Origin of the sequence: Mycobacterium sp. 852002-51057_SCH5723018 (assembly GCF_001667035.1) — a bacterium.
Taxonomy (GTDB): Bacteria; Actinomycetota; Actinomycetes; order Mycobacteriales; family Mycobacteriaceae; genus Mycobacterium.
Window position 1 is genome coordinate 1 of the sequence record NZ_LZIR01000027.1, and the last position, 100,968, is coordinate 100,968.

Below are 100,968 nucleotides of genomic sequence, written 5' to 3' on the forward strand. Positions count from 1 at the left end.
GGTGTCCCCGGGGCAGGCGGGGGGGGGCGCGCCGGGCTTGGGGGGCGAGCCGGGGGGCCCCCCGAGACGCAGGGGCGGCGACCTGGGGGAGTACATGGGCGGGGTGTACGCCGCGTTCGGGGCGCTGGCGGTGCGCCGCCGCGTCGAGCGCGGCGGCCCCGGCGAGCACCTCGACCTGTCCATGCTCGAGGCGATGACCGCCATGCAGAGCAGCGAATGGCTGCATTCGGCGCTGCTGCGGGTGCCGCCGGTCCGCCGCACCCTGGAGGTGCCCTCGATCGAGCCGGCCAAGGACGGCTACGTCGGCATCACCATGGTCACCGGTCAGCAATGGCTCGACTTTTGCGCGATGGTCGAGTGCCCCCAGCTGGAGCAGATCGAACAGCTGCGTTTCCAGATCGGCCGATGGGAATACCGCGACCTGATCCGTGAGCAGATCCATCCGTGGCTGGCCGAACGGACCGTCGCCGAGATCGTCGAGCTGGGGCAACTGTTCCGGTTGCCGATCGCGGCCCTGGGCAACGGGTCCACCATCCGAGAGATGGAGTACGCGCGGCAGCGCCGGGTGTTCATCGGCAACCCGGCCGGCTTTCAGCAGCCGCGTCCGCCGTGGCTCATGTCGGCGTGCGCGCCAGCCACGCCGGGCGGCACCCCGAGGATCGGTGCGGATGACAACGAAACACCTTGGTCCAGAAGCGAATACGGGTCGGAGCTGGCACCACCGCAGCCGCCCCTAGCAGGGGTGCACATCGTCGACCTGACGGCGTTTTGGGCCGGGCCCGCCGCCACGCATCTCTTGGCCGCGTTCGGCGCCGACGTCATCAAGGTGGAGTCGATCCAGCGTCCCGACGGAATTCGATACTCGGGCGGGATGCGCACCGATGTCGACGACTGGTGGGAGTACGGCTGGGTATTCCAGGCGATGAACACCAACAAGCGTTCCGTCACACTGGATTTGGGCTCCGACGAGGGTCGGCGCCTGTTCATGGAGCTTGCGGCCGGCGCCGACATCGTGATCGAGAACTTCTCCCCGCGGGTGATGGACCAGTTCGGGCTCACCGCCGACGTCCTGCTGAAGGCCAACCCCAAGCTCGTCGTCGCGCGGATGCCGGCGTTCGGGCTGGACGGTCCGTGGCGCGAACGGGTCGGATTCGCGCCCACCATGGAGCAAATCGCCGGGCTGGCCTGGGTGACCGGGCTTCCGGAGGCCCCGCCGGTGGCGCCGCGGGGGGCCTGCGATCCGCTGGCCGGCGTGCACGCCGCGTTCGCCGTGCTGGCCGCGCTGGACTTCGCCGACCGCACCGGGTCGGGCCAACTCGTCGAGCTGCCGATGCTCGAAACGGTGCTGAACGCCACCGCGATCCAGGCGATCGAATCCGAGGTCTTCGGTGCGACGCTGAGCCGGCGGGGCAACCGCGGTCACCCCGACTCGATCCAGAACCTGTACCGCTGCGCCGGGGAGGACGACTGGATCGCGGTCACCGTGCGCGAGGACGGGCAGTGGCGCGCGCTGGTCGACCTGATGGGCAGGCCCGCCTGGTGTGACGAGAGCCTGGCCACCGTCGCCGGCCGGCGGGACCGAGCCGACGACATCGATCGCCGGCTGGGGGATTGGTTCGCCGGGCAGGCGCTCGACGCGGCGGTGGAGCGATTGGCCGGCGCCGGCATTCCCGCCGCGCCCGTGGTGTCGCCGTCTCTGGTCACCGAGAACCCGCAACTGCGCGACCGCGGGTTCTTCGAGACCCTGCACCACCCGAGCACGGGCGCCGGACTTTATCCCTGCCCGCCCTTCGCCAGACTGGCCGGCCAGGATCGGTGGCTGCTGCGGCCGCCGCCGAGGTTGGGCGAGCACAATGAAGAAATACTGCGCGATCGGTGCGGGCTGACCGATGAAGAGCTGGCGTCCCTTGCAACCGGCGGGGTGATCGGGACCCGTCCGGCGGGCCTCAGAAAATAAGGGTTAGGAGGGCATCTGATGCGTGTGACGGTCGACGAGAACCTGTGCGAGGCCAACGGCTTCTGCGAATCGCTTGCACCGGAGGTATTCGAACTCGGCGATGCCGACGTGGTGCAGATCGCGGACGGCCCCGTGCCGCCGCGGCTGGAGATCGACGTGCGCGCTGCGGTGGATCAGTGCCCCAAGGCCGCGCTGCGGCTACGCGACTGACCTATCGCCGCTCGGTGAGCGAGATCGCCATCTCGTCGTAGATCGACATGTTGGTGGTCAGGTTCGGGTAGGCCGCCTTAGCGGGACCGAGGGCGATGTTGTCGCATCGCAGCAGCAGTTCATCGAACACCGCGCGGAGTTCGGCGCGCGCGAGCATGGCGCCCAGGCAGTGATGCGGTCCGCCGCCGCCGAAGGTCACGTGAGGGTTCGGGTGGCGCCCGATGTCGAAGGTGAACGGCGAGGAGAACACCTCCTCGTCGCGGTTGGCCGAGCGCAGCGTCGACACCACCCGCTCGCCCCGGGGGATGTGCTGGCCGTCCATCTCGACGTCCACCTTGGTGGTGCGCGTCCAGTAGGCCACCGGTGACGCCCAGCGCAACACCTCCTCGACCGCCTTGGCCCGCACCGCTTCCTCTGCCCGGTACCGCTCGATCTGTTCGGGGTTCTCGACGAACGCCTGCAGCCCGATGGCCAACGCGTTCTTGGTGGTGTCGCTGCCGGCAAACGCCAGCACGAAAAAGAAGAACTCGAGTTCGTTGGCGGGCAGGCTGAATTGCTCACCGTCCTCGCCGGTGATCACCGCGGACGCCAGGGTGCTCCAGATGTCGTCGGCCGGATTGCGCCGCCTCTCGGCGGTGAGCTCCATCGCGTACCCGAAAATGGCGGCGTAGAGGTCGGTATAGTCCTGCCGGCTCGGCCGCGCCTCCGACGAGTTGGCTTCCAGGATGCGGTCCAACCCGTCGAAGATTCGCGGCCGGTCGGGTTCCGGTATGCCGATGATGTCGCCGATGACCGCCATCGGCAGGGTGTCGGCGACATCATCGATCCAGTCGCCGCCGCCCTCGTCGAGCAGATGGTCGATCAGCCGCCCGGCGCGCGCTCGGATGCCATCCTCGAGCTTGGCTATCGCGCGCGGGTTGAACGCGTGGGATATGAGCTTGCGGCGCTTGTTCAGAGCCGGTGGGTCCATGTTGATGATCGTCGGATACGACGCGAACATCCCGACCGGCTGGATCAGCGGGCCGTCGACCGCGGTGAAGGAATCGGTATCACGGTGCAGCCGGACCGCGTGCCGGTGCTTGGTTGCCACCCAGAACGCGCGCTGGACCGTGTTGGCGACACCGGGTGTCAGGTCGTGCCGGAAAAGCGGCCTGCCGGCTCGCAATGCGGCAAACAGGTCATCGGGAAAACCGTTGCGCCACAAGGAAAAATCGGACAGATCCACCGCCACCGTCATCTTCAAACCCCGCTCTGTCCGGACCTGCCTGGTGCCGCGTTGACGTTCAATGCTTAAGATAGTAAAAATAGACCCAGTCGTCGAACCCGCGGAGTGCTCGTGACCCATACAATTTCGGACCCGGCGTCCGATTCCGCCGGAGATCCGTCGGAACGCGAGTTCGGCCAGTCCGGCATCGCGCTGTCCACCTACCGGTTCCCGACCGGCTGGTTCATCGTCGCCTTCGGGTCCGACCTGGCCGCCGGCCAAGTGAAGCGCGCGCACTACTTCGGTGAAGAGCTGGTGCTGTTCCGCACCGCGTCCGGCCAGGTGCACGTGATGGAGGCCTACTGCCAGCACCTGGGCGCCAACCTGGGCGTCGGCGGCACCGTGGAAGGCGAGAACATCGTGTGCCCGTGGCACGGGTGGCGCTGGCGCGGTGACGGCACGAACGCGCTGATTCCCTACAGCAAGATCGGCTGCAAGAACAACGTCCGCATCCGCACCTACCCGAGCATGGAGTGGTACGGCTTCATCCTGGCCTGGCATGAGCGCCACGGGCGCGCCCCCTACTGGCAGCCGCCGGTGCTGCCCGAGCTGGAAACCAACGAGTACTACCCGCTGCACCCGCACACCCAGATGCTCAACCGGGTCAAGGTGCACCCGCAGATGATCATCGAGAACGCCGCCGACCCGTACCACGTGCAATACGTGCACAAGGCCGCCAATCCCGCCACCACCGCGTCGTTCGAGGTATCCGGTTACCACCTGCACGCCACCGTCAACGCCCACTTCGGCGGCGGCCGCGCGTCGACCTGGCTGACTCCCAACGGCCCGGTCGACGCCAAGATCATCTACGACAACTACTCGTTGGGGTTGGGGATCGTCCGCTTCCCCAGCGAACTGGTGGCCACCATCCAAGTCACCGGCCAGACGCCGGTGGACGAGGACTACACCGACTACTTCTATACCCAGGCTTCCGTCCGCGAGCCCGGTGACGCCGGCGACGTCCCGACCGGGCGCGCCGCCCGGTTCCTGGCGCTGCAGCAAGAGGTCATCAAACAGGACTTCTTCACCTGGGAGAACATGAAATACCTGGAGAAGCCGAACCTCGCACCCGAAGAGGCGCACGACTATGCCGCCCTTCGTCGCTGGGCGCACCGCTTCTACCCGGGTCCGCAGCCGTCACCCTCCGACTTCGGCTACACCGGCGACGGTGAGCCCGACCCGGCGGCCTCCCAAGTCTGATGTGCCCCCTGGGGCCCAACGATTTCGGGGTCGACGGCTTCACCGTCCCGGCAGTGCTGGACAGCCGGGCCGAGCAGTATCCCGACCGCGTCATGATGTCGATTGCCGGCGTCGACGTGACCTTCGAGCAGATGCGCCGGCGCTCCTGCGCGGCGGCGAACATGCTGTCCGATCTGGGTCTCGGCCGCGGTGACTCTGTGGCGTTGTTCACCGCGACTTGCCCGGAATGGGTCTATTTCTGGCTGGGTGCGGCGCGCATAGGCGCGGTGAGCGCGGCGGTGAATGCCGCGAACAAGGGCGACTTCCTGCTGCACACGCTCCGGTTGTCGCGGGCCAAGGTCATTCTCACCGATGCCGAGCGGCGGCCCCGCGTCGACGAGGTCGCCAGTGCGCTGGAAACGGTGACGGGCGTTGTGGTTCAAGATGATTCGCTGAGCGGTGTGTTGCGGCGCGGTGCCGAATGCCCCACGGCGGGCAGCCCGGCCGGGCCGTTCGAGGTGGGATCATTGTTCTACACATCGGGCACCACGGGCCCGTCCAAAGCCGTTGCCACGACGTGGCATTACCTGTTCTCGGTGGCCGCGACCGCCGCCTCGGCGTGGGAGTTTCGTCCGGGCGAGGTGCTGTGGACGGCGATGCCGCTTTTCCACCTGAGCGCGGCGCCCAGCGTACTGGCCCCCATGCTGGTGGGCGGAACAACCGTGTTGGCCAAGGCGTTTCATCCCGGCGAGGTGTGGGACGACATACGTGCCCGCGGGGCGATCGGCTTTGCCGGCGCCGGCGCGATGGTTTCGATGCTGCAGAATCTGCCCGCAGATCCGCGCGACTCCGGGCTGCCGCTGCGGTTCATTTCCGCGGCTCCCATCGCCGCTGATTCCTACCGCGCGATCGAAAAGCGTTACGGCTGCCGCATCGTCACGATGTACGGGATGACCGAGGCCTTTCCAATCGCCGTCAAGGGCGTGGCCGACGACGGGGTTCCGGGGACATCGGGTCGGCCAAACCCCAACTTCGACGTGCGCATCGTCGACGAGCACGGAAATCCACTGCCGGCCGGGGTCGTGGGAGAGATCGCGTGCCGCGCTCAGTACCCGCACGTGATGAGCGAAGGCTACGTCGGTGAAGGGTCGCGGGTGCAGCCGCACCCGGAGTGGTTCCGCACCGGTGACCTCGGCCGGCTCGACGCCGACGAAAACGGCGATCAAAACCTGACATATGTGGACCGCGTCAAGGACGCGTTGCGCAGACGCGGCGAAAACGTCTCGTCCGTCGAAGTGGAGTCCGTCGTCATGCGCCATCCCGCGGTGGCCGAGGCCGCGGCGGTGGGGGTGCCCAGCGAGTTGGGTGAAGACGACATCCTGGTGGTCCTCGCGTTGCGCCCCGGGGCCACGCTGGATTGCGCCGAGCTGCTCGACTTCTGCGCGGCTCGGATGCCCTACTTCTGCGTGCCGAGATTCGTCGAGACGGTGAATGAACTCCCGAGGAACGGCATTGGACGGATACGTAAAGATTTGCTGCGCGCCCGGGGATTGAATGATGACACCTGGGATCGCGAACAATACGGTTATGTCGTTAGCCGATAAGTTAAGTTAGGGTTAATGAGCCATTTTTCCCATCAATTCCGAGAAAGGCCCGCGTGCCAAGATGTCCCTGACGTATCAGCAAGAGCAGTTTCTCCACGCCGCGACGGGCCGGGCTGCGATCCTCGACCTCGACGCCCGTCACAATCGGGCCTACTCCGACGGCGACCGCGACCGCTGGATCGCCACCTTCCGCCATTCCGGCGCCAGCTACACCCGCGATGGTGACCTGTTCACCGACCTGCGCGCGGCCTTCGACGGCGGGGATGGGCAGCGCTTGGTCACGGTCGATCACGAGATCAGCATCGACGGGGTGAACGCGACGCAGCGTTGTGTCGTAGTGCTTTTCGCCGCCATGTACGGCGACACGAACCTGCGGGCAACCGGCACGTACCGGGACGCGCTGATCTACGAGCGTGGCGGCTGGTACTTCACATCGCGCGTCCTCAAATGGGATTCGGTGCCGAGCCGGCACCCTCTCGTCATGTGAGCCGCGCCGATACGTGGATCACGACCTCAGCTATCAGCTGGCCTTCGGCACCTATGAAGACGCGCTGCGCATGGTCGGCGCGAAAAGTGAGCCGCGGACGGCGGCGACACCGGTCAGCGGCGCACGCATCCAATTGTTCGCGGCGATGGTCCACGACGGCAATCGGTCATATTGGGACGTCGAATTCGCCCGCCAGAAATGGGGCGGCCTGCTCGCCCCGCCGGCCCTATTGATGGGATGGCTGATACCGCCGCCGTGGCAGCCGACGGGTAGGCCGCCGGCGGCGTCGGTCGTGCTGCGAGTACCGTTGCCCGGCACCACATTCATCAACGCGGCCAACGACGTCGAGTTCGTGCAGCCCATCGTCGAGGGCGATCTGCTCACGGTCGTCGAAGAGCTGGTATCGGTGTCGCCGGAAAAGCGTACGAGGCTGGGTGTGGGTCACTTCGTCGAAACGCTGGAGACGTATCGCCGCCAAGACGGGGCTGTGGTGGCCACCTGTCGAAACACCTTGTTTCGCTTCACACCTGGCGGCTCCTCATGATCAGTGAGGATCTCGACTGGAACGAGATCACCGTTCCCGTCGACCTCCCCGAAGTGGTCGACCACATCAACTACCAGCGAGTCGTGGAGAATGCCGGGGCGACGTGGGACTATTTCCCGGGCCATTTCGATCCGGTCTACGCCCAAAGCCAGGGAAACCCAACGATTTACGTCAATACCATGCACCTTGCCGGGTTCGCCGACCGCGTCGCGACGGATTGGGCCGGCCCCGGCACCCGCGTGGTGCGCCGTTCGATGCGGCTGGCCGGCTCGGTATACGCCGGCGACACCATGGTGGGCCGGGGCCGCGCGGTGACCAAGCGGCGGGACACCTCGGCGGACCCGCCGCGCTGCCTGGTCGACATCCAGATCGAGGTGACCAATCAGCACGGCGTGCTGTGCTGCCCGGTCGAGCTCACCCTGCAGTTTCCCGATGGATGATGGCCGGGCTGATGGCGTGGGGCTATTGCACCTGGCGGTGTGCCGCCGGTTCGGCGATGCGGTTCGATCGGCGAACGGCAAATGGGATCGCCGCTCCCCGTGCGACGCGTGGGATGCCCGGGGAGTGCTCGAGCATGTCATCGGGTTTCATGACGTGCTGGTGTTGCGTCCCCTGGGGCTCAAGCCCAACCGGCCGCGCGACGATCCGCAGGCGCGCTGGCACCTGACCTACGCCGCGCTGGCGGAGGCCTTCGAATCCGGCGCGGTAGCACGGCTGGATGCGCGCACCCCGATACCGAACCTGACCCGCGATGTCCTGGTGCACACCTGGGACCTCGCCCGCGCGGTGGGGGCCGACGATCGGCTGGACCCCGCGTGGTGTGAGCGGTTCTACGCCGGCCTGCCCGCGGATCCGCAGGCCTTGACCGCGTCGGGAATGTTCAGCGCACCGGTGCCGGTGCGCGGTGAGACCGATGCGCAGGCAAGGCTTCTCGCGCGGCTGGGCCGCGATCCCGGATGGCGGCCGGAGTCATAGCGGCGGCATCTTCCCCTTGCTGATCACCGTCTGCAGCTCGACGTACTCGTGCAGGCCCTCCGGGCCGAACTCGCGCCCGATGCCCGACTGCTTGAAGCCGCCGAACGGGGCGCCGATGTCGAGGGTGTACATGTTGATGCCGTAGGTGCCCGTGCGGACACCGGCCGCCACCTCCAGGCCGTGGCCGATGTCGGAGGTCCACACCGAACCGGCCAGACCGTAGTCACTCTCGTTGGCGATCCGAATCGCGTCGTCCTCGTCGCGATAGCGCAGCACGGTCAGGACGGGCCCGAAAATCTCCTCCCGGGCGATGCGCATGTCGTTGGTGGCTTCGGTGAACAACGTCGGCCGCACGTACCAGCCGCGCTCGGCCGGGCTGTCGTCGCCGCCGAGGACGACGCGGGCGCCTTCCTGCTGTCCGGACCGGATGTAGTCCTGGACCCGGCGCTGTTGTCGTTGGGCGACAAGGGGTCCGATGTCGGTCGCCTCGTCGGCCGGATCGCCGACATTGAGGCCCGACATCATGCCGGCCAGTGCGTCGACGAGCTCGTCGTGGCGTCGCTCGCTGACCAGGATGCGGGTCTGCGCGACGCAGGCCTGGCCGTTGTTCATCAGGCCCGCGGTTTTGAGGCCGGCCACCGTCTTGTCGATGTCGGCGTCGTCGAGAATGATCGCCGCCGACTTGCCGCCCAGCTCCAGGCTCACTCTTTTTAGCTGCTCGCCGCACAGGGCGGCGATGCGGCGCCCCACGGTGCTGGACCCGGTGAACGCGATCTTGTCCACACCGGGATGGCGCACCAGCGCCTCGCCGACGTCGGGCCCCCCGGGCAGCACCGACACCACCCCGTCGGGCAGGCCGAGCTGCTCGATCATTTCGGCCAACCACAAAGCGTCCAAGGGTGTTTCGGGCGCGGGTTTGATGATCACCGTGCAACCCGCGATCAGGGCCGGGATCAACTTCGGCATGATCAAGAATTGCGGAACGTTCCACGGCACGATCGCCCCGACCACCCCGGTCGGCGCCCTGCGCAGGTGCACTTCGCCGAGCACACCCTGGCGGCGCTCCGCCCAGGGAAAGTCGCGCGCGGCTGCCAGCGCGAGATGGATCAGCGACGCCGCGGCCGGCGCTTGACCCAGCCGGCTGAAACTGCGCGGGGAGCCCATCTCGTCGGTGATCAGCTCGGCCATCTCATCGAGGTGCCCGGCGTAGATTCCGGCGAGCTGCTCGACCTTGGCCATCCGCTCGGCATGGGTCATCCGCGGCCACGGGCCGTGGTCGAAGGCGTGTCGCGCGGCGGCGACGGCGGCGTCGACGTCCTCGGGTCCGGCCGCCTGGGCATGGCCGACCGGTTCTTCCGAGTGTGGGGAGATCACGGTGAGCTGCTGCGGGTTGGCGGGCTTGCGCCACTGCCCTCCGATGAACAGCTCGTCGTAGGAACGATGGTCGGAATTCTGTGTCATCGGGACACTTCCTGAGGAAAGGGCGGATGCAGATGGGAACGTGACTGCAACTTCGCTATTCACGCTAACATAGCGAAAAAAGCAGGATTGCGCCGTCAGCCAAGGAGACCAAGCGCGACATGAGTAGCGATTGGCGCGGTTACCCATTCCGGTTGGTGCCCGGCGATGCCCAGCTGGATTTCCCGGCCGCCGAGGGCGAACACGCCGACCAGGAGTCCGACACCTGGTTTCTCGCCGGCCGGCTCGACGCCACCGGGGCCGACCGGTCGTTTGCGTTCTTGACGATCTTCAACAAGAACCGGCCCGGTGGAACCGTGGTCGCGGACTTTTACACCATGGCGCTGTTCGACCTCGATACCGCCGATTACGGCACCTACACGGACTACGACATGCCGCCGGCCAACCTGGCACCCGGCGCGCAGCGCAAGCTGGACATGGCCGTCGGCTACCTCGACCTGGGCTACCACAGCGGCGCCGGCACCGCGTCGTGGACCACATGCCGGGACGACGACGGAAAGCTGCTGCCCTACACCTACCGCGTCAGCCTGGTGGGCGAGGACCGGTCCGGGCGGCCGATGCGGCTCGACCTGGCCGTAACCCCAACGCGCGCACCGACTCCGGTGGGTGCGTCGACCTACAACGGAAAGATCGTCTGCTTCGGCCAGAGCGACACGTACTCGTATTTCCAGACCGGGATGGCGATGACCGGAACCCTGCGCTGGGGCGACGTGGTCGAGCAGGTCTCCGGCGACGGCGGGCACGTCGACCGCCAGTGGTTCCCGCACTACGCCGGCGGCGGGGGAGCCGGGGGAGACCCGCGGGCCAGGTCCCACGAATGGCGCACCATCAACTTCGACAACGGTGTCGACCTGAGCATCTGGCGGCAGTTCGACCGCACGAAAGACAATGCGCTGCAGCCGTTTACCGGCGTGACGACGAGCCATCCCGACCCGGCGTTGCCGCCCGAGTGCGCCGAGGACTTCGAGGTCACGGTCAGCAGCTACGTCCGCTGGCCCGAGGCCGTTCGGCCGCTGGTGCCGCCGGTAGCTCCGGTGAGATACATGCCCGACCGGCACCGGATCACCTGCGCCGCACTGCAACTGGACATCAGCGGGGAGCCGCTGGTGCCGGCGCCGGCGCATGGCTTGCCGATCGAGTACATGGAGGGCCCCTACCGCTATCGGGGAACGCTGTGGGGCGAACCCGTCACCGGGTTCGCCTTCAACGAGCGTTCGCTCGCGCTGTACCGGGATTGGGAGCTGGTCGAGGTGCTCGCCACCACCGTCGCGAACGTCGACGATGCCGCACCGGAACTGCGCGCCGCGGTGGATCAGCTGGCACCGCTGGTGGAAGCGGACCGTCGAGGGGAGGCCGTCGCGTTGTTGACCGGACTGCCTCCGGTCGAAAACGACGTGCTGTCAAGCATTCTCGGTGATCTGATCGCCGTCCTGTCGGACGCGACTTGATGGCCCATCCGGGCCGAGACTGTAAATTGGCAGGCGTCTCCTCGCGCTTTTTTGCGAAATTACAGCTTCGCGGCAACTGACGGTGTCCCGGCGAGCGCCTGGGCCCAGGCGATGTGGCGATGCTGCAGTCCCGGTTCGTTGCGCCCGAACAACAGGTGATCGCGCGCGCCCGACTCGAGGTTGGCCTGCAACCCCTCGACCAGCCGGTAATCCTCGTCGCGCACCGTGCCGTGGGCGTATTCGAAGACCGCCTGAGCACCGGCGGCCACCGAGTCCTCCGAAACGTCCAGCGGTGTCGAGTTCTGGTGCACGGTGATCGACCTACCCGGCCGGTCGCCGGGATAGATCCGGAACAGCTCGCCGTTGGCGATGGTCACGGACAGCACGATGTTGGGGAACAGCGCGTAGATCACCACCATGTTGTGGAACGGGTCCCACTGCGCCTCGGGAACGTTGTCCAGTTCCAGGATCGTGGTGAGCGGGAAGATCAATCGGTGATGGGGGCCGTACGCGTCGAACACCGTGCAGTTGCTGCGGGCGATGGTGGCAAAGGTCTGCCGATGCACGGTGGCGAAATGGTAGTTCTCCGAAAAGGTGTCGACGGCCAGCTTCCAGTTGATCGGGGAGTCAAGAACCTTCTCGCCCAGCGGGGACCAGCGGCCGATGCCCCACGAATCGAGCTCGTCGGCCAGCGGACCCAGGTGCGCGGCCACGTCCAGGGTCCCTCCCTTGTCGACGGGATCCAATGCCACCCAAAGGAATCCGGCGAACTCGGTGGCCGGAAGTTCGGTCAGGCCGTCGGCCTTGATGACGGTGTCGGGGAAGCCCTCACGGCCCGGAACGCCGACCAGCCGCCCGGTGTTGTCATACGTCCACGCGTGGTACGGGCAGGTGAACCGCTTGGCGGTGCCGCACCCCGTCACCACCTGCGACTGGCGGTGCAGGCACACATTGTCGAACGCCCTGACCGACCCGTCCGATGTCCTGGTCAGCAGGATCGATCGCCCCATCACCGTCTTGGTGCAGTACGCGCCGGGACCGGGCAGCTCCGAGACGTAGCCGACCAGCTGCGGGCTGGCCATCAGCAGGGCCCTGTCCTGGTTGTGGCGCTGCACCGAGGTGTAGTCCCGGGCGTCGACCCGACGCTGCGTGGGCGCGAGGTCGGTCGTCTTGTCGCGCGCCAACTTCAGCGCGCGCCGGGTCAGGTCGATGAGCTGGTCTCGCCCCATTCCAGAGTGCATGCGCCCAGTACAGACCTTGCGACGGTTGTAAGGTCAAGGCGTGGCTGAGCAGTTGCTGATCGGCGACGTCACGGCGTTGACCGGGATCGCCTCCGGCCGCATCCGCCACTACGAGAAAATCGGGCTGCTGCGCGCGGAACACCTGTCCAACGGCTATCGGGTTTTCGATGTCGAGCAGGTGCTCGATCTGTTGCGCATCGACCTGATGCGAAGCCTCGGCGTCAGCATCAGCGACATTCAGCGGCTGCTCGGCGGCGGGCAGACCACGCTCGCCGATCTGCTCGACGAGCACCGCGCGTTGCTGGTGTGCCAGCGGGATCGGCTGGATCAACTGATCGCCGCTATCGATTCCGCCACCGGCCGCCGCGGCGCGGACCTCAACGAACACATCCTGCGCAGGCTGGCGACCACCCATCGCGACAGCATCGGTGTCATCGGGCGGCTCAGCGCCCCGCTGCCCGCACCCGTCGCCGCCATGTACGCCGACCTGTTCGATGAGTGGGAGCTGCCGGTGCCACCCTTGTTCGGCCAGATGGTGCTGCCGCCGGCGGCCAGCACGCTGCTGGCGCAGCTCGCCGAGACGCCCGGACGCCGGGAGCTCTTCGACCGATTGCGCAAGCTCGCCGGCGACGTGGTGGCGTTGGGCGAAAACGACGAGGCCGCAACGAGACTCGCCCACAGCTGGATCGAGGGGCAGCTCGCCGACCCGCTGCCCGACGACGTGGTGAGCGTTCTGCGCGGCGTACGACCGCTGCTGGAGCGCGACCCGGTGATCGTGCAGGGGTTCCGGGCCTGGGCGGGATCGATCAACCCCGCGGCCGCGCACTTCATCGACGAGATCGCGCGCCAGACCGCGCGCCGCGGGCTGGAGGCCGTGAGCGTCATCGTGCTGCCCCGTGATGCGCCAATGTGATTCAGATGTGACTGCGGTGTCTAATGAGGCAATCGGTGTTTGTGTCGTACCCTGTGGCATGTGTCGGTCTCGCGGCGCGACGTGCTCAAATTCGCCGGGGCGACCCCCGGGCTCCTGGCGCTGGGCGTCGCGGCGTCGGCGCTGCGCGCCGCACCGGCGTCGGCGTCGCTCGGCACCCTGCTCGACTACGCCGCCGGCGTCATCCCGGCCAGCCAGATCAGGGCCGCCGGGGCAGTGGGATCCATCCGGTACGTGTCCGACCGTCGGCCGGGCGGCAACTGGATGCTGGGCAAGCCGATTGAGGTGACCGAGGCCCGTGACCTGAGCAGCAACGGGCTCAAGATCGTCTCCTGCTACCAGTACGGCAAGGGCAGCACAGCCGACTGGCTGGGCGGGGCCGGCGCGGGGCTGAAACACGCGCAGCGGGGGATGGCGTTGCACGCGGCCGCCGGCGGTCCGGCGAACGCCCCGATCTACGCGTCGATCGACGACGACCCCTCCTACGACCAGTACAAACAGCAGATCGTGCCGTATCTGCGCTCCTGGGAATCGGTGATCGGCCACGAGCGCACCGGCGTCTACGCCAATTCCAAGACGATCGACTGGGCGGTGCACGACGGGTTGGGCTCGTACTTCTGGCAGCACAACTGGGGCTCACCCAAGGGCTTCACCCATCCCGCCGCCCATCTACACCAGGTCGAGATCGACAAGCGCAGCGTCGGTGGGGTCGGGGTGGACGTCAACGAAATCGTGAAGCCCCAATTCGGGCAGTGGGCCTAGCACGGGCCTAAGGCGGGCCTAGCGCGGGCCTAGCGCGGACCGAAGCCCCCGACGGCCCGAGTTCTAGCAAACACTCGTTCGCTCATTTCTGGGCCGCCCGGACGGTGTCGACCCGACTGACGCGGCGTCAGCCCACGGTAAGCGGTCTGATTTTTTTAACATAACGATTGCATAACAATCGGGCCTTGATCAGCGCAGTTATAGCTACTGGACCGTAACCACCTGCATGCAGGACGTTTGTCAGCCACGCCCGCGCGGCCGGTTCAAGCCGGTGTTACCCAGGACACGGTTACCCGTGCGTAGAACTCACCAGTAACCGATGAACACGCGAAAAGGGCACCGATCCTTATGACACCCTTAGTACAGCCGATGCAGTCCGCCGCGCTGCTCTGTCCGTGTCGGTCCAGGGGGGCGGTTCGTTGACAGCACACCGGCCAGCCGTTTCCCGGCTGTGATTCGACGCTGAATCGACGTTGTAGAGGCAGGCCCTCACGTCGGGACCGGCCGAACGAACCGAGACGTAAAGACGCATACAGGGAGATACAGAAGGTGACGATTCACGAGCACGACCGGGTGTCCGCTGACCGCGACGGGGCTGGCCCGCACCACACCCATGCTCTGGTCGACCGCCTGGGGGCCGGCGAGCCGTACGCAATCGCGTTCGGCGGCCAGGGCAGTGCCTGGCTGGAGACCCTCGAGGAGCTGGTGTCGTCGGCCGGGATCGAATCCGAGTTGGCCACGCTGGTCGGCGAGGTGGAGCTGCTGCTCGAGCCGGTAGCAAAAGAACTGGTCGTGGTGCGTCCGATCGGTTTCCAGCCGCTGGGCTGGGTGCGGGCGCTGGCGGCCGAGGATCCGATCCCGTCGGACAAGCATCTGACGTCGGCCGCGGTGTCGATACCCGGCGTGCTGCTCACTCAGATGGCGGCCGGGCGCGCCCTTGCCCGGCAGGGCATGGATTGGGCCGCCACGCCGCCGGTGGCCGTCGCCGGGCACTCACAGGGCGTGCTCGCCGTCGAGGCGTTCAAGGCCGGGGGAGCCCGCGACGCGGAGCTGCTGGCGCTGGCTCAGCTGATCGGTGCGGCCGGGACGCTGGTCGCGCGCCGACGGGGGATTTCCGTGCTGGGCGACCGCCCGCCGATGGTGTCGGTGACCAATGCCGACCCCGAGCGCATCCGCCAGTTGCTCGAGGAGTTCGCCCAGGACGTCCGCACCGTGTTGCCGCCGGTGCTGTCCATCCGCAACGGCCGGCGCTCGGTCGTCATCACCGGCACGCCCGAGCAGCTGTCTCGGTTCGAGCTGTATTGCCAGCAGTTCTCGGAGAAGGAAGAGGCCGAGCGTAAGAACAAGATCCGCGGCGGCGACGTGTTTGCCCCTGTCTTCGACCCGGTGCGGGTGGAGGTCGGTTTCCACACGCCGCGGCTGGCGGACGGCATCGACATCGTCGGTGGCTGGGCCGAGAAGGTCGGCGTGGACGTCGCGCTGGCCCGGAAATTGACCGAGGCGATCCTGGTCAACGGCGTCGACTGGGTCGACGAGATCACGCGCGTTCACCAAGCCGGCGCGCGCTGGATCCTCGATCTGGGCCCCGGCGACATCCTCACCCGGCTGACCGCGCCGGTGATCCGCGGCCTCGGTGTCGGCATCGTGCCGGCGGCGACGCGCGGCGGTCAGCGCAACCTCTTCACCGTCGGGGCCACCCCCGAGGCGGCCCGGGCCTGGTCGACGTACGCCCCGACCGTGGTCCGCCTGCCCGACGGCAGGGTCAAGCTTTCGACGAAGTTCACCCGGCTGACCGGACGGTCACCGATCCTGCTCGCGGGCATGACCCCGACCACCGTCGACGCCAAGATCGTGGCCGCCGCGGCGAATTCCGGGCACTGGGCCGAGCTGGCCGGCGGCGGCCAGGTCACCGAGGAGATCTTCGCCAACCGCATCGAGGAGCTGGCCGGCCTGCTCGAGCCCGGACGCACCTACCAGTTCAACGCGCTGTTCCTCGACCCGTACCTGTGGAAGCTGCAGGTCGGCGGCAAGCGGCTGGTGCAGAAGGCCCGGCAGTCCGGTGCGGCGATCGACGGCCTGGTGATCAGCGCCGGCATCCCGGATCTGGAGGAAGCCGTCGAGCTGATCGGCGAGCTCAACGACGTCGGCATCAGCCACGTGGTGTTCAAGCCCGGCACGGTCGAGCAGATCCGCTCGGTCATTCGCATCGCGACCGAGGTGCCCACCAAGCCGGTGATCGCGCACATCGAGGGCGGGCGTGCCGGCGGCCACCACTCGTGGGAAGACCTCGACGACCTGCTGCTGGCGACCTACTCCGAATTGCGGTCCCGGCCCAACATCACCGTCTGCGTCGGCGGTGGCATCGGCACCCCCGAGCGGGCGGCCGAATACTTGTCCGGCCGCTGGGCGCAGTCCTACGGGTTCCCGTTGATGCCAATCGACGGCATCCTGGTCGGCACGGCGGCAATGGCGACCGTGGAGTCCACCACGTCGCCGTCGGTCAAGCGGATGCTGGTCGAAACCCAAGGCACCGACCGGTGGATCAGTGCCGGAAAAGCCCAGGGCGGCATGGCTTCCAGCCGCAGCCAGCTCGGCGCCGACATCCACGAGATCGACAACAGCGCCTCCCGGTGCGGCCGGCTGCTCGACGAGGTCGCCGGTGACGCCGAGGCGGTCGCCGAGCGCCGCGACGAGATCATCGCGGCGATGGCCAACACCGCCAAGCCGTACTTCGGCGATGTCGCGGAGATGACCTACCTGCAATGGCTGCGGCGCTACGTCGAGCTGACCATCGGCGAGGGCAACTCGACCGCCGACACCGCGTCACCCGGCAGCCCCTGGCTGGCCGACACCTGGCGCGACCGATTCCAGCAGATGCTGCAGCGCGCCGAAGCGCGCTTGCACGCAAAGGATTTCGGACCGATCGAGACCCTGTTCAACGATCCGGCGCTGCTGGAGACGCCCGGCCAGGCCGTCGCCACCCTGCTCGCGCACTACCCCGACGCCGAATCCGTGCTGCTGCACCCGGCCGACGTGCCGTTCTTCGTCACGCTGTGCAAGACGCTGGGCAAGCCGGTCAACTTCGTGCCGGTCATCGACAAGGACGTCCGCCGCTGGTGGCGCAGCGACTCGCTGTGGCAGGCCCACGACGCCCGCTACGACGCCGACCAGGTGTGCATCATCCCGGGCACCGCGGCCGTGGCCGGCATCACCCGGATGGACGAACCCGTGGGCGAGCTGCTGGACCGCTTCGAGCAGGCCGCCATCGACGAGGCGCTGGCCGCCGGGGCGGAGCCCCGAGCGGTTACGTCGCGCCGCCGTGGCCGCCCGGACGTGACCGGGCCGCTGGCCGTGGTGCTCGACGCCGCCGACGTGCAGTGGGCCGGCCGCACCGCGACCAACCCCGTTCACCGCATCGCCGACCCCAGCGACTGGCTGGTTCATGATGGGCCCGAAAGCCGGCGCGCCACACACTCTTCCACCGGCGCGCGGCTCGAGGTCAACGGCGACAGCGTCGTGCTGAGCGTGCCGGTGTCCGGCGCCTGGGTCGACATTCCGTTCGGCCTGCCCCCCAACACGATCGACGGCGGCACCCCGGTCGTCTCGACGGAAGACGCCACCACCGCCATGCGCGCGGTCCTGGCGATCGCCGCCGGTGTCGACGGGCCGGACTTCCTGCCTGCGGTCACCGACGGGACGGCCACCGTGACGGTGGGCTGGGACCCCGAGCGGATCGCCGACCACACCGGGGTCACCGCCACCTTCGGGCAGGCGCTGGCGCCCAGCCTGACCACCGTGCCCGACGCGCTCGTCGGCCCGTGCTGGCCGGCCGTTTTCGCGGCGATCGGTGCCGCGGTCACCGACACCGGCGTGCCGGTGGTCGAGGGCCTGCTCAGCCTGGTGCATCTGGACCACGCCGCCCACGTGGTCGGCAAGCTTCCGAACAAGCCGGCCCAATTGACCATCGCCGCAACGGCTTCGCGGGCCATCGACACGGACATGGGCCGGGTCGTCCGTGTCTCGGTGACGATCAGCTCGGGCGAGGGATCCGTGGCTGAAGTCGTCGCCACCCTTGACGAGCGTTTCGCGATCCTTGGCCGCACCGGTGCGGCCGAGCTCACCGATCCGGTCCGGGCCGGGGGCGCGGTATCGGAGAACGCGACCGACACCCCGCGGCGCCGCCGCCGCGATGTCACGCTGGACGCGCCGGTCGACATGCGCCCGTTCGCGATGGTGTCCGGAGACCACAACCCCATCCACACCGACCGCGCGGCCGCGCTGCTGGCGGGCCTGGAATCGCCGATCGTGCACGGCATGTGGCTGTCGGCCGCCGCGCAGCACGCGGTGACCGCCACCGACGGTCAGGCCCGGCCGCCGGCTCGGTTGGTCGGCTGGACGGCGCGATTCCTGGGCATGGTGCGTCCCGGCGACGAGGTCGACTTCCGCGTGGACCGCGTCGGAATCGACCAGGGCGCAGAGGTTTTGGAGGTCGCCGCGCGCGTCGGATCGGAGCTGGTGATGTCGGCGACCGCCCGGCTGGCCGCCCCCAAGACGGTCTACGCGTTCCCCGGCCAGGGCATCCAGTACAAGGGCATGGGCATGGAGGTGCGAGCCCGGTCCAAGGCGGCCCGCAAGGTGTGGGACAGCGCCGACAAGTTCACCCGCGACACGCTGGGCTTCTCGGTGCTGCACGTGGTGCGCGACAACCCGACCAGCATCATCGCCAGCGGCGTGCACTACCACCACCCGGACGGCGTGCTCTACCTGACGCAGTTCACCCAGGTCGCGATGGCCACCGTGGCCGCCGCCCAGGTCGCCGAAATGCGCGAGCAGGGCGCCTTCGTCGAAGGCGCCATCGCATGCGGCCACTCGGTCGGCGAGTACACCGCGCTGGCCTGCGTGACCGGCATCTACGAGCTGGAAGCCCTGCTGGAGATGGTGTTTCACCGCGGGTCGAAGATGCACGACATCGTGCCGCGTGACGAGCTGGGTCGTTCCAACTACCGGCTGGCTGCCATCCGCCCGTCGCAGATCGATCTGCCCGACGAGGAGGTCCCGGCGTTCGTCGCCGAGATCGCCGAGCGCACCGGGGAATTCCTGGAGATCGTCAACTTCAACCTGCGCGGGTCGCAGTACGCGATCGCCGGCACGGTCCGCGGCCTGGACGCGCTGGAGGCCGAGGTGGAACGTCGCCGCGAAATCACCGGCGGCCGACGCTCGTTCATCCTGGTGCCCGGGATCGACGTGCCGTTCCACTCGCGGGTGCTGCGGGTCGGGGTGGCCGAATTCCGCCGCTCGCTGGAGCGGGTCATGCCGCGCGAGAAGAATCCCGAAATCATTGTCGGGCGCTACATTCCCAACCTGGTGCCGCGTCCGTTCACGCTGGATCGCGACTTCATCCAGGAGATCCGGGATCTGGTTCCCGCCGAGCCGCTCGACGAGATCCTCGCCGACTACGACACCTGGCGCCGGGACCGGCCGGGTGAGATGGCCCGCAAGGTGTTGATCGAACTGCTGGCGTGGCAGTTCGCCAGCCCGGTCCGCTGGATCGAGACTCAGGACCTGCTGTTCATCGAGGAGGCCGCGGGCGGCCTGGGTGTGGAGCGGTTCGTCGAGATCGGTGTGAAGTCGTCGCCGACCGTCGCCGGGCTGGCCACCAACACCCTGAAGCTGCCCGAATATGCCCACAGCACAGTGGAAGTGCTCAACGCCGAGCGCGATGCCGCCGTGCTGTTCGCCACCGACACCGATCCCGAGCCCGAGGACGAGGCAGAAGACCCGGTGGCGGATTCCGATGCGGTCGCGTCGGACGGTGCGCCCGTGTCCAATGTCGTCCCTGCCGTCGCCGCGGCTCCGTCAGGTGCTCCGAGGCCAGATGACATCGTGTTCGACGCCGCCGACGCCACCCTGGCGCTGATCGCGCTGTCGGCCAAGATGCGCATCGACCAGATCGAGGAGCTGGACTCCATCGAGTCGATCACCGACGGCGCGTCCTCGCGGCGCAACCAGCTGCTGGTGGACCTCGGCTCGGAGCTGAACCTGGGCGCCATCGACGGCGCCGCCGAGGCCGACCTGGCCGGGCTGCGCTCCCAGGTCACCAAACTGGCCCGCACCTACAAGCCTTATGGCCCAGTGCTTTCCGACGCGATCAACGACCAGCTGCGCACGGTCCTGGGGCCCTCCGGCAAGCGGCCGGCCGCCATCGCCGACCGGGTCAAGAAGACCTGGGAGCTCGGCGACGGCTGGGTCAAGCACGTCACCGTCGAGGTCGCGCTGGGCACCCGCGAGGGCACCAGCGTTCGCGGCGGTGCCATGGGACACCTGCACGAGGGGGCGCTGGCCGATGCCGCGTCGGTCGACAAGGTCGTCGACGCCGCGGTCACGTCGGTCGCCGCGCGCCGCGGCATTGCGGTGGCCCTGCCGTCGGCGGGCGGTGGCGGCGGCGCGACCATCGACGCGTCCGCGCTCTCCGAATTCACCGACCAGATCACCGGTCGCGACGGCGTGCTGGCCTCGGCGGCCCGTCTGGTGCTCGGCCAGCTTGGCCTCGACGACCCGGTCAGCGTGTCGCCGGCGGCCACCGACGCCGAGCTCATCGACCTGGTCAGCGCCGAATTGGGCGCGGACTGGCCACGTTTGGTGGCACCGGCGTTCGATGCCAAGAAGGCCATTCTGTTCGACGACCGGTGGGCCAGCGCCCGCGAGGACCTGGTCAAGCTGTGGCTGACCGACGAGGGCGACATCGACGCCGACTGGGTGCGACTGTCCGAGCGGTTCGAGGGTGCCGGCCACGTCGTCGCCACCCAGGCCACCTGGTGGCAGGGCAAGTCGCTGGCCGCAGGCCGGCAGATCCACGCGTCGCTGTACGGCCGCATCGCCGCCGGTGCCGAGAATCCGGACCCGGGCCCCTACCGCAGCGAAGTCGCCGTGGTGACGGGCGCTTCCAAGGGTTCGATCGCGGCGTCCGTGGTCGCTCGACTGCTCGACGGCGGCGCCACCGTCATCGCGACGACGTCCAAGCTCGACGATGAGCGGCTGGCGTTCTACCGCCGGCTGTACCGCGATCATGCCCGGTACGGCGCCGCGCTGTGGGTGGTCGCGGCCAACATGGCTTCCTACTCCGACATCGACGCGCTGGTCGAGTGGGTCGGCACGGAGCAATCCGAAAGCCTTGGGCCGCAGTCGATTCACATCAAGGACGCGCAGACCCCGACGTTGCTGTTCCCGTTCGCGGCGCCGCGCGTCGCGGGAGACCTGTCCGAGGCCGGTTCGCGCTCGGAGATGGAGATGAAGGTCCTGCTGTGGGCCGTGCAGCGGCTGATCGGCGGCCTGTCGAAGATCGGCGCCGAGCGCGACATCGCGTCGCGGCTGCACGTGGTCCTGCCGGGCTCGCCCAACCGCGGCATGTTCGGCGGCGACGGCGCCTACGGGGAGGCCAAGTCCGCGTTGGACGCGTTGGTGAGCCGCTGGCACGCCGAATCGTCGTGGGCGGCCCGAGTCAGCCTGGCGCACGCGCTGATCGGCTGGACCCGCGGGACCGGCCTGATGGGCCACAACGATGCCATCGTCAGCGCCGTCGAGGAGGCGGGTGTCACCACCTACTCGACCGACGAGATGGCCGCGATGCTGCTGAACCTGTGCGACGTGGAGTCCAAGGTGGCCGCGGCCGGCGCCCCGATCAAGGCCGACCTGACCGGCGGGCTCGCCGATGCCAAACTCGACATGGCCGAATTGGCCGCCAAGGCGCGCGAGCAGGCCACGTCGGACGACGGTACGACCGATGACGACACCGCGGCCGAGGGCACCATCGCCGCGCTGCCGTCCCCGCCGCGCGGATACCACCCGGCGCCGCCACCGCGGTGGGCCGACCTCGACGTCGACCCGGCCGACCTGGTGGTGATCGTCGGTGGCGCCGAACTCGGCCCGTACGGCTCGTCGCGCACCCGCTTCGAAATAGAGGTCGACAACGAGCTGTCGGCGGCCGGCGTCCTGGAGCTGGCCTGGACCACCGGGTTGATTCGCTGGGAGGACGACCCGCAACCGGGTTGGTATGACACGCAATCCGGTGAACTGGTCGACGAGGCCGAGCTGGTCGAGCGCTACCACGACACCGTGGTGGAGCGCTGCGGCATCCGCGAGTTCGTCGACGACGGCTCGATCGATCCCGATCATGCGTCACCGTTACTGGTGTCGGTGTTCCTGGAGAAGGACTTCGCGTTCGTGGTGTCCTCGGAGACCGACGCCCGCGCCTTCGCAGAATTCGACCCCGAGCACACGGTGATCCGGCCGGTGCCCGACTCGAGCGATTGGCAGGTGATCCGCAAGGCCGGCACCGAGATCCGCGTTCCACGGAAGAACAAGCTGTCCCGCGTCGTCGGTGGCCAGGTCCCGACCGGGTTCGACCCGATGGTGTGGGGCATCACCCCCGACATGGCCAGTTCCATTGACCGCCTGGCGGTCTGGAACATCGTGGCGACCGTCGACGCGTTCCTGAGCGCCGGTTTCAGCCCGGCCGAGGTGATGCGCTACGTGCACCCGAGCATGGTGGCCAACACCATGGGCACGGGCATGGGTGGCGGTACCTCGATGCAGACGATGTACCACGGAAACCTGTTGGGCCGTAACAAGCCGAACGACATCTTCCAGGAAGTGCTTCCGAACATCGTTGCCGCGCATGTGGTTCAGTCCTACATCGGCAGCTACGGCGCGATGGTCCACCCGGTCGCCGCCTGCGCGACGGCCGCCGTCTCGGTGGAGGAGGGCGTCGATAAGATCCGGCTGGGCAAGGCCGAGATGGTGGTCGCCGGTGGCATCGACGACCTCACGCTGGAAGGCATCATCGGCTTCGGTGACATGGCGGCCACCGCCGACACCGGCATGATGCGCGGAAGGGGCATTCACGACTCGAAGTTCTCCCGGCCCAACGACCGGCGCCGGCTGGGCTTCGTCGAGGCCCAGGGCGGCGGCACCATCGTGCTGGCCCGCGGTGACCTCGCGCTCCGGATGGGTCTGCCGGTGCTCGCCGTGGTCGCCTTCGCGCAGTCGTTCGGCGACGGGGTGCACACCTCGATCCCGGCCCCGGGGTTGGGCGCGCTGGGGGCCGGCCGCGGCGGCAAGGACTCGCCGCTGGCGCGCGCGCTGGCCAAGCTGGGTGTGGGCGCCGACGACGTCGCGGTGATCTCCAAGCACGACACCTCGACGTTGGCCAACGACCCCAACGAGACCGAGCTGCACGAGCGGCTGGCGGACTCGCTGGGCCGCTCCGAGGGCGCCCCGCTGTTCGTGGTGTCGCAGAAGAGCCTCACCGGTCACGCCAAGGGTGGCGCGGCGGTCTTCCAGATGATGGGCCTGTGCCAGATGCTGCGCGACGGGGTCATTCCGCCCAACCGCAGCCTGGACTGCGTCGACGACGAGTTGGCCGGGTCCGCGCACTTCGTCTGGGTGCGGGACACGCTGCGGCTCGGCGACAAGTTCCCGCTCAAGGCGGGGATGCTGACCAGCCTCGGGTTCGGCCATGTGTCCGGGCTCGTTGCGCTGGTGCACCCCCAGGCCTTCATCGCCACGCTGGATCCGGAGCAGCGCGCGGACTACCAGCGGCGCGCGGAGGCGCGGCTGTTGGCCGGGCAGCGCCGGCTGGCGTCGGCGATCGCCGGCGGTGCGCCGATGTATCAGCGGCCACCGGACCGTCGCTTCGACCACCACGCGCCGGAGAAGCGGCAGGAGGCGACCATGCTGCTGAATCCCGCCGCCCGGCTCGGCGAAGACGAGGCTTTTGTCGTATGAGTCCGACCATCCGATAACCTGGCCAGCCATGGGCATTGTCGGAGTGGGGATCGACCTTGTCTCCATTCCTGATTTCGCCGAGCAGGTCGACCAGCCGGGGACGGCGTTTTCCGAGACCTTCACGCCGGGCGAGCGCCGCGACGCTTCCGACAAGAGTTCGTCGGCGGCGCGTCACCTGGCCGCCCGGTGGGCCGCGAAAGAGGCGGTGATCAAGGCGTGGTCCGGGTCGCGGTTCGCTCAGCGACCCATCCTGCGCGAGGACATCCACCGCGACATCGAGGTGGTCACCGACATGTGGGGCCGACCGCGGGTGCGGCTGACCGGCGACATCGCCAAGCATCTGGCCGACGTGACGATCCATGTGTCGCTCACGCACGAAGGCGACACCGCCGCCGCGGTCGCCATCTTGGAAACGCCGTGACCCCCTCCGCGAGCGTGCGTGTTTGTCCGCGACACGCCGGCGAGCGGTGACACTCTGCGCACGCTCGCGGGAGAAAGGGAGGCCGTGAGCGACCTGGTCGAACGCGTCCGCGAGGTGCTGCCGTCGGTGCGCGGCCACCTCGAGGAGCTGGTGCGGATCGACTCGGTGTGGGCCGACCCGGGCCGGCGGGACCAGGTGCAGCGCAGCGCGCAGAGGGTATCGGAGTTGTTGTCGGAGGCCGGTTTTCGCGACGTGCGCATCGTCAGCGAGGGCGGCGCGCCCGCGGTCATCGCGCACCACCCGGCGCCCCCGGGGGCGCCCACCGTGCTGCTGTACGCCCACCACGACGTGCAGCCCGAGGGCGACCGCGGCCAGTGGACGTCACCGCCTTTCGAGCCCACCGAACGCGACGGGCGGCTCTACGGCCGCGGCAGCGCCGACGACAAGGCCGGCATCGCAACGCATTTGGCGGCTTTTCGGGCGCACGGCGGCCAACCGCCGGTGGGCGTGACGGTCTTCGTCGAGGGCGAGGAGGAGTCTGGCTCGCCGTCGCTGGGCCGGCTGCTCGCCGCGCACCGCGACGCGCTGGCCGCCGACGTGATCGTCATCGCCGACTCGGACAACTGGAGCACCGACACCCCGGCGCTCACGGTGTCGCTGCGCGGCCTGGCCGACTGCGTGGTCGAGGTCGCCACCCTTGACCATGGGCTGCATTCGGGGCTATGGGGCGGCGTGGTGCCCGACGCGTTGACCGTGCTGGTGCGGCTGCTGGCCAGCCTGCACGATGACGACGGCAACGTCGCGGTGGCCGGCCTGCACGAAACCGATGTCGCCGCCTTGAATTACCCGGATTTCCCGGCCGAGCGAGTCCGCGCCGACGCCGGCCTGCTGGACGGGGTCGCCGAGATCGGCTCCGGCTCGGTGCCACAGCGGCTGTGGGCCAAACCGGCGATCACCGTGATCGGCATCGACACCACATCGATCGCGGCCTCGTCCAACACGCTGATCCCGCGGGCCCGCGCCAAGATCAGCATGCGGGTCGCCCCTGGCGGGGACGCCGCGGCCCACCTCGACGCGCTGACCGAACACCTGCAGCGGCACGCCCCGTGGGGCGCGCGGGTCACCGTCACGCCCGGTGAGCTGGGTCAGCCCTATGCCATCGAGGCCAGCGGCCCCGTCTATGACGCGGCGCGGGCGGCGTTTCGTCGGGCGTGGGGCGTCGAGCCGATCGACATGGGCATGGGCGGGTCGATCCCGTTCATCGCCGAGTTCGCCGCCGCGTTCCCCGAGGCGAAGATCCTGGTGACCGGCGTCGAAGACCCCTCGACCCAGGCGCACAGCATCAACGAGAGCCTGCACCTGGGTGTCCTGGAGCGCGCCGCGATCGCCGAAGCGCTGCTGCTGGCTAACTTGGGTTAGCTTGCTGCGGGAAAGGCTTCAACGGCCGTTCGGGCGCTGAGAGACGACGTCGTTGTTTCCAGTCTTGTTGATTGTCGGTGCGCCGGAGTGGTAGGTGACGACGTTGTCATCGCCGATGACACCGATGGTGTCCGCGCTGTCGACGCTGACTTTGTTTGCGCTGCCGGAGATTTCCAGCCGGCGACAGTGGCCCGTGACGGTGTACGTGTTGTTGTCCCCGTCCAGCTTCAGGTCTCCGTTGTTGCAGTCGATCGTGTCTTTCGCGCCGCTGTTGATCATGATCAGGTTTCCGTGCACGGTGGTCCCGGCGTGATTCGCCACGATCACCCCGATCGCGATCACGGCCGCGACCCCACACCCCAAGAGCAGCCGCACGGGCGTCGATTTCGCAAGCTGCGCGAGACTGGCAAGCCGCCGTAAGGTCCCCCCTGGTAGCGGCGCGCCACCCGCGGCGCCGAACTGTGGACCGGGCTGCGCCCCCGGCTGGCTGCCCCCGTGTTCCAGGTGGCGGATGTACTCCTCGGGGTCCTCGGGCTTCATCGCTGAAAGACCCGGTGCTGAGTGACAAGGGTGTCCACGGCCGGCTCCTTCCGCTCTTCATCGGGAGCGCGCCGTTATTGTGCCGCAGATTGCTTGCGGGATTCTTGTGTTCGCCTGATCAGCGCCTAGACCGATAGGTCGCGGCGCAGCTTGGCGACGTGACCGGTGGCCTTGACGTTGTACTGCGCGACGGCGATCTTGCCCTTCTCGTCGACCACAAAGGTGGAACGAATGACGCCCTGCACGGTCTTGCCGTACATCTGCTTCTCGCCGTATGCGCCCCACGCCGTCAGCACCTTGCGGTCGGGATCGGACAGCAGCGGGAACGTCAGCCCTTCGGCGTCGCGGAACTTCGCCAGCTTCTCCGGCTTGTCGGGGGAGATCCCGATGACGTCGAGGCCGGCATCGCTGAGGTCGTGCAGGTTGTCGCGAAAGTCGCAGGCCTGCTTGGTGCATCCGGGCGTGGATGCCGCCGGGTAGAAGTACACGATGACGCGGCGTCCCTTGTAGTCGGCGAGCGACACCTTGTTGCCGTCGGCGTCGGTCAGGCTGAAGGAAGGCGCTTTGTCGCCCGGCGCGAGCCGCGTGGTCTCGGTCAACGGGGGTCCTTTCTGTTCACCGCAGCGTTGGGGTTGTCGCCAGCTGATCTAGGGTAGTGCCTCAGGTGCATCAGCTGGACTGGGAGGACAGACACGTGGCGGACCGGGACCCCGAGGCCATCATGCGGGACATCGACGTCGCCCGCGACCAGCTGGCGGAAACCGTCGACTCACTCGCTGAGCGGGCCAACCCGCGCCGCCTCGCCGACGACCTCAAGGCCCGGGTGATCGACTTCGTCAAGAAGCCCGCCGTGACGGTGTCGTTGGCCGGCGTCGGTGTCCTGGTCGTCGTGGTGGTGGTGCACCGGGTCAGGAACCGCTGACGCGACGCGGGCGCTGCCACCGTAGAGGTCGCGCGTCACATCGTGGCTTCCGCAACCTGAAACATCGGTGCCGTCAGGGTTTCGAATTCCCGGACCCGCTGATTAAGAACCGGCGGTTTGGTCGCGTCCTGGCCGAGGTGGCACAGGGCAGGGATACGCATAGTTAACGCGCGTGACGTGCCGCTGACGGCGACCTGATTAAACCGCCTCTTGGACATCTTGCGCCTATGCTGGTGAACCGGGGCCTCGGAAGCGGCGGAGGGTCGGATGACCGCAGCGACCGCGTGCCGCGCGTGCGGCAGCGCGCCGCGCGAGGGCGCGCGATTCTGTCACGGCTGCGGTGCACCCGTCACAGAGCACGACACGCGTGCGGAGTACAAGCAGGTGACGGTGCTGTTCGCCGATGTGGTGCATTCGATGGACATCGCCGCGGCGGTGGGCGCGGAGCGGCTGCGCGAGATCATGGGCGGCCTGGTCGAGCGTTGCACCGCGGTTGTGACACGCTACGGCGGCACGGTGGACAAGTTCACCGGCGATGGCATCATGGCGCTGTTCGGCGCGCCAATCGCATTGGAAGACCATGCTTTTCGCGCCTGCCTGACCGCCTTGGACATTCAATCGGAGGCGGCCGAACTGGGCCGGGAAATCAAAGCGCGCGACGGCATCGACCTACAGCTGCGCGTGGGTCTCAATTCCGGTGAGGTCATCGCCGGTGAAATCGGCACCGGCACAATGGGTTATACCGCCGTCGGCGAACAGGTGGGGATGGCCCAGCGGATGCAGTCGGTGGCCACACCTGACGGGATCATGCTCAGCGAATCGACCGCTCGATTGGTCGAGGACGCAGCGGTGCTCGATGAGCCGCTGATGGCGCGTATCAAGGGAGGCGATCGTCCGGTGCGGGCGAGGCGTCTGACAGGCATGTCCGCGGAGCGGCAACGCACTGGTCCACTGCAGTCGACATTGGTGGGTCGTGACTGGGAATTGGCGACGTTAACGGCAATGCTGGATCGCTCGATCGGCGGCCGCGGGTCGGTGATGGGCGTTGTCGGCCCTCCCGGCATCGGCAAGACCCGACTCGCGCATGAAGCCATCCAGCTCGCCACAAGTCGCGGTGTCGAGGTGTTCTCCACCTTCTGCGAATCGCACGCCACCGACGTGCCTTTTCGGGTGGTGGCGCGTCTTTTACGCGCTACCACCCAGGTCAGGGGCCTCGATGAGCAGACCGCCCGGGCGAGCCTACGCGAACGGTTTCCAAATGCCGATTCAGAAGACATGCTCTTGCTCGATGACCTGTTGGGTGTCGCCGATCCCGAAGTGCCGCTGCCCAAGATCGACCCGGACGCGCGACGACGGCGGTTGACCGCCTTGATCAACACCGCGCAGCTGGCCCGCAGCCGGCCGGCGGTTTTTGTCGTTGAGGACGTGCACTGGATCGACGAGGTGAGCGAGTCCATGGTCGCCGACTTTGTGGCCGTTGTCCCCCAGACCCACTCGATGGTGCTGATCACCTTCCGCCCCGAATACCGCGGACCCCTGCTGCATGTTGCCGGCGCGCAGTCTCTTGCCCTGGCACCGTTGAGTGAGTCGGAAACATCAAGGCTGGTCGCCGAATTGGTGGGCACCGATCCGTCGGTACGTCCGATCAAGAACATCATCGCGGGGCGCGCGGCCGGCAATCCATTTTTCGCTCAGGAGATCATCCGAGAGCTCGCCGGACGGGGGGTACTAGCCGGTCAGCGTGGCCACTACACCAGCTCGGCCGATATGGGCGAAGTCCGCGTGCCGGCCACACTGCAGGCAACCATCGCCGCGCGCATCGACCGGCTTGACCCGAAAGCCAAACGAAGTCTTGCGGGCGCGGCAGTCATCGGTGCTCGGTTTAGCTGCGATTTGCTTGTCAGCCTGGGCATCGATCCGTCCGTCGCGGGGCTGATCAGCGCGGAGCTCATCGACCAAGTGTGCTTCACTCCCCGCGCCGAGTATGCGTTTCACCACCCGCTCATCCGCACCGTGGCCTATGAAGCACAGCTGAAGTCCGATCGTGCCCAAATGCACAAGCGGCTGGCCGCAGCGATTGAAGCCCATGACCCGACCTCGGTCGATCAGAACGCCGCTTTGATTGCCGAGCATTTGGAGGCCGCTTGTGAGTTGCACGCCGCGTACGGCTGGCATATGCGCGCCGCAGCGTGGGCAACCAACCGCGACATCCGCGCAGCGCGGCTGAGTTGGGAGCGCGCCCAAAAGATTGCCGACGCCCTACCCGCGGAGGACCCGGACCGAGCAGCCATGCGCATCGCCCCTCGCACCATGCTGTGCGGGATCGCCTGGCGAGTCCATGTAAATGTTGCTGGCACCCGGTTCGAGGAATTGCGTCAGTTGTGCACCGCCACCGGGGACAAGGCGTCACTGGCCATCGCCATGGCCGGGCTGGTGATAGATCATGCCTACGAGGGCCGTATCGGTGAGGCGTCGCAGCTGGCATCGGACGCGTGGACCCACACCGAGTCAATCGGCGATCCGACCCTCACGGTGGGACTGTCCTTTATGTCCACCTACGCCAAGGCTGAAAGTGGCGAAGTTGGTGACTTGCTGCTCTGGTCACAGAGGATCATCGACCTAGCCGACGGTGACCCGTCGAAAGGGAACTTCATTATCGGGTCACCGTTGGCGCTGGCCTTCGCCTACCGGGCTCTGGCGCGTTACTTCCTGGGCCTTTCCGGGTGGCGGGAAGACCTGCGGCATGGACTGGGCATGTCCCGCAGCGCCGATCCCATGTCACATGCCATGGTCGTGACCGTCGTCTACGGCACCGCGATACCGATGGGCGTACTCACACCCGACGATTCCGCGGTGCGCGAGTTGGAGGATGCGCTGTGCATTACCGAGAGATCCAGTGACGATCTCGCGTTGGCTCTCGCACGGATGACACTCGGTGTTGCCCTGGTGCACCTCCGAACCGTCGCGGAGCGTGACCGCGGACGCGAGCTCCTGGCCGAGGTAAGCGACGTCTTCCTGCGCCAGAAACACTCCCTCGGCGAAATACCGATTATGCGTGTGTATTTGGCACGCGAGCAGGCTCGCAATGGAGATCGCGGTGGCGCGATACCGATCATGCGCTCCGCCGTTGAAGACCTATGTCGACAAGGACAGATGCTCGGGTGGGGAGTCCCGGCTACGCGTGTTCTAGTCGAGACACTGCTTGAACGCGGGGCCGACGCAGACATCGCCGAAGCCGATGCCGCGATCGAGCGGTTAGCGGCCGCACCATCCGATGATGGTCTGGCTATCCGCGAATTATGGCTGCTGCGGCTGCGCGCACTGTTGGCACGCGCCCATGGCGACGACACCGCCTATCGCGACTATCGGGATCACTACCGCGACATGGCGAGAACGCTTGGCTTCGAAGGACATATCGCGTGGGCCGAGGCAATGCCATGATCGCGGTGGTCGTGTATGCCTCGAAGCGATGCGCATCGCTAGCGGTGCCAGTTGTGCCACACATCCCATGTGGCACAGCCGGCACAGGTGGGCGGCATAGCGGCGCATAGGGGCTCCCGGAGCCGGTAGACCCTCGAAAATAGCCTCTGAAGTGCGCCGTCAGGGTTTCGAACCCCGGACCCGCTGATTAAGAGTCAGCTGCTCTACCAACTGAGCTAACGGCGCGCCGCGGCCGAGACCGCGTAGGCGACAATAACAGGCGTCCTGTCGCGGAGCGAAATCCCGGATGTCCTCCAGGATAACCGCTGAGCCGCCAGGGTTGGCGCCCACGAGGGTGACGCGAGCGTTGCGGTGTGCGGTCGGCCCGGAAAGGCTTGTGGCAGATGGCGCGTCAGAAGAGCGTGCCGCAGTAGGGGGCCCGTTCGGTGCCGAGCGCGGCATCCAACTCGCGTATCGCACCCGGGCGCAGCTCGGTGATCCGGTTCGCTCGGTGAAGTTCCGACGGTCGGTGCGCACCCATGTAGATCGTTGCCAGGTCCCCGAGACCGATTTGGACGTCCGCGGGTCCGTCATGCGGGGTGCACTTGCCGACACCGTCGCGGGTCTGGAGCAGGAAACGTCCCCCCGCGACGCTAAGGGGATCAGCGACTTCCAGTGCGACGTCGGCGTCGGCCGAGTAGGCGCGCGCACCGAGCGCTTCGGGCACATCCATGATTCGCATCCAGAGGAAATCGCTCATGCCCGTCGTTTTCGCGGCCAGCTGGTCCTTGAGTTTGAGCGGGAGCGGATCATCGACCGGTACCTCGATCACAATGTTGTCGAACGTCTTCGAGCCCACCAGCACCGCGAGCAGCTCGGTGTGCGCGTCGTTGGTCACCGGGCAAAAGTCCTGGACAACCACGGTGCCAAACGGCCGGCGAAACGCGTGCGGCGACGCTCCGATCACCCGGTAGGTGAGGAAGCCGTCGGGATGAACGATGAAATTGAGGGCCGAGCCATTTTCGCGCTGCGTAATCCGGTCTTCCAGGACGTCGTCCCACCACGCGTCGTCCCGGCTCAGCGCCCCCGGAGTGATCGCGCGCCATCGGTCATAAAGCGGCGGCAAAAGGCGCGCCGCCTGGGCGGCGTCGACCTCGCGAGCGCGAATTTGGCTAGGTTTGGCTCGCAATTCCGTAAAGCGCGGCTCGATATCGTAAGTCCGCGCATAGCTGGCCACGCCGGCGCCCAAGATCTCGTAAACCGCCGGCTGGGTCGGAACACCACAAAGGATGGGATAACCGCGGTCCTGGAGTATTCCGAAACCCTGAAGGCTGAGCCGTTGCCAAATTCCTTGCCCTTGGTGCGTCGCCGCGACCGCGATCATGGACAGCCAGGCGGCTTCGAGGCTGGCGCCGCCGGGCACGGTGAGCCGCAGCCTGTAGTACAGCGAGGTCCCGACGACGAATGGCTGCTCCGGGTCGGACATGTCCTCGGCGACGAGGATGTCTTGCAGGTTGACCCGCCGCGTCCAAGCCTCGACGTCGCGCGGATCCACCGAAATCCCGTACGCGCGGGCCTGGTTCTCGTAGACGGCTTGCCAGTCATCGTCGGTGGGATGTTTTATCCTGATGGCGTCGTCCGTTGCGTTCATCGGTGCTTCAATTCCCTACCGCCGCAGCCGAATCGGTGCTCTTTTCAAACCGATCCGCCGAAGCTTGTGTTGTGGGGTGCCGCTCGGTGCGGTACCCGAGTGTCCGGGCGCTAAAACGTGGTGTTTAGTGACGCTCCCCACACTCGGAGTCGCAAGGCGGCAGGCATGGGGGTCAGCCGGGCTGCGTTTGGGTATAGAGATACGCCGGAGGGGCTCGGCCGGAAAGGAGCCGCATGCTGCACGGAATCACCCGACTCGCCATCGCTGCGCCGCGGCGCATCATCGCAGCCGCGGCGCTGATCCTGGTGGCGGCCGCGATCTTTGGCGTCCCGGTGGTCAACAACCTGTCGGCCGGCGGCTTTCAAGACCCGACCTCCGAATCCGCGCGGGCGACCGAGCTGCTCCGGGACAAGTTCGGCCAAACCGATCAAAAGATGCTGATCGTGGTCAGCACCCCCGCCGGCGCGCGCAGCGATCAGGCCCGCCGGGTCGGCACCGACATCGTCAACCACCTGAAACGATCGCCGCGGGTCATCGATGTGTCCTCCGCGTGGACCTCGTCACCGCAGGCAGCCGCCCAGCTGGTCAGCAAGGACAACAAGTCCGGGATGATCGTGGCCGACCTCAAAGGCGGGGAGAACAACGCGCAGGACTACGCCCGCGCCCTTTCCGACGAGCTCGTGCACGACCGCGACGGGGTGACCGTGCGCGCCGGTGGCATGGCCGTGGCGTACGCCCAGATCAACCAGCAGAACGAGCGCGACCTGCTCCTGATGGAGTCCATCGCGATTCCGCTGAGCTTCGCGGTGCTGGTGTGGGTGCTGGGCGGAGTATTGGCGGCGGCGCTGCCCGTGGTGCTGGGCGCACTTGCCATTGTCGGCACCATGTCGGTGTTGCGGCTGATCAGCTTCGCGACCGACGTGTCGACCTACGCGCTGGACCTGAGCATCGCGATGGGTCTGGCCCTGGCGATCGACTACAACCTGCTGATCATCACGCGCTATCGCGAGGAACTTGCCCGTGCCGAAGACCGGGATAGGGCGCTGTACCGCACCATGGCCACGGCCGGTCGTACGGTGCTGTTTTCGGCCACCACCGTCGGGTTGTCGATGGCGGTGATGGCGGTGTTTCCGATGTACTTCCTCAAATCGTCCGCTTACACCATCGTGGCCACGGCGGTCATCGTTGCCGTCGCCGCCGTCGTGGTGACCCCGGCGGCGATCGTGCTGCTGGGCCCGTGGCTGGACGCACTGGACGCGCACCAGTTGGTGCGTCGGATACTGCCTCGGGCGAAGTCGTGGCACGACCATGCGCACACGCCGGTCGACGAGCTGTTCTGGTACCGATCCACCAAGTTCGTGTTGCGCCACGCCGTGCCCGTCGGCGTGGGCGTCGTCGCGCTGCTGTTGCTGCTGGGCGTTCCCTTTCTCGGGGTGAAGTGGGGCTTCCCCGACGAGCGGGTGCTGCCCCGAACAGCGTCGGCGCGCCAGGTCGCCGACATGTTGGACAACGACTTCCCCGACGGGTTGGGGACCGCGGTATCCGTGGTTGTCCCCGACGCGCGCGGCGTTACCCCCGCCGACATCGACCGCTACGCCGCCGAACTATCCCGGGTACCCGACGTGTCGGCGGTCACGGCACCGACGGGGACGTTCGTGGCCGGGAAGCGGACCGGGCCGCCCGCCGAGCCCACCGGGATCGCCAATGGCGGCGCATTCCTCACGGTGGCCACCACCGCGCCGCTGTATTCGCAGGCCTCGGACACCCAGCTCGACCGGCTGCATCGTGTCGCCGGACCGGCGGGCAAGCCGGTGGAGATGACCGGGCTGGCGCAGATCAACCGTGACAGCGTCGACGCCATCACCAAACGGATGCCGGCCGTGCTGGGACTGATCGCCGCCGTCACCTTCGTGTTGCTGTTTTTGCTCACCGGCAGCGCGGTGCTGCCGCTGCAGGCGTTGGCGTGCAACGTGTTGTCGCTAACCGCGGCGTTCGGCGCGATGGTGTGGATCTTTCAGGACGGCCATCTCGGCGCGCTCGGCACCACCCCGAACGGGACGACGAACGCCAACATCCCCGTGCTGTTGTTCTGCATCGCAGTCGGACTGGCGATGGATTACGAGGTGTTTCTGGTCTCGCGGATCCACGAATATTGGCTGGCCTCTCAAGCCGACGGGGACACTCGGCCGAGCGCGGCCGAGGCGCGTGCCGTGACTGACGAGAGCACTGCATTGGGCCTCGCCGGAATCGGTCGGGTGGTCACCAGTGCCGCGCTGGTGATGTCTATTTCGTTCGCCGCGTTGATCCCCGCCCAGGTGTCGTTCATGCGAATGCTCGGCGTCGGCCTGACGCTTGCGGTGCTGGCGGACGCCACCCTGGTGCGAATGGTCTTGGTGCCGGCCTTTATCCATCTGCTTGGGCGGTGGACGTGGTGGGCGCCTCAGGCGTTGGTCAGCTTGCGTTCACGACGGGTGACGGGGGAATCCGCGGCCGTCGCGGTGGGCAGGCGCCGCTGGGTCGCTGACGCGTCCGACCCACGGCGGCCCTTCATACGGAGGCGGCCCACCACGGCCGTGACGGACCGTGGCTAGTGGGCGGAGAAGCTACGTGAGGCAAGGGATCCGACGGAGAATCCGCCGATGACAAAGACGGATATCGCGGCGCTGCTCGCGCTGTGTTCTGCGCTGTGCATCGCGATCGGCGACGTGCTGCAGCAACGAGCCGCATACCGGATCACCGACGAGTCGGTCGGCCACATTCAATTGTTCGGCCACCTGCTGCGCAATCGAAGGTGGTGGTGGGGCACGCTGCTGCTCGCGGGAAGCATCGCGTTGCAGGCGGCCGCGCTGGGCCAGGGTTCGGTGCTGCTGGTGCAGGCGCTGCTGGCGCTTTCGCTGCTGTTCGCCCTGCCGATCAATGCCAGGTTGTCGCACCGGAGGGTGACCGGCGGCGAGTGGATCTGGGCCGGCGTGCTTACGGCCGCGGTGATCGTGATCGTCACCGTCGGCCATCCGCAGGCCGGACGTTCCAGCGCATCCCTGGCAACGTGGGCCCCGGTGGCTTTCGTGCTGGGTCCGCTGTTGGTCGCGTGCGTCGTGATTGGCCGAATTCGGGGTGGTGCCCTGGCCGCTGCGCTGTTTGCCTTCGTGTCGGGCTCGCTGTGGGGCGTCTTTGCGGTGCTGACCAAGGAGGTCGTCGCGCGGCTCGGCGATGGCGGATGGGCGGTAGCCCGGGCTCCTGAGCTATATGCCTGCGTGCTGGTCGCGCTGGGAGGTGTCATGTTGAGCCAGTCGGCCTTTCGGGCCGGGCCGTTGACCGCCTCGATGCCGACCCTGGGCGTGGCGCAGCCGGTCGTGGCGGCGGTGCTGGGCGTCGTCGTCCTCGACGAAACGCTGCGCACCGATCGCGCCGGGACGGTCGCGTTGGCGGTGGCGGCGCTGGCGATGATGGTAGCTATCGTCAAACTCGCGCGCGTCGAGGCCGCTGCGACCCGCAATCAGGCCGGTTCCCAGCGCCAGGGCCTCGTCCGCGAATCGGCGTAAGGGCGGCGTGATACGCCAATTCGTGAGGCCCGCGACACCGAACCGCTGACCAGCTCATCTCGCATCCCAAGCGGCCGGCAAGCATTTACAATGCATGCACTGTTTCTGGTCAGCGGTGACTGAAATAACCCGTCCGAATTGGAAGGTCGCTCGATGACGCCTTTGCGCAGACGTCGATCATTGCTGGCGGCAGCAATGGCCGTGTTTGCTGTGCTCTGCGTTGCCTGCAGCGGCAGCCACACCGCCGCGCCGGCGAAGGTCATCTTCGACAAGGGCACGCCGTTCGCCGACCTGCTCGTCCCCAAGCTCACCGCCTCGGTGACCGACGGTGGCGTCGGCGTCACGGTGGATGCGCCGGTGACCGTGAGCGTCGCCGACGGAGTGCTGGGCTCGGTCACCATGGTCAACGAGAATGGCCGCGCGATCAGCGGTCAGCTCAGCCCGGACGGGCTGCGCTGGTCGACCACCGAGCAGCTCGGTTACAACCGGCGCTACACGCTGAACGTGAAGGCGCTGGGGCTTGGTGGCGCGGCGACCCGGCAGATGACGTTCCAGACCAGTTCACCGGCCCACCTGACGATGCCCTACGTCTATCCGGGCGACGGCGAGGTGGTCGGCATCGGTGAGCCGGTGGCCATCCGCTTCGACGAGACCATCGCCAACCGCGCCGCGGCCCAAAAGGCGATCACCATCACCACCAACCCGCCCGTCGAAGGCGCGTTCTACTGGCTGACCAACCGCGAACTGCGTTGGCGCCCAGAACATTTCTGGAAGCCCGGAACGACCATCGATGTTGCGGTCAACACCTATGGTGTCGACCTGGGTGACGGCATCTTCGGCGAGGACAACGTCAAGACCCACTTCACCATTGGCGACGAGGTCATTTCGACGGCCGACGACAAGACCAAGATGGTGACCGTGCGGGTCAACGGCGAAGTGGTCAAGACGATGCCGACGTCGATGGGCAAGGACAGCACCCCGACGGCCAACGGCTTCTACATCATCGGTGGCCGGTTCAAGCACATCATCATGGATTCGTCGACCTACGGCGTTCCGGTCAACTCGCCCAACGGGTATCGCACCGAAGTCGAGTGGGCCACCCAGATGTCCTACAGCGGCGTCTTTGTGCACTCCGCGCCGTGGTCGGTGGGTGCCCAGGGGCACTCCAACACCAGTCACGGGTGCCTGAACGTGAGTCCGAGCAACGCCGAATGGTTCTACGACCACAGCAAGAGCGGCGACATCGTCGAGGTGGTCAACACCGTCGGCCCGACGCTGTCGGGCACCGAAGGGCTGGGCGACTGGAACATCCCGTGGCCGGTGTGGAAGGCGGGCAACGCCGACACCTGACGGCCGAAGGGATGTCGGTGGTTGCACTTTCGGCCGCCCGGACGCCTCAGTCACGTTTCATTCACTCGTCTGCGGCCTCAGCGTTGTAAGGTGCCGGGTCATGAGCACACCCTCACCCGGGCCCGGTTGGTGGCTGGCGTCGGACGGCAATTGGTACCCGCAGCGCTGGGAAACCACCTTCGTCTATTACACCAACGAGTCTCTGCAGGCAGTGGTCGACGAGGCGCGTCGTCAATCGAAGGCCTACGGCGAACAGGGCTGGGAGATCGTGGGCTCCTCGGTGCAACGGGTTCAGGTTGCGCACCGCTTCAGCGACTACGACAAGGTCGGCGACCACTATTACGAGTGGAGCATCGTCTGCACCCTGAAACGGCCCCTCGCCCCTGGCTGACGGTTGGGCACGTCAAAGGGGTAAGCACGAACCGGCAAAGCAAAAGGTCGGAGGGCGCTAACGCCCCCGACCTGTCGGGGTGGCTGACGGGACTCGAACCCGCGACATCCAGGATCACAACCTGGTGCTCTACCAGCTGAACTACAGCCACCATCGCCGCCAACCGGCCTGGAAAGGGGCCAACGAGCGGCGACGTCGATACTAGCGGGTCGGTGGCTCGGGGTCCGAATCGATTGTTTCCGCGGCCGTCTTTCCGCCTGGGAGATTGGCCACCACGGCCTCGATTTCACTGGTAGACGGCCCTGGCGGGAGCACGAACACGGTGCGCCGGTAGTACTGCAACTCGCGGATGGATTCATGGATGTCGGCCAGCGCCCGGTGCGTGAGCCCCTTGACCGGCTGACCGTAGTAGATGCGGGGGTACCAGCGCCGGCACAGCTCCTTGATCGAGCTGACGTCGATCATCCGGTAGTGCAGGTAGGAGTCCAGCTCGGGCATGTCGCGGGCGATGAACGAGCGGTCGGTGGCGATCGAGTTGCCCGCCAGCGGCGCGGTCTTGGGCTGCTTGACGTGGGTGGTGACGTAGTCCATCACCATCGCCTCGGCGGTGGCCAGGTCGACGGTGGACGCCTTGACCTCCTCGATCAGCCCCGAGCGCGAGTGCATTGCGGCGACCACCTCGATCATCGACGACAGCGTGGCATCGTCGGCGTGGATCACCACGTCCACCCCGTCGCCGAGGATGTTCAGCTCGGCGTCGGTGACGAGGGCGGCGATCTCGATCAGCTTGTCCGAGCCCAGATCCAGCCCAGTCATCTCGCAGTCGATCCACACCAATTCGTCGCGCACAGCGCTCAGCGTATGCGCACGTGAGCTCTGCCTCTGCCCGCCCCTGGGAAGTAGTGTGAGCGTTGCCGAACCGAACGGGGGCGAGTGGGGAAGAGGGGCGCAGCACGATGACCACCGAATCAGCGGCCACACCCGCCAAGCGGATCGCGAACGGCTACGCCTTCCAAGGGCGGGCGCTGGAATTGGGCACGGTCGTCGTCGACGGCCAGGCCGACCCGAGCGCGCAGGTTCGTATCCCGCTGGCCACGGTCAACAGGCACGGGCTGGTGGCCGGAGCCACGGGAACCGGCAAGACCAAGACGCTGCAGCTGATCGCCGAACAGCTCAGCGCGGCCGGTGTCGCCGTGTTGATGGCCGACGTGAAGGGCGACCTGTCCGGCCTGTCCCGGCCAGGAGAGGCCAACGACAAGACCGCCGCGCGCGCCAAAGACACCGGCGACGATTGGGCACCAACGGGATTCCCGGTCGAGTTCTTGTCGCTCGGCACCGGGGGAGTGGGCGTGCCAGTGCGGGCGACCGTTGCCAGCTTTGGTCCGGTTCTGTTGTCGAAAGTGTTGGGGCTCAATGCTACTCAGGAGTCGACGCTGGGATTGATCTTCCACTGGGCCACGGAAGCCAACCGCCCGCTGGTCACCCTGAGTGATCTGCGCGGTGTCATCAGCCACCTGGCCAGCGACGAGGGCAAAGCCGATCTGAAAGACCTTGGCGGAGTGTCGCCGACGACGGCGGGCGTCATCCTGCGAGCGTTGGTGAATCTCGCCGGCGAGGGCGGCGACACGTTCTTCGGTGAGCCGAAGCTCGATCCCCAGGATCTGCTGCGCGTAGACGGCCAAGGCCATGGCATCATCTCGCTGCTCGAGTTCAGCGGCCAGTCGCTGCGCCCGGTCATCTTCTCCACCTTCCTGATGTGGGTGCTGGCCGATCTGTTCACCGTCCTGCCCGAGGTCGGCGACGTGGACAAGCCCAAGCTGGTCTTCTTCTTCGACGAGGCCCACCTGTTGTTCACCGACGCCTCCAAGGCTTTCCTGGAGCAGGTCGAACAGACCGTAAAGCTGATCCGCTCCAAGGGAGTCGGGGTGTTCTTCTGCACCCAGTTGCCCACGGACCTGCCCAACGACGTGCTCTCCCAGCTGGGCGCCCGCGTCCAACACGCCCTGCGGGCGTTCACCCCCGACGACCAGAAGGCGCTGAGCAAGACCGTGCGCACCTACCCGAAAACCGATGTCTACGACCTGGAGTCGGCGCTGACATCGCTGGGAATCGGTGAGGCCGTCGTCACCGTGCTGTCGGAGAAGGGCGCACCGACGCCGGTCGCGTGGACGCGGATGCGGGTGCCCCGGTCGCTGATGGCATCGATCGGCACCGATGCGATCTCCGCTGCGGCCAAATCCAGTCCGCTGCAAGCCAAATACGGTCAGACGGTTCAACAACCGGCGCCGCCCCAGGCCGGCCCGCAGGATCCGCAAGCCCGACCCGGGCCGCAGCCGCCGCAAGCCCGGTCCGACTACCCACCGGTCCCACCGATTGAACCGGTTCCGCCGATGCCGGAACCCGCGGAGCCAAAAGGGCCTAGCTTGTTAGAAAGGCTGTGGCACGATCGGGAAGTGCAAAGCGCCGTGAACATGGGGATCCGCGAGGTCATCAAAGCCAAGTTCGGAACCGGCCGTCGCCGCCGGAAGTAACGGCTACTCGCCGCCGAGCTTCTTATAAAAGCTGCCCACGATCGGCGCGACGATGGCGCGGGGGGCGTACCCGCTGGCCACCGACATGGCTTTCGACGTCAGGCCCGGCACGACGCGCATCTTGTTGCGCTCCAACGCATCCAGTGACACCTTGGCCGTGTGCTCGGTCGAGATCCACAGGAAGTCCGGCACCAGCTTTTCCACCAGTGTGGCTTCGGCGTCGTCGGGCAGATCGGTGCGCACCGGGCCGGGCGCCAGCAGCGTGACGTGCACACCGGAGCGGCGCAGTTCACCGCGCAACGATTCGCTGAAGGTGTTCACGAACGCCTTGGTGGCCGCGTAGGTGGCGTTGTAGGGAATCGGCGAATTGCCCGCCGCCGAACCGGAAATCAGGATGCCGCCAGCCTTGCGCCCGACCATGCCCGGCAGCACCGCCAACGTAAGGTCGTGCACGCCCAGCACATTCAGCTGCAACTGGGCCTTTTCCCCGGCCGGGTCCAGCGTCGCGACCGGTCCAAAGGTCGCGGTTCCCGCGTTGGCGCACAGGATCGAGATCGGGCGGGCGGCCAGTTCGTCGCACAACTTTGCCCGCTCGCCCGGGTCGGCCAAGTCGGCCGGCCGCACGTCGACTTCGACGCGGTATTTGTCCGCCAGCCGGCCGGCGAGCTCGTTGAGCAGGTCCTCGCGCCGGGCGGTGACGATCAGGTTGTGCCCGCGGGCGGCGAGTTCGGTGGCCAGCGCCTCGCCGATGTTCTGCGAAGCTCCGGTGACAACGGCGCGCGCGTCGGGGCTGGGGGCGGGTACCGGCATGCGGCCAATCGTAGACACGCAGCGATCGCAAGCGCGGCGCAGCCGGGCGCCGCGGGTCGCTGCGCATCAGACACGCAGCGATCGCAAGGGCGGCGCAGCCGGGCGCGGCGGGTCGCTGCGCATCAGGTGCCCAACACATAAAGTTCGGGGCATGAATCAGCCGGGGCCGGATCTGGCCAGGCCTGCGCCGTCGCGAGTGGTGGCCTGGGCGCTGTGGGACTCCGGTTCCACCGGGCTGAACGCGATCGTGGCGACCTTCGTCTTCTCCGTCTATCTGACCAGCAGCGTGGGGGCGGGCCTATCCGGTGCTACGTCGCCGGCGAGCTGGTTGGGTCGCGCTGGCGCCGTCGCCGGGCTGACCGTGGCGCTGCTGGCCCCGGCCGTGGGCGTGTGGGTGGAGTCCCCGCACCGCAGGCGCGTGGCCCTGCGCGTGTTGACCGGGCTGGCAATCGCGCTGACCTGCGCGATGTTCTTCATCCGCGATAGCCCCGGCTACCTGTGGGCCGGTTTGATACTGCTGGGGGCGACGGCCGCCTGCGGCGACCTGGCCAGCGTTCCGTACAACGCGATGCTGCGCCAGCTCTCGACGCCGCAGACGGCCGGCCGGATTTCGGGCCTGGGCTGGGCGGCGGGCTACTTGGGCAGCGTCGTGCTGCTGCTGCTGATCTACACCGGATTCATCGCCGGCTCGGGCTCGGGCCCGGGCGCGGTGCGCGGGCTGCTGCGGGTGCCGGTGCGCGACGGACTCTACGTGCGGGAAGCGATGCTGGTGGCCGCGGCCTGGCTGGCGCTGCTGGCCCTGCCGTTGCTGGTCGCCGCCCAACGATTGCCCGACACGGCCGAGGCCTACCAGCCGACCAGCATGCTCGGCGGGTATCGCAAGCTGTGGCGGGAGGTATCGGCCGAATGGCGCCGCGACCGCAACCTGGTCTACTTCCTGTTCGCCAGCGCGCTCTTTCGCGACGGGCTCGCGGCGATCTTCGCCTTCGGCGCCGTGCTGGGTGTCAACGTCTACGGCATCTCTCAGGCCAACGTGCTGATCTTCGGTGTGGTGGCCAGCGTGGTGGCCGCGGTCGGTGCGGTGCTGGGCGGGTTCGTCGACCACCGGATCGGATCCAAACCCGTCATTGTGGGATCCCTGGTTGCGATCCTCGCCGTCGCGCTGACGCTGATGGTGTCGTCCGGTCCGGTGGCGTTCTGGATCGGTGGGCTGCTGCTGTGCATGTTCATCGGGCCGTCGCAGTCGTCGTCGCGCGCCCTGCTGTTGCAGATGGCTAAAGACGGCAGGGAAGGCGTCGCTTTTGGCCTCTACACGATGACGGGACGGGCCGTCGCGTTCGTGGCGCCGTGGCTGTTCTCGGTTTTCGTCGACGCCTTCGGTGCCGTGCGTGCCGGGCTCGGGGGGATCTGCCTGGTGCTGGGCGCCGGGCTGCTGGCGATGCTGGTGGTGCGGGTCCCGGTACGCGGCGCCGTCGTAGCCGAAAGCCCTTTGGGCGCTTAGCCTCTCGCGTCGCAGACCGTCAGGCCCATGCCGACGCGCTGGCTGACCTGAACCCCGGCCACAGTGACCGAGCAGGTGACGTTGTTGCCGAAGTTGACGATCGTGACGTTGGCCGGGTGAGCGGCCGACTTCGACAGGCTGACCTGTTTGGTCCAGGGCAGCGCGACGTTGAACTCGGTCTGCACGACATCACCGGTGCCGATGTACATGATGCTGAGCGCTCGGCCCTCGCCGGTGACGGTGTACACGACGTCCTGCATCGCGCCCGGGCCGGTCGTGTCGGTGGGCGCCCCGCTGGAGGGCGGCACCGGCGCGGGGATGAGGGGAGGCAGGGGCAGCGTCCTGGTGTGCGTCGACGGCGGCGTCGTCGGTGTGGGCGACGTCGTCTCGGGCATGGCCGGCAGCGGCGGGACGGCGGTCTGGTTCTTGATCGCCTCGTTGGCGAGGATCAGCGCGATCACCAGGGCGACAACCACCAGCACGGCAGCGGCGGCGACGAGCCACAACCAGCGTGGCGATTTGGGGCCTCCCGGCGGCGGGGGAGCCAGACCCTCCGAAGGCGGCTCACCGGTGGGGGGCAGGCCTTGCTGCCAGTAGGCCGGCAGCTCCCTGGTGGTGTTGGCGTCGGTGAAGCCCGATGCCCATTGCGGCGCATAACCGCCGTACGTCGGGGCGTAGGGAGCCTGGTCGGCGTATGCCGGGTCAACGGGCGGCGAGTACTGCTGACTCGGCTGCCCGGGCGGCCCGGCCGGTCCTGACCCCGGTAGAGGGGGACTAAACCGCTCGGGTCGACGTGGATCGCTCATGTCCACCTCATGGCTTGCAGGGTACCTGGGCCGGGCCGCTGAGCGGTTTCTTGACGTTTGCCCGCAAGTCAGGGGCACTGATTCCCGGCCGTCAGCGCGGCGACGGTCATCGCCCGCATGACGGCGCGCGACCGCGCTGCGCGGGCGGCCTTGGCGCGCGAATCGTCGCCGGACTTCATGCTGTGCGGGGTGGAGTTCAGCAGGCCGAAGACCGCGTGGGCCGTCAGCCGGGCGTCGGCTTCGGCCAGGCTGGGATTCAGCTCGCGCAGCACCCCCACCCAGACCTCGACGTACTGGCGCTGGGCCTTGCGCACCTGCTTCTCGGCCGCCCCGGGTAGGTGGGCAAGGTCGCGGTCCTGGATGCGGATCAGGTCCGGTTCGCCCAGGACAAAGTCGAGGTGAAAGTCGATGAGGTCGTCTAGAGCGGCGGCCGCGTCGGCGCTGCGGGCCCGCGCCTCCCGGGCGCCGGCGAGCAGCCGGGTGCTGATGCCCACCAGCAACTCGACGAGCAGCGACTCCTTGTTGGGGAAGTGGCGGTAGATCGCCGGACCGCTGACGCCGGCGGCGGCGCCGATGTCTTCCAGGCGCACCGCGAGGAATCCCCGCTGGGCGAAGAGGCGTTCGGCGGCCGACAGCAGCTGCAGGCGCCGGTCGGATTTCAACTGGCTCCGGCGGTTTGGGGTGTCGGGCGCCGACGTCGTCATCATGGCCCCCGTCCACACGTCGCCCGGTCGGTTAATCGCCACTAACGTAGCACGAGTTATTCGCGATTAACCCGAACTCCCCGGGGTCCGGATGCTGTCGACGGATTCGAGTACCAGCGGGGGTGGGGACTGGCGCCGTTGCCTTCCCTGGACGCGGTAGCGCGGGCGGTGGTATCCTCACATCCAGTTAATGAGCATTAACTGAAGCCCTGGAGAGGCTGTTGGATGGACAAGGTGGTGGCGACGGCCGCTGAAGCGGTCGCCGACATAACCGATGGTTCGTCGCTGGCGGTGGGGGGATTCGGCTTCTGCGGCATCCCCGTGCTCGCCAAAACCGAACCGGCCCTTGCGCTGGCGGCAACAGGGAGGCAATCGTGAGCTCGTCTGTTATGACCGCGCCGTCGTTCGCCGACGAGCACCGCCGACTCGTCCGCGAGCTGAACGCCAAGTTGGCCGCGGCGGCGTTGGGCGGCAGCGAACGCGCCCGCGAACGCCACGTCAGCCGCGGCAAGCTGTTGCCCCGCGAACGGGTCGATCGCCTGCTGGATCCGGGCAGCCCGTTCTTGGAGCTGTCGCCGCTGGCCGCCAACGGCATGTACGACGACGAGTCCCCGGGTGCGGGCGTCATCACCGGTATTGGGCGGGTGTCGGAGCGCGAGTGCGTGATTGTCGTCAACGACGCCACGGTCAAGGGCGGCACCTACTACCCCATGACGGTCAAAAAGCACCTGCGTGCCCAGGAAGTCGCGCTGCAGAACCGGTTGCCGTGCATCTACCTGGTGGACTCCGGCGGTGCGTTCCTTCCGCGCCAGGACGAGGTGTTCCCCGACCGCGAGCACTTCGGCCGGATCTTCTACAACCAGGCGACCATGAGCGCCAAAGGGATTCCGCAGGTGGCCGCGGTGCTGGGTTCGTGCACGGCGGGCGGCGCCTACGTGCCGGCGATGAGCGACGAGGCCGTCATCGTGCGCGAGCAGGGCACGATCTTCCTCGGCGGCCCGCCGCTGGTGAAGGCCGCTACCGGCGAGATCGTCTCCGCGGAGGAGCTCGGCGGCGGCGACCTGCATTCGCGCGTCTCCGGTGTCACCGACCACCTGGCGGAGGACGACGAGCACGCGCTGCGGATCGTCCGCTCGATCGTGGCCACCTTCGGCCCGCGAGAGCCCGGCCAATGGGAGGTGCGACGGTCGGTCGAGCCCAAGCACGCACAAACCGAGCTCTACGACGTGGTGCCGCCGGACCCCCGGGTGCCCTATGACGTGCACGAGGTCATCGTCCGGCTGGTCGACGGCAGCGAATTCGGCGAATTCAAGGCCAATTACGGCAAGACGCTGGTGACCGCCTTCGCCCGCATCCACGGTCACCCCGTCGGGATCATCGCCAACAACGGCGTGCTGTTCAGCGAATCCGCCCTGAAGGGCGCGCATTTCATCGAGCTGTGCGACAAGCGCAACATCCCGCTGCTGTTCCTGCAGAACATCGCCGGGTTCATGGTCGGGCGCGACTACGAGGCCGGCGGCATCGCCAAGCATGGCGCCAAGATGGTCACCGCCGTGGCATGCGCCCGGGTGCCCAAGCTGACCGTCGTGATCGGCGGATCCTATGGCGCGGGCAACTATTCGATGTGCGGGCGGGCGTATTCGCCCCGGTTCCTGTGGATGTGGCCCAACGCGCGGATTTCGGTGATGGGGGGCGAGCAGGCGGCGTCGGTGCTCGCGACGGTCCGCGGTGAGCAGCTCGCCACGGCGGGTAAGCCGTGGTCGGCCGACGAGGAGGAGGCGTTCAAGGCGCCCATCCGCGAGCAGTACGAAGACCAGGGCAACCCGTACTACTCGACGGCCCGCCTGTGGGACGACGGCATTATCGACCCGGCCGACACCAGAACCTGTGTCGGGCTTGCGCTTTCGGCATGCGTCCACGCGCCGCTGGAACCGGTCTCCTACGGCGTCTTTCGGATGTGAAGATGTTCGACACGGTATTGGTGGCCAACCGCGGCGAGATCGCGGTGCGGGTGATCCGGACCCTGCGCCGGCTGGGCATCCGGTCGGTCGCCGTCTTCAGCGACCCGGACGCCACCGCGCGCCACGTGCTCGAGGCGGACACGGCCGTCCGGCTGGGACCGGCCGCGGCGCGCGAAAGCTACCTGAACATCGCCAAGGTGGTCGACGCCGCCGTGCGCACGGGATCCCAGGCGATCCACCCGGGCTACGGGTTCCTTTCGGAGAACGCCGGTTTCGCGGCCGCCTGCGAACGTGCCGGCGTGGTGTTCCTGGGGCCGCCGGCGCGGGCGATCCAGGTCATGGGCGACAAGATCACCGCCAAGAACGCGGTCGCCGCCTTCGACGTTCCGGTGGTGCCCGGCGTGGCGAAACCGGGGCTGACCGATGACGAACTGGTCGCGGCGGCCGATGAGGTCGGCTATCCGGTGTTGATCAAGCCGTCGGCAGGCGGCGGCGGCAAGGGCATGCGGCTGGTGGGCGACCCGGCCCGGCTGCGCGAGGCGCTGGTGGGGGCGCGCCGGGAGGCTGCCTCGTCGTTCGGTGACGACACCCTGTTCCTGGAGCGATTCGTGTTGCGGCCCAGGCACATCGAGGTGCAGGTGCTAGCCGACACCCACGGCAACGTGCTGCATCTGGGCGAGCGCGAATGCAGTCTGCAGCGCCGCCACCAGAAGGTCATCGAGGAGGCGCCGTCGGCGCTGCTGGATCCCGAGACGCGCGCGCGGATCGGGGCCGCGGCCTGCAACACCGCCCGCAGCGTCGACTACGTCGGTGCCGGCACCGTGGAGTTCATCGTGTCCGCGGACCGGCCGGACGAATTCTTCTTCATGGAAATGAACACCCGCCTGCAGGTTGAGCATCCGGTCACCGAAGCCGTCACCGGCCTGGACCTGGTGGAGTGGCAGCTGCGGGTCGCCGCGGGCGAGAAGCTGGCGTTCGCCCAGGACGAGATCGAACTGCGCGGGCACGCCATCGAGGCCCGCGTGTACGCCGAAGATCCGGCGCGGGGCTTCCTGCCCACCGGCGGCCGGGTGCTGCAGGTGTTCGAGCCGTCCGGCGACGGGGTGCGGGTGGATTCGTCACTGCTGGCCGGAACGCTGGTCGGCAGCGACTACGACCCGATGCTGAGCAAGGTGATCGCATACGGGAGCGATCGCGAGGAGGCGCTTGACAAACTCGACCGGGCGCTGGCGCGGACCGCGGTCCTGGGTGTGCAGACCAACGTCGAATTCCTCCGGTTCCTTTTGGCCGACGATCGGGTGCGGGCCGGCGACCTGGACACCGCGCTGCTGGACGAGCGGCTGGCCGACTTCGCGCCCGCCCCCGCGCCCGACGATGTGCTCGCCGCCGGCGGCCTCTTTCGTCACTGGGCTTTGGCTTTCAGGGCTCGCCGCGGCGACGGCAACCCGTGGGCCGAGCCGACGGGATGGCGGGTCGGCGGTGGCGCGGCGCCGGTGCGTACCGAGATGCAGACCCCGCTGCGCCGCGAGATGGTGTCGGTGTGGGGGTTACCCGAGGCCGCCAGGGTGCAGGTCGGCGACGGTGAGATCGTCAGCGCCAGCGTGGAAGTCAAAGGGACACTGATGAGCGCGACGCTGGACGGGCTGCGCCGCGAATACCGGTGGGCCGAGGCCGACCGGCACCTGTGGATCGCCGACGAACGCGGAACCTGGCACCTCCGGGAGGCCGAGGAACACAAGATTCACCGCGCCACCGGCAAGCAGCAAGCGGACATCGTCAGCCCCATGCCCGGCAGCGTCATCGCCGTCCAGGTCTCCTCCGGCGCTCAAGTGTCCGAAGGAGACGTGGTGGTGGTCGTCGAGGCGATGAAGATGGAACACTCACTGGCCGCGCCGGTTTCGGGGCAAGTGGAGGTGCTGGTATCCGTCGGCGATCAGGTGGCGGTGGATCAGGTGCTGGCCCGGCTGATCCCGGATCCCCAAGAAGGCTCAGAAAGTAAGGACTAGACATGACGACTTCCATTACGGCCGGGACGTTACCCAAGGAATACGAAGATCTTCGCGACACCGTCGCCGACTTCGCACGCACCGTGGTCGCGCCGGTGTCGGCCAAACACGATGAGGAGCACAGCTTCCCGTACGAGGTCGTCGCCAAGATGGGCGAGATGGGGCTGTTCGGCCTGCCGTTCCCGGAGGAGTACGGCGGCATGGGCGGCGACTACTTCGCGCTGGCACTGGCCCTCGAGGAACTCGGCAAGGTCGACCAGTCGGTGGCCATCACGCTGGAAGCCGGAGTGGGGTTGGGCGCGATGCCGATCTACCGGTTCGGCACCGAGGAGCAGAAGCAGAAGTGGCTGCCCGACCTGGTGGCCGGACGGGCGCTGGCCGGCTTCGGGCTGACCGAGCCGGGTGCGGGTTCCGACGCGGGCGGCACGCGTACCACCGCCCGGCTCGATGACGGCGAATGGGTGATCAACGGCGCCAAGCAATTCATCACCAACTCCGGCACCGACATCACCTCGCTGGTCACCGTCACCGCGGTCACCGGGACCATTGGAATCGGGGCGGGTGGCAAGAAAGAGATCTCGACGATCATCGTGCCCAACGGCACAACGGGATTCACCGTCGAGCCGGTCTACAACAAGGTCGGCTGGAACGCCTCGGACACCCACCCGCTGACCTTCGCCGACGCCCGCGTTCCCGAGGAGAATCTGCTGGGCGCCCGCGGAACCGGCTACGCCAACTTCCTGTCCATCCTGGACGAGGGCCGCATCGCGATCGCCGCGCTGGCCACCGGAGTGGCGCAGGGATGCGTCGATGAGAGCGTCAAGTACGCCAAGGAGCGCGAATCGTTCGGCAAGCCGATCGGTTCCTACCAGGCGATCAGCTTCAAGATCGCGCGGATGGAGGCCCGCGCCCACGTCGCACGCACGGCCTACTACGATGCGGCTGCAAAGATGTTGGCGGGCAAGCCATTCAAAAAGGATGCCGCGATCGCGAAGATGATCTCCTCGGAGGCGGCGATGGACAACGCCCGCGACGCCACACAGATCCACGGGGGGTACGGCTTCATGAACGAGTATCCGGTGGCGCGGCACTACCGCGACAGCAAGATCCTCGAGATCGGTGAAGGGACTACCGAAGTGCAGTTGATGCTCATCGCTCGATCGCTGGGGCTGTCGTGACAGCTACCGAACCGGGTGGCAAGTCAATCATCCAGCGCGGCTTGTGGTTTGAGGAGTTCGAGGTCGGCACCACCTATCTGCACCGGCCCGGCCGCACCGTCACCGAGGCCGACAACGTGTTGTTCACCACGCTGACGATGAACACGCAGTCGCTGCACCTCGACGCGGCCTGGGCCGCCGAGCAGCCGGGCTTTCGGGGCGAAAGGCTGGTGAACTCCATGTTCACCCTCTCGACGCTGGTCGGGCTATCGGTGGCGCAGCTGACACTCGGCACCATCGTGGCCAACCTGGGCTTCTCCGAGGTCTCGTTTCCCAAGCCGGTCTTTCACGGCGACACCCTGTACGCCGAGACGGTGTGCGCCGGCAAACGCGAGTCGAAGAGCCGGCCTGGCGAAGGCATCGTCACGCTCGAGCACACCGGCCGCAACCAGCATGGCGACGTCGTGGCGCGGGCGGCGCGGACCACGCTGGTGCAGAAGCGCCCAAGCACGGGGGAGCCCCGATGAACCTGCGCTCCGCCGGGCCCGCGTGGCTGTTCTGCCCCGCCGACCGTCCCGAGCGTTTCGCCAAGGCCGCCGCTGCCGCCGACGTGGTGATCCTCGATCTCGAGGACGGCGTGGCCGAAGCCGACAAGGCCGCCGCCCGCAAGGCGCTGCGCGAGACGCCGCTGGACCCCGAGCGCACCGTGGTGCGCATCAACGCGGCAGGCTCCGGCGAGCACGCCCTCGACCTAGAGGCCCTCGCCGACACCGCGTACGCGACGGTGATGTTGTCCAAGACCGAATCGGCCGCGCAGGTGACCGGGCTCGCGCCGCGCGACGTCATCGCGCTGATCGAGACCCCACGCGGTGCGGTGTGCGCCGCCGAAATCGCCGCGGCGCAGGGCACCGTGGCGATGATGTGGGGCGCCGAGGACCTGGTCGCAACGCTGGGCGGCAGCTCCAGCCGGCGGCCCGACGGCACCTACCGGGACGTCGCCCGCCACGTGCGGTCGACGGTCCTGCTGGCGGCGTCGGCGTTCGGCCGCATCGCGCTGGACGCCGTGCATCTGGACATCCGCGACCTCGAGGGCCTGCGGGAGGAGGCCGACGACGGCGTCGCGGTGGGCTTCGACGGGACCGTGTGTATCCACCCGAGCCAGATCGCGGTGGTGCGCGAGGCCTATCGTCCCGGCGAGGAGAAGCTGGATTGGGCGCGGCGGGTTTTGGCGGCGGCGAAGACCGAACGCGGGGTGTTCGCGTTCGAAGGACAGATGGTGGACTCGCCCGTGCTCAAGCACGCCGAGATGTTGCTGCGGCGGGCGGGGGAGTCGGCCACGGGCTGAGGGTCAAAGGCGCCGAAGCCCACCCGCGCCGACGGGCGCGACACGTTCTCGGCTCGACCGCGATCAACGCCCTGTCTTCGGGTTTGAGCGCATAATGGGGGATACGCCAGTGTCGCGGCGAGCGAAGCCTTTCGTGCAGCTGGCGATCGACTTCCGCTCGCGGTAGGTCCCGGCTGAGGTTTTGCTGTGGCCCGCCGAGGTCTTAAGTGCCACGCGGCTCCGAGCTAAGGAGGCGGTATGGCGGAGAGCCCTCGGGCGCCGATGACTGTCGACCTCGAGCCGGTCCGACTCGTGGCCGCGGACGGCACGCCGACGGCCGAAAGCCGCTACAGCCGCGACCTTCCCCCAGAGACGCTGTGCTGGCTCTACGAAATGATGGTGGTCACCCGCGAGCTCGACACCGAGTTCGTCAACCTCAAGCGCCAGGGGCAATTGGCGCTGTTCGCGTCGTGCCGCGGTCAGGAAGCCGCCCAGGTCGGCGCCACGGCCTGCCTGCGCAAGACGGACTGGCTGTTCCCCCAATACCGTGAGCTCGGCGCGTTTCTGGTGCGCGGCATCCCGCCCGCACACGTCGGCGTCGTTTGGCGCGGAACCTGGCACGGCGGACTGGAATTCACCAGGAAGTGCTGCGCCCCGATGTCGATTCCGATCGGCACCCAGGCCCCGCACGCGGTCGGCGCGGCGATGGCCGCGCAACGCCTTCGGGAGGATTCGGTGACGGTGGCCTTCCTCGGCGACGGCGCCACCAGCGAGGGCGACGTCCACGAGGCGCTGAACTTCGCGGCCGTGTTCACCGCGCCGTGTGTGTTCTACGTGCAGAACAACCAGTGGGCGATCTCGGTGCCGATATACAAGCAGACCGCCGCACCGTCCATCGCGCACAAGGCGATCGGCTACGGAATGCCCGGAATCCGGGTGGACGGCAACGACGTGCTGGCGTGCTACGCGGTGATGGCCGAGGCCGCTGCCCGCGCCCGGGCCGGGGGTGGGCCCACCTTGATCGAGGCGATCACCTACCGACTTGGCCCGCACACCACCGCCGATGATCCGACGCGGTACCGCACGCAGGAGGAAGTGGACCGCTGGGCGGCACTGGACCCGATTCCGCGGTACCGCACGTATCTGCAGGGGCAGGGCCTGTGGTCGGAACGCCTGGAGGAGCGGGTCGCCGCCCGGGGCAGGCGAATGCGGGCCGAGTTGCGCGACGCGGTCTTCGATGCGCCCAATTTCGACATCGACGAGGTGTTCACCACCGTGTACGCAGAGATCACGCCCGGGTTGCAGACCCAGCTGAAACAGCTGCGCACCGAATTGGGGCGGCCGGCATGACCCAGCTCGCCGACCCTCCCGCCGGCCCGGACGAAACGTTAACGGCCGCAGTCGAGAACGTTGCCCTGGGTGCCCAGCCGTTGACCATGGTGCAGGCGCTGAACCGCGCGCTGCACGACGCGATGGCCGCCGACGATCGGGTCCTGGTGTTCGGCGAGGATGTCTCGGTCGAGGGTGGGGTGTTCCGGGTGACCGAGGGACTGGCCGAGACCTTCGGCGAGGACCGCTGCTTCGACACGCCGCTGGCGGAGTCGGCGATCATCGGGATCGCCGTGGGGTTGGCGCTGCGCGGCTTTGTGCCGGTGCCCGAGATCCAGTTCGACGGGTTCTCCTATCCGGCATTCGATCAGGTGGTCAGCCATTTGGCCAAGTACCGCACCCGGACCCGCGGCGAGATCAACATGCCCGTCACCGTCCGCATCCCGTCGTTCGGTGGTATCGGTGCGGCAGAACATCATTCGGAGTCGACGGAGTCGTACTGGGCGCACACGGCCGGCCTGAAGGTGGTGGTGCCCTCGAGCCCCGCCGACGCCTATTGGTTGCTTCGCTACGCGATCGCCTGCCCGGACCCGGTGATATACCTGGAGCCCAAACGGCGCTACCAGGGCCGAGGCGTGGTCGACGCCAACCGGCCCGAACCGCCGATCGGGCAGGCAATGGTGCGCCGGCCGGGCACCGACGTCACCGTCGTGACGTATGGCAGCCTGGTGACCACCGCGGTGGCCACCGCGGAAGAGGCGCAGCGCCAACGCGGTTGGAGCCTGGAGGTCATCGACCTGCGATCGCTGGTCCCCTTCGACTTCGACACCATCGCCGAATCCATCCGGCGGACCGGACGCTGCGTGGTGTTGCACGAAGGGCCGCGCAGCCTGGGCTACGGCGCCGGTCTGGCGGCGCGCATCCAGGAAGAGATGTTCTACGAGCTGGAGGCACCGGTGTTGCGCGCCTGCGGTTTTGACACGCCCTACCCACCGGCGCGGCTGGAGAGACTGTGGTTGCCGGGCCCCGACCGGCTGCTGGACTGCGTCGAACGCGCGCTGGAGCTGCCGTGAGTGGCGAGGACCGGGTGAAGTCGTTCCGCGTCCCCGACCTTGGCGAGGGACTCGAAGAGGTGACGGTGTCGTGCTGGAACGTCGCCGCCGGCGACGACGTCGAGCTCAACCAGATTCTGTGCTCGGTGGAGACCGCCAAGGCCGAGGTGGAGATCCCCAGCCCCTACGCCGGTCGGATCGTCGAAACCCACGGCGCGGAGGGCGATGTGCTCCAGGTGGGTTCGGTGCTGGTCCGCATCGACACCGCACCGGTGAACGGCGAGGCGCCGGCGCCCAACGGCGAGGTGGCGGCGCCCAACGGCGAGATGGCAACGCCGACGCTGGTCGGGTACGGGGCCGACGCCGGCATCGACGCCAGCCGCCGCACCGGCCGGCCGCTTGCCGCCCCGCCGGCGCGCAAGCTGGCCAAGGAGCTGTCGGTCGACCTGTCGTCGATACGGCACGTTCTGGCGGGTCGGGTGATCACGCCCGCGGACGTGCTCGCGGCGGCGCATGGGTCCGATGCTGCACCCGAGGTGCGGCCGGTCCGCGGCGTGCAGGCGCGGATGGCCGAGAAGATGACCTTGTCGCACCGCGAGATCCCGGCCGCCCAGGCCAGCGTGGCCGTCGACTGCACGGAGTTGTTGCGGCTGTGTGAGCGGTTCCGTTCCGCCGATCAGCAGGTCACGCCGTTCATCCTCACGCTGCGGCTGCTCGTTATCGCATTGAGCCACAACATGATTCTCAACTCGACCTGGGTCGATGCGCCCGACGGCCCGCAGGTGCACGTCAGCCGCGGCGTGCAGCTGGGGTTCGGGGTGGCCACCAAACGCGGCCTGCTGGTCCCGGTCATCAGAGACGCTCACAAAAAGACGACCCGCGAATTAGGCCACCGCGCAGCGGAATTGATCGCCCACGCGCGGGAGGGCACCCTGACGCCCGCCGAGCTGACCGGCTCGACGTTCACCGTGTCGAACTTCGGGGCGCTGGGCCTGGACGGCGGTGTACCGGTGATCAACCACCCCGAAGCGGCGATCCTGGGCATGGGCGCGATCAAGCCACGCCCGGTCGTCGTCGGCGACGAGGTCAGAGTGCGGTCCACGATGACCCTGACATGCGTGTTCGACCATCGGGTCGCCGACGGCGCCGAGGTTGCGCAGTTCGTCTGCGAGCTTCGGGACCTGATCGAGTCGCCCGAGACCGCGCTGTTGGACATCTAGTGGTGTGTCCTGGATTTGGCCGTACCGGCGCCATGCGTTGACCGTCGCGGAGCCCTGACGGCCCGTGGCCCCGACGACTGCGATAGGCCCTGAGGACTTCATGTTCAGCTTGCTTCCTTCGCGCTGAAGTCTGGCACTTACGTGGCGGGGCGGCGCGCTGGCGTTGGGTTCTGTTGACAGTCACGCCAGGCCACCATTTCTTTCAGCGCGCCGAGGTCGTAGCCCGTGGTGGGGTCAGGGGCGATCTCGGCGATGAACGTGGTGGCGCCGGCCTGGCGGTAGGCCTCGGCGCTTTCAATGCCGAACCAGTGCACCGAGCGTTCAATGTCGTTTCCGTCGCGTCCCGCGGCCCGGGCCATCTCGTTGAGCCGAGCGCTGGCTTCCGTGAAGCCGTCCACCGAGAGGAAGGTGTGCCAGATGTCGGCGTAGCGCACCACCGCGGGCAGGGTTCGCTTGGGGCCGGTGCCGCCGATGAGGATGGGTATCTTGCGGACTGGCGGCGGGATCAGTTGGCCGAAGCGCGCCTCGATGCGCTTCAGCCCTTCGTCGAAGAGGTCGAAGCGGGATTTCCACGTTCCGAATTCGTATCCGTAACTGGTGTAGTCCTTTTCGTACCAGCCTGCGCCGAGACCGAGGATCAGCCGGCCGCAGCTGATGTGGTCGACGGTGCGGGCCATGTCGGCGAGCAGGTCGGGGTTGCGGTAGCCGATGCCGGTCACCAGCAGCCCGATCTCGGCGCGGTGGGTGATCTCACCCCACGATGCCAGCGCGGTCCAGCCCTCGAAGTTGGTGACGTCGGGCTGGATTTCGTCGAGCACGGGGATGCCCTGGTTGAGATCGGCGACCTGGGGCCTGTGGAAGTGATCCCAGCCGAAGATCAGGTCGGCCCCGAGTTCTTCGGCCTGCAGGACCGCGCTGCGCCAGGTGGCATAGTCCGGGGCGTTGCCGGGTTGCAGGAGAACGCCGGTGCGGATCGGTCGAGCCACGGGTCGGTTCCTTTCAGTTGATGGCAAGAAGTCGCTGTCCTCCCACGTTCAACATGCAGATGCGGTGAAGGCTTTCCCAAAATCCCATTCATGTTTCTGGGCACTGCGATAAGTTTCTTGGATGCCATCACTTCGAGCGTTGGAGTGCCTCGTTGCCGTCGCAGACACCGGATCGATCACCCAAGCCGCTCGACTGCTGCATTCGTCGCAACCCGCCGTCTCTCATCAGCTCGCCGCGCTGGAGCGCGAGGCCCGAACTATCTTGCTTCACCGTGAGCCGCGGGGCGCCAAGCTGACACCCGCCGGGAGGGCTGCCGTCGCGGATGCCAGGCGAGCGATCGACGCGGCCGAATCGGCAATGAGATCGGCACGCGCAGTAGGCGAAGCGGCCGGAGGGTCGCTTCGACTGGCCTGTGCGCAGAGCCTTACCGTGGCCGTGCTCGCCCCGGTCATTCGCCTGTGGCACCGTCGGCACCCGGACGTGGCGATCACCCTGCGGGAGGCGGCGGTGCTGGACGAGTTCCTCGGTTTCGTCGACTCCAGCGAGGTCGACTTGGCCGTCGTGCCTCTTCCCGTGCCCGACCGCTTCACGACCGCTGTCGTTGCCGACGAGGAAATCGTCCTGGCGGCGCCGTCAGGCCACCCCCTGGCTCGACAGCCGTCAGTACGCATTCAGGATCTGGAGGGTGCGCGGATCGTTCACTACTCGCCGGAGAACGGTCTCAGTGGATGGCTGGATCGATCGCTTGCGGCAGCGGGGATTCACACCGAGACAGTGATGAGGACAGCGGTGACGGCCGCGGCGCCGCAGCTCGCCGCGGCGGGCTTCGGCGTCGCAGTATGCCCCGTGAGCGCAGTTAGTGCTGGATTTCCAGGAGCAGTCCGATCGTTCTCGCCTCGGTGGGTCAGACAACTCGGGGCAGTAACGCCCGCCACACCGGATCCGCTCACCGCCCGGTTCATCGGCAATCTACGAACCCGAGGCGTGCATGTGTCTAGCGACGTGCGCGCTCAGCTCACAGACGCCGACTTCCCAGCTCGAAAGAAGCGAAACTAGCTCGTCGGATTGGCCCGGTACGGGTGTGCCGAGCGGGTTTTCGTCGGTGGCCATAGACTGACTTGCAATCAATGTAAGGCGAGCTAATTACTTTGTTGCGCCCTGGCCAGGGCGCCGAGACCGTGGAGCATTATGGACAACCGGTACTTTTCGTTGGTCATCGTGGTGGTCATGCTCGCGCTTGGGTTGACCCTCACGGTTGCCGACTTCAAGCGGGCTGCGACTTTGCGGCGTCCACTACTGGTCGCGCTGATCTGCCAGTCGTTGGTCCTGCCGACCCTGTGTCTGCTGATTGCCCAGGCTTTCCATCTTCAGCCGACCTTGGCGATTGGCCTCATGCTGATGTCCGCCACTCCCGGCGGGACGACGTCGAGCGTCCTCAGCCATCTGGTCAATGGGGACCTGGCGCTCAACGTCACGCTGACCGCGATCAACGCCGTGCTCTCGGTGGTAACGCTGCCGGCAATACTGGCAGCATCGATGGCTTGGTTCCGCGGCGATGGACATTTCATCCCGTTACAGCCGGGCAAGTTCTTAGTGGTATTCGGATTTATCCTCATACCTATCGCGATTGGCATCGCGATACGCCACCAATTCCCGGAACTAGCCAGGCGACTTCAGCAACCCGTCAAAATACTCGCGGCTGTGCTGCTCGTGCTTGTCGTCAGCGCATCGATCGTCAAAGGGCACACGACGGTATGGAAAAACCTGGGGGTGCTGACCGCGGCGGTCGTGTGCTTCTGCGCCGTTAGCCTGATGGTGGGCTATCTCGCGCCGCGCTGGATGCGCCTCGCTCCACGGCAGGCCGTCGCCATCAGCTTGGAGATCGGAATGCACAATGCAACGGTGGCGCTGGGCATCGCGCTGAGCCCACAACTACTGAACAGCGTTGAAATGGCCACTCCGGCGGCGGTTTACGGCGCGATCGCGCCCCTGATTGCCCTGACGTTCATCTTTGCCGTGCGCCGGCTGGATCCGGCGTTCCGTCGGGTGTCCCCCTCAGAGACCGCGGTGAGCGAACCCGCTTCCTAACGGCTCCGTCGCGCCGCGGCCAATCTGCTTGCGAATTCCGGTGATTGGATGGAATACACCTGCGGCCCCAGCTCGGTGCGCATGGCGTATTCGTGCTGCTCGTTGTCCGGCGATCCCGGGCTGATGGTGGCGCGCATGGTGGCCTTGGTCGCCAGCACCACCTCCCGCGGAGCCGCCGCGGGCCCCGCGGCCAGCTCCAGCGCCGCGGCGACCGGGTCGTCGGCAATGCTGAGCGCCAACCCGTGCCGCACGGCGGACTCGGCGTCGAAGCGCATGCCGAACAGTAGGGCCGCACGCGCCACCTGCGGGCCGACTGCCCGCTGCAGCATCCACGTCGCGCCCCCGCCGGGATGCAGCCCCAGCTTCTGAAAGCGGGCGTCGAACACCGCGGCCGGCCCGGCGATGCGCACGTCGGCGGCCAGCGCCAGGTTCAGGCCGGCACCGACCGCGGCACCGTTGACCGCGGCGATGGTGGGCAGCCGGCAGTTGGCGACCGCCATGAAGCCGTCGTAGATCCGCTGCAGCCCGGACTCGGCCGCACCGCCGCCGGCGGCCCCCAGCGCGCTGAGGTCGGCGCCGGCGCAAAACGCCTTGCCCGCCCCCGTGACCACGACCGCATGCACCTCGGGATCGGCCTCGGCCCGCTCCACGGCGGCCGACAATTGCGCCGATATCTCATCGGTGAGGGCGTTGCGCCGATCGGGGTCGTTGACGGTGATCAGCGCGACGTGATCGTCGACGCTGGACAAAACGAGGTCGGACTGGCCCATCGGCACCTCCGCGTTGCGCTATCGCTCCAGGCGAGACCCGGTCAGGGTACTCGGCGCGGCGCTGGTCGCCCCAAGCTCATCGAGGATTCCTCGTACCAAGGATTCATTCAGGATCCGTCAAGCCCTCGCGGCGACGCTGAAGTCAACCTTCGGCATCGACAAGAGGAGGACTTCATGCTCAGCACCGCGGAGAAGACGGCGAACAACAAGAAAATCGGCTATCTACGGTTGGCGATGGTCACTGCCACCACGGCCGTGCTCGTCGCGCTCGGTCTGGGTGCCGCCTACGTCAACATGCCGTCGGCCGGTCAGGTGTGTTCGGTGCGCAACGCCACCACGAACGACTCGGCCGGGCACACGATGTGGTGCAACCCGACCGAAAGCCGCGACCTGGTCTGGCAATACCGGCCGCGAGCATAACGCGTCAATAAGCCAAGCGCCGCAATGGCTTTCGTTTGCGCCTGCGCATACCCCGGGCGTACGGTTCGGCAATGATCACAGAGGGCACCATTCCGGCCAAGTACAAACTGCTGATGGCCATGATCGCTGCGGGTCCGGATGCTGCGTGCGCACTTGCCGCCGACGCGCGCGCGGCGGGCGCCTCGGAAGCCGAGATTGACGAGGCGCTCGACGTCGCGCGACTGTTTGGCCGCACGAGGGCACCGCTGGCCCGCATCAACCCGCGGCCACGGCGGACGACAGCCGGTGCCAAGCTGGGGTCCCACATCGCCCTTTGGGCCGCGACGCTGCTGGTTGCCGCCGGCCTGCTCGTGCAGGGCGCGCCAGCGAGTTGGGCCGACGTCTGCGGCGACGCCGGCGCCGCCCCGGCGTCAGGCTGCACCGAGCCCGGCGCCCGCGTCGGGGACCCGCCGGCGGCGGGCGCCTCGCAGCCCTCATGGCTGGGCGCGATTCAGCGTCGCGACCCGCAGTTCAGCGACTCGTACATGGCGATGCGCGAACGCATCCTCCGAGACGGCGCGATTCCGGCCAGGTACAAGCTGCTGATGGCGATGGTCACCGACGCGATCGCCGCACACCCGGACGGTGTCAGGACGTTGGCCAACAACGCCCGCGCCGCGGGCGCCACCGAGCCCGAGGTCACCGAGGCGGTCGAGGTCGGATACCTATTCGGCGGGACCGCGGCGCTCGTGATGGGCTCCAACGCCTTCAGCTAACTTCTCGGGATCAGTCCCGGGCTTCGACCTCGATGCGCTTGGCGGCCGGCGAACCGTTGGGCACCGGCACCGAGATGGCGAGAATGCCTTTTTCATAAGTAGCTTTGACGTCGTCGACGTCGGCGCCGGCGGGCAGCGGGACGGACCGCGAAAACGCCCCGTAGCTGAACTCGGACCGACCGTGCGATTCGACGGTCTGGGTGCGCACTGCCTTGATGGTGAGCATCCCGTCGTGCACGGTGATGTCGATGTCCTTCGCGGGGTCGACGCCGGGAATCTCGGCGCGCACCTGGTAGCGGCCGTCGTTGACCTCATCCTCGACGCGCAGGACGCTGCGGTCGAAGAGCGGACGCAGGCCGCCGAGCAGGGGAGCGGCACCCAAGAGCTCGCCGAGGTCGGGCATCAGGGTACGGGGTTGACGCTGGACTGACAGGGTTGACATTACTTCTCTCCTGAAGCTGTTGTATCTCTTACCATTTCGATCGAACCACTGTGCCGCAGCAGGTGCTAGACGGCGCCCGCCGATGTTGCGGCGAGATTCATTGGGCGTTCAGCCGACCTTCTACCAATGGGGTCTGGCGTTGACGGGTCACAGGGTCCTAGCATCGCGGCCGTCAGGCCGGCATCAATAGTTCAAGCCCGAGAACATGATCCGGCCCGGATCGTATTTCTGCCTCACCGCGGCCAGCCGAGACAGGTTCGGTCCGAAGTAGCGCGAAGCCGGCTGGTTCGCCTCAATGTAGTTCACGTAACCGCCGACGGAATACGGTTGCACCGCTTGGTGCGCCGTGTTCAGCCAGTTGGTGGCACCCGACGGGGGACCGGACGTTTCGACGTACCACTGCACCAGCGAAGACTGCCGACGCCACGGAAAGGCCGTGGCCCCCGGGTCGACGCTGGCGAGGGCGCCGTCGAGCGCGTGCATGATCGCCAGCATGCGGCCCGCCCCGCGAGGAAACGCGTCGACGGCGGAGGCGATCGCCTGGGCGGCGGCAGGGCTGATCGTCGTGAAGACGTCGGACCCGCCGACGTATCCCAGCGGCGCCGGGTTGAGGTTGCCGACGGCCAGGTACCGCACCAGGTCCAAATAGTTGAACGTGTGGGTGTCGGTGCCGGTCGGCTGCATGCCAACGGCCGACGTGATGGCGCTCGCCACGGTGGTACCCGACCCGGCCGGGCAGGTCGCCATGATGCGGCAATGCGTGCCCATCGGGTCGACGGTGGCGTCGGCGAGTGCCCAGCTGTTTCGGTCCGCGCTGCGCAGCCAGTTCTGCCAACCGAGAAGAACCTGCGCGAACGACTGCGGCGGAAAGTTGAGGTTGACGACGTCGACGTCATGGGTGGGGAAGGTGGCGAAGGTCAGCGCGGTTGTCACCCCGAAGTTGCCGCCACCGCCGCCGCGCAACGCCCAGAACAGGTCGGGGTTGTTGGCGGCGGACGCGGTGACCGCCTGGCCACTGGGCAGCACCACCGACGCCGACACCAATTGGTCGCACAGCAGGCCCGCGTGCCGGGACTGGGCACCTAGCCCGCCGCCCAGGGCATGGCCGGCCGCACCGACGGACGGGCAGGTGCCGGTCGGGATTCCCCGGCCGGCCGCGGCCAGCGTCTGGTGCAGCGCATACAGACTGGTGGCGGGCGTCGCGGTGACGTGGCCGGTGGCCGCGTCGTAATTGATGTCCCCGGGCAACTGACGCAGGTCGAGCACCATCGTGCCGTTCGCCGTCGACGCCCCCACGTACGAGTGCCCACCGCTGCGCGGGGCGACCTTGAGGTTGTGGGCGGCGGCGAACGCCATCGCCTTCTGCACGTCCGCAGCCGACTTCGGCACCACGACCGCCGCCGGCGTCGAGTCGTTGTAAACCGTGTTGAAAACCTGCTTGGCCGCGCCGAACTGCCCGCCGTCACCCGGCGTCAGCACCTGCCCGCCGATGGCCGTGGAAAGACCGCCCCAGCCCGAGGTATTCGGCTCGGCGCTGACCCGGCCCGACCCGAACACCGCGCCCGCGGCCAGCGCGCCCACGGCGCCCCGCAGAAACGCCTGGCGCGAGATCGCGCGCGTCGGCTCCCGCGGTACCGTCATGCCCGCATTCTGTGCCACCCGCCGGCCAAACCCGGCCCGCCGCACGACGTGTTGCAGGGTATTAGCCATTTCGTGACCGGCAGGCGCCATTGCGATGCATGACGCATCGAAACGGGGGCCTTTTCAGACCGCCGGGGTTATCCGGGAACGACGCCTATACGCCGCGCCCAGGGCCGGTTCCTCGATTGCAGCGGGGCCCAACGGGCTTGTCTCGCAATACTCTTTCCCTTTCCCGACACCCCGTCTGCTCATGCCGGTATCGTCGAGCCGTGGTTTTGTCGTCCATACCTGCTGTGCTGCGAGAACGTGCCACTCTGCAGCCTGACGAGACAGCGTTCACCTTCATCGACTACGAGCAGGACCGGGCGGGCGTCGCGGAAAACCTGACGTGGTCGCAGCTGTACCTGCGAACGCGGAACGTCGCACAGCAGCTCAACGCCTGCGGGTCTACTGGTGACCGCGCCGTGATATTGGCACCCCAAGGACTCGAATACGTCCTTGCGTTTCTAGGCGCATTGCAGGCCGGTCAAATCGCGGTCCCGTTGTCACTTCCGCTGGATGGCGCCAGCGATGAGCGCGTTAATGCCGTCCTGCATGACGCGTCGCCCTCGGCCATTCTCACGACCTCCTCGGCCGCAGACAACATCGCCGAATACATCAAGTCGAAGCCCGGTGAGCGCACGCCATCGGTCCTCGAGCTTGACTTGCTGGACCTTGACTCGGAAAACGGGGTCGCTGGTGAGCCCGACAGTCCGCCGAGCATTGCGCATTTGCAATACACCTCCGGGTCGACCCGCACGCCGGCCGGAGTTGTGGTCTCGCACAAGAACATTCAGGCCAATGTCGAACAGATCACGTCCGCCTACTACGAGGACGGGGTTGCCCCGCTGGACACCACCGTGGTGTCGTGGCTGCCGCTCTTTCACGACATGGGTTTGGTCTTCGGCATTATTTTCCCGATTCTGAAGGGATTTCGGACCGTGCTCACCAGCCCGCCGGCGTTCCTGCAGCGGCCGGCGCGGTGGATGCAATTGCTGGCAAGCAACACTCACGCATTTTCGGCGGGGCCCAACATTGCTTTCGAATTGGCGGCCCGAAAAACAACGGATGAGGATCTGGCCGGGCTTGACCTCGGGGGCGTGCGCAACATCCTCAATGGCGCCGAACGCGTAAACCCGCCCACGCTGCGGCGCTTCGCTGAGCGGTTCGCCCGCTTCAACCTTCGCCCCGAGGCGTTGCGGGCCTCATATGGGCTCGCGGAAGCCACGCTCTATGTGGCGACCCTCGACACGGGTCGACCACCAAAAACCGTGTTCTTCGAATCCGAGAAACTGACCGGCGGCCACGGCGAGCGGTCCGCGAGCGGCGACGGCATACCGCTGGTCAGTTACGGTATGCCGCAATCCCCGACGGTGCGCATCGTCGACCCCGACACCAGCATCGAGTGTCCGGTCGGAACGGTCGGTGAGATCTGGGTGCACGGCGACAACGTCTGCGAGGGCTACTGGCAGAAGCCTCAGGAGACGAAACGCACCTTCGGCGCGACAATTGTCGGTCCTTCGGCCGGGACACCCGAAGGGCCTTGGCTGAGAACTGGAGATCTGGGCTTCTTCTCCGACCGCGAGATGTTCATTGTCGGTCGTATCAAGGATCTCCTGATCGTCTACGGGCGCAACCATGCTCCCGACGACATCGAGGCGACCATCCAGGAGATCACCCGAGGCCGCTGCGTGGCGATCGCGGTCCCGGATGATGACGGCGTTGAGAAGCTGGTCACCATCGTCGAACTCAAGGCGCCCGACGGCTCCGACGAGGCCGCGCACAAGCTCGGCCTCGTCAGGCGTGATATCACCTCGGCGATATCGAGGTCGCACGGCCTCGGCGTGGCGGATCTCGTTCTGGTACCGCCTCATTCGATCCCCCTCACGACAAGCGGCAAGGTCCGACGACGGGATTGTCTACAGCTGTATCGGCGCGACGAGTTCACCCGCCTGGACGCGCTGATCCGCCGGCCAGAGCAGCGCGGAATCGACGACTCGGATGCGGTCGCCGCCGCCGACTCGGGGTTGGCCCAACGCGTGCGCACGCTCTACCGGCAGCAGCATGACCTGCTGGTGGGGGTGGTGTGCTCCGAGGCGGCAACGGTGTTGGGCCTTCCGAGCCCTAACGACATCGACCCGGAGTGGGCGTTTCAGGACCTGGGGTTCGACTCGGTGAAAGCCACCGAGTTGCTTGACCGGCTCAAAACCGTCACCGAACTCGAACTGCCACCCACCCTGGCCTTCGACTACCCCACCCCCGCCGCGTTGGCCACCCACCTGGGTCAGCGACTAAGCGGGTCGGTTCCGGCGGCTGCGCCGGTGGCGGCGCGGGTACAGGCGGACGAGCCGGTAGCGGTGGTGGGCATGGCGTGCCGATTCCCCGGCGGGGTGGATTCGGCGGCGGCGCTGTGGGATCTGGTGGCCGGCGGCACCGACGCGGTCGGGGAGTTTCCGGCCGACCGTGGCTGGAACCTCGCGGACCTGTTCGATCCCGATCCCGATGCGGTGGGCAAGACCTACACCCGCGCCGGAGGCTTTCTTCAGGAGGTCGCCGGGTTCGACGCCGAGTTCTTCGGGATCTCGGCGCGGGAGGCCCAAACCATGGATCCCCAGCAGCGGTTGCTGCTGGAAGTGTGCTGGGAAGCGTTGGAAACCGCCCGAATCGATCCGGCCGCTTTGATGCGCTCCGAGACCGGCGTGTTCATCGGGGCGTGGTCACAGAACTACGGCGCGGGCGGTTCCGACGGTGCGGAGGGATACGGCCTGACCGGCCTGTCCACCAGCGTGGCCTCGGGGCGCGTCGCTTACGCGTTGGGCCTGCAGGGCCCCGCCATCACCCTCGACACGGCCTGCTCGTCGTCGCTGGTGGCCACGCATCTGGCCTGTCAGTCCCTGCGAGACGGCGAGTCGGCTCTCGCCCTCGCCGGTGGCGTCACGGTGATGACCACCCCAGCAGTGTTCACCGAGTTCGCCCGCCAACGCGGGCTGGCCGCCGACGGGCGTTGTAAAGCCTTCTCCGCCAACGCCGATGGCACCGGCTGGGGCGAAGGGGCCGCGGTGCTGGTCCTGGAACGGCTCAGCGACGCCCACCGCAACAACCACCCGGTGTTGGCGGTCATCGCGGGATCGGCGATCAACCAGGATGGCGCCTCCAATGGCTTGACCGCCCCCAACGGGCCCGCCCAACAACGCGTCATCACCCAGGCCGTAGCCAACGCCGGCATCGGGCTTGATGAGGTCGACGTCGTCGAGGCCCACGGCACCGGCACCACCCTGGGCGACCCGATCGAGGCCAGCGCCCTGATCGCGACCTACGGCGCCGCGCGCGGGAAAGAGCACCCATTGTGGCTGGGATCGATCAAATCCAACATCGGCCACACCCAGGCCGCCGCCGGCGCCGCCGGACTGATCAAGATGATCGCGGCCCTCAACCACGACAGCTTGCCCCCGACCCTCAACGTCGACCGCCCCAGCCCGCACATCGACTGGTCGGCCGGCACCGTTCGCCTCGTCACGGAGCCGGTGCCCTGGCCGGACACCGAGCACCCCCGCACCGCGGCGGTGTCCTCGTTTGGCATCAGCGGCACCAACGCGCACGTCATCCTCCAGGAAGCCCCCAACCCGTCGGCCGAATCGGCTGACGCCCACCCCCCGGCCGAGCAAGCCCCCGACGCCGTTGACTTCGGGTTGGCGATGTGGCCGGTGTCGGCGCGCACCCCCTCGGCGTTGTCCGCGCAGGCCGACCGGCTGCATCGACACCTGATCGGCCATCCCGAGCTGGATCTCACCGACGTGGCCTACAGCCTGGGCGGCACCCGCACCCATCACTCCCATCGCGCAGTGATCACGGCGCCGGTGACCAGCGCCGACCGGCGCAAAGACCTGCTGGACGCCCTCGATGCGCTGCGACGCGACCAACCCCACCCGCAAGTGACCCGCCACCACTACCTGGCCCACCTTCGCGGCAAGACGGTGTTCGTCTCACCCGGCCAAGGCGCCCAATACCCCGGCATGGGGCGAGAGCTCTATGAACACCACCCCGTCTTCGCCGCCATGGTCGACGACTGCGACGAGGCGTTGCGCCCATTCACCGGCTGGTCGGTGCGTGAGGTGTTGCGTCAGGACCCGGCGGCCCCGGCGCTGGACCGAGTCGACGTCGTCCAGCCTGTGCTGTTCACGATGATGGTTTCGCTGGCCGAGGTGTTGAAGGGCTACGGCATTGTTCCCGACGCGGTGATCGGCCACTCCCAAGGCGAGATCGCCGCGGCGTACATCGCCGGGGTGCTTCCGCTGCCGGAGGCCGCCCTGGTTGTGGCGCGGCGCAGTCAGGCGCTGAGCGACCTGCGCGGCGGCGGCGCTATGGCGTCGGTGCTGCTGGCCGCCGACCAACTGCACCCACGCCTGCGGCCGTGGAGCGAGGCGTTGAGCATCGCCACGATCAACGGCCCGTCGCACACCATCATCAGCGGCCACCCGACCGCGCTGGAGGAGTTCACCGCGGCGTGTGATCGGGACGGCATCCACATCCGGCCCATCGCCGTTGACTACGCCTCGCATTCCGCTCAGGTCGAGCCACTACGCGAGCGCCTCCTGGCCGAGCTGGCCGACCTGACTCCGGCGCCCGCCCATATCCCGCTGTATTCCACAGTGGGAGAAGCACTTTCGGGCGATGCCCTGGACACGACCACCATGGACGCCGAGTACTGGTATCGGAATTTGCGCGAGCCGGTCCGGTTCCATGACCGTGTGGTCCAGCTTCTGGCCGCCGGCGAGCACACGTTCGTCGAGCTCTCTCCGCATCCCGTATTGGCGCCGGCGATCACCGACACCCTGGCCCAGGCCGCGGGGCGGACCCAGTCGGCGGTGGTCATCACGTTGCACCGGGACCGCCCCGACCAAGACAGCCTGGCCGCCACGTTGGCCCAGCTGCACAATCACGGCCACAGCCCGTCGTGGTCGGCGCTGTATCCCCACGCCCGCACCGTCGAGCTGCCCACCTACCCCTTCGAGCACCGCCGCTACTGGGTCGCCGACACCCCGGCCGGCGACGCCGGCGGTCTCGGCCTGGACCGCGCCGAACATCCCTTGCTGGGCGCGGTCGTCGAACTGGCCGGCCAAGACCAGGTCATAGTCAGCGGGCGGCTCTCACCCAGCACCCAGGACTGGCTGGCCGGGCATCGAGTCAACGACACCGTGGTCTTCCCAGCGACCGCTTTCATCGAGGTGATTCTGCGGGCAGGTGAATTGACCGGCTGCCCGGCGATCGACGAGCTGATCCTGCGCGCGCCCCTGACGCTGTCGGAGCAGACGCCGACCGACCTGCAGATCCTGGTGCATCCGCTCGATGAGCACGGGGTGCGCCCGTTCAGCGTGCACTCGCGTTCGGCCGGCCAGCATCCCGGCGCGTGGACCCTGCACGCCAGCGGCGCGGTGAGCGCCGATCAGCCCGCCGCTGGCTCTCCGCCCGTGCCGGCGGCGGGTATGGAGACCCTCGACCAGGACGACTTCTACGAACGCCTGGCCCAACGGGGTTACGGCTACGGCGGTCCGTTCCGCTCGCTGCGGGGTATCGCCACCGACCCGGCTCGACCCGGCGACCTCTACGCCGAGGTGGCGTTGCCCGCCGGCACCGATATCACCGGCTACGGTATCCACCCCGCCCTCCTGGACGCCGCTCTGCACCCGTTGGCCGCCGCGTCGGACCGCGCCGGCGAGGCCGACGCGACGTTGCGGCTTCCGTACGCGTTCAGCGGAATCGCCCTGTACGCGACCGCGGCCGGCCAGCTGCATGTCCACCTGACCCGCACCGGCGAGGACACGTTCGAGCTGCACGCCACCGACCCCACCGGCGCGCCGGTGATCACCATCCGCGCGCTGACCCTGCGCGCCGTCTCCGAGCACATCGGCCGGCCTGCTTCGATGGCCGGGCTGTCCGACAGCTTGTTCGAGCTGACCTGGCCACCGGCGCCCGATCAGCCCGATCGGTCGGCGACCCCGCCGCCGGCGTGGGCGGTGTGCACCGATTCACCCGAACACCTGCCGGGCAGCCTGTCCACCGGCGCGATCCACACCGACCTGGCCACCGTGACCCCTTGTCCGGACCTGGTGATCTGGCCCCTGCCCCTGCCCCTGCCCGTGGCCGAGGACGAGGCTGACCCGCCGCAGCGGGCCCACAGCCTGACCCGCCACGTGTTGGCCGAGCTGCAGAGCTGGCTGGCCCGGGCCGACACCGCCAACGCCCGGCTGGTGATCGTCACCCGTCGCGCGGTCAGCGTCAGCGCATATGACGGCGTCCCCGACCTGGCGCACGCCGCGGCCTGGGCGCTGATACACACCGCCCAAAACGAGCACCCCGACCGCATCGTCCTGCTCGACACCGACGACACCGTCGCCACCGCGGACAACCTGCTGGCTGTTGCCTCGGCGCGACCGGACAACGAGCCGCAGCTGGCCCTGCGCAACGGTGTTGCCCACATTCCCCGACTGGCCCGCACGCCGACCCTGACGCCACCGGATTCGCCCGCCTGGCAGTTGGGCACCACCCGCAAGGGTGACTTGAGCAACCTGACGCTGCTCCCCACCGACGCGCCCGCGACGCTGGCCCCGGGACAGATCCGCGTGCAGGTACGGGCCGCCGGGCTGAACTTCCGCGATGTGGTCGTGGCGTTAGGCGCCATCAAGGATGACGGCCTCGGTAGCGAAGGCGCCGGGGTCATCCTGGACTCCGGCGACGGGACGTCGCTGCGTCCCGGTGATGCGGTGATGGGCCTTTTCCCCCACAACGCGTTCGCGCCCACTGCGATCACCGACGAGCGCATGGTGGTCCCCATCCCGGCGGGGTGGTCATTCACCCAGGCCGCGTCCGCGCCGATCGTGTTTTTGACCGCCTATATCGCTTTGGTCGAGATCGCCCGGCTATCGGCCGGGCAGCGGGTGCTCATCCACGCCGGCGCCGGAGGTGTCGGTCAGGCCGCCATCCAGATCGCCCGCCACCTCGGTGCCGAGGTGTTCGCCACCGCACACCCGAACAAGCAGCACGTGCTCCACGAGCTCGGCGTCGACGCCGCGCACATCGCCTCGTCGCGCACGCTGGATTTCCTCGGCGCCTTCCGCGACGCCACCAATGGGCAGGGCATGGACGTCGTGCTCAACAGCCTCAGCGGCGATTTCGTCGACGCTTCGCTCCAATTGCTGCCCCGCGGAGGCAGTTTCATCGAAATCGGCAAGACCGACATCCGGCCGGCCGGCGACGTCGCCGCGGCGCATCCCGGAGTGGAGTATCAGGCCTACGACTTGTCCAGCGCGCCAGCGGAATCCCTGCAGCCGGCATGGGCGGCCCTGACCGAGATGTTTACCGCGGGTGTCCTCAAGCCGCTGCCCACGACCAGCTACGGCCTGCTGAACGCCGCCCAAGCCTTCCGCGACATGAGCCAAGCCCGCCACACCGGAAAGATCGTGCTGATCCCGCCCGCGGTGTTGGATCCGGAGGGCACGGTGCTGATCACCGGCGGTACGGGGATGCTCGGCGCGATCTTCGCCGAACATCTGGTCACCCGCTACGGCGTCAAGCATCTGCTGTTGGTGTCCCGCAGCGGGCCCAACGCTCCCGGCGCCACCGAACTGGAAGAACAATTGGCCGGGCTGGGCGCCCACGTCGCGATCACCGCCTGCGACACCAGCAACCCGGCCGAGCTGGCCGCAGCGCTCGACAGCGTCGCCGCCGGCCACCCGTTGACCGCGGTGATCCACGCCGCCGGCGTTCTGGATGACGCCGTGGTGACCGAGCTGAGCCCCGAACAGCTCGATGCGGTCTTGGCGGCCAAAGCCGACCCCGCCTGGCATCTGCATCACCTGACCGCCGACCGCGACCTGGCCGCCTTCGTGTTGTTCTCCTCGGCCGCAGGCATTCTGGGCGGACCCGGGCAGGCCAACTACGCGGCCGCCAACGCATTCCTGGACGCGCTGGCCCGACACCGCCACCACACCCAACGCGCGGCCAGCAGTGTGGCCTGGGGCTACTGGCAGACCCCCACCGGCATGACCTCCCACCTCAACACGGCCGACCTGACTCGTCTGACCAGCACCGGTCTCACCCCGATCACCAGCGAGCAGGGCCTGGCCCTGTTCGACGCCGTGCTGACCAGTCAACGGCCCAACGTGGTAGCCAGCCCCTTCAACACCGGCGCGTTGACCCGCCACGCCCGCAACAACACGTTGCCGCCGATCCTGTCCGCCCTGACCACCAGCCGCCCCCAAGCCGCCACCGCCAGCCCCCGCACGCTTGCCACCAGGTTGGCCACCCAAACGCCCCAGCAACGGCTTGACACCCTCACCGCGATGGTCACGGCCACTACCGCCGCCGTGTTGGCCCACCCGGACCCGGCCGCCCTCGATCCCGACCGTCCCTTCAAAGAGCTCGGCATCGACTCACTGACCGCCCTCGAGCTCCGCAACACCCTCAACCAGCGCACCGGCCTCGCGCTGCCGGCAACCCTGGCCTTCGACCACCCCAGCCCCACCGAGCTCGCCGTCCACCTGGCCGGCCTGCTCACCCTCACCGACACCGCCGCGCCCGGGATCGCGGCGGAGCAGCCCAGCACGAATGGCGTTGGGCCGGTGGACAACAGGCTCGCGTACCTGGACCAGGCGGCATTTCTCGCGACGCGGGCGGTGCACGGAGCACTGATCCAGGTCACCTGGATATACGACCGCGCCGTCAATCTCGAAGGGCTACGGCGCTTTCAGCGCACTCTCGGGCGCGGGTTGCTGGGACGCAGGATCGAACGGTCTGCGTTGCCGTTCGCGCGTGATCGCTGGGTCTTGGCTCCGGCACCGGAGGACATCGACGTCGCCGCAACGCCGCGCCCGCGCGCCGAGTTGACCACATGGGCCGACGAGCGGGTGCGCCTGCCCATCGATCCCGAGTGGGGACCCGCTTGGCATCTCGGGGTGCTGCGGCTCGAGGATGGCGGGACCGCAGTAAGTCTGGTGGCTTCGCACACGATCGTCGACGCGATCGCTTTCGGTCAGGCGATAGCCGATGCCGCCGAGGGCAGGACGCATGAATTGGGCTACCCGCCGGCGAAATCACGCACGTTGCGGCGGGCATTGCGGGAGGATCTTCAGCAGACCGTCAAGGATCTGCCCGACGTGGGGCGGGCGTTGGCCTCCGTGGCGCGGCGGGCCCGGCGCGACGCCAAGGAACTCAAGTCATCGATCAAGGCGGCACCACCCGCCCCGACGACGGCCGGCGTCGACCCGGTGGTCGAGGTGCCTGCCGTGACCGCATACATCGACCTGGCGGAATGGGATGCTCGCGCGAAAAGCCTTGGTGGAAGCAGTAACTCGCTGGTCGCAGGAATCGCGTGCCGACTCGCGGTGCGGATCGGGCGTGTCGGCGACGACGGAGCGGTCACCCTGCGATTCCTGGTGTCGCTGCGGACCGAAGGCGATACCCGTGGCAATGCGCTCACCAGCGTTGACGTCCCAGTCGACCCTGCGCACGCGGCGACCGACCTCGGCGAAATGCAGGCCAAAATCACGCAAGGAATCCTCGCGGCGATGGAGGACCCCGACAACGAGTGGCTGGCGCCGCTGCCGCTGGCGGCGCTGACACCGGTATGGGCGGCCAGGAAGGTAGCGGGGATGGCGGCGGGTGGTTCCACCTTGCCGGTCACTTGCTCCAACGTCGGTGATCTGTCCCCGGCGGCGAACCGGCCCGACGGCACCGACGCCGACTACGCGTACCTGAGGAACCTCGAGCCCGACATCAAGAAGAGCACGCTCGAGGCCATGGGTGGGCAACTGTTCCTGGGCTCCGGGCGGGGCCGCGGAAAGATGTCTATCAGAATCTCCGCATATCTTCTCGACCGCCCGAACACCAAAGGCGCTCTACGGGAAGTCGTTTCGCACACCTTTTCCGAATTTGATTTGACTGCCGAGATCGACTGACAATTGCCGAGCCGGCGCCGAGGTTGCCGTGGTGGCTGTGATTCCGTTTCCAACCACGACCGTGGCGGCAATCTCGACGAACTGTTAGAGATGGCTCGCCACGAAAGTCGCGGCCTGGCTGGGCATCCCGGAGTGCAAATAGGATTGGTGCTGTGGGGAAACCAGCTCGTCATGCGTAGGCAGCGCTAGGCCACCGGGGGAGCAAACCGGGTCGCCGGGCGCACATAAGTCAATGGCCTTGGCGCCGTACCACGGGCTGATCTCGCTGATCGGCCCCCCGAGAAATCTGGTCGTCGGATTGCCGAAGACGGCGACCGCAGCGACGTGAGCGGCCTCGTCCGCCGGTAGAGTCTGAGCCTCAAAGCCCGCAACCGATGCTCGGGCGATGGTGACCAGATCTATCACTCCCGCGCCTTGCGAATATCCGCCGAGCACCAGCTTGGTGTTGGGACAGTTCGCCACCATGGACTGGACGTGAGCCCTTGCATCGCTGGCGCCGGCGGATGTAGACGGAGCCAAATCTTCGGTGGCGGGGTAGTTGACCGGATACACGCCCAACGAACGACCCCCAACCTGCGGGCGCAGTGAGTCGATAAACGCCTGACCGACGCCACCAACACCAGGCGGCTCGTCGGTCCCGCGGGCGAACGTCACCTCGACGTCGGGGCATGGCGCGGCGGACGCGGACGGCGCGAAGGGGATCGGTGCACTCAGCAACGTCGCCCAGGTGGTCACCGCGGTGGCACCCAGCAAATGAGCGAACGGGCGGGCGTTCACGCCCCAATGCTGACACGTTGGACGCCTGCGCAACAGCCCGGTCCGCTGGCTGCGCACCAAAAAAGAAGGTGGTCTGCGAAGACTAAATCCGTAGTATCGCGTCATGAGGCCCGTTGCCATATCGCCAGGCGCGCACCGAGTCCTCAGCCTGGCGGCCATCACCTTGCTCGCCGCGGCTTTGCTGATCGCCCCGGCGGTGACGCCCCTTCCGAGAGCGGCGCTGATTCCGGCGGCATCGGCGGCATGCCCCGACGCCGAAGTGGTTTTCGCCCGCGGGCGAGAGGAACCACCCGGCGTCGGTGCGGTCGGCGACGCGTTTGTAAATTCGCTGCGCGCCAAGACCCCAAGGTCCGTCGGGGTGTACGGGGTCAACTATCCGGCCAACATCACCACCGGCGGCGGCGCCAACGATATAAGCGACCACGTTCAATCCATGGCGAAAAGCTGCCCGAACACCCGCATAGTGCTCGGCGGCTATTCGCTGGGCGCCGAGGTGGTTGACCGCGCGACCTGGGGCGGACTGCCGCCGGGTGTGGATCAGCACGTGGCGGCCGTCGCTTTGTTCGGTAATGGCACCCGGGGACTCGCCCCCGCGTTCGCAGGCAAGACGATCGACCAGTGTGCGGCCGGCGACCCCATCTGCGGGAGAGGCACGAATTGGCCATCGCATCTGCAGCCCTCATACATCGGCTCCGGGCTGGTGGACCAGGCCGCCGGCTTCGTCGCCGGCAAGCTCTAACCGAGGGCTAGGGTCGGCTCGTGCGCAGGACCATCGATTGGGACGGCGGCGCGGTCACGATCATTGACCAGACCGCGCTGCCAGCCGAGTACCGCGTCCTCAGCCTCCGCACGGTCGACGAGTTGATCGACGCGATCCGCCGCCTGGCCGTGCGCGGCGCCCCGGCGCTCGGCGCGGCCGGGGCCCTCGGCGTTGTGCTCGCGGCCCGCGAAGGAAGCGACGTCCTGGCATCGGCCGAGCGGGTCGCGAAGGCCCGACCGACCGCTGTCAACCTGAGCTGGGGAGTTGCGCGCGCGCTCGAGAAGCTCGACGAGGGCGCCGAAGCCGTCCTCGCCGAAGCACTGGACATCCTCGACGAGGACGAACGCCTCAACCGCGCCGCCTCCGCGCACGCCGCCGAGATCGTCCTCGCACTGTGCGATCGCCGCCCGCTGCGGCTGCTCAGCCATTGCAACGCCGGTCACCTCGCCACCGTGGCGTGGGGCAGCGCGCTCGGCGTCGTCTGGCACCTGCACGAGCGCGGACTGGTCGAGTCGGTGCTGGTCGACGAGACACGTCCGCTGCTGCAGGGCGCCCGGCTCACGGCATGGGAGCTGGCGCAGGCGGGGGTGCCCTACCGGGTGCAGCCCGACGGCGCCGCGGCGGCGGCGATGGCGCGCGGCCTCGTCGACTGTGTGCTCGTCGGCGCCGACCGGATCGCGGTCAACGGCGATGTCGCCAACAAGGTCGGCACCTACGGACTGGCGATCGCGGCGCGTCATCACGACGTGCCGCTCGTCGTGGTCGCGCCTTCGTCCACGGTCGACGCGTCGGTGGCCACCGGCGCCGAGATCGCTATCGAGGAGCGCGCGCCCGACGAACTCAGGAGGTTCGCCGGCATGGCGATCACCCCGCCGGACGCCGACGTTTTCAACCCCGCCTTCGACGTGACCCCGGCCGAGCTCATCACCGCCGTCGTCACCGAGCAGGGCCGCTACCGGCCGGGCGGAGGCCGTTAGGCTGCGGCGATTGTCGACATCAGCGGACGAAGCGTCTCCAAAAGCAGCTGCCGGTCACGCAGATAGAAGTGGCCGCCGCGAAGGATCTGCACGGAGAAATCCGCCGTTGTCCGCGAACGCCATTCGCGCAGGGCGGATTCGCTCACAAGCGGGTCGTCGCTGCCGCCGAAGACATGAATCGGGCAGGAAAGTTGCGCTGTGTTGTCCTCCTCGTCAGACATGCACAGCCGCAGGTCGTGTCGAGTGGCGGTGACGGCTCGCTCATGCAGAGTGGGCCACCGCCTGAGTTGCGCAGGCAGCCCGCCGAGATCGGACAAGAGCGTCGCGAGCTGTTGGTCGTCGAGCAGATCCACGACATCAAGCGGCGGCGGAAGGTGGGGCGGGGCATAGGCGGACAGGAATACCGCCCGTGGCAGCGTTGAACCCTGCGCCGCGCGCACGCACGCCAACCGGTATGCCAGCAAGGCGCCGAAACTGTGGCCGAAGAACATGTGCGGCTCGTCAAGGTCGGATCGCAGCTGATCGTTCACCTCGTCGACGAGCTGCCGCAGCGTGGTGAAGCGCTGCCGGTCGGTGACCTCGACCGGAATCACCTCGACGGCCGGCCTAAGCGCCTTTTCCCAGGCCTTGAACGCCAACCCGCCACCCCCGGCATGGTGGAAGCAGAACAACCGCATGGTGCCAGTCGCCTTTCTAATCGTGGCCCGCCGAAATCACCATCCGGCAAGGCCCTTGGGGAATGCTTGCGAAGTCGTTAGCCGGCCGCGTTCAGCAGTTCCAGCTCCTCGGCCAGCACCTCGACCATGAACCGGATCTGTTCCTCGGAGTGGCAGCTCGTGACGAAGAAGCGCAGACGCGCTTGGTCTTGCGGCACAGCGGGAAAGAGGATCGGGTCGGCGCTGATGCCGTGCCGCGTCAGGGCGTCCGACAGTTGCAGCGCCTTGATCGAGCTGCCGACGATGCACGGGATCAAAGGGGCGCACGCGCTGTCGCCGGTGTCGATGCCGGCTTCTCGCACCAGGCTCACGAAGAGGGCGGCGTTCTCTCGCACCCGGCGCTGGTGTTCGCCCAGCGCCCAACGCCCGCTGGCCCTCCTCGGCGCAGGGGGCGCGATCAGGCCGAAGCTGTGGTTGGTGGTCATGCTGTGCTCCGTTTCCTACGTGGCGCAGGACCCCGGGTGGCCGCGCTCACGGGTAGGAGCGTCAGGCCGGGCTTAAGCAGACACTTTTTTTGCGAAGAACTTTTTGAACCAGGGACCGGGCGAGCGTCTGACCTCACGTCGCCGTGGTGAACACCCACGCCGTACAAAGCGGAATAGGGACGCAAGCCTCGGGCCACTAAGCGCATTTAGAGGACCTTGAGCAGCACTTGGGGCCGGTACATGTCACCGGCCGTCATCAGTCCAAGTGAAGAAGGGGGGCTGCGGTGACGATGCGGCTTGGTGCCGGTCCTCACCGCTGGCGGTGTGTCGCTGCTGGCGGCGAAGAATAATCCGTGCTCGTACCGTTAGCCACTTTTGCCTCAATAGTGCTTAACGTATCGACGCTCACTTTGTATCGTCAGTCAAATGAACAGAGTGGCGTCTTTGGCTGCAAATAACCCAGCGTGGGGTCCACAGGGTTAGGCCAGTTGCTATGACTATCGCCACCCCAACGCACGCGCAAGTCGAGAGCCACGCGATGCACGGGCATGCAGGTGCAGGTTATTTGTATGGCTTGCAGCATTGTGAATCGGAGATAACCGATCGGATGACCGCGGTCGCAAGAACCGAAGCAATAGCCTCGGGAGCCGAAACCGTCGTCGTCGAAAGAAAACCGCGCTGGCAAGCCAGCGAAGACGAGATCCTGCGCGCAGCAATAACGGTGATCCTCGTAGCCCTCGGAACGCTCATGGCGTTAGCCGCAGCGGCGATTTTAACAATGGGCTAGCAAAGCATGCGGTCGAGCAATGAACGTCTCTACGTCACGGACCGTCGATTCGCCGCCTAACTAGATAATCGTCGTCTACGGGGCCACCGTGGGCGCTAGTTCTTCCGTGCTTCACGGTGCCTTCGATCTGCCTGCAACACCGTCAACCCGTCACCAATCATCGCCGTCACGGCCTGATACCTCTGCTCGGCCACGCTCAACTCCCTCATAAGAAGGAGTGTCAAGGATCAACCGAAGTAACTGTCAACCATCAGCCGAAACACTGTCAGGCATCACCCGAAGCTCAAATGTCAAGCATCAGCCGAGGTCATACACGTATCGAGTGCCCCCGGCACGACTCGAACGTGCGACCTAGGGATTAGAAGGCGCTCCCACCTGGCCCTTTGTTGAAAACGGTAATTTTTGGCTGTTAAGGGAAAATGGCGGTAACTCGTTCGGCCACAATGTGTTTGAGTGTTGGTTGGCTATGGACAATGAGGGCTCCTGACGGGTGTCCTGCGGACTGTGTGCGGACTAGGACTGGCGCCTGTTATCCACCAAACTGGGAGGCGTAAGGCGTTCAGAGTGTTGATGCACGCCGTCCCCTGCGACTCGGCCTGGGAAGACCATGACGGGACCTGGTCGGCAGTCTCCCCGCCGGCTGGCGACGCTGCCGAAGATGGGCCGCCGCCCGCAGGTAGCGCTCGTCCAGACCGATCGGTCTACGACATAGCAAAGAGCGTGCCTTGACAGTGCTGGGGCGCTGGTCCGAGCTATGCGGGCGACACACCGACTTTCGTCCTGCGACCAGTATTGGCCGCGCCACCGCAGAATATGCCTGTGGCGTGTACCAATACGGGCGGATGGGACATTATCCTTGCTGCTAACGACTTCTCAGTGCTTGCCGGAGTGCTGGCCGGCTTCGTAATCACTGCGGCCACGATTCTATTTGCGTCGAGTAGCAGATATGCACCACATACCCTGGGCCTCTTCGCAGCCGGCGTGCCGGTCCTCGCGCTTTCCAGCTATATCTTCAGTGCCATATCAGGCGTTGAGCGAGAGAGTGGGCCAGATAAGGCCGCGGCTGCAATTGCTGATAAGCTTCGCGCAAAGCTTCCCGATAATCCGGTCCCCAACCCGGACCAATGTGCCCAGGTGTGGAGTCAGGGTCTTGTAGCAACCGCGATGTTAACGGTCGGTGGGGCTGTCCTCATTTGCGGTCTGGGCTGGGTGCTCGTTACATACGCCGAAGAACTTCGAATCACACTCTGGAAGGAGCATGCCGAATACACCGAACTTGCTAAAAAAGTTGGCATCAGCCGAGATGAACTCAAACTTGGCAGGGCTATCTCGGATCCAAAATCAGCGGAACCGATCATCGTCAAACGCAAAAAGCTATTAGTTTCTTTGAATGGTTGGTTCTTCGCGGCGGCAACTATGATGGCGGGAGGGATACTGATTTGTTCAAATATGGTCTACACAAAGTCCGGTTACCTCAATCTTATTTATGACTCTTTTCCCTCGAAGGTCGCAATATTTTTTATAGTCGGATTTGGATTATTTCTCATGGTGCGCGCAGCGTACACCGTTATCCGTCGAACCTCCAACGCACTTCGCCATGCAGAAGGCGGGTTTGATGCTCGACGTAAGCAGCCAACGCGTCGCCCCGTACTTTATATCTATCTAACAATCGCAGTGCTTTTTGTGGCCGTATGGCTCTCAGGGATCTGGAACGATTGTGGGCCGATCAAAGGCAACTGCTTGGATAAAGCTGGATGCCGCTTGATTCTCGTCCCTGCACTACTGGTACTTACTTTTGGGATTCAAGGAATTCATGAGATCTGGCGGAAGTGCTTCTGGAAAGACGACGCTGAGGAATCCATTCCTCCGCTATTCCTACGAACTTCGCCTGGTTATGGCGCACGTAAGTTGGGGCTGACAGATGACGAAGACAAAAGCGAGAAATTCGACGTGGGCCGGCTTCCTGAAACCGCTTACAATGTCGCGTTCTTCGCCGTAGGCGGAACGTTATTTGCCCTCCTAGAGATGCAGGCTGCGCTTTCATCTTGGATAAGGATAACTCTCAGTCTTTGGTTCGGGTTGATATATCCAGCTGGCATCATTCTAGGTCTCGCTCGCTCGACAGCTGCAGCCGCGAAGAATTACTGCGTTCCCCCGTGGATGTTCATTCGGAAAGACAAAGATGGAAAGTGGATCCTGCCCAAGGACAGAAATGGAAAGGCGCGCCAGCCGCGTTGGTTGAAGAGACATTTCACTGTCTATTGGCCATGAGCGGCATCCCTTAATTTTGCTTGGTACTGTATTTTTCCAAAATGTGGTTCGCTCAATAAAGCCCCGGAAGGGTCGGCGGGATGGTCGCGGCTCAGGGATTTCGACCCACCCCCCGCACGTGCCTGCAGCGATAGTCGGGTTTCAGCGTGACGCTAGGAGAGCGCGGCCCTCGTCTTGGCAACCCGCTATGAAGTCTGGCCCGGAGTCGGCTCAAGCTATCTTACCGCTTTTGACGTTCGGGCGCGGCGATCTCCGCGGCGCCTTCTTCTGCGCTCGGAGAAGGTCGCGGCGGTGTTCTCCAAGTCGGCACCGATCTTGGGCAATTGCAAGGAAGCAGCACCAAGGGATTCGTCACCTGCTGCACTTCGGCGGATCATTGATCGGGTGATCGCCATTCTGGCGATTCCAAGCCGCCTCGAAACGCTTCTCGGCTTGCTCGAAAGCCTGGTCTGCCTCCAAGCGGCGTAGCGTCGCAGCTTGATCGGTACAGAAGGCACGAGCTACTCGCCACGTCTGGGACACTGGACGCGAGTTGTCGTCGACAGCCCGGATGGCTCGCCTGGCTAGGCAGCTTGTGTTCGGGCGCCTCTGCCGCACTTCACCAGGGGGAATCGCGCCTCCTTGACGTGGTGACTCGGCGGGAGACCTAGGTATTTTTCCAATCCTCGCTGTAGCCACCTCCCGGGAGCATAGGCTGCCATCGGACGAGTCGGGCGACGTCACGAAACCCTGGTCCTACAGAAAGGTTCTGAGGCAGCTTGTTCCGTGTTTTGTGTTTCGTCCGTCCAGCCGCCGGGGTGGGTCTGACGGAGGTTGCTTCGGGCCGGGAACTGCAACCATCCGACGATAAGAAGCTTGGAGTTCCGGGGTGAAGTCAGTGGATCGTTGGTGGAACTCGGGACGACACCGCCCGACACTTGGAACGGCAATCTTGCTTGGGCTCGTACCTTTTGCGGTCGTCGCCGGCTTTATAATGGAGATCACCCACTACATTGAATCATTTGGTTGGCTATCGGCAATTGTGTTGGTCGCAGCGGTATTTAGCGGCCTCATCGCCGTCGCCGCGCTTGCCAGCCGGCCAGCCCGTGCGCGAACATGGATCTTCCCGCTTACTTTCGTCGTCTGTCTGGCATTCGTAATCGCGCTTGTTGCCACCCCCCTTTCACCATTCAAACGCGAGTATCACCGAGAGGGCGACACTGCCTCAAGGCCGCCGGGACCAGTGACCACGACACCGAGCACACCGCCAGTCACGACGGTGTCCCACGCGGAGTTGTGCGGCTCCGCAGCAGAGCAGAAGCCACCACCTGATATTCAAATATGCGTTGTATATTGGTGCAAAGGTGATGTCTATTCGGCCGCTACCAATGCCATTGATGATTCGCAGATGCAAATTAAGGTCCGGCCGCGAATACTGAACAGCACTCCTGATCCGCTCCCGATATCGACTTCCAAGCCAGCGAGCATTCGCTTAATAGTGGATTCACCGACTCTGCCTGAGTCGTGGCAGCCTCCTGCGAGGACCGCTGCTGCAGCGGATCATCCAGTTCAAGTCTCTTGGAATGGTAGCCAGCGCTGGGCGATACCACCAAACGTAAACGGAGACGCTAGGGAGCTTCCGAACGGTTTCTATACCGGGTTTGCTTCCGACTGGCACGCCGACTCGATCCCGCCTGGCGGCAGCTATTTCGCGCCGCTTGAATACCGACCTGAATACTTGCCCCGCAAGATACCCAAGGATGAGGGGGATCTCGTCTTTCAGGTGCCACTCGACCAGTACGGAAACGTGACGGTTGTGGGTCTTGCCTATGTCGCATTTGCGGACCGGCCCACGATCCTCGGCATGGCACAGAAGTCAGATTGGCCGCAACCATCGGACCCCTCGTCCTTCTAAAACGGCAGACGTCGCCCCGGTGAACGCCGCTCATCTACCGGTGTTTCACAACTGGCGTTGTGGGTTTCTCAGCAAACTAACGGAGTCACAAGGCGCTATCAGGCAAGAGTGTTAACTCACCTTCCTAGCCCTTGGCGGGTGCGGTTAGCCCGCGCGTCACTCCGCGAGTGTTCGACGTGTACCCGCGATGCGGCTGATGGTGGAGCTGCCGGGAATCGAAGACGCATATAGCACGCCTGACCTGCGCAGATGCAAAACGGGCCGACACGGCTGAACATGGAAAAATATGGCTGAGCAGGCAAATGTGCTGACCACCGTCAGCACGGCGCGGATTGCCTGGGCGAGGCAGCATTGGACCCGGGAGTCCTACAGCATCGCCGGGGCCGTCGCAGAGCAACGGTTCCGGATAGGGTCCAAGGCGTGCGCGCGAGTTTACTGGGAGCGAGACGAAATGACGCGCTTAGAATGGTGGTACACGATCGAGCGCGGTTTCGTTGCGTATGCCGAGCTGCTGCGAGAGACATTCACGACACAACTCGCCGGCCACCTCGCAACCGTTCAACTGCCGTCAGTGAATATGGATGAAAGCGAGGGCATGGGATGGCTCGCTGCACCCCGCATCGGCGGAAGGCCAGCGACGCCGTCTCAAGAGCATTGGGGAATGGTCCACATCGGGACGAAGGCCAAACCCATTGGCGTCGTCATCAATCAGCTCGCGCTGACGGCTGATATTCCCGCTGGAGTCGATACACAGCAGGCCGCACATTCGCTTGTCGATGCAATGGACGACTGGTGGGAAAACGTTCGCGGGTGGCTGGAGCTGGTCACCGGCCAGCATCTAACGCGCGTCGGCCATAAAGAGACAGAGGTGATTGGTAACAAGACGCCGATCTGGTCGCTGCGAGATGACGGTACGCACGACGTGCCCATCTCGATTACTGGGATGAGTACTATTTATCTTGGCCGCCAGGTCGAAGCAGTAACAGCCGACATCCTCAATGGTTGCGTTTCGTTAGCCGATAACGCTCCTCCGCTGGCATGGACACTTCTCCGTGACGCCCGCGCTTTACAGGAGGTTGGTCATTATCGGCGAGCCGTCATCGACGCCGCGACTTCTGCTGAGCTCGCGGTAAGCGAAATTCTCGACGCCCGTCTCGCTGGAACTGAGGAGCCGGTACGCAGTGCGCTGCTTGCCGCGCACCGCATGCTCGGTCCGAAGAGCAGGCTGCTTACCTCACTGAGCTGTCCGCCACTACCATCTTCCTTCGAGTTGGATTTAGTGGTGCCACGTAACAACGCCGTGCACAAAGGAATTAGCATCGACGGGCCGACATGCAGTCGGGCTATCTCGGTAGCTGCCGAAGTTGTGGAACGTGCCTTCCCGCTCCCAGTTCCGCCAACCGTAGGCATGCCGTTGCGGCGGTTGTGGTGAAGGTCGCTGACACAAGTGTCTGGACTAGGGCGGGAGCGTCAACTATCTGCGTTGCCCCATTCGTCGCCTAGCACCCAACGAATTGCGACGATTGAGCCGGTGAGCACTCCCCACGTGAAGTCGCTTGACACGTCTAGTTCTAGAACCTCTTTGCCGATTCGCTCCTCGACGGCACGCATGCCTTTGTCGACCTGTTCCAGAACGTCTTTCGGCGTGTCACCCCATCTCGGGTCGTCGATTGGAGGCTTCCGCCCGTACCACAGCCGGTCGTATAGCTCATTCTCTTTGGCCAATATGTCGGAGATACGACGGAACGTCGAGACATGAACGTCGTGCTGAAACGCGACATCTTGATGCCTAGCAATGAGATTACGAAGCTGAGGAAGCTCCCACACCCTGATGCGGAACCGAGGATTATTGTTCCGAATGTAATTGTCGATCCATGTCTTTGCACCGTTGGTTAGGTAGCCGGAGGCTATGAACAGCAGCACTGAAGGGCGTTCGGCTTCCGCCCAGCTAACCGCGTTGTTGAGTGCCTCCGGCGGAACACCGCGCTCGTAGTGCTTGCAGTCAATGAACCACACGTCGCTGTACTTGTGTCCGTCAACGTCAGTCTGGACGTACTCTGCAACGATGTCGCGACCCTGGTCGGCTGGGGAACTAGCTCGGGGGGTCCCTTTCCGCCAATCGACGTTTGAAAACCCAGCAGCGGACACCAGATCGAAGCAGAACGCCTCAAACTCGGTAGGCGTCAGTCCTTCAAAACTGACTGCACCGATCAAATCGGACGGATCGGGATCAGGGGACTCAACTGGTCCTTCTGGGCCAAGCTCCTCGCCGTCACTGTCTGTCGTCCTAGTTTCGGGCGCTCCATCTCTACTCGCTTCCTTGTCGCTCTCAGCCATCCCCGAATGCTGCCACACCCGCGTTTGACGCCTTGGGCGTTTACCTCCGCATAGTGATCTCAAAACTAACGTTTTCAATTTCTCAGTTGTTGATGCCAAACCAGAGTGTCGGGTAACGAAAGCGTCGCCGTGTTGCGGGGGCGCGCGCCGCAGTCGGGCCGGAAACGCGATCACCGGAGCGACAACTCAAAGGGTTGATCGGGAAACCAGGTCGCCTGGCTCCGTGTCGGAATAGTTGATCGAGCCGTCCCTGCCCTACCAAGCGGCAGCCCGATTGCCCCCACGGAAACATTCGGGCGTCGATGGGGGAGCCCCATACGGGGACCTTCGACAGCTTTGCCACGGACCTCGCTACGGCAAACGCCGTGATTTGGCGCATCTGTGGGCAGAGGTTCCAGGTAACCGCGCACCAGGGTTGGAGCAAACCCAGATCAAACTACCGATTCCCTTCAGGGCACGAATTCTCCATACTGAGGTCGTGCCGCCATGTCACCTTGTCTTCAGTCCCGGGCGCTTGTTGTGGCGGCGTGGTCATCTAGTAACGATTAAGGCGGGCACCGAATGAATGAACTCGACAGAGCACTGCAAGCGATCAGCGACCACAAAAAAGCACTAGTCGGCGTGGTGGTGCACCTGAACGATACGTACTTGATTGACGCACGCCCCGAGCGCTGGCTACCGGGCTTCGCCAGAATTATCGCCACCATCAGACGATTGCGGGCACATACTATCGCCGCGACTGGAAACGATCTGGTCCTCGTGGTCCATAGCGGTGACTTCCTGAGTCCGGCCCGTGTCGGCAACTACAAGGACACGGCCACGAAGAAGTACGACCATGGCCGAACGATGGTGAGTCTCCTTAATGCGGCGGGAGTTAAATATTGCGTACTCGGAAACCATGAATTCGACAACAAGGCAAATGCGCTTGCCGATCGTCTCCGGGAAGCGAATTTTACAGTGCTTCTCGCGAATACGACAGACCCGACTGGGCTGATCAGACCAGAAGATCCTTCCCCGGGCAACCGCCATATCAAAATGAAACCACATGTTGTCTGGCCCGAGGACGACTCTCGCCCTCGCATAGCGCTCACCGGGGTTGTCTCAGCGGATGTGCACAAGAGCTTCGTGAGCCCAAGCTTAACGGAGAAAGACCCCAAAACCGGTAAGGCGAAGGATCAGCCTTGGAAAGATACTTCACCGAGCCAAGCCGTGATCAAAGCGTGGAATGACATCAAAGATCGCGCAGACGATACATCCCCCGACCAGGGCGGTGAATTCGAAACTAAGGTAGCCCTCACCGATAACATACCGTTCCGCTTTGTGCTCACACACGCTACGCAGGACGAGGACACCCAGTTGCAGCGACAGATCGCCGCAACCCCGCGCACCTACATTCTCGGAGGCCACGACCACGACATTCAATACGTCGATTACAGCGGAACAATTTTCATTGGGAAGAATCTCTCCAACGCGGAAACCATACGGGTCATGCTTCCCCTGGCAGGCGGAAGATCCGCTTGTAACGAGGTCTACGCCGCGTACCAACGACTGCAGAAACGACAGCGCAACAAGAGGTTCCTGTATCCGCAGGACCTGGAGGCTGTCCTACTGACGGTCTCTGACCTGGACAGCGACGTATTAAGGGAGCGCATCCAGGAGCAGAACCCTGCTGAAGGTTCGGAACTCAAAGATGTACTCAACAAAGCACGATGCGAATACGACATCCCCGCCTTCGAGCTGACATACGAAGACCACGATATGTCCGATGTGGCCGCCGACGAAATCATCCAAGCAGCGATTGCGAAGGTAGAGCTCTCCGACGATGACAAGCTGGTACGCAATTTCACTGGCATAACCGCACTCGAAGCCCGCGACCACTATATCCGCAAAGACGCGACAAACATGGGAGTCTTAGTCGCCGAATGCGTTCGACGGGAAGCCGAGGCGCAACTGAATCAAAAGGGCCACCGACCCGCCGGCGCCCCAGCTCCCGTAATTGCCCTCATTAATTCGGGCGCATTCCGCTGCGATAGCGAACTTAAACCGGAGCTGAAACTGCGAGATCTGCGCGAGACGTTTCTGTACGATGACGATAAGGCGATCATGGTGTTGAAAGTCTCCGCAGAAGTCGTCCGTGAACTCGTTAAGCACGGAACGCAGGAGACGAAGAAGGGAACGGGAGCGTACCCTCAGCTTGCCGGCGGCTGGAAGACCGCGAAGGGCGACGTGTGGCTCGCGATCAGCTCCTTCCTCCTGATCCGAGCCGACAATAACGATGGCTATAACGAGGTGCTGCAGAAATTTTGGAAATTGCCCGACGCTGAAGCAACGGCGGAGAAGGCACTGAAGGAGGCCTCGGATGTGCGGTTCAGCATCACTGACGCTGTAAAGAATAACGCGCAAGCAGTACCTGCCAACAAGCTCCCTAAGCAGGCAAGAAAAACTGTAAAAGGTGAGGCCGAAATCCTCCGGCTGCTCCAGGCCTATCTCAAAGCCTTTCACGAAAACATATCTCCGGACGACAGCAATTTTCCAAATAAGGAAACCTGGCTCGAATCAAAAGTCCCCATCGACCAGCCCGCAATACGAGAGGCACGCGACGCCGTGCGGGGATTCCTCGAAGAACGTGGCACCGTCAAAAAATACAAAGATGTCGCAGCAACTCTAAATAAAGGGGCGCAATGGAAAGACGACGCCCGGGTCGCGTGGACAAACGCACGGAAAGAGCTCCTCGAGCTCCGGGGATCCCTCCGAAGCCAGGACGATCCCGCATTTAGCACGGGCGATAGCTATTTCCGATTGTTCAACGCAGCCGTGCGAGGCATACCGGGCTGGGGACTATTGCCCGCGTTGACCTAGTCACCACGCCCAGTCAACCTGCGCGCTCGCTCGGCGCTCGAGTCACCGCACCTGGCCGGAAAGAGTCCGTGCACTGTGTCCAGGGCACCGCGTGGCAACTCGCGGTCGTTCCCTTCAGCGCCGCCGCTGCAGAAGCCATCAGGATCGAGTCGCATAACTAAAGAATTGAGATGGCATAGACTGGGATAGATTGTGTTTCAGGAAATGCCAGTTGGTGATGTCTCAAAAGTTGGCTCAAAATATCTGTCGCATATGGACTAGTTCTGATACTTCTGAGACACTGTTTGCATGGCAACGACAATCGCCTCCGCCACACCCGAAACCCAGCTTGGCTACGCTCGAGTAAGCACGGGGCACCAGTCCCTCGATCAACAGGTCGATGCGCTGACCGGTGCGGGCGTCGATCCCGCCCGCGTCTACTCAGACAAGCTCTCAGGCACATCTGCCCGCGAGCAGCGCCCCGGCCTCGCTGCCCTGTTGGACTACGCCCGCGAAGGCGACGCCATCGTTGTCGTCGGCATAGACCGCTTGGGCCGCAACGCCGCTGAGGTTATGACGACCATCCGCGAATTGGGTAAGCGCCGGATTGTTCTGCGCTCGTTGCGAGAGGGCATCGACACGTCGAATGCGACAGGTCGCATGGTGGCGGGCGTCCTGGCAAGTCTCGCCGAACTTGAGTTGGAACTGGGCCGCGAGCGGCGAACGGCCGCTCGTGAGGCACGTCGGGCACGCGGGCAATCCATTGGTCGGCCAAAAGCTTTGACCGGATCGAAAGCAGCTCTAGCTCAACGTATGCACGCGAGCGGCGAATCGGCAAGCACCATAGCTGCCGCGCTCGGTGTAAGCCGGGCCACCGTCTACCGGGTGCTAGCTGAGCAGGCTGACGAAGGCGGCTAGCTCATTGCCTCACCTTTCGCAACGGGCGGTTGTTGTGACCCCTCAGCGCGGTGCTGCGCTGCCGGTGCCTTCTGCACCCGAAAACAACACGGTGGCCGGCGATTCCTCCGTAGACTTCTCTTCCGTGCAAAAGAGGAAGATTAGTGCGGCTGTCGCGGTTGGGATCCTAGTCGCAGGCTGCAGCGGCCCGGCTCGCATAGCCGCAACGACAGTGACGATCACGTCGACGTTGCAGCCAGTTATCACGAGTACGGCGACGGTTACTTATACACCACCACCGCCACCCGGACCGAAAACCACGATTACTACCGAGGGCATCTACGTCGTGGGCACTGATATTCTGCCCGGCACTTGGCGCGAGCCTGGTGGGGCGCCCTGCTATTGGGCACGACTCCGCAGCCTCGATACGAGCGATATCATTGACAACAGCAACAGTGAGGGTCCACAGGTAGTCCAGATACAACCGAGCGACAAAGCTTTCCAGACGCGCGGCTGCACAACGTGGACGAGGACAGAGTAACCGAACGACCATCACGGACCACAGGATGTGTGCTTTCAGCCGGATACTCTTGCATTGCCTTGCGCGGATGAAGGTTTTCCGAAAAACTTCGCAGAGTGCGAGTACATCGACGGAGCGTGAAGCGTTGTCAACTGATGAAATCCAAATCGACGGAGAATTTTGGAGTCCAGCATCTAGCAACGGATGGTCGGCGCCCGGGACCATTACTTGCCGTTCCTGGGAACTACCAGTCTTGAATCTGGAAGCCGCCATAGTGGAGCCAAAGTCGGTCAGTGTCCGCGAAAGTGAAGGCGTAACAGTTTTTTCTGAGCCGGATCCCGACGATGTAGTTCACGACTTTCAACCCATAACGATTCTCGGAAGAACGGCCGACGGTAAGGATTTGACACTTTTCGGAGCACAGGCGCATGGCCCTCAAATGTATCGGGCAAAACACCTGCTAGTGGGGGGACATTTTCCCGGCGAAGACACCCTCTTTGCCGATGTGCGCTATCAGCTAGATAATGACGTTTTGTGGTCCAATATAAATTTGCCGTCGTCGGCGTCGAGTGATATCGGAACGCTGAGCCGCGAAAATGACGCTGGCCAACCGTGGTTTGTTTTCAGACCTCAAACAACCATGAGCCTCCGTGATCTGGGCAGGAGAGCGTTGGTAAGCTCAAGAACCCTAGCGAGGTTGGCGCTGCAACCCGAGTTGACACTTGGACCAGCGCAAGTGCGCTTGGAGAATGGCACTGATTGGCTGCCTTGGCACACATTAGCGACTGCTACCCGGCGCATAACTACGAGGTACATAGGCGACTGGCTAGTGGACCCACGTGCAATATCACTACAACAAATCGTCGACTGGCTGGACATCAGCGCGAAGCTGGATGGTCTCGATACAGCCGTCGCCGACGCTAAGCTACAAGACAATCTCGCACTTCAGGCGCTTGTGTTCGGCACGATTGCGGAGGGCCTTCATCGCAGGTTGTACGATGACGAATTGCGGTTCGTGAGTCTAACCCGCGGCCAAGCCAAAGCCGCGCGCCGCGCGGGCAGAGAAGCAATCTCCGAAGCTGTGAATGATGCTGGCCTGACCACGCGCCCAGAGGACTTCAATGATCTCCTTAGTCCGCTTAATGATATAACGTTCGTCCAGCGTTTGAGCGCCATCATGGCGGTTATATCTGAAGCCGTGCCAGAAGTCTTGCAAGATTTTGAAGACTGGGCGACATTAGTCAAGGATGTGCGGAACTATTTAGCCCACTGGTTAACCGAAGAGGATAAACGGCCGCCCACGACTAACGAAATGTTATTGGTTTATCTTTCCCTGCCTTGGGCGCTACGCACATTCCTTCTGCGCAAGGTGGCCAGGCTCGACGTAGCTCTTATGCGCGAAGGGTACCGGAAGAAAAATGAATTTTTGATGTACCGCGCGAATGTGCGAGCGACTATCGCGGCCGGCTGATGCGGCACGCGGACTGGTCTGTCGCACCGCCTCAAGCGGCGGCCGGCAATAGCCCCGTGGAGTCCGCAAGGGCCAACATCCATACCGCGCAAGCAATGAAGGGTGGGAGGGTCGCTCCTTAGGTAACCAGCGCCTGCCTTGTACAGCTCAGCGGTCGCCCTCTCTCCGCCGGAATTTCGGCCTACCTTGGCTTATGCCTCAGGTCCGCGTCCCTGAAATTGTTGTCCTCTACCCGCCCGCGAATCTGTAATCACCATGACGGGCGAAAACGACTTCACCCAAACCGAAGCCCTCGAGTCCGCCCTCCATGGCAAATGACCGGCGAGTTTGATGGCCTCTTAGCCCGTTGGCGTGTGGACAATCACCGCCACTGCCGCAAAGGCGCGCGCGAGGTCACGTTGTTGTCCGCGCTCCATAGCCGCAATTCCCATAATCAACGCATGGGCGGCATTTCGGGGGTGTTCGGGTTCTGGCACATCCTCTGGCCAAGGATCGGGATCTGTCCTCAAACCGTGCCGTGGCGGCTCCGTGCCCGAAATGGATGCGACGGCGTTGAGTGGCTTTCGGCATACGGCAGCGTATGTGAGACCGAGTCGGTCGATAACGGTTTTCGAGTAGACAGATAGTCCACTCTCGTCGGGACGCAATTTGAAACACGCGCTTGTCAGTTGTCTTTCGCCTGTTTGTGTATTGATGGCGTAGAAATCATCGTTGGTGAGACTCGGTATGCGTCGGAGAAGTTCATCCCGCTCAAAATCTTCAGCCGTGAGGTCAGCGGAAGACGGTGAATGACCCGCCACGGTAGTCTGCAGTTGCGCTAGCAAGTTCGCTCCGAACTTGCGCAAGAAGTTCCATAACTCGCTGACCACTGGCAGGTTCATCGATTATCTTGCTCTCGTCGATCGCCGCATACACAAATGTCGATCCATCTGCTAAGCATTCGATCTCGATATCCAACTCCCCGTGATGCCACTCAACTTGCAGTCCACCGCCAGGCAACGGGAAAATTTGAGCAGGTATCCGTGGCGATATCTCGGAAACCGCCATTATCGCACTGACAACGGCCCGCTCAGACGGTACGAGGTCATTGTCGACACAGGACGATGACGAAAGACCGCGATGGAGCGCGTTGATGCGCTCGACAGCAGAATCTAGCGCCACGCGGGTCTCAACGTCGGCAGGCGGCCGCAGCCGAATGGTTACAGCCGGCTGGTCATGCTCGTACAAGAACTTGCGCGGGCCGGGATGTCCACCATGGGCGTACAGCGAGGGCGGCTGAAGAGAGCGCGGAGCGCACGTGGCGATACTCTCAGGCGCGAGGGTCACTCTGTTCGCTCCCATCGTTGCTGCATCTCATCGGTCGTTACGACCCCAAATGTTCCTACGACGAAGTCATGAGCGAGGTCCAGCGCAATGGCAGTGCCGCGACCCTCGCGTGTCTGGGTGTTAGCGGATATCTGTAACACGATAGGCAAGTCAGGCGAGCTGCTATCCACATTGGCAGCCATCGTTAGGAAGGTCTGCAGGTCGTGTACCTCCCAGCTCTGATTGACCGCCACCGTAGCCATGTCGTCGCGCCAAAGGTCTCCCCGTCTATCCATCTTCAACACCGCAGAAATATCCAGCTTCCCATCGTCATCAGTCTTGATGACGTTCACGTATGTCACTTCGGCGTATTGGGGCTGGAGTGATTGCGTAAGGCCATGCTCGACAATGAATTTCTCGAAGTCGGACCACCGCTGCAGGAACTCGTCACGGAGCGGCCCGTAGCGGGGATATGGTTCGCCGCTGCCAGGCACCGCACGCCAGTTGGCGATCAGGCGGTCCCGTTGAATCTGAATCACACGATCGCCTCCGGAACTCAGAAGCCACAGCCGACGAGGCGGGGGTCCGAAGCCAAATTCAACCTTAATCGACTGTTGCGGGGTGGATGGGGACTCCAAGAGCGGTTGCTCCTCCGCGCCTGGATAGGAGTCGATCCATCTCGATCGAAGATCCGCCATGGCCGCGAAGTTCAAGCCGACCATGGGGGCGAACCCGATCGACATGGCAACTTCGACGACCGGCGGCTTACGAAAACTCGGCAGGATGAGACCGGACTCGCTTCCGCCCTGCATGCCTTGAGGGTACAACCAGCACTCCATTTTCCCTGATAGCGCCATTATGCCGCGTCGTCGACGGTGGGGCTATGCGGGCGCCAGCGGGGTTTATCACCTCGAACGCGCGGGTGATGATGGGTTCCGATCGCGGTCGAGCGCGGACGGAAAGAGTTGGGTACGCAGCCGGTTACGCTTCTCGCGTAACCGGACGACGACGAACATCAACGACTGTAGCGACGAAAGCACCCGCCAACAGACCTTTTCGCCGCCACTCGTCGACTACCCACACCAACCATCGATCATCATAAGCGCAGGTCAGGCTCGTTCGGGACGAAGAGGCCGTGGGTTTTAAATCCCACGTCCTACAGTCCCTCCGAACCGGATGAGGGTGAGCGCCCGCTGAATGGCCGCCCGATCGCGGGCACTGCTCATCCCTGGAATCACGGCACAGGCGGGTTTCTCTCCTGTCTGAGTATTGATCAGCTAGACGAGCTTCGCCTTGCGCGCACTTTCGATGACGTACGACACGAAGGCCGCGCAAGCCACAAGCATGTACCTAGCGAGGGACTGGTCAGCCTCGGCCGCGTCGATTCCGCCGTGTCGAATGCCGTCGGCGTCCGACGTCCAGCCGTACATTTTGGACCAAGCTGATTCGAGCGCCGGATGAACTGTGACACCCGCAGTCGCAAGCTTTTTCAATGCCGCTCCGAGCGTGCCCTCGCCCGTTACCTTGCGACACACGGACTCAACTGCCGAGATCGACTCCTTGATGGAATTCGGGTAGTCGGGACTCTGCCGATCGGCAAGTAATTCGATGGCGCGATTGAGGTGGTGACGCGCGCCTTCGAACCTGCCAATGCTTTCTAGCGCGTCCACGATCGCTGAAGTTTCGACCGCGGAGTCGATGGGGGTGATCTTGTTTTCGATCAGGCGGTAGCCGACCAAGCAACTTTCCAACGTCGCGTTGAGAGCCTGTACGAATACCTCAACAATGTGTTCCGTTGACGGTGTCTTGTAGCGATCAAGATTCTCGGCGAGGGCTTCTAGAACGTCGAACACGGCCCACCACTCACCGCTGAGGATAATCCCTTTAAACCGCCGCCAGATCGCGTCATCCGAGGGCCGCTCATCGCGCGCCTCCTTCAGGTCCCAGGTCCAGGTCGCCGTGAGCACATTGCTCTCGGTCTCATCCGGGTAATTAGGCTCGCGGAACGCCTCAGGCAGCACTGCCACAACGTTCCCGATCAGCAGGCGGGTCTCATGATCGAGTTCTTCGCGTTGGACTATCGAGCGGAGTTCCTGATATCCGTAACGCTGCGAGAAAGTGGACACCCTTTGGACCGTACCGCTCGCACCAGGAACGCCCGCAGCAGCGGACTGGACCAAAAATATCCGCTTCGTGCGTGTGCTGCTGCCGACTGGTCGTTACTGATCTGCATAGGCTCGCGCTACAGGTGGCTCGACGACGCGACGCTGCCGGCACTGAAGGATCCGATGTGCTAGGTCCGTTTACCTCAACTTCCACTATCAACGCGATTCCTGGCGCGTACGCAAAATTGGGCAGATGGGCGTTGTCGAAGGTAAGACACTCCTCGAACCCCAGGCCTGGGAGTCGGTCAAGTGTCGCGGTGACGCAGCAATACGAGTGCGGTCGCGACCGAACGTGTTGCGCTACAGGCACTCGCCAACCTGAGCGGCTCATCAACTCGGTCCTCCAGGCCTGTGCGGGGCCGGGGACGGCTGGGTCTGTAGAGACGTTCGCCATCCGGCTCGCCGGGGTGCGGTCTAACGGCGCCGCTCGGGCGCTTCGCGCCCTTATCGAATCGGTTTATAGAGAGAATTAAGAGCGCTAGCTAAAACCGCAGGTCAGTGAGTTGCGTGTAAAGCTATTGCTTGACGTAGGTGAAGCTGTGGCTTGACGTTTACTCGCATTTCGGGTGCAACCGTCAAGCCGCAGCTTGACATTCATGAGACGAGTGTCAGCTTTGCGCGTTTCGCCCGATACTTGCGCTCATGCACCAGGCATGGGGCGGCGGCCTTGCCATGCGGCCCTTGGATCGCGTGCCCCGGCACGACTAGGCACTCCGAGCAGGAGTCGTCGTCAAGGAAGCCGTGTTTCACGGCGGTCGCAATCGCCTCACGGACAGCTTGCCTGCTGGCACGCTGGAACGGTTCGGAGGCCTTCGGGGGCGTGCCCAGAATCCACGTCAGCTCACCGCGCCCAAACACGGCGTGGCCGTTGGCCTGGTGGCGCCCGTAGGCGAGAGAGAAGATCCGCGCCCACAGGGGCAGGTTGTGGTTGGCCGCACGGTTCTCCCATGCGGCCTGGTAGTGGCGGGTCCAGGGATTGAACACGGCCATTAGGCAGCCTCCTCAGCGTAGTAACCGTCGGGAGTTTTGGGGGACCGCTCAGCGTGGCGCTGAGTGGCCAGAGCGCATATCTCATAGACCTTGAACCAGGCCACAGCGGCATGGTCCCAGCGGGTTGCCCGCCGCGCTTGGGGGCTTGCGGCGGTCACTTTCCCGAACGCGACGCCGTATTCAGTCAAGTTCGGACGCTTGCGGTCGAGGTTGATCTCCACGACAGTGCCTGTACGACCACGGAACTCGGGCCAGCTGCCCTTGGACGGGTAACGGGTTTCGTCACGCTCGATGCGGACCGTTTGGCCGATGTCGAGGGCGAGTGCCTTTTCGATCATTTAGGCCGCACCGCCGTCGAATGCGGATTCGATCCACGCCTCCACATCAGCCCGGCGATAGATCACGCGTTTCCCCAATTTACCCCAATTGGGCCCTCTTCCAACGTGTTTCATCCACCGCAAGGTTGCTACCGGCACTCGGGTCAGGGCGGCGACCTCTTCGGTGTAGAGGATTTCCGACTTGAGCGTTTCCACGATTTGTTGCACGACAAATAGACCTTCCAATAGGTATCAATGGATTTCGGCAACGCCACGCGATTGCCTGAGGCAACTCTCTGCACTTGCAGGATTGCAGGACCGCCTACGCCAGTCCGTTGTCCGGTGTTGGTAACCCTCGGGTTCTTCCGGCTCGTATGGATAACACTACCCCTGGGGGGCGACAAGATCGCGCAACACAAGAGGTTGTGTTAGTTGCATCTACGAAAGTCGCAGGTGGGCGTTAGGTGCCAACCTGGATGCGTTTTGTAGCGCATCTCGGCTTCCGGCTTGCAGTTCAGCGGTTCGAGGTCGACACGATCAGCAGCGCGGGGCTGGCGATGTCGAACAAGAAGTAAGGGAAGTAGTAGGCGAAGCCGCCGAAGTGGTCCCGCAGTGACTCGGTCGGCTCAAGCCCTCGCGGCGCGGGCGGCCTTGTCCATCTCGGCGGCGAGGTTATCGAAGTCGTCGGGCAGCATGTGCGAGTAGACATCGGCCGTGGTGCTCACCTTCGCGTGCCCGAGCAACTTGGAGGCTGTGGGTAGCGAGGCGCCCGTAGCCAGGGCCAGCGATCCTGCACTGTGCCGCAATGTTTTTGGGCTGACACCGGTTAACTCCGCGGCCTGGCACGCGCGGTCGAAACGCCAGCGGAAGAACGAATTGCGCATGGGACCGCCGTTCGGGGCAGGAAACAGGTGTTCCTCCGGTCTGCGGCCTTCTACGGCTGCCTTAAGCGTGTCGGCCAACGCCGACGTGAGGATGGGCACTGAGCGCACCTGGTGTGTTTTTGTGGTGTCTTCGACAAGTCCGACGCCGGTCACCTGAGCGACAGCTCTAGACACGAGAATCCGTCGTCGGGACAAGTCGACATCACCGACCCGCAGCGCGGCCAGCTCCCCGAACCGGAGGCCCGTGTAGGCGAAAGTCTGAATGATGGGTCCAGCATCACCAGCGGCCTCCACAAGCGCGGCGACCTGGGCGTGGCTCAGTGCAGTCTCGCGGCGATACACGACACGCGGGCGTTCGATCCCATCGGCCGGGTTAACCGCTAGCCGCTTAGTACGCACGGCGTACGCAAGTATCTGTTTGACGATGCCGTGGGCCTGCACGGCTCGGCGTGCCGAGAGCGGCTGGCGCTCAGCGTTCCTGGTCTTGTCGGTCGTCCGAGGCTGGCGGGCCTCTTTGCTGGTAGTCAGCCACACAATCCACCGCTGAACGTCGGCATGGGTGATATCGGCCAGCTTCACATCGCTCCACCGCGGCAACACGGTCATCTTTAGCAAGCTCTCGTACCCGCCGATGGTGGATGGCTTGAGACGGGTGCGCTGGGTGGCTAGCCATTCGTCGCTAATCGCCCGGAATGTCACCGCAGACTTGCGCGGGTCGGCGTAGGTGTGCGTGACGAGGTCGGAAGTCACGTGGTTGATACGAGCCTGGGCGTCGGCCTTGCGCTCAAAAGATTGGGTGCGTTCGCCGCCGTCATTGCCGACCCATCGGGCCAACCAACGCCGGCCGGTGCCGTGACGCACCGTGCATACGAGGACGCCCGGCGTGCCGTGTCTGGCGTCCATACACCACGTCCCCGAGACCTTGCCGAGGCTGTCGGCGGGGTAGAGGACGTGTTCGCCTTTGCGTGGCGGACGGTGCCACCGGTCCTCCACGCCAGCCCGAGAATTGCGCCTCAACATGCCCACCAGCATAAACCTTGCGGACTGTCTGCGGACTGGAACCTTTAGCAAAATCTATAGACTGACTCGATACCGCTTTTAACTGGCAGTTTCCAGTGCCCCCGGCACGACTCGAACGTGCGACCTAGGGATTAGAAGGCCCTTGCTCTATCCACCTGAGCTACGGAGGCAATGCGCAGGTCAGTCTATCGAACGCGACACGCCGGAACGACTCGCCGAGCACGACGCGCCCGAAAGCCCTTCCCCCACCGCGCTTATCAGTTATGGTGTGAATCCTCGACACACGTACAACATCGGTTGGTAAACAGCCGTTAACCGCAACGAGGCGTGTGCATAACGTCGAGAGGGTGCCGTTGCCATGAGCGTGGTCTTGAACTTGACTTCGCGGTGCTCGCGGGCCGGTGCCCAGGCGCTGCGCATGGCAGCCGATGCCAGAGACACCTATCGAGCCGGCACCCTGTTGCTGCGCGGCTCGCCGTTCGCGGTCGGCTGGTTCGCCGGCTGGCTGACCACGGAATTTCCCCCGCATGTGGTGACCGGTCACGCGTTGTCCAGGGTGTCGCCGCCGTCGATCGGCCGTGTCGGCGAGTCCTGGGCCGCGCAGAAAGCCGATCAAGCCCTCACCGCCGCGCTCCAGGAATGCTTCGGGCCCGACTTCAGTGACCTGGTGCGCCATCCCACCTGCGCCCGCTCCGGCTGCGCGCCCCGCAGCGGTCTGTTGAACCGGCCCGGGCCGCACCGCCGCTACGCCGCGCAGACCTCCGACATCCCCTACGGCCCCGGCGGTGCCGAACACCTGCTCGACATCTGGCGCCGTCACGACCTCGCGCCCGGCCACCGCGCCCCGGTGCTGATCCAGGTTCCCGGAGGAGCGTGGGCCATCGGCGACAAACGAGTGCAGGCCTACACGCTGATGAGCCGGATGGCCGAGCTCGGCTGGATCTGCGTGTCGATCAACTACAGCAAGAGCCCCCGCTGCACGTTTCCGACCCACCTCATCGACGTGAAGAGGGCGATCGCGTGGGTCCGCGACAACATCGCCGACTACGGCGGCGACCCCGGCTTCATCGCGATCACCGGCGGCTCGGCGGGCGGACATCTGGCCTCGCTGGCCGCGCTCACCCCGAATGACCCCACCTTCCAGCCCGGCTTCGAGGACGCGGACACCACCGTTCAGGCCGTGGCGCCGTATTACGGCGTCTACGACTTCACCGACTCCGAGAACATGCACGAGCTGATGCTGCCGTTCCTCGAGCAATTCGTGCTGAAGACCCGCTACGCCGACGACCCCGAGCGGTTCAGGGCGGCGTCGCCGATCTCCTATGCCCACAGCGAGGCCCCGCCGTTCTTCGTCCTACACGGCGAGAAGGACGAGCTGGTCCCCAGCGGGCAGGCCCGGGCCTTCTGCGCGGCGCTGCGCGAGGCCGGGGCCGCCACCGTGGGCTACGCCGAACTCGCCAACGCCCACCACGCCTTCGACATCACCCCGACGGTCCGATGCCGGTTGGCCGCCGACGCCGTCGCCAACTTCCTGGGCATCGTCTACGGGCGCCGCGGCATCGCACTGGCGGATTCCCTGCCGCTGTCGGCATCTTCGGCCAGCTGAGCGCACCGGACCGCGCCTTTCACCGGCGCGGCAACCCGACTAGCGTTGTTGCGGTGACAGGGTTGGCGCGTCGAGTTCGTGATCATGGCTGAGTCCGTCGAGGTCGTTAAGTTGTCCGACGAGCTCGGACCGGTCGACTACCTGATGCACCGCGGTGAGGCGAATCCGCGGACCCGGTCGGGCCTCATGGCGCTCGAACTGCTCGACACCACGCCGGACTGGGAGCGGTTTCGCACCCGATTCGAGAACGCCTCCCGGCGGGTGCGGCGGCTGCGGCAGAAGGTCGTGGTGCCCACGTTGCCGACGGCGGCCCCGCGGTGGGTGGTGGATCCCGACTTCAACCTGGACTTCCACGTACGGCGGATCCGCGTCTCGGGATCCGGCACGTTGCGTGAGGTGTTCGATCTCGCCGAGGTGATGCTGCAGTCGCCGATGGACATCTCGCGGCCGCTGTGGACGGCCACCCTGGTGGAGGGCCTGGCCGACGGCAAAGCCGCGGCACTGCTGCACGTCAGCCACGCGGTCACCGACGGTGTCGGCGGCGTCGAGATGTTCGCCGAAATCTACGACCTCGAGCGCGACCCACCGCCCAAACCGACGCCGCCGCAACCCATTCCGCAGGACCTCACACCCAACGACCTGATGCGCCAGGGCCTCAACCGGCTGCCCCTCGCCGTCGTCAACGGCGTGGTGGGCGCGGTGGCCGGGGCGGTATCGGCGGCCGGCAAGGCGGTGCTCGATCCCGTGTCCACGGTTGGCGGAGCGGTCGGTTACGCCATGTCGGGCGTGCGGGTGATGAACAAGGCCGCCGAGCCGTCGCCGCTGCTGCGCCGGCGCAGCCTGGCCACCCGCACCGACGCGATCGACATCCCGCTCTCGGACCTGCACAGGGCCGCCAAGGCGGGCGGCGGATCGATCAACGACGCCTATCTCGCCGGCCTGTCGGGCGCCTTGCGCCGCTACCACGTGGCCCTGGGCATGCCGATCAGCACGCTGCCGATGGCGGTGCCGGTGAACCTGCGGGCCGAGGCCGACACGGCCGGCGGTAACCGGTTCACCGGCGTCAACCTGGCGGCACCGCTCGGTACCGCCGACCCGGTCGCCCGGATGAAGAAGATCCGCGCGCAGATGACGCAGCGCCGCGACGAGCCAGCCATGAACATCGTCGGTTCCATGGCACCGCTGCTGAGCGTGCTGCCCACGCCGGTGCTGGAGGGGATTACCGGCTCGGTGATCGGTTCGGACGTGCAGGCCAGCAATGTCCCGGTCTACCCCGGAGACACCTACATCGCGGGCGCAAAGGTCTTGCGGCAGTACGGGATTGGCCCGCTGCCCGGCGTGGCGATGATGGTGGTGCTGATTTCCCGTGGTGGCTGGTGCACCATCACCGTGCGCTACGACCGGGCGTCGGTGCGCAACGAGCCCCTCTTCGCCCAGTGCTTGCTGGAGGGTTTCGACGAGATCCTGGCGCTGGCCGGTGACCCGGCACCCCATGCGGTGCCCGCCTCGTTCAGCGAACCGGCCACCTCGGCGCGGACGGTGGCGGGCTCGTGAGCTCGAAGGAACAGAGCGAAGATCGCGCACCCAAGCCGGGGGAGGACATGCGGTTGCCGGGTTCGGTCGCCGAGATCATGGCAAGTCCGCCCGGCCCCGAGATCGGCGCGTTCTTCGACCTCGACGGGACGTTGGTCGCCGGGTTCACCGCGGTCATCCTGACCCAGGAGCGGCTGCTGCGCCGCGACATGGGTGTGGGCGAGCTGCTCAGCATGGTTCAAGCGGGCCTGAGCCACACCCTGGGGCGCATCGAGTTCGAAGACCTCATCGGCAAGGCCGCCGCGGCGCTGACCGGGCGGCTGCTGGACGACCTGGAAGAAATCGGCGAGCGGCTGTTCGTCCAGCGGATCGAGTCACGGATCTACCCCGAAATGCGCGAGCTGGTGCGCGCCCACGTCGCCCGCGGGCACACCGTGGTGCTCAGCTCGTCGGCGCTGACCATCCAGGTCAACCCGGTGGCGCGGTTCCTCGGAATCACCAACCTGCTCACCAACAAATTCGAGGTCAACGAGGACGGCATACTCACCGGGGGGGTGCAGAAGCCGATCCTGTGGGGGCCGGGCAAAGCCGCTGCGGTGCAACGGTTTGCGGCCGAGAATGGCATCGACCTCAAGGACAGCTACTTCTATGCCGACGGCGACGAGGACGTCGCCCTGATGTACTTGGTCGGCAACCCGCGCCCGACCAATCCCGAAGGCAAGATGGCCGCGGTCGCGAAACGCCGCGGCTGGCCGATTCTGCGATTCGAGAGCCGCGGTCGCCTGGGCCTCCGGCGGCAATTGCGGACGCTTGCCGGCTTCGGTTCGATGTTCCCGGTGGCGGCCGGCGCGGTCGGGATCGGAGTGCTGACCGGTAGCCGGCGGCGGGGCGCGAACTTCTTCACTTCCACGTTTTCCCAGATGGTGCTGGCGACCACGGGGGTGCGACTGAATGTCATCGGGAAAGAAAACCTGACGGCGCAGCGTCCGGCGGTCTTTATCTTCAACCACCGCAACCAGGTTGACCCCATCATTTCCGGTGCGCTAATCCGCGATAACTGGGTGGCGGTGGCCAAGAAGGAACTGCAGCGAGACCCCATCATGGGCACGCTCGGCAAGCTGCTGGACGGGGTATTCGTCGACCGCGACGATTCGGCCGCCGCGGTGGAGACGCTGCACACCGCCGAAGAGCGCGCCAAGAACGGTCTGTCAATCCTGATGGCCCCTGAGGGCACGCGGGTAGACACAACCGAAGTCGGGCCGTTCAAGAAGGGGCCCTTCCGCATTGCGATGGCGGTGGGAATTCCGATCGTGCCGATCGTGATCCGCAACGCGGAGATCGTCGCCGCTCGCAACTCGAGCACGATCAATCCGGGCACCGTCGACGTCGCGGTATTCCCGCCGATTTCGGTGCAGGACTGGACGCTGGAAACCCTGCCGGAGCACATCGCCGAGGTGCGCCAGCTCTACCTCGACACGCTGGCGAACTGGCCTGTCGACGAACTGCCCGAGGTCGGGCTGTACGCCGAGAAGAAGGCGGCGAAGAAAGCCAAGGGGCCCACCAAAGCGCCGGCGAAAAAGGCGCCCGCCAAGACCCCTGCCAAGGCGGCGGCGAAGAAGGCCGCTCCCAAATCGGGGACCAAAGCCGCGACCAAGAAGCCCGCCAAGACCAATGCGAACCAATCCAGGGTCGCCCTCAAAGACGGTGAGGCACAACGGCCCAGCGGCCAGAAGACCGTCGGCGCCGAATCGCCGAGCTCGCCACCCCGAGGGCGGCCGTGACCAAATCGGCCGCCGATCCCAGCGCAGTGCTCACCGCGCAGGATTCGCTGGTATTGGCGTCCATGGCCTCGCCGGTGGAGCGGGAACTGATCATGGCCTGGGTGGGCGAACAGCGAGCCACCGACGCCGACGCGAATTTCGAGGTGTTGGCGCTGCCCAAGCGCGATGCGTCGCCGACGGCGCTGGACGCGCTGGTCGAGCGGCTCGGGTCCGAATCCAATGAGGACCGTTCGATACTACCCGTGCGGGTGTTCTGGCTGCCGCCGGCCGATCGGGGCAGGGCCGCGAAGCTGGCCGGCCTGCTGCCCGGCCGCGATCCCTACCACCCCAACCCGCGCCAGCAACGTCAGATCGTGCGCACCGACCCGCAACGCGCGCGGGTGGTGGCCGGCGAACCGGCCAAGGTCTCCGAACTGCGCCAGCAGTGGCGCGACACCACCGTCGGGGAAGACGAGCACGACTTCGCGCAATTCGTTACTCGCCGTGCCATTTTGGCGTTGGAACGCGCCGAATATCGAATCCTGGGGCCGCAGTACAAATCTCCGCGGCTGGTGAAGCCGGAGATCTTGGCGTCCGCGCGGTTTCGTGCCGGCCTCAAGAGGATTCCCGGTGCCACCGTCGAAGAAGCCGGCAAGATGCTCGACGAACTCGCCACCGGCTGGAGTCGGGTGTCCGTCGACCTGGTCGGCGTCCTGGGCAGGGCGCTCAGCCGCGGCTTCGACCCGGACATCGACTACGACGAATATCAGGTCGCGGCCATGCGTGCCGCGCTGGAGGCCCACCCGGCGGTGCTGCTGTTTTCGCACCGGTCCTACATCGACGGCGCGGTGGTGCCGGTGGCGATGCAGGAGAACCGGCTACCGCCGGTGCACGTGTTCGCCGGCATCAACCTGTCGTTCGGGGTGATGGGCCCGCTGCTCCGCCGTTCCGGCGTCATCTTCATCCGCCGCAACATCGGCGCAGACCCGCTCTACAAGTACGTCCTGCGCGAGTACGTCGGTTACATCGTCGAAAAGCGGTTCAACCTGAGCTGGTCCATCGAGGGAACTCGCTCGCGCACCGGCAAGATGCTGCCGCCCAAGCTGGGGTTGCTGTCCTACGTGGCCGACGCCTATCTGGACGGGCGCAGCGAAGACATTCTGCTGCAACCGGTTTCGATCGGCTTCGATCAGCTGCACGAGACCGCCGAGTACGCCGCCTACGCGCGTGGCGGCGAGAAGACGCCGGAGGGCGTCGTCTGGCTCTACAACTTCATCAAGGCGCAGGGCGAGCGCAACTACGGCAAGATCTACGTCCGCTTCCCCGAAGCCGTCTCGATGCGCCAATACCTCGGCCCGCAGGACGGTGCGCTGGCGCAGGATCAGGACGCCAAACGGCTTGCGCTGCAGAAGATGTCGTTTCAGGTGGCGTGGCGAATCTTGCAGGCCACGCCGGTGACGGCGACGGGTCTGGTATGCGCGTTGCTGCTGACTACCCGCGGCGCGGCGTTGACGCTCGGCCAGCTGCACCACACCCTGCAGGACTCGCTGGACTATCTCGAGCGCAAGCAAACCCCGATGTCGACGAGCGCGTTGCGGCTGCGCACCCGCGACGGGGTGCGCGCGGCGCTCGACGCGTTGTCCAGCGGGCACCCGATCACCCGCGTGGATGGCGGCCGCGAGCCGGTGTGGCGGATTGCGCC

The 100,968-nt window shown here is 65.9% G+C and carries 73 protein-coding genes, 3 tRNA genes and 2 pseudogenes; 50 read left to right on the top strand and 28 right to left on the bottom strand.

Features of this window, described 5'->3' with window-relative positions:
- The coding region (locus A5764_RS07195; protein ID WP_156664547.1) for a CoA transferase at nucleotides 1-1,957 on the top strand (1,957 nt) is incomplete at its 5' end.
- A gap of 18 nt (nucleotides 1,958-1,975) precedes the next feature.
- Nucleotides 1,976-2,167: a ferredoxin gene (locus A5764_RS07200; protein WP_067110763.1), complete on the top strand. Its 192-nt coding sequence runs from the start codon at nucleotides 1,976-1,978 to the stop codon at nucleotides 2,165-2,167.
- A gap of 1 nt (nucleotide 2,168) precedes the next feature.
- Here A5764_RS07200 and A5764_RS07205 read toward each other — a convergent pair whose 3' ends face one another.
- Nucleotides 2,169-3,404, bottom strand: coding sequence for a cytochrome P450 (locus tag A5764_RS07205; RefSeq protein WP_067110766.1), 1,236 nt, complete (start codon nucleotides 3,402-3,404; stop codon nucleotides 2,169-2,171).
- Nucleotides 3,405-3,503: 99 nt separating this feature from the next.
- Between A5764_RS07205 and A5764_RS07210 the strand changes: the two genes are divergently transcribed.
- The 6 genes from A5764_RS07210 to A5764_RS07235 all read left to right on the top strand — a co-directional run bounded on the left by A5764_RS07210 (nucleotide 3,504) and on the right by A5764_RS07235 (nucleotide 8,220).
- On the top strand, nucleotides 3,504-4,631 hold the full coding sequence (locus A5764_RS07210; RefSeq protein ID WP_156664548.1) for an aromatic ring-hydroxylating dioxygenase subunit alpha: 1,128 nt from the start codon (nucleotides 3,504-3,506) through the stop codon (nucleotides 4,629-4,631).
- Nucleotides 4,631-6,214: an AMP-binding protein gene (locus A5764_RS07215; RefSeq protein ID WP_067110774.1), complete on the top strand. Its 1,584-nt coding sequence runs from the start codon at nucleotides 4,631-4,633 to the stop codon at nucleotides 6,212-6,214. Before A5764_RS07210 ends, A5764_RS07215 begins: the two co-directional genes overlap by 1 nt.
- A gap of 61 nt (nucleotides 6,215-6,275) precedes the next feature.
- Nucleotides 6,276-6,701: a nuclear transport factor 2 family protein gene (locus tag A5764_RS07220; RefSeq protein ID WP_067110777.1), complete on the top strand. Its 426-nt coding sequence runs from the start codon at nucleotides 6,276-6,278 to the stop codon at nucleotides 6,699-6,701.
- 70 nt (nucleotides 6,702-6,771) lie between these two features.
- A complete protein-coding gene (locus A5764_RS07225) occupies nucleotides 6,772-7,245 on the top strand; it encodes a MaoC family dehydratase N-terminal domain-containing protein (RefSeq protein WP_197501232.1) in 474 nt (157 codons plus the stop codon).
- On the top strand, nucleotides 7,242-7,685 hold the full coding sequence (locus A5764_RS07230; RefSeq protein WP_067110784.1) for a MaoC family dehydratase: 444 nt from the start codon (nucleotides 7,242-7,244) through the stop codon (nucleotides 7,683-7,685). The genes A5764_RS07225 and A5764_RS07230 overlap by 4 nt, the downstream gene beginning before the upstream one ends.
- The gene (locus tag A5764_RS07235; RefSeq protein WP_067110788.1) at nucleotides 7,678-8,220 is read left to right on the top strand and encodes a maleylpyruvate isomerase family mycothiol-dependent enzyme; all 543 of its coding nucleotides are present in this window, start codon (nucleotides 7,678-7,680) and stop codon (nucleotides 8,218-8,220) included. Before A5764_RS07230 ends, A5764_RS07235 begins: the two co-directional genes overlap by 8 nt.
- On the opposite strand, the gene A5764_RS07240 is transcribed toward A5764_RS07235, so the two are convergent.
- Nucleotides 8,215-9,681 (bottom strand): aldehyde dehydrogenase, encoded by a 1,467-nt coding sequence (locus tag A5764_RS07240; protein ID WP_067110792.1) that lies wholly within the window; start codon nucleotides 9,679-9,681, stop codon nucleotides 8,215-8,217. The genes A5764_RS07235 and A5764_RS07240 overlap by 6 nt on opposite strands.
- Nucleotides 9,682-9,800: 119 nt before the next feature.
- On the opposite strand from A5764_RS07240, the gene A5764_RS07245 reads away from it, so the two are divergent.
- Complete coding sequence (locus tag A5764_RS07245; RefSeq protein ID WP_067110795.1) at nucleotides 9,801-11,147, top strand: lipocalin-like domain-containing protein; 1,347 nt, start codon at nucleotides 9,801-9,803, stop codon at nucleotides 11,145-11,147.
- 59 nt (nucleotides 11,148-11,206) lie between these two features.
- Here the strand turns inward: A5764_RS07245 and A5764_RS07250 are convergent, their stop codons facing one another.
- Nucleotides 11,207-12,376 (bottom strand): aromatic ring-hydroxylating dioxygenase subunit alpha, encoded by a 1,170-nt coding sequence (locus A5764_RS07250; RefSeq protein WP_067110798.1) that lies wholly within the window; start codon nucleotides 12,374-12,376, stop codon nucleotides 11,207-11,209.
- 52 nt (nucleotides 12,377-12,428) lie between these two features.
- Between A5764_RS07250 and A5764_RS07255 the strand changes: the two genes are divergently transcribed.
- From A5764_RS07255 to A5764_RS07275, 5 genes and pseudogenes are all read left to right on the top strand, one after another.
- Nucleotides 12,429-13,301 carry a MerR family transcriptional regulator gene (locus A5764_RS07255; protein ID WP_067110802.1) on the top strand — a complete coding sequence of 291 codons (873 nt, stop codon included), beginning with the start codon at nucleotides 12,429-12,431 and terminating at the stop codon, nucleotides 13,299-13,301.
- 60 nt (nucleotides 13,302-13,361) lie between these two features.
- A complete protein-coding gene (locus A5764_RS07260) occupies nucleotides 13,362-14,081 on the top strand; it encodes a DUF1906 domain-containing protein (protein ID WP_067110805.1) in 720 nt (239 codons plus the stop codon).
- A gap of 549 nt (nucleotides 14,082-14,630) precedes the next feature.
- Nucleotides 14,631-23,864: a type I polyketide synthase gene (locus A5764_RS07265; protein ID WP_067110808.1), complete on the top strand. Its 9,234-nt coding sequence runs from the start codon at nucleotides 14,631-14,633 to the stop codon at nucleotides 23,862-23,864.
- Between the two features lie 28 nt (nucleotides 23,865-23,892).
- Nucleotides 23,893-24,285: a holo-ACP synthase gene (locus tag A5764_RS07270; protein ID WP_067110814.1), complete on the top strand. Its 393-nt coding sequence runs from the start codon at nucleotides 23,893-23,895 to the stop codon at nucleotides 24,283-24,285.
- A 22-nt stretch (nucleotides 24,286-24,307) separates the two neighbouring features.
- Nucleotides 24,308-25,704 (top strand): annotated as a pseudogene (locus A5764_RS07275) (dipeptidase).
- 18 nt (nucleotides 25,705-25,722) lie between these two features.
- Here the strand turns inward: A5764_RS07275 and A5764_RS07280 are convergent.
- Complete coding sequence (locus A5764_RS07280; protein ID WP_082951558.1) at nucleotides 25,723-26,244, bottom strand: DUF3060 domain-containing protein; 522 nt, start codon at nucleotides 26,242-26,244, stop codon at nucleotides 25,723-25,725.
- Nucleotides 26,245-26,369: 125 nt separating this feature from the next.
- A complete protein-coding gene (bcp, locus tag A5764_RS07285; protein ID WP_067110824.1) occupies nucleotides 26,370-26,843 on the bottom strand; it encodes a thioredoxin-dependent thiol peroxidase in 474 nt (157 codons plus the stop codon).
- A gap of 95 nt (nucleotides 26,844-26,938) precedes the next feature.
- Between bcp and A5764_RS07290 the strand changes: the two genes are divergently transcribed.
- Together A5764_RS07290 and A5764_RS07295 are read left to right on the top strand one after the other, a co-directional pair.
- Nucleotides 26,939-27,166, top strand: a complete 228-nt coding sequence (locus A5764_RS07290; protein ID WP_067110969.1) for a DUF3618 domain-containing protein — start codon at nucleotides 26,939-26,941, stop codon at nucleotides 27,164-27,166.
- Between the two features lie 267 nt (nucleotides 27,167-27,433).
- On the top strand, nucleotides 27,434-30,607 hold the full coding sequence (locus A5764_RS07295; protein WP_067110827.1) for an adenylate/guanylate cyclase domain-containing protein: 3,174 nt from the start codon (nucleotides 27,434-27,436) through the stop codon (nucleotides 30,605-30,607).
- Nucleotides 30,608-30,759: 152 nt separating this feature from the next.
- Here A5764_RS07295 and A5764_RS07300 read toward each other — a convergent pair.
- A tRNA-Lys gene (locus A5764_RS07300) sits at nucleotides 30,760-30,832 on the bottom strand.
- A gap of 166 nt (nucleotides 30,833-30,998) precedes the next feature.
- Nucleotides 30,999-32,237 (bottom strand): GNAT family N-acetyltransferase, encoded by a 1,239-nt coding sequence (locus tag A5764_RS07305; RefSeq protein WP_067110831.1) that lies wholly within the window; start codon nucleotides 32,235-32,237, stop codon nucleotides 30,999-31,001.
- 233 nt (nucleotides 32,238-32,470) lie between these two features.
- Between A5764_RS07305 and A5764_RS07310 the strand changes: the two genes are divergently transcribed.
- From A5764_RS07310 to A5764_RS07325, 4 genes are all read left to right on the top strand, one after another.
- The gene (locus A5764_RS07310) at nucleotides 32,471-34,828 is read left to right on the top strand and encodes an MMPL family transporter (RefSeq protein ID WP_067110834.1); all 2,358 of its coding nucleotides are present in this window, start codon (nucleotides 32,471-32,473) and stop codon (nucleotides 34,826-34,828) included.
- A 48-nt stretch (nucleotides 34,829-34,876) separates the two neighbouring features.
- Nucleotides 34,877-35,779, top strand: a complete 903-nt coding sequence (locus tag A5764_RS07315; protein WP_067110838.1) for a DMT family transporter — start codon at nucleotides 34,877-34,879, stop codon at nucleotides 35,777-35,779.
- Nucleotides 35,780-35,932: 153 nt separating this feature from the next.
- Entirely contained in the window at nucleotides 35,933-37,129 is a 1,197-nt protein-coding gene (locus A5764_RS07320) for an Ig-like domain-containing protein (protein ID WP_082951559.1), read from the top strand.
- A gap of 100 nt (nucleotides 37,130-37,229) precedes the next feature.
- Nucleotides 37,230-37,520, top strand: a complete 291-nt coding sequence (locus A5764_RS07325; RefSeq protein WP_067110846.1) for a hypothetical protein — start codon at nucleotides 37,230-37,232, stop codon at nucleotides 37,518-37,520.
- Nucleotides 37,521-37,598: 78 nt separating this feature from the next.
- Here A5764_RS07325 and A5764_RS07330 read toward each other — a convergent pair.
- Nucleotides 37,599-37,671, bottom strand: a tRNA-His gene (locus tag A5764_RS07330).
- A 50-nt stretch (nucleotides 37,672-37,721) separates the two neighbouring features.
- Nucleotides 37,722-38,369, bottom strand: a complete 648-nt coding sequence (gene orn, locus A5764_RS07335; protein WP_067110849.1) for an oligoribonuclease — start codon at nucleotides 38,367-38,369, stop codon at nucleotides 37,722-37,724.
- Nucleotides 38,370-38,476: 107 nt separating this feature from the next.
- On the opposite strand from orn, the gene A5764_RS07340 reads away from it, so the two are divergent.
- Nucleotides 38,477-40,051, top strand: coding sequence for a helicase HerA-like domain-containing protein (locus A5764_RS07340; protein ID WP_067110852.1), 1,575 nt, complete (start codon nucleotides 38,477-38,479; stop codon nucleotides 40,049-40,051).
- A 3-nt stretch (nucleotides 40,052-40,054) separates the two neighbouring features.
- Here A5764_RS07340 and cmrA read toward each other — a convergent pair whose 3' ends face one another.
- The gene (gene cmrA / locus A5764_RS07345; RefSeq protein WP_067110854.1) at nucleotides 40,055-40,861 is read right to left on the bottom strand and encodes a mycolate reductase; all 807 of its coding nucleotides are present in this window, start codon (nucleotides 40,859-40,861) and stop codon (nucleotides 40,055-40,057) included.
- 151 nt (nucleotides 40,862-41,012) lie between these two features.
- Between cmrA and A5764_RS07350 the strand changes: the two genes are divergently transcribed.
- Nucleotides 41,013-42,362, top strand: a complete 1,350-nt coding sequence (locus A5764_RS07350) for an MFS transporter (protein WP_067110857.1) — start codon at nucleotides 41,013-41,015, stop codon at nucleotides 42,360-42,362.
- Here A5764_RS07350 and A5764_RS07355 read toward each other — a convergent pair.
- Together A5764_RS07355 and A5764_RS07360 are read right to left on the bottom strand one after the other, a co-directional pair.
- Entirely contained in the window at nucleotides 42,359-43,168 is an 810-nt protein-coding gene (locus A5764_RS07355) for an MmpS family transport accessory protein (RefSeq protein WP_067110972.1), read from the bottom strand. The genes A5764_RS07350 and A5764_RS07355 overlap by 4 nt on opposite strands.
- A gap of 68 nt (nucleotides 43,169-43,236) precedes the next feature.
- Nucleotides 43,237-43,872: a TetR/AcrR family transcriptional regulator gene (locus A5764_RS07360; RefSeq protein WP_067110976.1), complete on the bottom strand. Its 636-nt coding sequence runs from the start codon at nucleotides 43,870-43,872 to the stop codon at nucleotides 43,237-43,239.
- Nucleotides 43,873-44,097: 225 nt separating this feature from the next.
- On the opposite strand from A5764_RS07360, the pseudogene A5764_RS27275 reads away from it, so the two are divergent.
- The 9 genes and pseudogenes from A5764_RS27275 to A5764_RS07400 all read left to right on the top strand — a co-directional run.
- A pseudogene (locus A5764_RS27275) lies at nucleotides 44,098-44,193 on the top strand (CoA-transferase); the annotation flags it as partial.
- A gap of 68 nt (nucleotides 44,194-44,261) precedes the next feature.
- Nucleotides 44,262-45,833, top strand: a complete 1,572-nt coding sequence (locus A5764_RS07365) for a carboxyl transferase domain-containing protein (protein ID WP_067110860.1) — start codon at nucleotides 44,262-44,264, stop codon at nucleotides 45,831-45,833.
- A gap of 2 nt (nucleotides 45,834-45,835) precedes the next feature.
- Complete coding sequence (locus A5764_RS07370) at nucleotides 45,836-47,839, top strand: acetyl/propionyl/methylcrotonyl-CoA carboxylase subunit alpha (RefSeq protein WP_067110984.1); 2,004 nt, start codon at nucleotides 45,836-45,838, stop codon at nucleotides 47,837-47,839.
- 2 nt (nucleotides 47,840-47,841) lie between these two features.
- The gene (locus A5764_RS07375) at nucleotides 47,842-49,017 is read left to right on the top strand and encodes an acyl-CoA dehydrogenase family protein (protein WP_067110863.1); all 1,176 of its coding nucleotides are present in this window, start codon (nucleotides 47,842-47,844) and stop codon (nucleotides 49,015-49,017) included.
- A complete protein-coding gene (locus tag A5764_RS07380) occupies nucleotides 48,999-49,523 on the top strand; it encodes a MaoC family dehydratase (protein WP_369807283.1) in 525 nt (174 codons plus the stop codon). Before A5764_RS07375 ends, A5764_RS07380 begins: the two co-directional genes overlap by 19 nt.
- The gene (locus tag A5764_RS07385; protein ID WP_067110869.1) at nucleotides 49,520-50,341 is read left to right on the top strand and encodes a CoA ester lyase; all 822 of its coding nucleotides are present in this window, start codon (nucleotides 49,520-49,522) and stop codon (nucleotides 50,339-50,341) included. Before A5764_RS07380 ends, A5764_RS07385 begins: the two co-directional genes overlap by 4 nt.
- Nucleotides 50,342-50,578: 237 nt before the next feature.
- Nucleotides 50,579-51,670 (top strand): pyruvate dehydrogenase (acetyl-transferring) E1 component subunit alpha, encoded by a 1,092-nt coding sequence (gene pdhA / locus A5764_RS07390; RefSeq protein ID WP_067110873.1) that lies wholly within the window; start codon nucleotides 50,579-50,581, stop codon nucleotides 51,668-51,670.
- The gene (gene bkdB, locus A5764_RS07395) at nucleotides 51,667-52,722 is read left to right on the top strand and encodes a 3-methyl-2-oxobutanoate dehydrogenase subunit beta (protein WP_067110877.1); all 1,056 of its coding nucleotides are present in this window, start codon (nucleotides 51,667-51,669) and stop codon (nucleotides 52,720-52,722) included. Before pdhA ends, bkdB begins: the two co-directional genes overlap by 4 nt.
- Nucleotides 52,719-53,921: a dihydrolipoamide acetyltransferase family protein gene (locus tag A5764_RS07400; RefSeq protein ID WP_067110880.1), complete on the top strand. Its 1,203-nt coding sequence runs from the start codon at nucleotides 52,719-52,721 to the stop codon at nucleotides 53,919-53,921. Before bkdB ends, A5764_RS07400 begins: the two co-directional genes overlap by 4 nt.
- A gap of 137 nt (nucleotides 53,922-54,058) precedes the next feature.
- Here the strand turns inward: A5764_RS07400 and A5764_RS07405 are convergent, their stop codons facing one another.
- Nucleotides 54,059-54,907: an LLM class F420-dependent oxidoreductase gene (locus tag A5764_RS07405; protein ID WP_067110883.1), complete on the bottom strand. Its 849-nt coding sequence runs from the start codon at nucleotides 54,905-54,907 to the stop codon at nucleotides 54,059-54,061.
- Between the two features lie 121 nt (nucleotides 54,908-55,028).
- Here A5764_RS07405 and A5764_RS07410 point away from each other — a divergent pair, with 121 nt between their 5' ends.
- Nucleotides 55,029-55,964: a LysR family transcriptional regulator gene (locus tag A5764_RS07410; RefSeq protein ID WP_067110886.1), complete on the top strand. Its 936-nt coding sequence runs from the start codon at nucleotides 55,029-55,031 to the stop codon at nucleotides 55,962-55,964.
- Nucleotides 55,965-56,096: 132 nt separating this feature from the next.
- Nucleotides 56,097-56,996, top strand: a complete 900-nt coding sequence (locus tag A5764_RS07415; RefSeq protein ID WP_067110889.1) for a bile acid:sodium symporter family protein — start codon at nucleotides 56,097-56,099, stop codon at nucleotides 56,994-56,996.
- On the opposite strand, the gene A5764_RS07420 is transcribed toward A5764_RS07415, so the two are convergent.
- Nucleotides 56,993-57,766, bottom strand: a complete 774-nt coding sequence (locus A5764_RS07420) for an enoyl-CoA hydratase (RefSeq protein ID WP_067110892.1) — start codon at nucleotides 57,764-57,766, stop codon at nucleotides 56,993-56,995. The two genes, A5764_RS07415 and A5764_RS07420, sit on opposite strands and share 4 nt — an antisense overlap.
- A gap of 174 nt (nucleotides 57,767-57,940) precedes the next feature.
- On the opposite strand from A5764_RS07420, the gene A5764_RS07425 reads away from it, so the two are divergent.
- Both A5764_RS07425 and A5764_RS07430 read left to right on the top strand, forming a co-directional pair.
- Nucleotides 57,941-58,186: a hypothetical protein gene (locus A5764_RS07425; protein ID WP_067110895.1), complete on the top strand. Its 246-nt coding sequence runs from the start codon at nucleotides 57,941-57,943 to the stop codon at nucleotides 58,184-58,186.
- Nucleotides 58,187-58,257: 71 nt separating this feature from the next.
- A complete protein-coding gene (locus A5764_RS07430; RefSeq protein ID WP_067110898.1) occupies nucleotides 58,258-58,941 on the top strand; it encodes a carboxymuconolactone decarboxylase family protein in 684 nt (227 codons plus the stop codon).
- Between the two features lie 10 nt (nucleotides 58,942-58,951).
- Here the strand turns inward: A5764_RS07430 and A5764_RS07435 are convergent, their stop codons facing one another.
- Nucleotides 58,952-59,383 (bottom strand): Hsp20/alpha crystallin family protein, encoded by a 432-nt coding sequence (locus A5764_RS07435; RefSeq protein WP_067110906.1) that lies wholly within the window; start codon nucleotides 59,381-59,383, stop codon nucleotides 58,952-58,954.
- Nucleotides 59,384-59,566: 183 nt separating this feature from the next.
- Complete coding sequence (locus tag A5764_RS07440) at nucleotides 59,567-61,024, bottom strand: FAD-binding oxidoreductase (protein WP_067110987.1); 1,458 nt, start codon at nucleotides 61,022-61,024, stop codon at nucleotides 59,567-59,569.
- A gap of 269 nt (nucleotides 61,025-61,293) precedes the next feature.
- Between A5764_RS07440 and A5764_RS07445 the strand changes: the two genes are divergently transcribed.
- Nucleotides 61,294-71,016, top strand: coding sequence for a type I polyketide synthase (locus A5764_RS07445; RefSeq protein WP_067110908.1), 9,723 nt, complete (start codon nucleotides 61,294-61,296; stop codon nucleotides 71,014-71,016).
- An 84-nt stretch (nucleotides 71,017-71,100) separates the two neighbouring features.
- Here the strand turns inward: A5764_RS07445 and A5764_RS07450 are convergent, their stop codons facing one another.
- Nucleotides 71,101-71,793, bottom strand: a complete 693-nt coding sequence (locus A5764_RS07450; protein WP_231989642.1) for a cutinase family protein — start codon at nucleotides 71,791-71,793, stop codon at nucleotides 71,101-71,103.
- A gap of 103 nt (nucleotides 71,794-71,896) precedes the next feature.
- On the opposite strand from A5764_RS07450, the gene A5764_RS07455 reads away from it, so the two are divergent.
- Nucleotides 71,897-72,532: a cutinase family protein gene (locus tag A5764_RS07455; RefSeq protein WP_067110911.1), complete on the top strand. Its 636-nt coding sequence runs from the start codon at nucleotides 71,897-71,899 to the stop codon at nucleotides 72,530-72,532.
- A gap of 20 nt (nucleotides 72,533-72,552) precedes the next feature.
- Entirely contained in the window at nucleotides 72,553-73,530 is a 978-nt protein-coding gene (gene mtnA, locus A5764_RS07460) for an S-methyl-5-thioribose-1-phosphate isomerase (RefSeq protein WP_067110914.1), read from the top strand.
- Here mtnA and A5764_RS07465 read toward each other — a convergent pair.
- Both A5764_RS07465 and A5764_RS07470 read right to left on the bottom strand, forming a co-directional pair.
- Nucleotides 73,527-74,207 (bottom strand): thioesterase II family protein, encoded by a 681-nt coding sequence (locus A5764_RS07465; RefSeq protein ID WP_067110917.1) that lies wholly within the window; start codon nucleotides 74,205-74,207, stop codon nucleotides 73,527-73,529. The two genes, mtnA and A5764_RS07465, sit on opposite strands and share 4 nt — an antisense overlap.
- A gap of 77 nt (nucleotides 74,208-74,284) precedes the next feature.
- Entirely contained in the window at nucleotides 74,285-74,671 is a 387-nt protein-coding gene (locus tag A5764_RS07470) for a hypothetical protein (protein ID WP_067110921.1), read from the bottom strand.
- Between the two features lie 493 nt (nucleotides 74,672-75,164).
- Here A5764_RS07470 and A5764_RS07475 point away from each other — a divergent pair, with 493 nt between their 5' ends.
- The 5 genes from A5764_RS07475 to A5764_RS28160 all read left to right on the top strand — a co-directional run bounded on the left by A5764_RS07475 (nucleotide 75,165) and on the right by A5764_RS28160 (nucleotide 81,055).
- Complete coding sequence (locus A5764_RS07475; protein ID WP_231989643.1) at nucleotides 75,165-75,458, top strand: hypothetical protein; 294 nt, start codon at nucleotides 75,165-75,167, stop codon at nucleotides 75,456-75,458.
- 819 nt (nucleotides 75,459-76,277) lie between these two features.
- Nucleotides 76,278-77,729, top strand: coding sequence for a hypothetical protein (locus tag A5764_RS28145; protein WP_156664551.1), 1,452 nt, complete (start codon nucleotides 76,278-76,280; stop codon nucleotides 77,727-77,729).
- A gap of 291 nt (nucleotides 77,730-78,020) precedes the next feature.
- Complete coding sequence (locus A5764_RS30010) at nucleotides 78,021-78,197, top strand: hypothetical protein (RefSeq protein WP_156664552.1); 177 nt, start codon at nucleotides 78,021-78,023, stop codon at nucleotides 78,195-78,197.
- A 505-nt stretch (nucleotides 78,198-78,702) separates the two neighbouring features.
- Complete coding sequence (locus A5764_RS28155) at nucleotides 78,703-79,623, top strand: hypothetical protein (protein WP_156664553.1); 921 nt, start codon at nucleotides 78,703-78,705, stop codon at nucleotides 79,621-79,623.
- 286 nt (nucleotides 79,624-79,909) lie between these two features.
- Nucleotides 79,910-81,055, top strand: coding sequence for a hypothetical protein (locus A5764_RS28160; protein ID WP_156664554.1), 1,146 nt, complete (start codon nucleotides 79,910-79,912; stop codon nucleotides 81,053-81,055).
- Between the two features lie 38 nt (nucleotides 81,056-81,093).
- Here A5764_RS28160 and A5764_RS07480 read toward each other — a convergent pair whose 3' ends face one another.
- Nucleotides 81,094-81,960 carry a restriction endonuclease gene (locus tag A5764_RS07480; RefSeq protein WP_082951561.1) on the bottom strand — a complete coding sequence of 289 codons (867 nt, stop codon included), beginning with the start codon at nucleotides 81,958-81,960 and terminating at the stop codon, nucleotides 81,094-81,096.
- Between the two features lie 561 nt (nucleotides 81,961-82,521).
- On the opposite strand from A5764_RS07480, the gene A5764_RS07485 reads away from it, so the two are divergent.
- The 3 genes from A5764_RS07485 to A5764_RS28165 all read left to right on the top strand — a co-directional run bounded on the left by A5764_RS07485 (nucleotide 82,522) and on the right by A5764_RS28165 (nucleotide 87,686).
- A complete protein-coding gene (locus A5764_RS07485) occupies nucleotides 82,522-84,819 on the top strand; it encodes a 5'-nucleotidase C-terminal domain-containing protein (RefSeq protein WP_082951562.1) in 2,298 nt (765 codons plus the stop codon).
- A gap of 288 nt (nucleotides 84,820-85,107) precedes the next feature.
- The gene (locus tag A5764_RS07490; protein WP_067110926.1) at nucleotides 85,108-85,716 is read left to right on the top strand and encodes a recombinase family protein; all 609 of its coding nucleotides are present in this window, start codon (nucleotides 85,108-85,110) and stop codon (nucleotides 85,714-85,716) included.
- Nucleotides 85,717-86,303: 587 nt separating this feature from the next.
- Complete coding sequence (locus A5764_RS28165; protein WP_369807282.1) at nucleotides 86,304-87,686, top strand: HEPN domain-containing protein; 1,383 nt, start codon at nucleotides 86,304-86,306, stop codon at nucleotides 87,684-87,686.
- Nucleotides 87,687-88,024: 338 nt separating this feature from the next.
- Here A5764_RS28165 and A5764_RS28170 read toward each other — a convergent pair whose 3' ends face one another.
- From A5764_RS28170 to A5764_RS07530, 8 genes are all read right to left on the bottom strand, one after another.
- Complete coding sequence (locus A5764_RS28170; RefSeq protein ID WP_156664556.1) at nucleotides 88,025-88,567, bottom strand: hypothetical protein; 543 nt, start codon at nucleotides 88,565-88,567, stop codon at nucleotides 88,025-88,027.
- A 441-nt stretch (nucleotides 88,568-89,008) separates the two neighbouring features.
- On the bottom strand, nucleotides 89,009-89,803 hold the full coding sequence (locus tag A5764_RS07500) for a TIGR04255 family protein (protein WP_197501231.1): 795 nt from the start codon (nucleotides 89,801-89,803) through the stop codon (nucleotides 89,009-89,011).
- A 465-nt stretch (nucleotides 89,804-90,268) separates the two neighbouring features.
- On the bottom strand, nucleotides 90,269-91,117 hold the full coding sequence (locus A5764_RS07505) for an AbiJ-NTD4 domain-containing protein (RefSeq protein WP_067110935.1): 849 nt from the start codon (nucleotides 91,115-91,117) through the stop codon (nucleotides 90,269-90,271).
- Between the two features lie 633 nt (nucleotides 91,118-91,750).
- Nucleotides 91,751-92,146: a hypothetical protein gene (locus tag A5764_RS07510; RefSeq protein ID WP_067110945.1), complete on the bottom strand. Its 396-nt coding sequence runs from the start codon at nucleotides 92,144-92,146 to the stop codon at nucleotides 91,751-91,753.
- Nucleotides 92,146-92,484 (bottom strand): hypothetical protein, encoded by a 339-nt coding sequence (locus A5764_RS07515; protein WP_067110947.1) that lies wholly within the window; start codon nucleotides 92,482-92,484, stop codon nucleotides 92,146-92,148. Before A5764_RS07515 ends, A5764_RS07510 begins: the two co-directional genes overlap by 1 nt.
- Nucleotides 92,485-92,691: an AlpA family transcriptional regulator gene (locus A5764_RS07520; protein WP_067110949.1), complete on the bottom strand. Its 207-nt coding sequence runs from the start codon at nucleotides 92,689-92,691 to the stop codon at nucleotides 92,485-92,487.
- A 398-nt stretch (nucleotides 92,692-93,089) separates the two neighbouring features.
- Nucleotides 93,090-94,250: a site-specific integrase gene (locus A5764_RS07525; protein WP_231989644.1), complete on the bottom strand. Its 1,161-nt coding sequence runs from the start codon at nucleotides 94,248-94,250 to the stop codon at nucleotides 93,090-93,092.
- 213 nt (nucleotides 94,251-94,463) lie between these two features.
- Nucleotides 94,464-94,537 (bottom strand) — tRNA-Arg (locus tag A5764_RS07530).
- 188 nt (nucleotides 94,538-94,725) lie between these two features.
- On the opposite strand from A5764_RS07530, the gene A5764_RS07535 reads away from it, so the two are divergent.
- The 4 genes from A5764_RS07535 to A5764_RS07550 form a co-directional block, all read left to right on the top strand.
- The gene (locus A5764_RS07535) at nucleotides 94,726-95,973 is read left to right on the top strand and encodes an alpha/beta hydrolase (RefSeq protein ID WP_067110957.1); all 1,248 of its coding nucleotides are present in this window, start codon (nucleotides 94,726-94,728) and stop codon (nucleotides 95,971-95,973) included.
- A gap of 84 nt (nucleotides 95,974-96,057) precedes the next feature.
- Entirely contained in the window at nucleotides 96,058-97,527 is a 1,470-nt protein-coding gene (locus A5764_RS07540) for a wax ester/triacylglycerol synthase family O-acyltransferase (RefSeq protein ID WP_067110999.1), read from the top strand.
- Nucleotides 97,528-97,574: 47 nt separating this feature from the next.
- Entirely contained in the window at nucleotides 97,575-99,287 is a 1,713-nt protein-coding gene (locus A5764_RS07545; protein WP_067111002.1) for an HAD-IB family hydrolase/lysophospholipid acyltransferase family protein, read from the top strand.
- A partial coding sequence (locus tag A5764_RS07550; protein WP_067110964.1) for a glycerol-3-phosphate 1-O-acyltransferase occupies nucleotides 99,284-100,968 on the top strand: 1,685 nt, incomplete at its 3' end. The genes A5764_RS07545 and A5764_RS07550, both read left to right, overlap by 4 nt.

Excerpts from the sequence above, each read along its gene's own strand:
- A5764_RS07200 (WP_067110763.1), top strand. The coding sequence starts at position 1,976 with ATGCGTGTGACGGTCGACGAGAACCTGTGCGAGGCCAACGGCTTCTGC.
- A5764_RS07205 (WP_067110766.1), bottom strand. The coding sequence starts at position 3,404 with ATGACGGTGGCGGTGGATCTGTCCGATTTTTCCTTGTGGCGCAACGGT.
- A5764_RS07215 (WP_067110774.1), top strand. The coding sequence starts at position 4,631 with ATGTGCCCCCTGGGGCCCAACGATTTCGGGGTCGACGGCTTCACCGTC.
- A5764_RS07220 (WP_067110777.1), top strand. The coding sequence starts at position 6,276 with ATGTCCCTGACGTATCAGCAAGAGCAGTTTCTCCACGCCGCGACGGGC.
- A5764_RS07225 (WP_197501232.1), top strand. The coding sequence starts at position 6,772 with ATGGTCGGCGCGAAAAGTGAGCCGCGGACGGCGGCGACACCGGTCAGC.
- A5764_RS07230 (WP_067110784.1), top strand. The coding sequence starts at position 7,242 with ATGATCAGTGAGGATCTCGACTGGAACGAGATCACCGTTCCCGTCGAC.
- A5764_RS07235 (WP_067110788.1), top strand. The coding sequence starts at position 7,678 with ATGGATGATGGCCGGGCTGATGGCGTGGGGCTATTGCACCTGGCGGTG.
- A5764_RS07240 (WP_067110792.1), bottom strand. The coding sequence starts at position 9,681 with ATGACACAGAATTCCGACCATCGTTCCTACGACGAGCTGTTCATCGGA.
- A5764_RS07245 (WP_067110795.1), top strand. The coding sequence starts at position 9,801 with ATGAGTAGCGATTGGCGCGGTTACCCATTCCGGTTGGTGCCCGGCGAT.
- A5764_RS07250 (WP_067110798.1), bottom strand. The coding sequence starts at position 12,376 with ATGGGGCGAGACCAGCTCATCGACCTGACCCGGCGCGCGCTGAAGTTG.
- A5764_RS07270 (WP_067110814.1), top strand. The coding sequence starts at position 23,893 with ATGGGCATTGTCGGAGTGGGGATCGACCTTGTCTCCATTCCTGATTTC.
- A5764_RS07280 (WP_082951558.1), bottom strand. The coding sequence starts at position 26,244 with ATGAAGCCCGAGGACCCCGAGGAGTACATCCGCCACCTGGAACACGGG.
- A5764_RS07295 (WP_067110827.1), top strand. The coding sequence starts at position 27,434 with ATGACCGCAGCGACCGCGTGCCGCGCGTGCGGCAGCGCGCCGCGCGAG.
- A5764_RS07305 (WP_067110831.1), bottom strand. The coding sequence starts at position 32,237 with ATGAACGCAACGGACGACGCCATCAGGATAAAACATCCCACCGACGAT.
- A5764_RS07310 (WP_067110834.1), top strand. The coding sequence starts at position 32,471 with ATGCTGCACGGAATCACCCGACTCGCCATCGCTGCGCCGCGGCGCATC.
- A5764_RS07315 (WP_067110838.1), top strand. The coding sequence starts at position 34,877 with ATGACAAAGACGGATATCGCGGCGCTGCTCGCGCTGTGTTCTGCGCTG.
- A5764_RS07320 (WP_082951559.1), top strand. The coding sequence starts at position 35,933 with ATGACGCCTTTGCGCAGACGTCGATCATTGCTGGCGGCAGCAATGGCC.
- A5764_RS07325 (WP_067110846.1), top strand. The coding sequence starts at position 37,230 with ATGAGCACACCCTCACCCGGGCCCGGTTGGTGGCTGGCGTCGGACGGC.
- A5764_RS07340 (WP_067110852.1), top strand. The coding sequence starts at position 38,477 with ATGACCACCGAATCAGCGGCCACACCCGCCAAGCGGATCGCGAACGGC.
- cmrA (WP_067110854.1), bottom strand. The coding sequence starts at position 40,861 with ATGCCGGTACCCGCCCCCAGCCCCGACGCGCGCGCCGTTGTCACCGGA.
- A5764_RS07350 (WP_067110857.1), top strand. The coding sequence starts at position 41,013 with ATGAATCAGCCGGGGCCGGATCTGGCCAGGCCTGCGCCGTCGCGAGTG.
- A5764_RS07355 (WP_067110972.1), bottom strand. The coding sequence starts at position 43,168 with ATGAGCGATCCACGTCGACCCGAGCGGTTTAGTCCCCCTCTACCGGGG.
- A5764_RS07360 (WP_067110976.1), bottom strand. The coding sequence starts at position 43,872 with ATGACGACGTCGGCGCCCGACACCCCAAACCGCCGGAGCCAGTTGAAA.
- A5764_RS07365 (WP_067110860.1), top strand. The coding sequence starts at position 44,262 with ATGACCGCGCCGTCGTTCGCCGACGAGCACCGCCGACTCGTCCGCGAG.
- A5764_RS07370 (WP_067110984.1), top strand. The coding sequence starts at position 45,836 with ATGTTCGACACGGTATTGGTGGCCAACCGCGGCGAGATCGCGGTGCGG.
- A5764_RS07375 (WP_067110863.1), top strand. The coding sequence starts at position 47,842 with ATGACGACTTCCATTACGGCCGGGACGTTACCCAAGGAATACGAAGAT.
- A5764_RS07385 (WP_067110869.1), top strand. The coding sequence starts at position 49,520 with ATGAACCTGCGCTCCGCCGGGCCCGCGTGGCTGTTCTGCCCCGCCGAC.
- pdhA (WP_067110873.1), top strand. The coding sequence starts at position 50,579 with ATGGCGGAGAGCCCTCGGGCGCCGATGACTGTCGACCTCGAGCCGGTC.
- bkdB (WP_067110877.1), top strand. The coding sequence starts at position 51,667 with ATGACCCAGCTCGCCGACCCTCCCGCCGGCCCGGACGAAACGTTAACG.
- A5764_RS07410 (WP_067110886.1), top strand. The coding sequence starts at position 55,029 with ATGCCATCACTTCGAGCGTTGGAGTGCCTCGTTGCCGTCGCAGACACC.
- A5764_RS07415 (WP_067110889.1), top strand. The coding sequence starts at position 56,097 with ATGGACAACCGGTACTTTTCGTTGGTCATCGTGGTGGTCATGCTCGCG.
- A5764_RS07420 (WP_067110892.1), bottom strand. The coding sequence starts at position 57,766 with ATGGGCCAGTCCGACCTCGTTTTGTCCAGCGTCGACGATCACGTCGCG.
- A5764_RS07425 (WP_067110895.1), top strand. The coding sequence starts at position 57,941 with ATGCTCAGCACCGCGGAGAAGACGGCGAACAACAAGAAAATCGGCTAT.
- A5764_RS07430 (WP_067110898.1), top strand. The coding sequence starts at position 58,258 with ATGATCACAGAGGGCACCATTCCGGCCAAGTACAAACTGCTGATGGCC.
- A5764_RS07435 (WP_067110906.1), bottom strand. The coding sequence starts at position 59,383 with ATGTCAACCCTGTCAGTCCAGCGTCAACCCCGTACCCTGATGCCCGAC.
- A5764_RS07440 (WP_067110987.1), bottom strand. The coding sequence starts at position 61,024 with ATGACGGTACCGCGGGAGCCGACGCGCGCGATCTCGCGCCAGGCGTTT.
- A5764_RS07455 (WP_067110911.1), top strand. The coding sequence starts at position 71,897 with ATGAGGCCCGTTGCCATATCGCCAGGCGCGCACCGAGTCCTCAGCCTG.
- A5764_RS07465 (WP_067110917.1), bottom strand. The coding sequence starts at position 74,207 with ATGCGGTTGTTCTGCTTCCACCATGCCGGGGGTGGCGGGTTGGCGTTC.
- A5764_RS07470 (WP_067110921.1), bottom strand. The coding sequence starts at position 74,671 with ATGACCACCAACCACAGCTTCGGCCTGATCGCGCCCCCTGCGCCGAGG.
- A5764_RS07475 (WP_231989643.1), top strand. The coding sequence starts at position 75,165 with ATGACTATCGCCACCCCAACGCACGCGCAAGTCGAGAGCCACGCGATG.
- A5764_RS28155 (WP_156664553.1), top strand. The coding sequence starts at position 78,703 with ATGGAGATCACCCACTACATTGAATCATTTGGTTGGCTATCGGCAATT.
- A5764_RS28160 (WP_156664554.1), top strand. The coding sequence starts at position 79,910 with ATGGCTGAGCAGGCAAATGTGCTGACCACCGTCAGCACGGCGCGGATT.
- A5764_RS07480 (WP_082951561.1), bottom strand. The coding sequence starts at position 81,960 with ATGGCTGAGAGCGACAAGGAAGCGAGTAGAGATGGAGCGCCCGAAACT.
- A5764_RS07485 (WP_082951562.1), top strand. The coding sequence starts at position 82,522 with ATGAATGAACTCGACAGAGCACTGCAAGCGATCAGCGACCACAAAAAA.
- A5764_RS07490 (WP_067110926.1), top strand. The coding sequence starts at position 85,108 with ATGGCAACGACAATCGCCTCCGCCACACCCGAAACCCAGCTTGGCTAC.
- A5764_RS28165 (WP_369807282.1), top strand. The coding sequence starts at position 86,304 with ATGAAGGTTTTCCGAAAAACTTCGCAGAGTGCGAGTACATCGACGGAG.
- A5764_RS28170 (WP_156664556.1), bottom strand. The coding sequence starts at position 88,567 with ATGAACCTGCCAGTGGTCAGCGAGTTATGGAACTTCTTGCGCAAGTTC.
- A5764_RS07500 (WP_197501231.1), bottom strand. The coding sequence starts at position 89,803 with ATGCAGGGCGGAAGCGAGTCCGGTCTCATCCTGCCGAGTTTTCGTAAG.
- A5764_RS07510 (WP_067110945.1), bottom strand. The coding sequence starts at position 92,146 with ATGGCCGTGTTCAATCCCTGGACCCGCCACTACCAGGCCGCATGGGAG.
- A5764_RS07515 (WP_067110947.1), bottom strand. The coding sequence starts at position 92,484 with ATGATCGAAAAGGCACTCGCCCTCGACATCGGCCAAACGGTCCGCATC.
- A5764_RS07525 (WP_231989644.1), bottom strand. The coding sequence starts at position 94,250 with ATGGACGCCAGACACGGCACGCCGGGCGTCCTCGTATGCACGGTGCGT.
- A5764_RS07535 (WP_067110957.1), top strand. The coding sequence starts at position 94,726 with ATGAGCGTGGTCTTGAACTTGACTTCGCGGTGCTCGCGGGCCGGTGCC.
- A5764_RS07540 (WP_067110999.1), top strand. The coding sequence starts at position 96,058 with ATGGCTGAGTCCGTCGAGGTCGTTAAGTTGTCCGACGAGCTCGGACCG.
- A5764_RS07545 (WP_067111002.1), top strand. The coding sequence starts at position 97,575 with ATGCGGTTGCCGGGTTCGGTCGCCGAGATCATGGCAAGTCCGCCCGGC.